Genomic DNA, 112,221 nt, shown 5'->3' with positions numbered 1-112,221 from the left:
CGGGCTGAAGCCGCTGGACACCACGATCCGCACCTTGCCGAAGCCGGCCTCGTCCAGCTTGTCGCGCAGATGGTGGATGGCGGCGGCGGAGACGCCGGTGCCGATCAGGTGGCGCAGTTCCTCCTCGCTGCGATAGCCGCGCACCGCCTCGGGCACGTGGCGCTCCAGCACCGCATAGGATGCGCCGGGGTCCAGCCCCTCCATGTAGCGGCCGCCGCCGGTGTCGATGCGCACCGCCAGCCGGCCGGCCGCCGCCATGTCCGGGAAGCGGCGGCAGACCTCGAGCCCGTCGCTGACCTCACGCGCGAAATAGTCGACCAGCACGGTCAGCGATTCCTCGGGGAAGACCTCGTGGAACATCTCGGCCGCCCGCACGGTCGACCCGGCATAGCCGATCAGGGCATGCGGCATGGTGCCGAAGCCGGCGGGCTGGCCGAAGAAATGCGCCGTCGCGTCGGTGGCGTTGCCGATGAAGCCCTTGGCGTCGTGCTTGCGCTTGGCCCGGGCCGAGCCGACGCTGGCGGCGTAGGCCATCTCCTCCGCCATCTCGGTCCCGGCGCAGTGCCGGGCGTCCATCGCCAGGAAGGCCGCGCGCGGCAGTTCCGCACACATGGTGTAGGCGTTGTAGGCGGCGACGCAGGCGGGACCCAGCTTCTGCAGCAGCACCGTTTCGCAATCGACCAGGTGGCGCAGCGGGCCGGTGATGTAGAGCATCGGCTCACCCGAGCCAACCCATTTGCCCTCGGGGTAGCGCAGCTCGATCTCGACCGCGAAGCCGCGCTCCTTCGCCACCTGCTGCAGCCATTCGACCGCCAGCCGCGGCGCCGAGACCACCGGCCGGCGCATGAAGATGGCGTAGGTGACGCGGGTGTCGCCGAAGCGCTCCACGATCCCCTTGGTGCGCATGAAGTACTTGTCGGTCCAGCGTGACAGATCTTCGACCGAAGGGGTCATGGCCACCATTCCTTTGACGGGCAGGACGCGCAGCGGCCGGCCATCCAGCGCGAGACGGGGCCAGCCGGCACGGGTTGTTACTCCGCCGCCGCGGCGCGCCGCGCCGCGTCCTGGGCGCTGCGTTCCTGCTTCAGCTTCTCGGCGATCAGGAAGGCGAGTTCGAGCGATTGGCTGGCGTTCAGCCGCGGGTCGACCGCGGTCTGGTAGCGCAGCGACAGCGCCTCGTCGGTGATCGCCTGGGCGCCGCCGGTGCATTCGGTGACGTCCTGGCCGGTCATCTCGAAATGCACGCCGCCGGGATGGGTGCCCTCGGCCCGGTGCACGTCGAAGAAGTCGCGCACCTCGGACAGGATGCGGTCGAACGGCCGGGTCTTGTAGCCGGAGGGCGAGGTGATGGTGTTGCCGTGCATCGGGTCGCAGCACCACACCACGTTGCGGCCTTCATCCCGCACCCGGCGCAGCAGCGGCGGGAACTTGTCGGTGACCTTGTCGGAGCCCATGCGCACGATCAGCGTCAGCCGCCCGGCCTCGTTGTCCGGGTTCAGCGCGTCGATCAGCCGGATCAGGTCGTCGGGGTCGAGCGACGGGCCGCATTTCAGGCCCAGCGGGTTCTTCACGCCGCGCAGGAATTCGACATGCGCGCCGTCGGCCTGGCGGGTGCGGTCGCCGACCCACAGCAGATGGGCCGAGACGTCGTACCAGTCGCCCGTGGTGCTGTCGATCCGGGTCAGCGCCTGCTCATAGGGCAGCAGCAGCGCCTCATGGCTGGTGTAGAAATCGGTCTCGCGGATCGCCGGCGTGGTCTCGGCATTGACGCCGCAGGCCGCCATGAACTGCAGCGCCTCGTCGATCCGGCTGGCGAAAGCCTCGTAGCGTTCGCCCTGCGGCGACCGGGTGACGAAGCCGAGGTTCCACTGGTGCACCTTGTGCAGGTCGGCGTAGCCGCCCTGGGCGAAGGCGCGCAGCAGGTTCAGCGTGGCGGCCGACTGGTTGAAGGCCTGGACCATGCGGGCCGGGTCCGGCAGGCGCGAGGCCTCGTCGAAATCGACGCCGTTGATGATGTCGCCGCGGTAGGAGGGCAGCGTGACGCCGTCGATCGTCTCCATGTCGGCGGAGCGCGGCTTGGCGAACTGGCCGGCCATGCGGCCGACCTTCACCACCGGCAGGCCGCCGCCGAAGGTCAGCACCACCGCCATCTGCAGCAGCACGCGGAAGGTGTCGCGGATCTTGTCCGGGTGGAATTCGGCGAAGCTCTCGGCGCAGTCGCCGCCCTGCAGCAGGAACGCCTTGCCGTCGGCGACGCGGCCGAGCGCGGCCTTGAGCGAGCGGGCCTCACCGGCGAAGACCAGCGGCGGATACTTCGACAGGGTCTGTTCCGCCGCCGCGAGCCTGGCCGCGTCGGCGTATTGGGGCATCTGCTTCACCGGCTTCGCGCGCCAGGACTCAGGGGTCCACCGTTCCGCCATCACCGTCACTCCACCACATGCGATGCCGCCCGCTTGCTCCGATCGGGCGGGCGGCGACCGGACCCGAGCCTATACGCCCCCATTTCCGGCATTTCCAGCGTCGCAGCGCCGGGCCTCGCTGGCAAGGACCGTGGTCGTCCGGCCGTCACCAAGACCATCCCACGCAAAGGCGGTATTTTTGCGACCGGGGCCCTTTCGCCTCGACCCGGCCACGATTGCCCTGCATGTCTTGGCTGGGAGAGATCAGGAGTTCCGATGATGCGCGCCGTTGCCCTGCTTGCCGCCGCCGTCCTGCTGGCCGCCGCCCCCGCTTTCGCCGACGACACCCTGCTGAAGTTCACCACCGACAGCGTGGGCAAGGCGCTGAAGAGCGCCGGCCATGCCGACTACACCGTCGGCAAGGACGATTCCGGCGATCCGATGCTGACCCTGCCGGGCGGCGACAGCGGCGCCGACGACGTCCGCGTCTATTTCTTCGAATGCAATGCCAAGGGCCTGTGCGAAGACATCATGCTGCAGGGCAACTACTCGACCGAGAAGACGGTCTACGCCAGCGTGATCAACGCCTGGAACTCCGACAACCGCTGGACCCGCGCCTACATCAACAGCGTCAAGTCGCCGGTGCTGGAGATGGACGTCAACGCCACCGGCGGCATCGGCAAGGCGGCGCTCGAGGTGCTGCTGAACACGTACTTCACCGCCGTGTCGGACTTTGCCACCCATATCGGCGTGAAGCCGTAGGGCCGGCCTATTTCGGGCGGTCCGCGGCGATCAGCAGGAAGGGCGGCCGGCGGCGCTCCTGCTCCAGATCCGGGCGGGACGCCAGCGCCTCCGGCACCGGGCCGGGTTCGTCCAGCCGCGCCAGCACCAGCCCGGCGGCGATCAGGGTGCCGACATAAGTCTCCGTCGTGCGATGGTGCTTGATCACGCCGTCGACGAACCACTGGGTCTGCCGCGGCCCTTCCTCACCATAGCGGTCGACCCGCCAGTGCAGCCTTCGCCCTTCGGCGTCGCGCTGCCATTGGCTGCCGCCCAGCGCCGTGCACATCGGATGTTCGACCGAGAAGGCGAAACGCCCGCCTGGCGCCAGCGCAGCCGCGATACGCCGGACCACGGCCGGATAGTCGGCGACGTAGTGCAGGGCCAGCGAGGACACGACCAGGTCGAACGCCCCCTCCCCTATCGCCACCGTCTCGATCGACGACTGCTCATAGCGGATGGCGGAGTCCTCGGTCCGCTCCCGCGCCGCGGCCAGCATCTTCGCCGAAACATCCACCGCCAGCACCGAGGCTGCGCCCTGCGCCCGGGCGGTGCGGGCGAAGTCGCCGAAGCCGCAGCCGAGATCGAGGATGCGCAGGCCCGCCAGCGAGGCCGGCAGCAGCCGGGCGAAGGCCGGCTGCTCCAGCACCGCGTTCAGCCCGCTTTCCGCCTCGCGCAGGGCGGCATAGCCGGCGAAGAAGGCCGGATCGTCGTAGATGTTCTGCGGCGCGTCCGGCCCTGGCGTCATTCCGCCAGCCCGGGGCTCGCCGGGGCCTCGACCTTGGTCCGCATGGTGACGAACTCCTCGGCCGCGGTCGGATGGATGCCGATGGTGGCGTCGAACTGCGCCTTGGTCGCGCCGCAGGTCAGCGCGATCGCCAGCCCCTGCACGATCTCCGGCGCGTCGATCCCGACCATGTGGCAGCCCAGCACCCGGTCGGTCTTGGGGTCGACCACCAGCTTCATCAGCGTGCGCTCGTCGCGGCCCGACAGGGTGTGGCGCATCGGCCGGAACAGCGCGCGGTAGACGTCGACCGCGCCGTGGCGCTGCCGCGCCGCCGCCTCGGTCAGCCCGACCGTGCCGATCGGCGGGTTCGAGAACACCGCGGTCGCCACGTTCTCGTAGGACGGCACCCGCGGCCGGCCGCCGAACAGCGTGTCGGCCAGGGCGTGGCCTTCGGCGATCGCCACCGGGGTCAGGTTCAGCCGGTCGGTGACGTCGCCCAGCGCGTAGATGTTGGAGACGCTGGTGCGGTACTGGTCGTCGACGATGATCGCGCCGTCGGCGTCGCGGGCGATGCCGAGATCCTCGAGCCCCAGCCCCGTCGAGTTCGGCTTGCGGCCGGTGCAGTACATCACGCCGTCGGCGGCGATCACCTCGCCACCGGCCAGCGTCACCGCCAGGGCGTGGCCGACCTTGTCGATGCGATCGATCTCGGCGCTGAGGCGCAGGGTGATGCCGGACTTGCCCATCTCGGCGGCGAGATGGCCGCGCAGGTCGTCGTCGAAGCCGCGCAGCACCATGGCGCCGCGATGCACCAGCGTCACTTCGGCGCCGAGGCCGTGGAAGATGCCGGCGAATTCGACCGCGATGTAGCCGCCGCCGACGATGACGATGCGCTGCGGCATCCGCTCGAGGTGGAACGCCTCGTTCGAGGTGAAGGCGTGCTCCTTGACCCCCGGACGGTCCGGCAGCACCGGCCAGCCGCCGGTGGCGACCAGGATGCGGTCCGCGGTGACGCGCTTGCCGCCGGCGTCGCCCCCCAGCTGGATGGTGTGGGCGTCGACCAGCACGGCGCGGGCGTCGAACATGGTGACGCCGGCATTGGTCAGCAGCGTGCGGTAGATCCCGTTCAGCCGCCCGATCTCGGCATCCTTGCGCGCGATCAGCGTCGCCCAGTCATGCGATGCCGCGGGCACGGTCCAGCCGAAGCCGGCGGCATCCTCGAAATCCGCGGCGAAATGCGACGCCATGGCCAGCAGCTTCTTGGGCACGCAGCCGACATTGACGCAGGTGCCGCCCCAGTAGCGTTCCTCGGCGATTCCGACGCGGGCGCCGTGCTGCGCCGCGATGCGGGCCGAGCGCACGCCGCCCGACCCGCCGCCGATGACGAAATAGTCGAAATCGTAGCTGACCATGATGAGTCCCGAGGGTGACGCAATGGATACGGTGCGGTGAAACCGGCCGCGCCGCCAAGCCCATATGGGCATTTGCGCCGTGTCCGGTACTGCGGCGCCGGATCACGGCTGGCCCGCGGAAGGACGGCGACTCTATCGCCGCCCCATCGCATCGTCATCCGCCGGATGGGTGAAGGCACCTATGCCCGGCGCAACACCTCGACCCCGCCGTCGGCGCCGCCCACGATGGCCTGCTCGGCGCCGGCCAGGAACAGCCCGGTCTCGACCACGCCGGCGATGGCCTTGAGCTCGCGCTGCAGCCCCAGCGGGTCGCGGATCGGGGCGAAGCCGGCGCAGTCCAGGATCAGGTTGCCGCCATCGGTGCGCAGCACCGCGCCGTCGCGCCGGCGCAGCACCGGGGTGCCGCCGAGCGCGGCCAGCCGCCGCGCCGTCGCCTCCCAGCCGAATTCGGTGACCTCGACCGGCAGCGGCGCCTTGGCGCCGAGCACGTCGACGATCTTCGAGGCGTCGACCACGGCGACGAAGCGCCCGGCCGCCTCGGCCACGATCTTCTCGCGCAGCAGCGCGCCGCCCAGCCCCTTGATCAGGCGCAGCGTCCCGCGCTCGACCTCGTCGGCGCCGTCGATGCAGAGGTCGAGCGCCTCGGTCGCGGCGAAATCGGTCAGCGGGATGCCGAGGTCACGCGCCCGCGCCGCAGTGTGCTCCGAGGTCGGGATGCCGGTGACGCGCAGGCCCTCGTCCCGGATGCGCCGTCCCAGCGCCTCCAGCACCCAGCGCACGGTCGAGCCGGTGCCGAGGCCGAGGCGCATGCCGTCCTCGACCAGCGCCGCCGCGGCCTCGCCGGCGGCGCGCTTGCCCTCTTCCTGCGGTGACAGGACCGGATCCGCCATCATTCACCCCGCCATTTAGATCGAAAAGAGACGCCCGGCCCCGCTGGAGGCCGGGCGAAGCGACCTTCAGCGGTTGAGGCCGCCCATGCACAGATACTTGATCTCGAGATAGTCCTCGATGCCGTATTTCGAGCCCTCGCGGCCCAGCCCGCTCTCCTTCACCCCGCCGAACGGGGCGACGGCGGTGGAGATCAGGCCTTCATTGATGCCGACGATGCCGTATTCCAGCGCCTCGCCCACCCGCCAGATCCGGCCGATGTCGCGGCTGTAGAAATAGGAGGCCAGACCGAACTCGGTGTCGTTGGCCATCTGGATCGCCTCCGCCTCGGTCTTGAAGCGGAACAAGGGCGCCAGCGGGCCGAAGGTCTCCTCCTTCGCCACCTTCATATCAGGCGTCACGTCGGTCAGGATGGTCGGCTCGAAGAAGGTGCCGCCCAGCGCGTGGCGCTTGCCGCCTAGCGCGACATGCGCGCCCTTCTCCACCGCGTCGGCGATGTGCTCCTCGATCTTCTCGACCGCCTTCATGTTGATCAGCGGCCCCTGCTGGGCGCCATCGGTCATGCCGTCGGAGACCTTGAGCGCGCGGACCGCCTCGGCCAGCTTGGCGGCGAAGGCATCGTAGACGCCGTCCTGCACCAGGATCCGGTTGGCGCAGACGCAGGTCTGGCCGGTGTTGCGGTACTTCGAGGCGATCGCCCCGACCACCGCGGCGTCGAGGTCGGCGTCGTCGAACACGATGAAGGGCGCGTTGCCGCCCAGCTCCATCGACACCTTCTTCACCGTGGCGGCGGCTTGCCGGATCAGCAGCTTGCCGATCTCGGTCGAGCCGGTGAAGGTGACCTTGCGCACGATCGGGCTGCCGGTCATCTCGCCGCCGATCTCGCTTGAGGCGCCGGTGATCACCGAGAACACGCCCGCGGGAATGCCGGCACGTTCCGCCAGCTCGGCCAGGGCCAAGGCGGAATAGGGCGTCTCGCTGGCCGGCTTGACCACCATCGGGCAGCCGGCGGCCAGGGCGGCGCCGGCCTTGCGGGTGATCATCGCCGCCGGGAAGTTCCACGGCGTGATCGCGGCGCAGACGCCGATCGGCTGCTTGAGCACGATGATGCGGCGGTCGCCGGCCGGCGCTGGGATGGTGTCGCCGTAGATCCGCTTGCCCTCCTCGGCGAACCATTCGACGAAGCTGGCGGCATAGGCGATCTCGCCGCGGCTCTCGGCCAGAGGCTTGCCCTGCTCCGCCGTCATCAGCACCGCCAGATCCTCCTGATTCGCCATCATCAGGTCGAACCAGCGGCGCAGGATGGTGAAACGCTCCTGCGCGGTCTTGGCGCGCCAAGCCGGCCAGGCCCTGTCGGCTGCGGCGATCGCCCGGCGGGTCTCGGCGGCGCCGGCGCGCGGCACGGTGCCCAGTTGGGTGCCGCCGGCGGGGTTGGTGACGGCGATGGTGCGGCCGTCATCGGCATCGACCCAGGCGCCATCGATGTAACATTGTTGCCGGAAAAGCTTCGAGTCGCTGAGTTTCATCGGTCTCGATCTCCGTTTCCGCAGCGAAATATCCGCCGTCGTTCCGATAGAGGTTCTAGCCCAGCCGGCGGGAGGCAGCAAAGCGAGCCGGAGCGCAGCCATGCGTCAGACGCGGAGCTGACGCGTCCGCGCCAAGGTCCAGAACCGGAACATCCCGATCATTTGTCGGACGATGAAGGGGTTAACAGGCATTGTGACCGCCGTCATTCAAGTAGCGATGGCAGTCAATTGAACCACTCGACTTTCCAGCATCGTGTCGAGGGCCGCCCGATTAACCGATCGGAGCGACCCATGCATTCTGGAAAAACCGAATAATTTTTTAACGCCCGACAGGAATACATGTTGCGGCATCGCTTCAGTACTGGTGTTCCAAATCGGGCGAAAATCTGGCCGTAGGATGTCATTTTTCCTTGGCGGGATTATTTCAGAATGTTACTAGACGTCCTTGCCGGTGAGGGGGCGATGACTGGGGTCATCGGACGAGCCGGACGGAAGGGCGCTGCATCCGATTGGAGCGCCAAGGAGCGAGTGAAGTCCGATTGAACAGCGCAGGGGGGACGGGCCAGTGATGACCCGCGACACTGATCATGCACCACGATTCCGCAACCGGGCCAAGCGCCCCATCAGGTCCCTCACTGTTAGTCTGTTAACGCTCGCCTGCAGCATTGGGTTCCTGACCCAGACTGCGCAGGCGGGATCCCGCACCACACGCGAATTGAACCTGGCCGCCGCGGCCGCTGACGGCCGGTCGGCCCAGCAGGTCGAAGGCGCGGTCCAGAACGCCGCGACGACCAGCCAGGCAGCCCCCGCGCGGGCCGCGGCAGCCGATGACAAGGCGCCGGCCACCCCGTCGCCCCGGCAGGCCACCCAGGCCCGCCGCGCCGTCGCCACTCTCGATGTTCCGCGGGCCCAGCCTGCGGTCGCCCGCAGCGGCACCGAGCAGCGGCTGGTCCAGCGCGTCGCCGCGCTGAAATCCGAGAACCGCCGCTGGTCCTGCGTGCCCTTCGCCCGCGAGCTGACCGGCTTCGCCATCTCCGGCGACGCCTGGCGCTGGTGGGATGGCGCTTCCGGCCGCTACAACCGGGGCCGCATGCCGGCGGTCGGCTCGGTCATCGTCCTCAAGCGCAGCGGCTCGATGCGGCGCGGCCATGTCGCCGTGGTGCGCCGGGTGGTGAGCGCCCGGGAGATCATCGTCGACCAGGCCAACTGGGCGCCGCGTGGCCGGGTGAACGAGCCCAGCCGGGTGATCGACGTGTCGGCGAAGAATGATTGGAGCCAGACCCGCTTCTGGCACCAGCCCACCGGCCAGATGGGCACCACCGTCTACCCCACCTACGGCTTCATCTACGCCTCGACCACCCAGGTCGCCGAACGCGCCGACTGACGGCGCCCCCTTCCGAACCGGCCCCGCAAAAGGCCCGTCCGCAATCGCGGACGGGCCTTTTGCGTTGAGGGAGCGGAGGATCCCTGCCCGCCATGCACACGGCATCAGCCGCTCGGCGGTCACAGTAATATCGAAATAAAAACCTCTCGCCAGGACGTCACTATCCCATCAATATTTCTTCGTCCAGATAGCGCCCGAGAGACCATGCCCTGGTCTACTGAAATATAGCATTCAGTAAATCCCATATACAAAATTGTAATTATCGAACCTGCCGACGGATCGCTATCGTTAGTTGCACCGCGACGTCCGGCTTTCGACAGCCATGGCTTCGCCAGGGCGGGCGCGTGCCCAGACACTGACCAGCGACGGCACTGTGAGCACCAAGGCGGCCCGGACCCCATCTGCCATCGACACCGCCGTCGAGACGGGGCGCCGCCGCCTGCTCACCGGCAGTCTGATCATCGCACAGCTTACGAAAGATTTATCGAATATCGATAAATCATTATTGACGGACAATATTTCCGGGTCGCATAGAGGCCGGACACGATCGAACAGCCCCGGACCCATGCCCTCAGATCCCGCCCTGGCCGGCCTCGACCTCCGCAGCGAGGGCAGCCACCCCCCGCTCAGCATCGTCACCGCCCCGGCCCGGACCCCGTCCTGGAGCGGGACGCTGTGGGTCCCGGCCCTGCTCGGCGCCGGCTTCGTGGCGTGGACGCTGCTGCCGGCCTGGCTGGCGGGCAACCTGCATCCGGACACGCTCGAGGGCCTCTACTGGGGGCAGCACTGGCTGTGGGGCTATCACAAGCACCCGCCCCTGGCGGCCTGGTCGTCCGAACTGGTCCATGCCGCCTTCGGCAGCGCCAACTGGGCCTATTACGCGCTGAGCCAAGCCTACATCGCCGCCGCCTTCGCCGGCATCTGGCTGCTGACCCGGGACATCGCCGGGCGGCGGGCGGCGCTGGTCGCGGTGGTGCTGCTGGCCCTGACCCACTACACCACCTACGCCGCGCCGCGCTTCAACCCGAACACCGTCCAGTTCGCCTTCTGGGCCTGGACCGTGGCCCTGTTCTGGCGCGCCCTGACCCGCGACCGGGCGGTGTGGTGGGGGCTGACCGGGGTCGCCGCGGGCCTGGGCGTCCTGTCGAAGTATTCGATCGGAGTGCTGCTCGCCACCCTCCTCGCCTATCTCCTGCTGTCGCCGTCCGGCCGGCGGCACTTCGCCCGGCCCGGCTTCTACATCGGTCTCGCCGCCTTCCTGGCCGTGATCGCGCCGCACCTGATCTGGCTGCTGCAGAACGACTTCGTCACCCTCGGCTATCTTGCCGATCGCGGCGACGAGACCCTGATCGGCCCCTCCGGCCACCTGGTCGGCCCGCTCAGCTTCCTCGGCGACCAGCTGTTCGCCATCGCCCCGATGCTGCTGGCGGCCGCCATCGGCCTCGGCGCCCTGGGGCGCGAGAGGACCGGCCGCCTGGTCCGGCTCGCCCGCCAGCGGCTCCGCTCCCCGGCCGGCGGCTATCTCGTCTTCGTCTATCTCGTCCCGATCCTCGCCTTGGCGATCGCGTCCGCGGTGACCGGCATCCGGATCCGGACGATGTGGGGCATGAGCTTCGTCCTGGCGGCGCCGCCGCTGCTGGCCCTCGCCCTGCCCGCGCTCACCGGGCAAGGCCTCTCGGGCGGGATCGCGCCCCGCTTCCGCATCGCCGCCCTGGCGCTGGCGCCGCTGTTCCTGGTCGGCTTCACCGTCCTGATGCTGGTCAAGCCGGGCCTGTCGGGCACGCCGAACATCATGAATCTCGACGGCCCCGCCCTGTCGACGGCGGTGGACGCGCTGTGGCGGCGCAGCCAGAGCGGGCCGCTGGAGACCGTGATCGGGACGATCCCGGAGGCCGGCACCGTCGCCCTCTACGCCGGGTCGCGGCCGCAGGTGTTCGAGGATGCCGACCCGGCGCTGTCCCCCTGGGTCGACCCGGCCCGGCTGCTGCAGACCGGCGCCGCCTACGCCTCGCGCCGCCAGCCGGTGCCCGGGCAGCCGATCGCCGGCCTGTGCCCGCAGTCGGTCACCGCCTATCCCTGGCCGGCGCGGACCGCCCTCGGCACCGCGCTGCAGGACCGGACGGTCTGGATCGCCGTGCTTCCCGGCCGCGCCGCCCCCGCCATCACCTGCCCCGGCTGACGAGGGCCACGATGAACTACGCCATCACCACCATCCCGCGGCGCCTCTCCATCGTCGTGCCCCTGTTCAACGAGGCGGAATCGGTGGCCGACCTGCACCGCGCGCTGGAGGCCCTGGCCGGGCGGCTCGACCAGGTCCATGGCCTCGCGGTCGACGTCATCTATGTCGATGACGGCAGCCGCGACGGCAGCGCCGACGTCATCTCCCGCCTGCGCAGCGACCGGCTGCGGGTGGAGCTGATCCGGTTCAGCCGCAACTTCGGCAAGGAGGCGGCGCTGACCGCCGGCCTGGACGCCGCGACCGGCGACGCCGTGGTGTTCATGGATGCGGACGGCCAGCACCCGCCGGAGCTGATCGACACCTTCGTCCGGCACTGGCTGGTCGATGGCGACGACATCGTCTACGCCGTGCGCCGCCGGCGGCAGGAGGGGCTGGGCTACCGCCTGCTGGTCAAGTCCTTCTACAACCTGATGAACGCCGGAAACACCTTCAGGATCACGCCGGACGCGGCCGATTTCCGGCTGTTGTCGGCCAAGGCGGCGGCCGCCCTGCGCGGCATGCGGGAGCGCGGTCGCTTCTTCAAGGGCCTGTCGATCTGGGTCGGGTTCAAGCAGCGCAAGATCGACTACCAGCCGGCGGAGCGGATCGGCGGCACCACCAAATGGTCGTTCTGGAAGCTGCTGCTGCTGTCGCTGAACGGCGTCACCTCGTTCAGCCGCATGCCGCTGCGGATCTCGACGCTGCTGGGCTTCGCCATGGCCCTCACCGCCTTCACCTACGGGCTGTGGATCACCATCGTCTGCCTGGTCCACGGCGTGGCCCTGCCGGGGGTGCCCGGCGTCATCGCCATCCTGGTCCTGATCGGCGGGGTGCTGCTGATCAACCTCGGGATTCTCGGCGAGTATCTCGGCGAGATCCTCGACGAGGTGAAGGACCGTCCCCTCTACGTCATCGCCGAACACATGCGGCGGGAACCTGCCGATGAGCTGTCTCGCACCCTCCAGGCGCATCACGCTGATCGCCGATGACTACGGCCTGGCCCCCGGCGTGTCGCTGGCGATCCGGCAGCTGCTGTCGGCGGGCGCGCTGTCCGGCACCAGTTGCATGACGGTCGGGGCGTTCTGGCCGGATGCGGCCGGCGCCCTGCACGGCCTCGCCGCCGCGGCCGGCCCCCGGGTCGAACTCGGCCTGCATCTGAGCCTGACCGGGCCGTTCGCCCCCCTGTCGCCGCAGCTGCGCAGCGGAGCGGGCTGGCGACGCTTCCCGACCCTCGCCGGCCTGTTCCGGCTCAGCCTGGGCCGGCGCCTGCCGCTGGGGGCCCTGTCGGCCGAGATCGAGGCCCAGTACGCGGCCTTCACCGATGCCCTGGGCCGGCCGCCCGACTTCATCGACGGGCACCAGCATGTGCATCTGCTGCCCGGAATCGCCGAGACGCTGGGCCTGACCCTGCAGAGCGTCGGTGCCCGGCCGCGCTGGATCCGGCGCTGCGGCGACCATGCCCGCCGCATCCTGCGCCGCCCCTTCGCCGCCAAGTCGTTCTTCCTCCAGGCCCTGAGCCGGCGGTCGGATGCGGTGCTCGGCCCCCTGGCCCGGCGCCGCAACGCCAGCTTCTGCGGCATCTATGACTTCGCGGCGCGGGACTATCCCGCCCTGTTCGACCGCTGGCTGGCGACCGTGCCGGACGAGGCCGTGGTGATGTGCCACCCCGGCCTGGTCGACCGGTCGCTGGCCGCGCTCGACCCCGTCACCACGGCGCGCGAGGCCGAATGCCGCTACTTCGCCGGGCCGGGATTCCGCCACGCGCTGCGGCGGCACGACGTGGCCCTGGCGCCGTTCGGCATGCCGGCCGAGGCCGCGGCAGAACCGGAGACTCCCTTCCGTCGCGGAATCGGCTAGACTCGCCGGCCCAGCACCGCAGAGCCGGACGTCCATGCCCTCCTTCGACATCGTCTCGAAAACCGACCTGACCGAAGTCGACAACGCCGTCGCCGGCGTGATGCGCGAGGTCGCCCAGCGCTTCGACTTCAAGGGATCGAAATGCTCGGTCGAGCGCAGCGACGACAAGCTGACGATCATGGCCGACGACGACCTGAAGCTGAAGCAGATGCACGAACTGCTGCGCGGCTACTTCTCCCGCCGCAAGCTCGATGCCGGCGCGCTCGACTTCAAGCCGGTCGAGAAGGCCTCCGGCAACATGGTGCGGCAGGAGGTGGTGGTGAAGCAGGGCATCGACCGCGACCTGGCCAAGACCATCATCAAGGCGATCAAGGACAGCAAGCAGAAGGTCCAGGCCGCGGTCCAGGGCGACGAGCTGCGCGTCACCGGCAAGAAGCTGGACGATCTGCAGGCCACCATCGCCCTGGTGCGCGGGCTGAAGATCGAGATGCCGCTGCAGTACCTCAATTTCCGGGACTGACGCGGCGGCGAAGTCCCTCTGATCCATCGCGGAGACGGCCGCGTATCCTCGACACCAGGGGCGCGACGGATCCGAGGGGACGATGCTCACCATTCTCTGTCTGTACGGCGCGGTCGCGGTCGCCTTCCTCGGCCTCGACGCGATCTGGCTCGGCCTGGTGGCGAAGGGCTTCTACGCCGCCAGCCTGGGCACGCTGCTGGCGGACCGGCCGAATTTCGCGGTCGCCGGGCTGTTCTATGCCGTCTATGTCCTCGGCATCGTCGTCTTCGTCGCCCTCCCCGCCTATGAGGCCGGGTCCTGGGGCCGGGCGGCGATCCGCGGCGCGCTGTTCGGCTGCGTCGCCTATGCCGCTTACGACCTGACCAACCTGGCGACGCTGCGCAACTGGCCGGTGGCCCTGACCGTGGTCGACCTCGCCTGGGGTGCGTTCGTCACCGCCGTCTCGGCCGCAGCCGGCGTCGCCATCGTGCAGGCCGTCCTGGGCCGCTAACCCGTATTTCTCACACTCCCTACGCCCTGCGTCGCCTTGCGGCGAGTCGGATGCGGGAGCGGGACGCGAAAAGCGTATCGGTTGATACGGTTGAGCGGCCCGCCCCCGCAGGCGGCCGCCGCAAGGCGACCCTTCGGGCCGGTTGAAAATGCCGGCGTGGTGCGTCGAACGGCTGGCCCGATGCCACCGCATCGCGCTGCGCCGCTCTCCTGCACCGTCGGCATTTTGAACCGGCGCAGGACGCAGGGAGTGTGAGAAATGCGGGCTAAGCGTCTTCGCACCCCGTCATCGTCCGATCGGCAACGGATTTCGCCGCCAAGCGTTCATCCCGGGAGACCGTTGCGGCCCTTGGGGCCAGGAGACATGAGATGACGCGCCCATCGCTTGCCGTCGCCGCCCTCGCCGCGGCGTTTGCGCTTGCCGCCTGCGGCCGGACCGGGGAGACCGCCATGCCGTCGTCGCCTGCCCCGGTCGCCAGCGCCAGCGTCACCGGCACCGCGACCTATCGCGAACGCATCGCCCTGCCGGCGGATGCGGAGCTGATCGTGCAACTGGCCGACGTCTCGCTGGCCGATGCACCGTCGACGGTGGTTGCCGAGCAGCGCATCGCCCCGGTCCGGGTACCGGCGCCGTTTACCCTGTCCTACGACCCGGCCCAGATCGACCCGCGCCACAGCTATGCCGTGTCGGCCCGGGTCGAGCGGGCGGGCACGCTGCTGTTCACCACCGACACCCGGCACCCGGTGCTGACCCAGGGGGCCGGCAATACGGCCGAGATCGTGATGATCAAGGTCCAGCCGCATTGAGGCGGTAACGGATCAGCCCGGCTGCCGGCGCCGCCACAGCGCATAGAGGTCGGTGCCCGCCACCCGCACCGGTAGGTGCCGGACGGTCATGGCCTGCTCGCCCAGCGGCTTGGCCAGCTCGGCATAGACCCCGGCGGTCGACAGGCCGAACGGCGCCCCATCCTCGTTCGAATGGGCATAATAGACGGCGTCGATCCCGGTCATGGTCATGGCCGCGAGGCACATCGGGCAGGGATGGCCGCTGGCATAGACGGTGCAGCCATCCAGGCGCAGCGATCCGAGATCGCGGCTGGCCGCCCGGATCGCCTGCAGTTCGGCATGCGCCGTCGGGTCGCCCGTGGCGCCCATCTGGTTGACGCCGGTGGCGATCACCGTGCCGTCGCGCACCAGCACGGCGCCGAAGGGCCGGCCATCCTGCTCCTCGACGTTCCGGCGGGCCAGATCGATCGCCTGCACGAGAAATTGCTCATGGACGGTCATCTCTCCTCCCCTGAGTCCGGGCCGGCCGGCAGCATCGTCGATTTCTGCGCCAGGTCGCCGCCGCGCCAGAGATAGAGCGCCAGCAAGGGCTGCCCGCCGGTGCGCATGGCGTGCGGGATCCAGGCGGGATGATGGATCAGCGTGCCGGGGCGGCGCCGCGCCCAGCCCTCGTCGCCGCGCAGCCAGTCGGCCGTGCCGGCCAGGGGCAGGTAGATCTCCTCGGCGGCGTGGTTGTGCGGCGGGTATTCCACATCGGGCCCCAGCAGCAGGAAACCGCAGGCGAGGCGGTCATCGGCGACCGGGCCCCTGAGGCCGGCCAGCTCGGTCCAGCCATAGCGCTCGAGGAAGTGCGGGTCCACATCGCCGGCCCCATAGGTCTGGCCCCAGGCCAGGTCCGGCGCGGCGTCGACGAGGTCCGCGACCAAAGCGCGGGTGTCCGCGACCGGCGCCAGCGCATCGAGCCAGCGTAGCACCGGCAGCGGCCGGGGCTCGGTCACCCGCCGCATCGCCTCCGGCGTAGGCCAGTCGGCGAGGAAGGCGGCGAGCTCCGGCCGGTCGATGCCGTCGAGCAGCGCCCGGGCCAGGGCGAGCAGCCGGCTTGCGGCGTCCGCGCTCACGGCAGCCCCCGCCGGGTCTCCGCGATCCGCTCGAGAAGGGCGTCGACCGTGGCGGCGACGCTGAGGCCGGAGCTGTCGAGCCACAGCCCGATCCGCGGCGTGTCGGCGCGCAGGCCGCGATCCAGGTCTTCCGGCGTCCAGGCGCCGTAGCCGGTCTTGGGGCGGCCGGCCTCGCGTGCCGCCACCGCCTCGGGCGACGGGCACAGCACCACGACGCCGAAGGACCGGCCCCGCAGCCGTTCGACCATCCGCGCCAGCGTCGGCCCCAGGATCACGTCCTGCCACACCACGGTGAAGCCGGCCTCGGCATAGCGGCCCGCCGCCATCGCCGCGAGGTCGTGGCGCAGGTCGAGCTGCCGCAGCGCCTCGGCCGGCAGGTCGGGCGTCACCTCGACCCGGCCGGAGACGATCATCCGCCGGAACAGGTCGCCGCGCAGATGCACCGCCCGGGGCAGCCGCTCGGCCAGGGCCTGGGCCACGGTCGACTTGCCCGCCGCCATGATGCCGGTGATGACGATGATGTCCGGCACGGTCTCAAATGGCATGGCGGACTCCGCTCTAGCTCCGGCCGCTGCACTCGCGCACCAGCAGCGTCTGGAACCAGTCGTCCTTCAGCAGGATGTTGAGGTTCTTGGCGATCCCGGCGTCGACCGCGCGATCGACCGACTGGCCCCGCGGCACGGTGAAGGTGGTGCCGATCGCCTGGTCGAACGGGACATCGTTGCCGACGGTCAGGACGTAGCGGATGTCGATGCCGTAATGCTCCTCCGCCCCCGCCCTCTCGACATTGAAGTCGCGGATCGTGCCGTCGAGGGTGCAGCGGGTGGAATCCAGCCGGGCGCCGGCGCGCCGCAGCTCCGCCTTCAGGGCGCCGGTGATGTAGCCGGGCACGTCCTGCACGCTGCCCTGCGGCGCGGCCCCGGTGCGCGGCCGGTAGCCCATCGGGTTGACCGCGACCGAACCGGTCAGATGCGCGGTGGTCTGCGGCTGGTAGCCCGTGCGCGGCCCCTGCGGCCCCGGCTGGGCGGCGCAGGCGGCGACGAGGAGAGCGAGGGCGAGCGGCAGGCGACGCGGCATGGGGGCTCCGACGGTTTCCGGCGGGGCCCGATCGCCCCGCCCCGACATAGCCCCGCCGCCGCGGCGGGGTCAATCCGATGCGGCCTTCCGGCCGAGCCGGCCGATGCGGGCTTGCCGCCCGGATCAAGCCGACGCGGCGGCCAGGATCTCGTCGAACGCCCCATGCAGGCCGGAGGCCTGGAAGCTGAGCCGGTTGCCCGAGCCGGTGTTGGTCACCAGCGCCGCGCTGATGCCGGTCGCCGGATCATGCTGCATCACCGAGACATAGCCCGGCAGGCTGCCCTGGTGGCCCAGGGTCATCCGGCCGGCATAGGAGGACAGGAACAGACCGGCCCCGGATTCCCGCATCCGCGTGCCCGGGAAGCCGGCGGGCCAGCGGTTCTCCGCCATCTCCTGCAGCCATTCCGGTTCGAACAGCCGGCCGCCGAACAGCCCGTCGAGGAACAGCGCCATGTCCCGCGGCGTCGCCACCATGTCGCCGGCGGCATAGGCCTCGGAGAACGGGAACAGCGCGGTCGAATCCTGCAGCGCGTCGGAGGGCTCGAGCACGCCGTTCATGTTCCACATCTCGCCGCCCTGCTCCAGCGGCAGCGGGCCGCCCGGCGGTGGCGGCGGGCGGTGGTAGTAGCCGCGCACCAGCCGGTCCTCCGGGAAGGCCTCGCCGGCGGCCGAGAAGCTGTCCGCCAGGCCGAGCGGCTGCAGCACCTGGCGCCGCACCTGCGCCGCCAGCGTGCCGCCGGTCAGCTTCTCGATCAGCATGCCGGCCAGGACATAGCCGGTGTTGCTGTAGGAGCAGCGTTGCCCCGGCTCCTCCTGCGGCCGCACCCGGAAGGCAAGGTCGACGATCTCCTGCGGCGCCCAGACCCGGCCGGGCATCATCGGGATGTCGAACTCGAATTCCGGCAGGCCGCTGCGGTGGTTGACCAGCTGGCGCACCTGGATCTGCCCGCCCTTGGGCAGGTCCGGGAACCATTCCGCCACCGGCTGGTCGAGCGGCACCACCCCGGCCCGCGCCAGCCGCATCAGCGTGGCGGCGACGAAGGTCTTGGTGCAGCTGCCGTTCTTGAACAGATGGTGCGGTTCGACCGCATTCCCCCGCTCCCGGTCGGCCAGGCCGGCGCAGACCGTCAGCAGCGCATCGCCAGGCATCACCACTGCGACCGAAGCGCCGACGATGCCCTTGGCCACGAAGTCGTCGAGAATATCCTTGATCGCCGTTGTCACATCGCTTGCCATGCTGCCTCTCCCCGCCCGGCTATTCCGCCAGGTCGAGCTTGGAGAAATTCTGCCGGCCGAACGGGTCGAGCACGTAGTTCAGCACGTTCTTGCGGATCGGCATCGAGACGATCGAGCTGGCGATCGGCACCAGCGGCACCTGGTCCTCCACGATCTGCTGCGCCTTGACGTAAAGCTCGGTCCGCCTGGCCTGGTCGGTGGTGCTGCGCGCCTCGTCCAGCAGGGCGTTGAACGGCTTGTCGCACCACTTCATGCGGTTCTGTTCGCCGCAGGCCAGGACGAAGGTCAGGGTGTTGTCGGGGTCGCCATTGTCGCTGGTGCCGCCCAGCAGCAGCGCGTCATGCTCGCCCGCCTGGGTGCGGTTGAGATAGGCACCCCATTCCATGCTGACGATCTCGGCCTTCACCCCGATCGCCGCCCAGTCGGCCTGGATCAGCTCCGCCATCCGCCGGGCGTCGGGGTTGTAGGGCCGCGACACCGGCATCGCCCACAGCGACAGCGAGAAGCCGTCGGGATAGCCGGCCTCGGCCAGCAGCGCCTTGGCCGCCTTGGGGTCGTAGGCGTAGCCCTTGAGATCCTTCGCCGCGCCCCATTCGACCGGCGACAGCGCCGAATTCACCAGCGTGCCGGCGCCCTGGTACACCGCCTCGACGATCGCCTGGCGGTTGATCGCCATGGCCAGGGCGCGCCGCACCCTGACGTCGCCGAGCGGCTTCTTCTCCAGGTTGAAGCCGAGATAGCCGAGATTGTCGCCCGGGCGCTGCAGCACCGTGATGTTCGGGTCCTGCTTGAGCTGCGGCACCGCCGAGGCCAGCGGCTGGGTGGTGATCTGGCATTCCCCCGCCTGCAGCTTGGACACCCGCACCGTCGCATCCGGGGTGATGTCGAACACCAGCGTGTCGATCGGCGGCTTGCCGTCCCAATAGTCGGTGTTGGCCTTGTAGCGGATGCGCGAATCCGGGTCGTAGGCCTGCAGCACGAAGGGCCCGGTGCCGACCGGCGTCTGGTCCAGCGCCTCCGGCGTGCCCTTGGCCACCATCGCCTGCGCCATCTCCAGCGACTGGATCGAGGCGAAGTCGAGCGCGATGGTCGCCAGGAAGGTGGCGTTGGGGGCCTTGAGGGTGAAGCGGACGGTGAGGTCGTCAACCTTGTCGATCGACTGCAGCATGGCCCCCAGACCCAGCGCCTCGAAATATTCGTAGCTGCTGCCGCCCAGGGTGTGGAACGGGTTGTCCGCCCGCCATTGCCGGTCGAAGGAATAGACCACGTCGTCGGCGGTCAGGGGCCGGGTCGGGGTGAAGGCGGCATTGGCCGCGAACTTGACGTCCGGGCGCAGGTGGAAGGTGTAGATCCGGCCGTCGTCGGAGATCTCCCAGCGCTCGGCCAGGGACGGGGTGATCTCGGTGGTGCCCGGCTTGAACCGGACCAGCCGGTCATAGACCGTGCGCGCCACCGCATCCATGGTGGAGTCCGCGCTGGCGAACATCGGGTTGAAGCTCTCCGGGCTGGCCTCGGAGCAATAGACCAGCGTCTTCGCCGCCGCCGGCAGCCCCGGCGCCGCCAGCGTGATCAAGGCCGCCGCGACCAGCGACCGTCGCACCATCGACATGTCCGTCTCCCTGCTCATGGTGAGCGCCGGCCGCTTGCGGCTTCGGCAGCGTTATTTTTCTGAAGCGTCAATATTTTTACTATGCTGCAAGCGAATTTTCAGTGTCAAGCGAGCTTGGCAATGCCCCTTCAGGGAACCGCCCGGACCACTGTTCCGTTAGTGGTTAGCCGCCCTGCCGCGGCCGCTTCGCCACGTTTCGCGCCTGATCCGCGGGATGTGGCACGTGATCGCTGCACCATTCTGTGCCGGAGGGAGCTGCCATGTCGCCGCACGACCTGAATGTGAAGCTCGACACCCACGAGCCGCAGCTCAAGATCCTGGACCCCGAGCTGCTCGACTACATCCAACGGCGCCGGGTCGAGGATGTCGTCTTCCCCGCGGGCGCTACCATCATGCTGGAGGGCGATGTCAACCCGCCGCTGTACAGCGTCACCGAGGGCTGGGCGATCCGCTACAAGACGCTGCAGGACGGCCGACGGCAGATCCTGTCCTTCATCCTGCCGGGCGACGTGATCGGCTTCCAGGCGCAGTTCTTCGAGAACGCGGTCACCTCGATCGAGGCGGTCACCGACGTCTCGCTCTGCGTCGTCGCCTATCGCGACATCGCCGACCTCTACCAGACCCAGCCGGACATCGCCTTCCGCTTCGCCGCCCTGGCGGCAGACCAGAAGCGCCAGATGGAGGAGCAACTGCTGTCGATCGGCCAGCGCACCGCGCTGGAGCGGGTGTCGGCGCTGATCCTCGACATCCACAACCGCGCCGAGGCGCGCGACATGAAGCAGGCCGGCAGCATCCCCTTCCCGGTGACGCAGCAGCATGTCGCCGACGCGCTCGGCATCTCCCTGGTGCATGCCAACCGGACCCTGAAGCGGCTGCAGCGCGACGGGCTGTTCCGGATCAAGGGCCGCCGGCTGGAGATGCTGGACGCCGCCGCACTGGAGCAGGTGGCGCAGAAGCCGACGAGCTGAACCGGGGGCTAGGCCGCCTCGGCGGTCGGCGGCACATAGGCCTGGCGCGCGGCACGCACCGCGCCGTGATGTTCGTCGGCCCAGCGCACCAGGGCGTCGAGCGGCTCCATCAGCGATTGCCCCAGCGGCGTCAGCGCGTAATCGACCCGGGGCGGGATGGTCGGGTGCACCGTGCGCGTCACCAGCCCGTCCTGCTCCAGCCGGCGCAGCGTCTGTGCCAGCATGCGCTGGGAGATGTCGCCGATCGTGCGCTTCACCACGGTGAAGCGCATCACCCCCGGGGCCAACGTCCGCAGCACCAGCAGGCTCCAGCGGTCGCCGAGCCGGTCCAGCACATTGCGGATCGGACAGGGGTGCAGTCCGTCATCCACCAGCTTGCGCGCAACCATCGGCCGCTCCTCACTCCACGTCCCGGCATCGGTATCATATCGGAACCGACCGCTGAAACGGAACCGCCTCCAGATCTCGGGAGACCACCATTCGCACGGAAAGGTCGGCCTGCGCCGGGTCGGGCGCAGGCCGGGAAGGCCCCTAGCCCATCGCCGCTCGTCGCGACCGCCGGAGATCGGAGGGATCGCGGTCGCCTGTCGGCTTGGCTCCAGGATCACGACAGGACGGGCCGCGGGCAATCCCCCCAAAACACGGGATCTTGACAGCGCGGCCGGGTGGGACAGGGGCCAGCGAAGCCCATCGAACCGGTTGAAAAATGAAGGATATTTCACTGGGAACCCTGCCCCGACAAATCCTATTCCCTTGCCGAGAGCCCGCAGCAAGGGAGCTTTGAATCATGGCGGACACCCAAACCCAACATCGCGGCGGCGCCGGAAACTTCGCCCGGAACCGGGAGCGCGCGGCGGAAGCGGGTCGGAAGGGCGGCCAGAGGAGCGGCGGCAATTTCGCCAACGATCCGGCCCGGGCGTCGGAGGCCGGCCGCAAGGGCGGCCAGCAGAGCGGCGGCAACTTCAAGAACGATCCGGAGCGCGCGGCGGCGGCCGGCCGCAAGGGCGGCCAGGAGAGCGGCGGCAATTTCGCCAATGACCGGGAGCGCGCCGCCCAGGCGGGGCGCAAGGGCGGCCAGTCGGGCCACGGGACGCATTGACGACAGCGATGTGATGCCAGGGCAGGCTTGAGCCTGCCCTGCCCTGTCCAGGCCGGATGCGGCGCCGGCCGCTATTCCCTGACCGGTCGATCGGTCAATTCAATCTCCGCCCGCCGCCAATGCTCATCGGCATGGCCCTCGGGGCAGCCCTCTTCCCGCCAGATCTCGTGCGCGCGCTCGCGGATGCGATCCGTGTCGCCCGGACCATCCGGGGACACCGGCATCTCCTCGAAGGGCTCGTTGGGGTCGACCGTCCTGGTATCGGGGCTCTCGCCTCTGCTTCGCCTGGTCGCCATGGCTGTTCCTTCCTGGCCGTCTGCCAGGGAAACAGGAACCGGCAGCGGGAGGTTCCGGTCGCGATCCCGGCGTCAGAGGAAGCGATGGCCCGCCGCGGCGTCGGCGCAGGGCACCGGCTCGCACTGCAGGGTGACATGGCCGATGTCGAACCCCTCATGCAGCATCGTCCGGGCCTAGTCCAGCAGGGCCGGGATCGCGACGGTGTCGCCCGGCACCACCAGATGGGCGGTCAGCGAGATCCGGCCCCCTGTCAGGGCCCAGACATGCATGTCGTGGACGTCGGTGACGCCGGGCAGCGCCCGCAGCGCCTGCGCCACCGCCGCCGGGTCGATGCCGTCGGGCACGCCTTCGAGCAGGATGTTCACGCTCTGGCGCAGCAGGATCCAGGTGCGCGGCAGCACCCAGAAGCCGATCGCGACGGCGATCAGCGAATCCACCCATTCCCACCCGGTCAGCCGGATGACGATCGCGGCCACGATCACGCCGACCGAGCCGAGCAGGTCGCTCAGCACCTCGAAATAGGCGCCCTTCACGTTCAGGCTGGCGTCGCGCTTGGACCGCAGCATCCAGACCGAGAACAGGTTCACCAGCAGGCCCAGGCCCGCGATCACCAGCATCGCTGTGGAGTTGACCTCGGTCGGCTCGCTCAGGCGGCGCCAGGCCTCGTAGAGGATGTAGAGGGCGACGCCGAACAGCAACAGGGCGTTGAACGCCGCCGCCAGGATCTCGAACCGCTCATAGCCGAAGCTGCGCCGCGCATCCGGCGGCCGCCGGCCGATGCGGATGGCCACGATGGCGATGGACAGCCCGATCACGTCGGTCGCCATATGCGCCGCGTCGGAAATCAGCGCCAGGCTGCCGGTGAGGAGACCGCCGACGATCTCCGCCACCATGAAACCCGCGGTGGGCAGCAGCGCGATCCACAGGCTGCGCTCATTGCCGTCGCGGTCGGCGCCGTGACTCCCGCCCATCCCTCAGCCTCTCCCTGCTCGACAGCCCAGCCGGCCCGGGACGGGGCCGGCCGGGGGTCGCGTCAGGCCAGGAGCGGCATCATCGCCGCCACCAGCGGATGGCGGACGATGTCCTGGGTGGTCAGCCGCACCACGGCGATGCCGTCCAACGGTTGCAGCCGTCGCGCCGCTTCCTCCAGTCCCGACAGGCCGGGCAGCAGGTCGGTCTGGTCGGGGTCGCCGGTGATGACCATGGTCGAATGCCAGCCCAGGCGGGTCAGCAGCATCTTGAGCTGCTGGAAGGTCATGTTCTGAGCCTCGTCGACGATGACGAAGCTGCGCGAGATGGTGCGGCCGCGCATATAGGCCAGCGGCGCGATCTCGACGATGCCTTCCTTGGTCATCTGGCGCACCTGCTTGGCGCCGAGACGGTCGGACAGCGCGTCGTAGATCGGGCGCATCCAGGGGTCCATCTTCTCGTTGATGTCGCCCGGGAGATAGCCGAGGCTTTCCCCTGCCTCGACCACCGGCCGGGTGATGACGATGCGGCTGACCCGCTCCGCATTCAGCGCCTCGACGGCCTTGGACACCGCCAGATAAGTCTTGCCCGTCCCCGCCGGCCCGAGCGCCAGGGTCATGGCATGGCCTTCGATCGCCTTCATCAGGACTTCCTGGTTGGCGGTCCGTGGCTTGACCGTCTTCAGGTAGCTCTGCTCCCGGAAATCATCATCAAATCCCTCGTTGATCGGGACGATACGGGCGGTGGAAGCGCTGCGTTTGACCATGGTACGTCGTCCTTTGCTCTCGCGTGCATCCTCGAAGAGAGGATCCCAGACACCGCCTCCTTCACAGGGAGATCTCATCGGCCGAGTGCTCCTTCGGGTCGGGTGGAACAGGACAGGTGGCGGATCGGAAGCCGACATCCAGACGCAAAAAACGCCCCGGCAAGGGGGCGTTCGAACGAATATCGATGCTGAGTCTGGCCCAGGTCGGGGCTGGGAAGCGGTTGGTTATGCCAGGCTGCTGCCCCTTGCATGTCACCTTTCCGATCACAGACGACGGAAATCACGTCGTCGGATTCAGGGTCTCATCAACGCTCTTGCTGCACCAGCGAAAAGAACGAGCGACATCGAAAATTCATACCAATTGTGGCGGGCTTGCCGCGACTGAGAACCAGATCTAGCGGCTGCCACCAGGAAGCGCGTTGGCTCCGGTCGCCAGATCGATGAAGGCGCGCGCCGCCGGCGAGGTCTCGTCATGGCGCCAGGTCAGCCACATCGTGGTGAAGGCGCCGGGGTCGGTCAGCCGGCGGAACACCACGCCTTCGACCTGGATCCGCTGCAGCGAGGCGGGCAGCAGCGACACGCCCAGCCCGGCCGCCACCAGCCCGACGATGGTCGAGACCTCGCGCGCCTCCTGCCCCAGCCGCGGGCTGAAGCCGGCGTCGCGGCACAGGCCGATCATCTGGTCGTACAGGCTGGTGCCGGCGTCGCGGGGGTAGCAGACGAAGGATTCACCGGCGAGGTCGGCCAGCGGCATCGGTGCCGGCGCCCCGGCGGCGAGCGGATGGTCGGCCCGCAGCGCCACCACCAGCGGGTCGCGGAACAGCTCACGCACCGCCAGCGCGTCCGGCACCGGCGGGAAGGTCGGGTTGCGCAGGAAGCCCACCTGCAGCCGCCGTTCGGCCAGCGCCTCGATCTGCTGCCGGGTGGCCATCTCCTGCAGTTCCAGATGGACGTCGGGATAGGCCTGGCGGAAGGCGAAGATGGTCTGCGGGATCAGCGTGGTGAAGGGCGCGGAGGCGGTGAAGGCGATGCGGACCTGGCCGATCTCGCCGCGCTGGGCCCGGCGCGCCACCTCGACCGCCCGGTCCGCCCCGGCCAGCACCAGCCGCGCCTGGTCCACGAACAGCCGCCCGACCTCGGTCAGCGCCACCCGGCGGTTGGTGCGCTCGAACAGCCGCGCGCCGAGTTCGTCCTCCAGCGCCTGGATCTGCTGGCTGAGAGGCGGCTGCGAGATCCCCAGCCGGGCGGCGGCGCGGCTGAAATGCAGCTCCTCCGCCAGGGCCACGGCGTAGCGCAGGTGCCTCAGCTCCATCCGATCATTCGCCAAGCCTATCAAACATGCCGTGAAACATATTGGACAGTATCAATCGGAGTGGCCATGTTTTTGTAGAGACTGGGCGCTGTCTGTCCGCCGCCCGCCTGGAGACCTTCCGTGACCCGATCGGCCGGCGCCACCGCGCTTCCCCTGCCCCCCGCCACCCCAACGATGCCGGCGATCACCGCCGGGGTCGTCGCGGCCGAGGACGTCGTCGCCTATATCGAGCACGGCACGGCGGCGTTCCACCGCACCAATCTGGCCCTGTTCGCCGCCGGCTTCTCGACCTTCGCCCTGATGTACTGCGTGCAGCCGCTGATGCCGGTGTTCACCCATGTGTTCCAGGTCGGGGCGGCGGAAAGCAGCCTGTCGCTGTCGTTGACCACCGGCACGCTGGCCTTCGCCATGCTGGTGGCCAGCGCCCTGTCCGAGGCCTGGGGCCGCAAGCCGGTGATGGTGGCGTCGCTGTTCGCCTCGGCGGTGCTGACCAGCCTGGCGGCGCTGATGCCGTCCTGGCACGGGCTCTTGGTCCTGCGTGCGCTGATGGGGCTGACGCTGAGCGGCCTGCCGGCGGTCGCCATGGCCTATGTCAGCGAGGAGATGCATCCGCGCTCGGTCGGCCTGGCCATGGGGCTGTTCATCGGCGGCAGCGCCCTGGGCGGGCTGGGCGGCCGGCTGATCGCCGGCGTGCTGACCGATTTGGTGTCCTGGCGGCTCGGCCTCGGCGTGGTCGGGCTGACCGGCCTGGTCGCCGGATTCGTGTTCTGGCGCAGCCTGCCGCCCTCGGCCCATTTCCGGCCGCGCCCGCTGCGGCTGCGGCCCCTGCTGTCCGCCTTCGCCGACCATCTGCGCGACCCCGGCCTGCGCTGGCTGTTCCTCGAGGGCTTCCTGCTGATGGGCGCCTTCGTCACCCTCTACAACTACACCGGCTTCCGTCTATTGGCGCCGCCCTACGGGCTTAGTCAGACCGCCGTCGCAGCGATCTTCGCGGTCTATCTGATCGGCATCGTCGCCTCGGTCTGGGTCGGGCACCTCGCCGGGCTGCTCGGCCGCCGCCGGGTGTTCTGGGCGCCGATCGTGCTGATGCTGGCCGGCGTCGCCCTGACCCGGAGCGACGGGCTGTGGCCGATCATCGCCGGCATCGCGGTGTTCACCTTCGGCTTCTTCGGCGCCCATTCGGTGGCCAGCAGTTGGGTCGGCCGCCGCGCCCTGCAGGCCCGCGCCCAGGCGTCTTCGCTGTACCTGTTCTTCTACTATCTCGGGTCCAGCGTGGTCGGCTCGCTCGGCGGCCTGGCCTGGACCGGCTGGGGCTGGCCCGGCGTCACCCTGCTGATCGGCGGGCTGGCCCTGGCGGCGCTGGCCGTCGCCCTGCGACTGACGGTGCTGCCGCCACGGCAAAGTCAAGGATAAGCCTTGGCCGTGCCATTGACTTTCGCCGCGCCACCTGTATCCTTTTACTGTAAATCATAAGATTGTAGTCATTTTTACACTGGTCTTCAGCGTACCTCCCGGCCACCAGCCAATATTTCCGACAGGGAGCGTCCATGTCCGTCACGGTGCGCCTGGGCGTGACCAGGCGAGGACTGCTCAGCTCCACCGCAGCATTGCTGCTGACGGCATCCACCATCCAGGCCAGGACCATCGGCGGCGGCCTGCCCTGGGCCCCCGATGCCGGTAATCCACCAACCCCCATCTGGCCCGCGCCCTGGGCCGCGTTCACACCCGAGGAGGCGACGGCGGTCGAGGCCGCGATCGAGCGGCTGATCCCGAACGACGCCCTGGGGCCGGGCGCGCGCGAGGCCAGCTGCGCCATCTTCATCGACCGGCAGCTCGCCGGGTCCTACGGGTCGTCGGAGCGGCTGTACGTGCGCCCGCCCTTCGCCGAGGGCACGCCGCAGCAGGGGCTGCAATCCCCGCTGACGCCGGCCGCCCGCTACCGCGTCGCGCTGGCCGCGCTCGATACCTATTGCCGGACCGCCTATGTCGGCCGGATCTTCGCCAGGCTGGGGCCCGAGGAGCGGGACCTGGTGCTGCAAGGGCTGGAGAGGGGCACGGTCAGGCTCGACGGCACCGACGGCCAGGCCTTCTTCGAGATGCTGCTGCAGAACACCATGGAAGGCTTCTTCGCCGACCCGATCCATGGCGGCAACCGCGACATGATCGGCTGGAAGCTGGTCGGCTTCCCCGGCGCTCGCTACGACTATCGCGACCATGTCACCAAGCACAACCAGCCCTATCCGCTGCCGCCCGTGAGCATCACCGGCCGGGCGGAGTGGGTGCAGCCGAGGCGATGACATGGCCAGGAGTCTTCCACCAACTGATGCCGTGATCATCGGGCTCGGCTGGGCCGGGTCGATCATCGCCAACGAGCTGACCGACGCCGGGCTGCACGTCGTCGCCATCGAGCGCGGCCCGTGGCGCGACACCGCCACCGACTTCGGCATCGGCTACATCCAGGACGAGCTGCGCTACGCCCTGCGCCAGGACCTGTTCCTGCGGCCGGCGCAGGAGACCTTCACCTTCCGCAACAATGGCGACCAGACGGCGCTGCCGATCCGGCAGTTCGGGTCGGTCCTGCCGAGCAGCGGCGTCGGCGGGGCCGGCGTCCACTGGAACGGCATGACCTGGCGCTTCAACCCGACCGATTTCCACCTGAAGAGCCATCTGACCGAACGCTACGGCGCCGCCGGGATCCCGGAGGAGCTGGCGATCCAGGACTGGGGCGTGGGCTATGACGAGCTCGAACCGTCCTTCGACAAGTTCGAATACCTCGCCGGCATTTCCGGCAAGGCCGGCAACATCCAGGGGCGGATCCAGGAGGGCGGTAACCCCTTCGAAGGCCCGCGGGCGCGGGACTACCCGCTGCCGCCGTTGCCGATGACCTATGCCCCGACCCTGTTCGCGGAGGCGGCGCGGTCGATCGGCCACCACCCCTTCCCGACCCCGGCGGCCAACGCCTCGCAGGCCTACACCAACCCGCTGGGCGTCACCATGGGGCCCTGCACCTTCTGCGGCTTCTGCGAACGCTTCGGCTGCGCCAACTATTCCAAGGCCAGCGCCCAGACCACGGTGCTGCCGGTGCTGGTGCGCAAGCCGAACTTCACCGCCCGCACCGAATGCGAGGTGCTGAAGATCGACCTGACCGGCGACCGCCGGCACGCCGCCGGCGTGACCTATGTCGACAGCTCCGGCGAGGAATGGTTCCAGCCGGCCGAGCTGGTGATCGTCACCGCCTCCATGCTGCACAATGTGCGGCTGATGCTGCTGTCGGGCATCGGCACGCCCTACGACCCGCGCAGCGGACAGGGTGCGGTCGGGCGCAACTACGCCTGCCAGACCAACGCCTCGGTCGCGCTGTTCTACGACAACAAGATCCTGAACCCGTTCATCGCCGCCGGCGCGCTGGGCCAGGTGGTGGACGCGTATAACGGCGACAATTTCGACCATTCCGGCCTGGGCTTCGTCGGCGGCGCCGCGATCAGCTGCAACCCGACCAACGGCCGCCCGATCAGCACCCGCCCGGTGCCGCCGGGCACGCCGCGCTGGGGGTCGGCGTGGAAGAAGGCGACGGCGGAGAGCTATCTGAGGGCCACCGCGGTCACCACCCGGGGGTCGAGCTACGCCACCCGCGGCAACGCCCTGGACCTCGACCCGACCTACACCGACCGCTTCGGCCGCCCGCTGCTGCGCCTGACCTTCGACTTCCCGGCCAACGACCTGAAGATGTCGGCCCATGCCACCGACCGGGCGATGGAGATCGCGCGGGCGATGAAGCCGAAGCAGGTGGTGGCCAACCCGCGCAGGGGACCGTACTCGATCGTCCCCGACCAGACCACCCACACCACCGGTGGCGCGATCATGGGCGCGGACCCGACCACCAGCGCCGTGAACCGCTATCTGCAGAGCTGGGACGTCCCCAACGTCTTCGTGGTCGGCGCCTCGGCCTTCCCGCAGAATCCCGGCTACACCCCGACCGGCACCGTCGGGGCGCTGGCCTATTGGGCGGCGGAGGCGATCCGCACCCGGTACCTGAAATCCCCCGGCCGGCTGGTGCGGGCATGAGGGCCGCGATCGCCGGCGCGGCCATCGCCCTGGCGCTCGGCATCGCGGCGGCCCGGGCCGACGACCATGCCTTCGAGACGGTCGAGAAGGGTCGCTACCTCACCATCCTGGGCGGCTGCGCCGCCTGCCACACGGTGCCGGGCGGCACCCCTTTTGCCGGCGGCCGGGCGATCGAGACGCCGTTCGGCGACGTGCTCGCCACCAACATCACCCCGGACCGCGAGACCGGCATCGGCGGCTGGACCGACGACGAATTCGTGCGGGCGCTGCAGGAGGGCATCGGGCGCGACGGCGAACACCTGTACCCGGCCCTGCCCTACACCGCCTACACCAAGGTCGAGCGCGACGACCTGCTGGCGATCCGCGCCTATCTCGACACGCTGGACCCGGTGCGCAACCCGGTGGAGCCGAACCAGCTGTCCTTCCCCTTCGACATGCGGCTGGGCATGCGCGGCTGGAACCTTTTGTATTTCGAGGCCGGGCCGCTGAAACCGCGGCCGGACAAGCCGGCGGAGTGGAACCGCGGCGCCGCTCTGGTCGAAGGCCTCGGCCATTGCGGCAGCTGCCACACGGCCAAGAGCTGGTTCGGCGGCGACGACACCGGGGCGCCGCTGCGGGGCGGCGCGCTGCAGGGCTGGTTCGCGCCCGACATCACCGCCGACCGGCATGTCGGCATCGGCGACTGGTCGACGGCGCAGATCGTCGAATATCTCAAGACCGGCCGCAACGAGCGGGTCGCCGCCTCGGGCCCGATGGCCGAGGTGGTGGCGTTGTCGACCTCGCGGATGACCGATGCCGACCTCGCGGCGATCGCCACCTATCTCAAGGACCAGCCGGGGGCGGGCGCGACCGGCCCGCGCCCGCTGGCCGCGACCGACAAGCGGATGGTGGCGGGCCAGGCGATCTATGCCGACAACTGCTCGGCCTGCCACCAGGCCTCCGGCGAAGGCATCCCGCGGCTGTTCCCGGCCCTGAAGGGCACCGGCAGCGCCCAGTCGACGGACCCGACCACGCTGATCCGGGTGGTGCTGCAGGGCAGCCAGGCGGTCGCCACCGATGCGGCGCCGACCGCCCCGGCCATGCCCGCCTTCGGCTGGCGCCTGAACGACGACCAGACCGCCGCGGTCATCACCTATCTGCGCAACAGCTGGGGCAACGCCGCGCTTCCGGTCCGCACCGGCGACGTGCGCAGCCTGCGCCGCACCCTGTCGCAGCGGTCGGATTAGGCCGGCGCCGACCCAGCGGCGAGGTACAGCCGGGTCATGCGGCGCAGCTCGGCCAGGGCTTCGTCGCGCGAGTCCAGGTCGGGCTCGACGCTGAGCAGGGCCGCCGCCTTCATCTGCTGCAGCACCGCCACGGCCATGGCGGCGGCCCGCGGCGGCGGCAGGCCCGGTGCATGGAGGGCCAGGATCCGGGCGATGGCCCGCCGCATCGCGTCGCGCAGCTCCGACGGCGGGGCCGTGGCCTCGCGCCGCGCCTCGAACAGCACCATCACCGCGCGGCGCTCATCCTTCAGCCCGACCAGCAGGTCGATCAGCGCATCCGCCAGGTCGGGGGCGGCGAGCGCGGCCGCGCCGGCCGTGATCGCGCCGAGCCCGGCCTCGACCTGTTCGGCGTATTGCGCCAGCAGCGCGTCGGCCAGCGCCTCCTTGCTCGGGAAGAACTGGTAGAGCGAGCCGATCGACGCCCCGGCGCGGGCCGCGATCTCGGTCATCGTCGCCGCCTCGTAGCCCTTCTCGGCGAACACCAGCGACGCCGCCTTCATCAGGGCGGCGACACGCAGCCGGCCACGCTCGCGCTGAGGCGACCGCGCCGTGGTGGCATCGGCCGTTGACTTTTGTGAGGACATGCTCATAAAACTATTTGCGAGGCATTCCTCATATTCCCACAGGCGGCTCCAGCCGTCCATCCAGCGCGCTCGCCGCGCCGGACAGGACCGTCATGGCAGAAGGCGAACACCGATGACGACATTCGATCCGCGGACCACCGCGCTTGTCCTGATCGACCTGCAGGCCGGCATCCTGGGCATGCCGCTGGCGCCCCGCCCGGGCGCCGAGGTGCTGGCCGCCGGCAAGGCGCTGGCCGCCCGCTTCCGCGCCTCCAGCGCCCCGGTCTTCCCGGTCCGCGTCGGCTGGTCGGCGGATTTCGCCGACGGGCTGACCCAGCCGGTCGACCGGCCGATGGCGCGCCCGGCCGGCGGCCTGCCCGCCGGCTGGAGCGACCTCGCCGAGGGCGTCGCCGCGCCCGGGGACGTCGTCATCACCAAGCGGCAGTGGAGCGCCTTCTACGGCACCGAGCTGGACCTGCAGCTGCGCCGGCGCGGCATCAGGACCATCGTGCTGGGCGGCGTCGCCACCAATTTCGGGGTGGAATCCACCGGCCGCAGCGCCTGGGAGCACGGCTATGCGGTGGTGTTCGCCGAGGATGCGATGACCAGCATGTCCGCGGAGATGCACGGCTTCGCCATCGACGCTATCCTGCCCCGCATCGGAGTCGTCTCCCGGGCTGCGGACATCGTGCTCGACCAATCCTGAGACGGAAAGCGAGGCTGCTGTGGTTTCCGTGAACGGCCCGGCTCTGCCGGTCCTGGCCAGGCTGCCGCGTGCCGGGCAATGGGCGATCCTGCTGGCCGTCTCGGCCGTCGTCGCCGGTCTGCTGGAGGCAGCGGCCCTGCCAGCCGCCCTGCTGCTGGGGCCGATGATCGCCGGCATCCTGGTCGGCACCGGCGGCGGCACCATCCGGGTGCCGCGCGTTCCCTATTTCGGGGCCCAGGCGATCATCGGCTGCCTGATCGCCGGGGCAATCACCCCGTCGATCCTGGCGACCTTCCTGGGCGCGTGGCCGCTGTTCCTGGCGGTGGTGCTGTCGACCCTGGCCGCCAGCAGCGGCCTCGGCTGGCTGATGAGCCGCTGGCAGGTGCTGCCCGGCACCACCGGCGTCTGGGGCTCCTCGCCCGGGGCGGCGTCGGCGATGGTGCTGATGGCCGAGGCATTCGGCGCCGATGCCCGGCTGGTCGCCTTCATGCAGTATCTGCGCGTGGTCTGCGTCGCCACCGCCGCGTCGCTGATCGCGCGATTCTGGGTCGACACCTCGGGCACAGCACCACCCCCGATCGTGTGGTTCCCGCCGATCGAGGCAGTGCCGTTGCTCGGGACGCTGGCCCTGGCAGGCATCGGCGCGACGGTCGGCCGGCTGCTGCGCATCCCCGCCGGCCCGCTGCTGGTGCCGCTGGTGGCCGGGTCCGTGCTGCAGGCCACCGGCACGATCGACATCGCCCTGCCGGAATGGCTGCTCGCCGTCGCCTATGCGCTGATCGGCTGGAGCATCGGCCTGGGCTTCACCCGCACGGTGCTGGTGCACGCGTCGCGCGCGCTGCCGCAGATCCTGCTGTCGATCCTGCTGCTGATCGCCTTCTGCGGCGGCCTGGCCTTCATCCTGGTCCGGACGCTGGGGGTCGACCCGCTGACCGCCTATCTCGCCACCAGCCCCGGCGGCATGGATTCGATCGCCATCATCGCCGCCGCCAGCGATGTCGACCTGCCCTTCGTGATGGCGCTGCAGACCGTGCGCTTCGTCCTGGTGGTGCTGCTGGGCCCGACCGTCGCCCGCTTCATCGCCCGGCGGTCGCCGCACGCCGCCATTCGCCTTTAGGTGGCCGCCTTTAGGTGACCAGGGCCTTCAGCCGCGCCAACTCGTCCAGGAAGCGCTCCGCCGCCAGGTCCGGCGCCCAGGGCTCCCAGGCCCTGCCTCCATAGGCCGGCAGCAAAGGATCGTCCTCGACCGGCTGGAAGCGGATCTTCAGTACGCGCCACACCTCGGCCCGGGTCCAGCCGACGACATGGATCGCCTCGGTGGCCGCGGCCACCCGGTCGGCGCGCTTGTGGAAGGCCTTCTGTTCCGCGGTCCAGCGCTGCAGGCCGTAGCGCTGGAACACCGCATCCTCGAGCCGCATGGTCAGGTCGCGGAACTCCTGGCCGAGGAACGGCTTGATCACCGACAGCGGGTCGAAGCCCAGCAGCCCTTCATCGGCGTCGTGCAGCAGCTCGCGCAGTTCGGCCAGCGGCGACAGCGGCGCCGGCGCCCAGGCCCGGCACAACGCCAGCACGGCCAGCGAATGCTGGGCGACGGAGAGCGGCAGCGGCCAAGCGGAATGCCCGCCCCAGCGATAGGTGCGGGCCAAGCCGAGGGCCAGGTCGCGGTCGTCCCAGTCGAACGGCGTCGGGTTCAGCAGGTCCAGCCGTTTGCCCGAGGGCAGCCGGACCCAGGCCCGCGCCGCCACCGTCCGTCCTTCCCAGCGCATCCATCCCCCCGCTTCCGGCCCACCCGGTTTCCGGGTAGCACCGAAGCCCGCGCAGCGCCAGGACCGGCGTTCCAGGGAACGCCGGTTACGCCGGTCAGGCGGTCTCGGGCGAGGAGATCAGCCCTTGATCCCGTTCGGCCGGGCCTCGAGCCGCGCCCAGTTGCGCACGATCGCGCTGGGCGGCCCGTGGCGACGGGTGAATTCCGATTGCGACATGCGCATGCCGCGGCACAGGATCTCGGCGCGCAGGGCCGCCTGCACGCAGGATTGCCGGGTCGCGGGGTTGCGGCGGGGTTCGGCCGAAAGATCCATCTCGATGACCTCCCTTACCGGAAGCACGGTCTCGATGTCGTTCGCAGCCTGGGGCGGGGAAGGCAATTCACGATCATCCGCCCTCATCAGGGCCGGGCTCGTGCTCGGGCGCCTGCGGTGCTGACCAGCCATGGCGATTCCTCCAGCGGCTCTTGTCTTTGCGACGTCTCGCGGGTTGCATGCCCCGCTTTTGCGTCGAGATTGTCGAACAGGTGAAAAACCGACCTCTGCATGTCCATCGGCGATGCGATGGAATCCGGTGAAACGCAATCGGTGCCGGGGGGCGGCACCAAACCAACGAACACGCAACAGCGAGGGCTTAAGGCGTACCGCTTTCGGCGGTGCCCTCGCGGGTCGACTTCGACCTGCAGGGTCGGCACTTTGCGCCAGCGGTTTGGCCTCGACAAGGAAAATCATCAGCAAAGACATTTTGTTACGTGTTGATGACGGACGAACCGCCGCACTTCTCGCAACCGCCGAAATGCGGTATCGCCGCACCATCCGATGGTCGATCCGCAACCGCCTCGACACGCTCGCTTTTCGTGCCTGGCCGCCGCCGCCCTGACGGCCTTCCATCCCCTGTCGAGGCCACCCGCATGGGCACCACCGCTGTAGATCGGGACCGGCTGCTCGATCATCCCTCCTTCCCGGTGTTCTGGGCGGCGCGGGTGCTGTCGGCCCTCGCCTTCCAGATGTCGGCCGTCGCCATCGGCTGGCTGGTCTATGCCCGGACCGGCAGCGCCTACAGCCTCGGCCTGGTCGGCCTGTTCCAGTTCCTGCCGATGGTGGTGCTGACGCTGCTGGTCGGCCACGTCGCCGACCAGTACGACCGGCGCCGGATCGTCCAGATCTGCCAGCTGGTCGAAGGACTGACGCTGGCGGTGCTGGCGGTCGCGATCTTCGACGACTGGCTGACCATCCCCGGCGTCTTCGCCGCGGTGCTGGTGCTGGGCGCCGCCCGGGCCTTCGAGCAGCCGACCATGGCGGCGCTGCTGCCGGCGCTGGTGCCGGCCGTGGCGCTGCCCCGGGCGCTCGCCATCTCCTCCTCTGCGGTGCAGACCGCGACGATCATCGGCCCGTCGCTGGGCGGGCTGCTCTATGCCGTCGGCGTCACCGCGCCCTTCGTGATCGCCGCCGTCTTCTTCCTGGCGGCCTGCGGGCTGATGACCTTCATGCGGCTGCAGCGGTCGGTGCCGCGGCGCGAGCCGCCAACGCTGCGGTCGGTGTTCTCCGGCATCGCCTTCATCCGCAGCCGGCCGGTGATCCTGGGCAGCATCTCGCTCGACATGTTCGCGGTGCTGCTGGGCGGGGCGACGGCGCTGCTGCCGATCTACGCGCACGACATCCTGCAGACCGGGCCCTGGGGCCTGGGCCTGCTGCGCTCGGCCCCCGCCGTCGGCGCCCTGACCATGTCGGCGGTGCTGACCCGGGTGCCGCTGCGCCGCGGGGTCGGGCGCAAGATGTTCGCGGCGGTGATCGTGTTCGGCGCCGCCACCGTGGTGTTCGCGGCCTCGACCAGCCTGGTGGTCTCGCTGGTCGCCCTGGCCGTGCTGGGCGCGGCCGACAATGTCAGCGTGGTGATCCGCAGCTCGCTGGTGCAGCTGCTGACGCCGGACGAGATGCGCGGCCGGGTCAGCGCCGTGAACTCCCTGTTCGTCGGCACCTCGAACCAGCTCGGCGAATTCGAATCCGGCATGGCGGCCGGGCTGCTCGGCGCGGTGCCGGCCGGCGTGCTGGGCGGCATCGGCACCATCGTCATCGCGCTGCTGTGGATGCGGCTGTTCCCGGGCCTGCGCAAGACCGAGACACTGTCGGGCTGACCGACCGTTCAGGGTTTCCGCCGGCGCGCCCCGGCCTTGGGCGGCGGGCGCAGCGCCGCCAGCCAGGCCTCGACCGCCGCCGCGAGGTCCCTGGTCGGCAGCACCAGCGCCGGCACCTTGGCGTCGTGGATGTTGCGCAGCACCGATTTGGCGCCGCGGATCTCCAGCGCGTAGAGATTGCCGGTGATCGGCTCGCCGCCCTCCCCGGCCGCGGCCAGGCGGGCGGCCACGCCCTTGGTCCAGGCGGCGTCGCCGCGCAGGTCGGTCTCGAGGAAATCGGCCAGGATCGGCGCCGCGGTGCCGGGCACGATCCGCGGCCGGCCCTGGGCGTCGCGGGTGATCTCGATCATGTCCTCGGTCTCCCCGGTCAGTTCGGGAACGCGGTGTTGATGGCGTCCTGCCCACGGCGCTGGATGGTGCCCATCCTGATCTCGAAGGCGCGGCCGCGCCCATCTCGGCAATACCCGTCGCCAGTTGCGCCGTCAGGCGCCGAAGGCCCGAGCACGCCCCAGGCCGGATGCGCCCCGGTCTGGTGCTCGTAGGCGTAGAGGACGGAGCGCAGGATCGCCTCCGCCGGACAGTCGTCGGGATAGAAGGTCGAGCGCTTGCGCCGGCCGTTGCTGTAGATCACCGAGGCGTCGTAGATGTCGCCGCCGCGATGCGCGGTCTCGTCCACCCGGTCGACCGCGCCGGTCGGCAGCGACACGGCGCGGGAGTGATAGCCCTTTGGGTCGCCGTTGCGGCCGAGCTCGCCGCAGAAGATATGGCTGAGATTGACCTGCGGGTCGCTGCGGCTCCACAGCCGCTTGCCGGCGTCGCTGCAGTCGATCGGGGCGGCCGCCACCGACTCGCGCGCCAACGGCAACAGCAGCAGAACCAGGATGAAGCAAATCCGACCGATCATGAGGTCTCCCGGCCACAGGACAGCGCGAAATCCTAACCCCCTCCGCCCTGCCGCGCCACCGGGTTGCGCGACAGGCGGTCCGCCGGTCCTGGGGGCGCCAGCCCATCCTCCTGTCAGGATCTGTCAGGAGGAGGCTGCTTTCCCCTTGACCGGATTGTTCCCGGTATGTTCGAGTTCGCCATTGTCCTTGATCCGATGGCAGATGGCTGCGGCCGGGCGCAAGGTCGGGCAAGGGCGGGCGGCGGGGCCGGGAGTCGCTTTTCGTCCCTGCCCGCCCCATATTGCACCTCGGCGTATCCGGACGGCCGGACGCTCTTCCCGCACGAGTGATTTCTGGCGATGCACAAGTTCATCAGCGTCCGTGGCGCGCGCGAGCACAATCTGAAGAATGTCGACGTGGATCTGCCGCGCGACCAGCTGATCGTGATCACCGGCCTCAGCGGCTCCGGCAAATCCTCGCTGGCCTTCGACACCATCTATGCCGAGGGCCAGCGCCGTTACGTCGAGAGCCTGTCGGCCTATGCCCGGCAGTTCCTCGAACTGATGCAGAAGCCGGACGTCGATTCGATCGAGGGCCTGTCGCCGGCGATCTCGATCGAGCAGAAGACCACCAGCCGCAACCCGCGGTCGACCGTCGGCACGGTGACCGAGATCTACGACTACATGCGGCTGCTGTTCGCCCGCATCGGCGTGCCCTATTCGCCCGCCACCGGCCTGCCGATCGAGAGCCAGACGGTCAGCCAGATGGTCGACCGGGTGATGGCGATGGGCGACGGCACCCGCCTCTACCTGCTGGCCCCGATCGTGCGCGGCCGCAAGGGCGAGTACCGCAAGGAGCTGCAGGAGCTGCGGGCCCGCGGCTTCCAGCGGGTCAAGGTCGACGGCACGATGTACGAGATCGAGGACGTGCCGGCCCTCAACAAGAAGCTGAAGCACGACATCGAGGTGGTGGTCGACCGCCTGGTGGTGCGCGACGACCTGGGCAACCGCGCGGCCGATTCGATCGAGACCGCGCTGGGCCTGGCCGAGGGGCTGGCCATCGCCGAGAACGCCGAGACCGGCGACCGCACCCTGTTCTCGTCGAAATTCGCCTGCCCGGTCTCGGGCTTCACCATCCCGGAGATCGAGCCGCGGCTGTTCTCGTTCAACAGCCCGCACGGCGCCTGCCCGGCCTGCGACGGCCTGGGCGCCAAGCTGGTGTTCGACCCCGAGCTGGTGGTGCCGGACGACAGCAAGTCCCTGGCCAAGGGCGCGGTGGCGCCGTGGGAGGGATCGTCCTCGAAATACTACCACCAGACCCTGGACGCGATCGCCGCGCATTACGGTGCCAGCACCACGACGCCGTGGCGCGACCTGCCGGAGGTGGTGCGCAACGCGATCGTGCACGGCTCGGGCAAGGAGTCGATCGTCTTCCGCTACGATGACGGCCTGCGCACCTACAAGACCGAGAAGCCGTTCGAGGGGCTGATCCCGAACATGGAGCGGCGCTTCCGCGAGACCGACAGCGCCTGGACTCGGGAGGAGCTGGGCAAGTACCAGAGCACCCAGCCCTGCGAGACCTGCGGCGGTGCCCGCCTCAAGCCCGAGGCGCTGGCGGTGAAGATCGACGGGCTGCATGTCAGCCAGGTGGCGGAGAAGTCGATCGCCGAGGCCGGGCAGTGGTTCGCGGCGCTGAACGCCAAGCTGTCGGCCAAGGACCAGGAGATCGCCTATCGCATCCTGAAGGAGATCAACGAGCGGCTGACCTTCCTCAGCGCCGTCGGCCTGACCTACCTGACCCTGGCCCGCGGCTCCGGCTCGCTGTCGGGTGGCGAGAGCCAGCGCATCCGGCTGGCGTCGCAGATCGGCTCCGGCCTGACCGGCGTGCTCTACGTCCTGGACGAGCCGTCGATCGGCCTGCACCAGCGCGACAATGAGCGGTTGCTGGGCACGCTGAAGCGGCTGCGCGACCTCGGCAACACCGTGCTGGTGGTCGAGCATGACGAGGATGCGATCCGCAGCGCCGACTATCTCGTCGACATGGGTCCGGGCGCCGGCGTGCATGGCGGCGAGGTGGTGGCGCACGGCACGCCCGAGGAGGTGCTGCGCAACCCCGCCAGCATCACCGCGCAGTACCTGACCGGGGTGAAGCGGATCGAGGTGCCGGCCCAGCGCCGCCCCGGCCACAAGGGCCAGGTGCTGCGGGTGGTCGGCGCCCGCGGCAACAACCTCAAGAACGTCACCATGGAGGTGCCGCTGGGCACCTTCACCTGCATTACCGGCGTGTCCGGCGGCGGCAAGTCGACGTTGGTGATCGAGACCCTGTACAAGACCCTGGCCAAGCAACTGATGGGTGCGCACGAGCATCCGGCGCCGCATGACGCGATCGAGGGTATCGAGTTCCTCGACAAGATCATCGACATCGACCAGTCGCCGATCGGCCGCACGCCGCGGTCCAATCCGGCCACCTACACCGGCGCCTTCACCCCGATGCGCGACTGGTTCGCCGGTCTGCCGGAGGCGAAGGCCCGCGGCTACGGGCCGGGCCGCTTCTCGTTCAACGTCAAGGGCGGCCGCTGCGAGGCCTGCCAGGGCGACGGCGTGATCAAGATCGAGATGCACTTCCTGCCCGACGTCTATGTCCAGTGCGACGTCTGCAAGGGCCATCGCTACAACCGCGAGACGCTGGAGGTGCTGTACCGCGACAAGTCAATCGCCGAGGTGCTGGACATGACGGTCGAGGAAGGGGCGGAGTTCTTCCGCGCCGTGCCGTCGATCCGCGACAAGATGGAGACGCTGCACCGGGTCGGCTTGGACTACGTCAAGATCGGCCAGGCGGCGACCACCCTGTCGGGCGGCGAGGCCCAGCGGGTGAAGCTGGCCAAGGAACTGTCGCGCCGCGCCACCGGCAAGACCGTCTACATCCTGGACGAGCCGACCACCGGCCTGCATTTCGACGATGTTCGCAAGCTGCTGGAGGTGCTGCACGAGCTGGTCGACCAGGGCAACACGGTGATCGTGATCGAGCACAATCTCGAGGTGATCAAGACCGCCGACTGGATCGTCGACATCGGCCCCGAGGGCGGCGACGGCGGCGGCGAGATCATCGCCGCCGGCACGCCGGAGGATGTGGTGGGGGTCGAGCGCAGCTACACCGGCCGCTACTTGGCGCCTTATCTGGAGCAGGCCCGGCAGAAGCGGCGGGCGTGAGCGCCCCCTTCCCCGGACAACGGCTTCCCAGATCCGGCGCAGCCGAGTACGATGGTCGGGATCGATCCCTCATATCGCGTCGCGGTTCGGGTCCCTGATCCGGCGGTCGGCGCAGGAACGGGAGGCCGTCATGAAGCTCATCATCCTTGCTGCCGTGGCGACGCTGGTGGCGTCACCCGCCTTCGCCTGCCCGTACAGCGCGCAGGCTCAGGCCCAGGGCGGGCAGAGCCAGATCCAGGCCCAGTCCGGCCAGTCGCAGATCCCGCAGACCCCACCGCCGGCGACCGACAAGAAGAGCTAGGCGCGCGGAGCCGACCGCCGCGGCCTCGCTCGGTCGGCGACCGAGGATAGCCAGACATCGTCCGGCAGCCGGGGCACTTTGCCCGTGACGGCATGGGGCGTCCTTGCGGCCTGCCCATAGGGGCGGGTCTCGGCGAAGCCTTGCAGAACCGGTTCACGAAGGGAGCCCGCGCCCCGCGGTCGTTCACGGGCGAGGGCCGCGCCGTGCTCCCGGCCGCCGGATGTGCAGCCGCCGGCCCCTTGTCCTGCAGATCAGGACGAAGTTCACAATCTTGGATTTTATAGATCTGGATCCAACGATGGGAGCCATCTGGACCTACCGGCCAGGGCGGATTGCTGGCATCCTGGCTTCAGTTCGGACGGCGATGGGAAGACTGGCCCCAGGATTTCGCCACCGAACCTTTTGAACCCAGTGTCACCCGGGTCCCGTCCTGGCACGGATGGATGCCGGCCGGCAGATTTCGCCGGTTCCGGGCGGGATCCCCACCCGAGGAGGCAGGTTATGTGCACGGATTTTCTGTTGCTGGCGGGTGATGCCAGCGTCGTCAACGGGCGCAGCATGGAGTTTGGCTCGGATCTCAAATCCGAACTCCTGATCGGCGGCCGCGGCACGCCGAAGCAGAGCGGCGCTCCCGATTTCGGGCAAGGGCTGAGCTGGACAGCCAAGCACGGCTATGTCGGCATGAACGCCCGTGGCAGCCATATCATCACCGACGGCATGAACGAGGTCGGGTTGAGCATCGGCGCCCTGTGGCTGCCGGGCACAGAGTACACCCGGACGGTCGCCACCCCATCGAGCGCCCTGGCCGTGGACCTCTTCACCAGCTGGGTGCTCGGCACCTGCGCCACCGTCGACGAGGTGAAGCAGAAGCTGAAGGGGGGCGATGTCGCGGTGTGGGGCAGCCTGCTGCTGCAGGAGGAGATGCCGCTGCACTTCCCGGTCCACGACCAGGAGGGCCGCAGCATCGTCATCGAATTCGTGGGCGGCGAGACCCAGATCTACGACAACCACGTCGCGGTGCTGACCAACGCCCCGCCTTTTCCCTGGCACCTGACCCAGATCGACACCTATGTCGGGCTGAAGGCGGAGGATGTCGAGCCGATCAGGATCGGCGGCCAGGAGTTCAAGCCGCCCGGCCATGGCAGCGGCATGCTCGGGCTGCCCGGCGATTCGACGCCGCCCTCGCGCTTCATCCGCACCGTGTTCCAAAAGCATTTCGCGACCCGGCCGGCGAACAGCGAGGCCGCGTGCAACCTGGCTCTGCACCTGCTCAACACCGTCGACATCCCGGTGGGCACAAGCGTCTCCCGGCCGGGCCTGATCAAGAAGTCGGAGGACGATTACACCCAATGGGTGGTGGTCAAGGCGCTGACCGAGAAGGTCTTCAACTTCCGCACCTACGACAACCCGACGATCATGCAGGTCGACCTCAAGAAATTGGATCTGTCGATCCCCGGCGAGCGGCTGCATCCGCTGCCGCCGAAGCCGGTCTCGATCGACATCACGCCGACGCTCCGGCCCCAGTAGGAGGACGACGTGCTCGCGCCGGTCGTCATCGCCCTGGCGGCGGGACGGCCGGCGCCCGCTGGGCCACCAGGACGGCGCCGGCCGTGATCATCGCCGCGGCGAGGCCGAGCATGGCCGGCGGCGCCTCGCCCAGCAGCAGGATGGCGATGGCGGCCCCGGCCACGGCGCCGACCGAGCCGATCTGGCTGAGATAGACCGGCCCGGCCAGACGCTGCAGCACGAAGTACAGCACATACATCGCCGAGAAGGTCGCGACCTGCGCCGCCAGCAGCGCGAGCACGACGGCGTTGTCCGTCGGGATCGCGATCGGCAGGCCTGCAGCCCCGGCGCCGGCGAACAGCAGCAGGGCGGCGCCGAGCAGCATGCCGGGCGCCAATGCCAGCGACGACACGCCTGCCGGCCAGCGCAAGGTGCGGTAGATGTTGCCGGCCGCGACCACGACCGGGGTGGCCAGCATCGCCACGACCCACAGCAGGTCGACATCCGGCTCGGCCGATTTCGACAGGGCCAGGGTCAGCGCGCCGGCCAGGCCGAAGCCGACCCCGAATGCCCGCGCGGCCCGGAACCGCTCGATCCGGGCGAACAGCGCCATGGCGTAGGTGTAGAGCGGCGGGAAGGCGAAGGACAGGGCGGCGAAGCCGGCGCCGACATGCGGCACGGCCGAGAAGATCAGCGCGTTCGGCAGGGCGATGCTGAGCAGCCCGGACACCAGGAAATACTCGATCGTGCGGCGGCGCAGCGGCGGTGCCTGACCGCTGGCGACGGCCAGTGCCGCCAGCACCAGCCCGGCGCCGAGCACCGACCACAGCAGGAAGGCCAGCGGCGCAACCCCCGCGGCGACCGCCAGCTTCGCCAGGTTCGCGGTCAGCCCGATCAGCGAGCCGACCAGCACCAGGCAGGCGATCGGAACCAGGCGGCCCACCGGCATGGACGGAACAGCGGCAGCAACCAACTCGACCTCCCTCCAGAATCCGGCGCCAGGTGAAGCGGCGCTAAGAGGAAATATCTCGATCAAAAGAATCTTTTCGTCAAGATATATGATGTCGAGTGATCACGACACGGGTCCTCAAAACGCGAAGGGAACTGGCAGAGCCAGGGCCTGGGCCAGGCCGTCGCGGAAGGTCGCGATCGGCAGGGCCAGCCGGCCGGCCGGGGGGCGATGCAGCATCCAGCAGCGCACCTGCGGCCGGAACTCCGGGGCGTCGATCACCTCGACCGCCCCTTGCCAGCGGCTGTCGGCGAAGGCGGCCGGGGTCAGGACCCCGATCCCGAGCCCGCGCGCCACCAGCGACATCCTGAGGTCGACGCTCAACGCCTCGATCCCGACGCGGAACGGCAGGCGCGCCGCCTCGAAGCGCTGCCGGATGAAGGCGCGGAAGCCGCAGCCGCTTTCATTCATGATCCAGGGGAACCGCGACAGGTCGGCCAGGCTGGCCGGACTGGAAATGCCGAGCCCCGGCGCCGCGACCAGCAGCACCGGCTGGGTGCCGAGGTCCTCAGCCACCAGATCCTCCGGCGGGCTGGCGCCGTCCACCAGGCACAGGGCGGCGGCATCCAGCTCGCTGCGCGAGACCTGTTCCACCAGCCGCGGCGACCAGCCGGAGGTGATGCGGAGCGTCAGCTGCGGAAAGGCCTCGCGCAGCTGGTCGAGCGGCACCGACAGGGCCGCCTCGGACAGATACGGCATGACGCCGAGCCGGAACTCGCCCCGCACCTCGCCATCCGGCGCCACGCTCGACCTGAGATCCTCGACCGATCGCAGCACGCGGCGCGCCTGCTCATAGGCCTCGCGGCCGGCCGCGGTCGGCTTCAACGGCTTCGACTGGCGGTCGAGCAAGGCCGCGCCGAGGCCGTCCTCCAGGTTCTGCACTCGCCGCGTCACCCCCGGCTGGGTGAGGTTCAGGCGCGCCGAGGCCGCGACGATCGAGCCGGTCTCGACCACGGCGATGAAGGCCTCCAGGTCCGGAATGTTCATGCCAGATCCGCATAATCTTTATAGGGACAATTGAATTGTATCATCTTGATAATGGCGAATAAAGATTGCACTCAATATGCCGATCAATCATCGAGGCGATCCCATGTCGGTCACCAGCGAGACCATCGTCACGGCCCCGGGTGGAACGGAGGTGGGCCTCACCCGGCCGCTCATCCTGCTGTTCGCGGTGTCGGTCGGCATCATCGTCACCAATGTCTTCGCGCCGCAGACGCTGGTTGGCCTGATCGGGCCGGCCTTCGGCCTGACGACGGCCGGCAGCGGGCTGGTCGCCACGGCGACACTGCTGGGCTATGCCGCGGGGCTGTTCCTGCTGGTGCCCCTGGCCGACCTGGTCGAGAATCGCTGGCTGATCGTCCGGATGCTCGGCTGCGCGGCGGCCTGTGCCGGGCTGGTGACGCTGGCGCCGACCGCCGCCGCCCTGCTGGCGATCCTGTTCCTGCTCGGCGCCGCATGCTCCGCCATCCAGATCCTGGTGCCGATCGCCGCGTCGATGGCGCCGCCGGAGCGCCGCGGTCGCGTCATCGGCGACGTCATGAGCGGGCTGATGGTCGGCATCCTGCTGTCCCGGCCGCTGGCGAGCGCCGTGGCCGACGGGTTCGGCTGGCGCGCCTTCTACGCCGGCAGCGGCCTCGTCATGGGCCTGCTGACCCTGGTCCTGGCCCTGCGCCTGCCGCGGCGCCGGCCGGCGGGCCGGATCGGCTATGCCGCCCTGATCGCCTCGCTGTGGCATCTCCTGCGGACCGAGACGGTGCTGCGGACCCGGGCACTGACGGCGAGCCTGGTGATGGCGGCGTTCAGCGCGTTCTGGACCGCCGTGGCTCTGCGGCTGGCGCAGCCGCCCTTCGAGCTGAGCCAGCGCGGCATCGCCCTGTTCGCCCTGGTCGGCGCCGGCGGCGCGGCGGTGACACCGCTCTTCGGCCGGGCCGGCGACCGGGGCTGGACCCGGCCAGCGACGGTCGCCTCCCATATCGCCATCGTCGTCGCCTTCGCCGGAGCCGCCTGGGGCGGCGCCGGCGCCGCCGGCGTCGGGTCCCCGATTCTTCTCGTCGCAAGCGCCGTGCTGCTCGATGTCGGGGCGACCGGCGACCAGATGCTCGGCCGGTACGCGATCAACCAGCTGCGGCCGGAAGCGCGCGGCCGCCTGAACGGCCTGTTCGTCGGCTTGTTCTTCCTCGGCGGGGCCGCCGGCTCGGCCCTGGCCGGCATCGCCTGGTCGATCGGGGGATGGCCGCTGATCTGCCTGATCGGTGCCGGTTTCGGGCTGGCGGCCCTGGTGGTGGATATCCTCGGCCGGGCACGCTGATCCCGTCACGCCGCCTCGGGCAGCGCCGCCAGCCGCGGCACCGCGGAGCCTGAGATCACCAGCGCCTGGATGATGAAGCCGAGCACGGCGACGGCCAGGCAGGCGGCGGCGCCGTGGCTGCCGCCGACCAGGGCGCCGATGGCGGCGCCGAGCGGGCGAGAGCCATAGGTCGCCATGGTGATGATCGCCGAGACCCGACCGAGCATCGCCGGCGGCGTCACCGCCTGGCGCAGGGTGGTCGAGGCGATTGTCCACAGGATCGGGCCGGCCCCGAACAGGAAGAAGGCGAGGCCGGCGACCAGCGCCGAGGGCACCCAGACTGTCAGCAGCATCAGCAGGGCGCCGGCGAGGCCGCAGAACGGCCCGATCAGCAGCACCGTCCCGAACGGCAGGGCCCGGGCGACCCGCGGCGCCGCCAGGGCCGCGAGGACCATGCCGACGCCGTAGACCGCCAGCGTGGCGCCGACACCGGCGGCGCTGAGGCCGAGATGGCCCACCGCATAGGGGACGTAGATCGCCTGCAGCACGAACCAGCCGATGTTGAAGAACACCGCGGTCAGCAGCACCGGCCGCAGCAGCGGATGGGCCAGGACGAAGACCGCACCCTCGCGCAGGTCATGCAGGATGCGCCGGGGCGGCGGCGCCGGGCGGACGGGTTCGCGGATGCCGCGCAGCAGCACCACCGCCAGCACCGACAGCGCCGCCGCGGCGGCAAAGGCCAAGCCGCCGCCGGCCCAGGCCACCAGGGCCCCGGCCAGGGCGGGGCCGGCGGCGAAGGCGGCGCTGCGCGCCAGCTCTATCCGCCCGTTCGCGGCCGGCAGCGCCGCGCGCGGCACCAGGTCCGGGATCAGCGACGGCGCCGCCACGCTGTAGGCCACCGTGCCGGCAGCGCCGAGGAAGCCCAGCGCCGCCAGCAGACCCAGGCTCAGGCCACCGGTCTCCGCCAGGATCAGGATGGCGATCAGCGACAGCGCCCGCAGCGCCTCGGCCGCCGCCATCAGCCGACGGCGCGAGGATCGGTCGGCCAGGAGGCCGGCCGGCAGCGACAGCAGCAGGAAGGGCAGCGTCTGCACGGTCTGCAGCAGGCCGGTGCCGCCGGCCCCGGCGCCGAGCGCGAGCACGGCGACGATCGGCGCGGCGGCCAGGCCGATCTGCTCCGCCGACTGGGCGGCCAGGTTGGACCAGGCCAGACGGCGGAACGGTAGGGATAGCGGCGGGATGGCGGTCGGGGACATGGCGCTCTCGCGGCGGGTCGGTGACGGGACCGCAACCATCCGCCGCCGCGCCGGGCCGTGCGCTCCGCTTGTTGCGGCCGAATTCCAGCGCAAGCGATCGGGGGGATCGCAAGATTCGGGTCGCCCGCCGGCGAATTTGAGAGCAAGGGTCGGAGTGCTTGCGGTCCAGCGACCCGTCATGGTCGGCGGACGGATGGGCGACCCGCCCGTCGAACCAGGAGCGCCACCATGGGTCACATCGCCCCGACCACCACTTTCACCGATCAGGATGCGCGCTGGCAGGCCGTGCAGCAGCGCGACCATGCCGCCGACGGCGCCTTCGTCTATTCCGTGCGCACCACCGGGATCTATTGCCGGCCGAGCTGCCCGTCGCGCCGGGCCCGGCCGGAGAATGTGGCGTTCCACGCCGATTGCGCCGCCGCCGAGCGCGCCGGCTTCCGCGCCTGCCGCCGCTGTCGCCCCAATGAATCGTCGCTGGCTGAACGCCAGTCGGCGCTGGTGGTCGCGGCCTGCCGCATGATCGAGACCGCCGAGGAGGTGCCGAGCCTGGACGCGCTGGCCGAGGCCGCGGGGTTGAGCCGGTTCCATTTCCACCGCATGTTCAAGGCGGTCACCGGCGTCACGCCCAAGGCCTATGCCGATGCCCATCGCGGCGACCGCATGCGTGAGGAGCTGGCCCAGACCGCGACGGTGACCGAGGCGATCTACGGCGCCGGCTTCAACTCCAACGGCCGCTTCTACGCCGCGGTGCCGGAACGGCTGGGCATGACCCCGACCGCGTTCCGCGACGGCGGCACCGGCACCGAGATCCGCTTCGCCATCGGCCAGTGCCGGCTGGGGGCCATCCTGGTGGCGGCCACCGCGAAGGGCATCGTCGCCATCCAGTTCGGCGACGACCCGCAGGCGCTGCTGGAGGGGCTGCAGGACCGCTTCCCCAAGGCCCGGCTGGTCGGCGGCGACGCCGAATTCGAACAGCTGGTCGCCCGGGTGGTCGGCTTCGTCGAGGCGCCGTCGGGCGGGCTGGATCTGCCGCTGGACGTCCGCGGCACCGCCTTTCAGCAGAAGGTGTGGCAGGCGCTGCGGGGCATCCCGGCCGGCACCACCGCCAGCTATGCCGAGATCGCGGCGCGGATCGGCCGGCCCAAGGCGGTGCGCGCGGTGGCCCAGGCCTGCGCCGCCAACGACATCGCCGTGGCCATCCCCTGCCACCGCGTGGTGCGGGCGGACGGCGCCCTGTCCGGCTATCGCTGGGGCGTCGCCCGCAAGCGTGCCCTGCTAGACCGCGAGGCCAGCTGAGGATCCGACCCGCGCGGATGGGAAGCCATCCGCGCGGGTCATCCGATCAGTCGAGGTCGACGGGGAGCGAGGGCTTGCCCTTCTGGGTCCAGGTGCCGCTGAGTCCGGCATCCGGCCTCAGGCGCAGGTCGAACACGGCTTCGACGCCACCTTCAGGCCGTTCGGTGAAGCGATAGCCGCCATCCGCGCCCTTCTGGCCCTGCAGCTCGATATATTTGGCCTGACTGTCATAGAAATAGGCGGCCCCGATCGAGCCGTCGTCATAGACCCGCTCCACCACGAAGGTGATCGGGTAGCGCCCGCCCAGGCGCCCGCGCAGGACAGCACGATCGAGTCCCTGGCGCCGAACCGGGCAATCCGTCCGCCGATCGATCAGCAGGCACCGCCCATAATCGCTCAGCAGCGGGGCGAGATCGGCGTAGCGATAGCTGTTCTCGAAATCCCAGAGGTCGTCGACCGCCTGGTTGACATGCGCGGCGCAATGCCCCCGGATGACCGTCAACTCGTCCCGTCCCAGCCTCAGCTGGTCGTCGGTCATGTCGGCTTCGGCGACCGAATCCCGGCAATCGGCATAGATCGACCGCTGCTCCTCCGCGGTCTCGGCATCGTCGCTGATGCGAAGGCCATCCGACGCATCCGCCCCCGCGGCCCTGCTGTCGGGGACGGTCTGGCCGGCGAGAAAGGCGTCGATGCGCCGGGTCCTGGCCTCCGACACCCGTTGCCGGAAGGTCGCCATACCCTTGCCGGACAACAGATCGGTCAGCCGGATCGGGAAGCCCGATGCGGTCTCGAAATTGTAGGAAGTCGCACCCTGGGAGGGATAGGCCCCCATGAATTCGCCGCTGACAACCAGGCTGAGGAAGCCCGGCAGGTTGGCGACGACCTCGTAGTCCATCGACGTGGTGCCCTGCCAGCCCTCCGTCGGCCAGATGTCCTCGAACGCCGTCTTGCGATAGCGGCCGGGCAGCTTGTGCAGTTCCACCGCCTGCAGCCAGGTGTTGATGCGCTGCGCGACGGCACCGTCGCCGGCAACCACCGGGAAGCGGTACGTCGCCGCATCCAGATCGGGACGGGTGGCGGCCAGGCTGTCGATCCGCATCTGGGCCTGGCCGCAAAGCGGCAGCAGGCCGACCAGGACGCCGGCCAGCATCGCGAATCTGTTCATGTCGTCATCCGTCCTGTTGGGCTGGTCGTCAGGCCGCCGCGGCCTGGCGCTGCCGCCGTTCCGCCCAACGCTCGCCGAACTCGCCCAGCGCGTCGACCACGGCGCGCAGGCGGTGGCCTTCCTCGGTCAGCGCATACTCCACCCGCACCGGGACTTCGGGATGGATGGTGCGGGACACGAATCCCGCCTCCTCCAGCGCCCGCAGGTCCAGCGTCAGCATGCGTTGGGAGATTCCCGGCATCAGCCGCCGCAACTCGCTGAACCGCCTGGTCCCGTCCAGGAGATAGTAGATCAACACGATGCGCCAACGCCCGCCGAGCAGGCGCATCGCATCTTCCATCGGGCAACCCGAGACGCTTTCCTTCATCGCGTGACCCCCAGTATAAAATTTGTACCAACCTAACAATATTGTGCTTTCTTTACAATATATACTGGCATCGGCATGGTTCTGCCATAAACCTTGACCAACCAGAAAGATCATTCGCAATGGAACCGGTGCTTTTCTATGGCGTTCCGCATGGCTGCTCCTTCGGATCGATCGTCGCGTTGGAATGGCTGGGCCAGCCCTATCGCCTGAGTCGTATCGACATGCTGGCCAGCCCGGCGCCCTACGGCCGGGTGAATGCCAGCCGGGAGACCCCGACGCTGCTGCTGGAGGACGGCGAGACGCTGAGCGAGAGCTTCGCCATCCTGCAGCACATCGCCGCTCGCGACCTCGACCGCAAGCTGGGCTTCCCCCAGGGCACCCGCGCGCATGACCGGCTCAACCGCACCCTCGCCTATCTCCACACCAGCTTCCACTCGGCCTTCGCGCCGGCCTGGATCGCGTACAAGCTGGCCGAGGGCGACCCGGCGAAGGCGGTGCTGCGCGACATCGCCCATGACAAGGCGGCGAAGGGCTACGCCCATCTCGAAGCCCTGCTGGCCGGCCGCGACTGGCTGGATGGCGGCGATGGCAGGACCGTCGCCGATGCCTATCTGGTCGGGATCGCCCGCTGGGGCGAGGATCTCAGCCTGTTCGAGCTGGCGCGGGAGTACCCGCGCGTCCACGCCCATCTGCAGAAGCTGGAGGCGGACCCGGCGGTGATCTTCGCCCATGCGATCGAGGACGGGCTTCCCGCCACGACCAGCGGCCGGTTCCTCGGCCACGTCTCGCTGGAGGAGCTGGTGCCGCGCCTGGCCGCCTGACCCCGAACGAAAACGGGCCCCCGAAGGGGCCCGTCCGATCTCGCTGGTGCCTGCGATCAGCCGAAGACACGCGCCAGGGCCTGCTGCAGCCGCTCGCGCGCCGCCTCGGCTTCGGCGCGGCGCTCGCGCTGCTCCTCCACCACCTCGTCAGGCGCCTTCTCCAGGAACTGGGCGTTGCCGAGCTTGCGATCGACCTTCTCGACCTCGCCGGCCAGCCGGTCGATCTCCTTGGTCAGCCGCGCCCGCTCCTTGTCGAGATCGATGATCCCGGCCAGGGGCAGCACCAGCGTCGCCTCGTCGATCACCGCCTGGGCTGCACCCTTCGCCGGCGCCGCATCGGAGACCTCGATCGCGGCCAGCCGCGCCAGGCGGCGGATCAGCGCGCCATGGGTGTCGAGCCGGCGCTGGGTCTCCGCCGACGCGTCGCGCAAAGTCGCGGTCAGCTCCGCCGCCGGCGGCACATTCATCTCCGACCGGATGGTGCGGATCGCCGAGATCAGGCGGATCACCCAGTCCATCTCGGCCGCCGCCTGGCTGTCGACCAGCCCGGCGGGATACTCCGGCCAGGGCTGGGTCATCAGCGTGGCGTCGCCGCGGTCAGCCAAATGCCGCCACAGCTCCTCGGTCTCGAACGGCATGATCGGGTTGAGCAGGTGCAGGATCTGCTCCAGCGCCCAGGCCGCGGTGGCACGGGTCTCGGCCTTCGCCGCCTCGTCGCCGCCGGAGAACACCGGCTTGGCGAATTCCAGGTACCAGTCGCAGAAGCCGTTCCAGGTGAACTGGTACAGCACCGACGCCGCCTCGCTGAAGCGGAAACCCTCCAGCGCCGCCGCCGCCTTCTCCGCCGCCTTCGCCACCTCGCCGACGATCCAGCGGTTCAGCGTCAGTTTGTTCGCCGCCGGATCATAGCCGGGCACCGGCCGGCACTCGTTCATCTCGCAGAAGCGCGCGGCGTTCCAAATCTTGGTCGCGAAGTTGCGATAGCCCTCGACCTGCTGCGGCCCGAGCTTGATGTCGCGGCCGGCGGCCAGCGACACCAGGGTCATGCGCAGCGCGTCGGTGCCGTAGCTGTCGACCAGCTCCAGCGGGTCGATGACGTTGCCCTTGGACTTCGACATCTTCTGGCCCTTCTCGTCGCGGACCAGGGAGTGGAAGTACACGGTGCGGAACGGCACCTCGCCCATAAAATGGAGGCCCATCATCATCATCCGGGCGACCCAGAAGAAGATGATGTCGAAGCCGGTCACCAGCACGTCGCCGGGGTAGTAGCGCTGCAGCTCCGGCGTCTTGTCCGGCCAGCCCAAGGTCGAGAACGGCCACAGGGCGGAGGAGAACCAGGTGTCGAGCACGTCGGTCTCGCGCGTCAGCTCGACCGGCTCGCCGTAGTGGTTCTCGGCCGCGGCCTTGGCTTCGGCCTCGCTCTCCTCGACGAAGATCTTGCGGTCCGGCCCATACCAGGCCGGAATCTGGTGGCCCCACCACAGCTGGCGGCTGATGCACCAGGGCTGGATGTTGCGCATCCACTCGAAGAAGATGCCTTCCGCCATCTTCGGCAGCAGCACGGTCTTGCCCTGCTCCACCGATTCGATCGCCGGCTTGGCCAGGATCTCGGCCTTCAGGTACCACTGCTCGGTCAGATACGGCTCGATCGGCACGCCGCCGCGGTCGCCATGCGGCACCGCATGGACATGGTCCTCGATCTTCTCGACCAGGCCGAGCGCCTCGAGGTCGGCGACCACGCGCTTGCGCGCCTCGTAGCGGTCGAGGCCGCGATAGGCCTCCGGCACCTCGTCGTTCAGCCGCGCTTCCTCGTCGAGGATGTTGATCAGCGGCAGGTTGTGCCGGCGGCCAACCTCGAAATCGTTGAAATCATGCGCCGGGGTGATCTTCACCGCGCCCGAGCCCTTCTCGGGGTCGGAGTATTCGTCGGCCACGATCGGGATGCGGCGGCCGACCAGCGGCAGGACGGCATTTTTGCCGACCAGGTCCTTGTAGCGCTCGTCATCCGGGTGCACCGCCACGGCAGCGTCGCCCAGCATCGTCTCCGGCCGGGTGGTGGCGACGGTGATGTAGCGCCCTTCCTCGCCCTCGATCGGGTAGCGGAAGTGCCAGAGATGGCCCTTGGTCTCCTTCTGCTCGACCTCGAGGTCGGAGACCGAGGTGCGCAGCTTCGGGTCCCAGTTGACCAGCCGCTTGTCGCGGTAGATCAGGCCCTCGCGGTGCAGCTGGACGAACACCTTGACCACGGCGCGGGACAGGCCCTCGTCCATGGTGAAGCGCTCGCGCGCCCAGTTCGGGGTGGCGCCGAGCCGGCGGAGCTGGCTGGTGATGGTGCCGCCGGACTGCGCTTTCCACTCCCAGACCTTCTCCAGAAAGCCATCACGGCCGAGGTCCTGGCGCTTGACGCCCTGCTTCGCCAGCTCGCGCTCGACCACCATCTGGGTGGCGATGCCGGCATGGTCCGTGCCCGGCTGCCACAGCGCATCGCGGCCGCGCCGCCGGTTGAACCGCGTCAGCACGTCCTGCAGGGTCATGTTGAAGGCATGGCCCATGTGCAGGCTGCCGGTCACGTTCGGCGGCGGCATCATGATGGTGAAGGGGGTCGCGTTCGACTGGACATCGTTGGCGAAGGCGCCGCTGTTCTCCCATTCCGGATACAGCTTGGCCTCGACGTCGCGCGGCGCGTAGGTCTTGTCCAGCATGGCTGAACCTTCCGTGTTCTCTGAAATCTTAGGATGAAGGCGTCGGGTCGGGGGTCGGCTCAGCGCCGTACGGCGCCGTTGGCGATGCGGGATACTTCCCGTTCGACCGCCTGCTCGACCAGCCGCGGCAGGTTGGCGTCGAGCCATTCCTTCAGGAGCGGCCGCAGCATCTCGCGGACCAGGTCGTCGACCGTCTGGCTCTTGTGCACCGCCACCGCGGCCGGGGCGGCCGCCGCGTTCAACCGGGCCAGGGCCGCCAGCGCCGCGCTGGCGCTGGCCGGCGACACCACCGACTCGTCCTCCGGCGCCGATTCGGCGGCCGGCGGCGCGGCGACCGGGCGCGGATCGTCCAGCGCCTCGGTCAGCTCCAGCACATCGTCATCCGCCGATAGGGAGGGGGCCGAAGTCTGCGGACGCACCACCTCTGCCGCCACGGTCCGGCCACGGGCCGGATCGTCCTCGGTGATCATGCGCCGGATGGAGGCCAGGATCTCCTCCATCGACGGCTCCTGCTGTGCCCGCGTCTCGCTCATCCCTTCGCCGCCTTCACCCTACATTTCGGCGCACCATGGGCACCCGGCCCACCGCTGCAAAGCCACAGCAGCGACGAGGCCGAGACCAGGGTGCGCCGTCGGTCCTTACTCGTCGATCGACGTGCCGATCCAGCGCGCGCGGGTGGACTGATAGTCCGGCTCCGGGTCATAGACCTGGACCGGCAGGGCAAGATCCCGTGCGGTCAGGGTGCCGATCGCGTTCAGCAGCTGATAGCCGGCAACCACCTCGTTGCGCCGTGCCTGCACCAGGTTGAGCTGGGCGTTGAGCAGGTTCTGCTGCTCGGTCAGCACGTCGAGCACGGTGCGCGACCCGACCGCGGCTTCCTGCTGCAGGCCTTCCACCGCCAGCTGCTCGGCCTTGACCGCGGCCTGGAACGACTTGATCGCGGCCCGCGCGGTGACCAGCGCCTGCCAGGACTGCACCGCCGCCTGGATTGCGATGCGGCGCTGGCTCTCGATCTGGATCCGCTTCTGGCCGTGGGTGTAGCGCGCCTGCCGGACCTTCGATTCCTGGTTGCCGGCCGAATAGATCGGAATGGTCAGCTGCGCGATGATCGAAGCCGAATCGATCCGCGACTGCGCCCCGGTGCCGCTGGCGGGATGGGAGACCGTCGAATACTGGCGCTGCAGGCGGGCCTGGACCGTCAGCTGCGGCAGCAGGGCGCCGAACTGCAGGTCGATGCTGTCGGCGGCGGCGCGTTCGGTGAACAGCGCCGCGACGATGCCCGGGTTGTTGGCCTGGGCCCGCTGGATCGCGTCCTGCATCGAGGTCGGCAGGCGGCCCGGCACCGCCGGCGTCTCCAACGTTCCCGGCGGCTGGCCGACGAAGCGCTCGAAGGTCGCGCGGTTGGCGCGCAGCGTGCCTTCCGCCTCGACCCGCTGGGCGACGGCGCTGGCCAGGCTGGCCTCGGACTGGCTGACGTCGGTGCGGGTCACCTCACCGACATTGAAGCGGTCCTGGGTGGCCTGGAGCTGGCGGCTCAGCTGCGATTCGTTGGTGCGCTGCACGTCGAGCGCCGCCTGGGCCTGGACCACATCGGCATAGGCGGTGGCGGCGTCGAGCAGCACCGTCTGCTCCGTGGTCTGAACCACGGCGCGGGTGGCCTGGACCGTGTTCTCGGCGTTGTTGACCGACGCTTCGGTCTGGCCGCCGGTGTAGATCGGCTGGGTCACGGTGATGCCGAGCGTGGCCGGGTTCACCTCGTGCCAGTAGCCTTCACGGCCGCCGGCGCCCAAGGGGTTGCCGCTGAGGCCTGCAGTCGCCGTATTGAACTGGCTCAGCTTTCCCGGCTTGTCGCTGGTCGTGTTGGTGAACTGGCTTTCGATGCTGGCGCTGGCGCTGACCGTCGGCCGGTAGTTCGACAGCGCCTGGGCGACGCCTTCGTTGACCGCCTTCAGATTGGCGATGTCGGCGGCCAGGTCCGGGTTGGTCGCATAGGCCGAGGCCAGCGCCTCGGTCATCGACTGGGCCGAGGCCGGTGCGGCACCCCACAGCAACGCGACCGTCAGCGCCGTGGTGGAGAGCCCGAGACGTCCATACCGTTTCATCGTCAATACCGTCCCATGGTTGGATCGACCTCGCGCGCCCAGGCGTCGATGCCGCCGCGCAGATTGACCGCGTTGTCCATGCCCCTCGCCGAAAGCCATCGCACCACCTGCGCGCTGCGCCCCCCGTGGTGACACATGACGACAACCGGGCGATCGCCCGGGATCTCCTCCAGCCGGACCGGAATCTCGGCCATCGGAATGTCGAGCGTGCCGTCGAGCCGGCACGCCGCCAGCTCCTGCGGCTCGCGCACGTCCACGACGCAATGGCTGGCACCGCTGCGCCGCCACTCCGCCAAGGTCGCCACGTCGATCTCTTCCTGCTGCACCCGATACCCCGCCGCCGCGCTCAGAACTGGAAGGCCGGCTTGCGTTCGAAGCCGGGCAAGGTCGCCGTCRCCGCGTCGAACAGCGGGCGCTGCGACACGGTGCCGTCGATTGCGGTGAACATCATAGCACGGGCCACACGGTCGCCGTCATCCACGACGGTGAGCAGACGGCCGCCCGGCACCAGTTGCGCGGTCAGCGCCGCCGGAACCGCCGACACCGCGCCGTCGACCAGGATCACGTCGTAGGGCCCTTCGGCCGGCCAGCCCGCGGCCAGCGGCCCTTCGACCAGGGCAACGCCGTGGACGCCGAGATCGGCCAGCGCGGCGCGCGCCGCGGCCAGCTGCGCCTTGTCCTGCTCCAGCGCCACCACCTTGGCCGCCAGCCGGGCAAGGATCGCGGCGCTGTAGCCGGTGCCGGCGCCGACGACCAGGACCCGGCTGTCCGGGCCGATCGCGGCATCGTTCAGCATCCGGGCCAGGATTCGCGGCTCCATCACCACCCGGCCGCCGCCGATCGCGACATCCTGGTCGACATAGGCCACGCCGCGCCGGTCGGGCGGCACGAAACGCTCGCGCGGCACCGCCATCATCGCATCCGTCAAGGCGATGTCGGTCACCTTGTTGGGCTTGATCTGGCTTTCGACCATGTTGTAGCGGGCGGCTGCGTAGTCGACCATGAGGATCCGCACATCTGATGACGGAGAGCCCGGGCGGCCGGATAGCCGCCACGGCTCAGACGCTGCGGTTATATCGGCGTTCGCGCCCGCAACACAATCCATGTGATGCAGGTCGGGCCATGTGATGCAGGTCATGCACCGTCATGTCGGCGATCGGGCGGCGGCCGCAAAGAAAGAGACATGTTCATCTCTTGACCCCGCTTCATGCCGGACGATATACGGGGGCCGCCGTCGGGGCGCGATGGCTGAGTGGTCAAGCAGCGGACTGCAAATCCGTGCACGCCGGTTCGATTCCGGCTCGCGCCTCCAACGGCCTCCCCCCCCTTCGTGGATCGGCAGGCGTGAAGCCGCTCTGCACCCGGCAGAGACGGCTTCGGCAAGGTGCCGGCCTAGACCGACGGGCTGCGGCCGTGGGGGCGGACGATGCGCTCCTCCGGGATGCCCTGGCGGAGCAGCCCCTCGGCGATGTTGCCTTCCGACTGAAAGCTCGACAGGACGATCTTCCGGCTGTCGGCCAGCACCTCGGCCGGCGCGATGACCCGATGCGGCCCCAGCGTGTGCCCGTGCTTCTGCGGGTCGCGGTCGGTGATCGCCCGAACCCGGGTGCGGGTGTTCAGCGACGTCCGTTCCAGCAGGGTCGAGGTGTGCAGGCCCGCCCCCCAGACATAGACCTCCTCCCCCGGCGCCAGGGCCGCGTGCAGCTTCGCATCCGCCGCGTCCCAGCGGCCCTGCTCGACCGCGGCAAAGGCGCGGTGGAAGGCCATGTTCTTCCCGTGGGCATTCACGATCGCGGCGTCCGGCTGCGGCGCCTGCTTCCGGGCCAGCACGGTGATCACCGGATAGCAGTAGTATTCGAGCGAGGTGTTGATCGGCGCCTGCAGGACATCGAAGCCGATCCGCTTCAGCAGGTTGCCGATGGTGACCTCGTCGAAATAATTGACGTGCTCCATCATGAAGAAGCCGGGCGGATTGATCTCCGGCGCCGCGAGGCAGGGGACCTCGAACATCAGGAGCCCGCCGGGCGCCAGCGCCTCGTGCACCAGATTCAGCGTCTCCACCGGGTCGTAGACGTGCTCCAGCACATGCGAGAAGGTGATCAGGTCCTGGTTGCCGCGCTGCGGCAGCGACTCCTCGCCGGAGCCCAGATCCATGGCGATGTCGTTCCGGTCCCGCGCCTGCTCCACCGCCTTGGGCGACAGGTCGCAACCGGCGACGGCCCAGCCCTGCTTGCGGAAATGCCACAGCATCGAGCCGGTCGCGGCGCCGACGTCGTACATGCGGCCCGGCTTGATCCCCTCGATCCGCACCAGCTCCAACATGCGGCGTGCCGTCGGGTTCAGCGGCGGCTCGCCGTCGCCGAAGGCGGTGTAGTTCGAGAAGGTCGAGTATTGCCGCATCATGGTCTCGGGCGAAACCGCCGGGTCCTGCAGGGTCATGCCGCAGCCGGAACAGCAGCGCATGCCGAAGGTTACATGCCCGAGCCCGCAGACATCGATCGCCGTTTGGAACACCGTCTCGCCGTCATGGGAGCCGCAGATGAAACACGCACGAGAAATGGTTCCGTTGATCATACGCCGCCCCTGAAAAAATAAAGTCCGGACCATGCAAAGCTGGCGGCCGGCATACTACAGAGCGGTGGGAAGGCTGTCACCATGCCGGCCAGGTGGTTGATCCCGGCACGGTTCGGGTCGCGCTGGAACCGGATGCCGCCAAAAAAGAATGGTCGGAGGCGAATGGGAGGCTTGGCACGGCGGGGCGAGGTTGCTATAAGCCGCGCCACCAACAGCCCGGCGAAATCCGGCGCTCATGTTCCCTGGTAGCTCAGTTGGTAGAGCAGCTGACTGTTAATCAGCGGGTCACTGGTTCGAGTCCAGTCCAGGGAGCCATCTTTCCCCATCTTAAAAAATCCCGTCGGCTGGCCGCATTGGCCTGAATCCGGCGCAGAGCAGGCCGGCGCCCCCCGGGTCACGCCGCGCCGGGCTTGCCCCCTGGCTGCGACGATGTCTCGAACAACCGGCCGATCAGGGCCTTGGCGTCGTCCTGGATCTGCCGCAGGTGGTCCTCGCTGCGGAAGCTCTCGGCGTAGATCTTGTAGACGTCCTCGGTGCCGGACGGCCGCGCCGCGAACCAGCCATTCTCGGTCACCACCTTGATGCCGCCGAAGGGCTGGCCGTTGCCCGGCGCCGCGGTCAGCGTCTGCCGCACCGGCTCGCCGCCGAGCTGGCGCGCATCCAGCCGTTCCGGCGTCAGCCCCTTGAACACCTTCTTCTGCTCAGCCGTCGCCGGCGCGTCCGCCCGGGCGTAATAGGCGGTGCCCAGCTCGTCGGTGAGCCCGGTGTAGAGCTCGCTGGGGTCGCGGCCGGTGACCGCGGTGATCTCGGCCGCCAGCAGGCCGAGAATCAGCCCGTCCTTGTCCGTCGTCCACACCGTGCCGTCCTTGCGCAGGAAGGAGGCGCCGGCGCTCTCCTCCCCGCCGAATCCGACCGAGCCGTCGCTGAGGCCGTCGACGAACCATTTGAAGCCGACCGGCACCTCGAGCAGGCGGCGGCCCAGCTGCGCCGTGACCCGGTCGATCATGCTGCTGCTGACCAGCGTCTTGCCGACGGCGCTGTCGGCGCGCCAGCCCTTGCGGTGGCCGAAGAGGTAGGAGATCGACGCGGCCAGGAAATGATTCGGGTTCATCAGCCCGGCGGTGCGGGTGACGATGCCGTGGCGGTCGGCGTCGGTGTCGTTGGCGAAGGCCACGTCGAACTGGTCGCGCAGGCCCAGCAGCCGGGTCATGGCGTAGGGCGAGGAGCAATCCATGCGGATCTTCCCGTCCCAATCGGCCGTCATGAAGCGGAAGGTCGGGTCGACGATGTCGCTGACCACGGTGGCGGCGATGCCGGTGCGTTCGATCAGCGGCGCCCAGTAATGGACCGCCGCGCCGCCCAGCGGATCGATGCCGATCCTGACGCCGGAGGACCGGATGGCGTCGAGGTCGACGACGCTGCCGAGGTCGCCGACATAGCCGCCGACATAATCGTGGCGATGGGTGGTCGCGGCCTTCAGCGCGCGCTGGTGCGGGATCCGCAGCACCCCGTCGAGCGACTTTTCGATCAGCTCATTGGCCGTGCGTTCGATCCAGCCGGTCACCTCGGTGTCGGCCGGCCCGCCATTCGGGGGGTTGTATTTGAAACCGCCATCCTCCGGCGGGTTGTGCGACGGCGTGACCACGATGCCGTCGGCCAGGCTCGCGGTCCGGCCCCGGTTGTAGGTGAGGATGGCGTGCGACACGGCGGGCGTCGGGGTGTAGCCGCCGCCCTGGTCGATCATGGTGTCGACGCCGTTGGCGGCCAGCACCTCCAACGCGGTGGCCAGCGCCGGTTCGGACAGCGCGTGGGTGTCTATGCCAATGAACAGCGGCCCGTCGATCCCGGCGCGCTTGCGGTACAGGCAGATCGCCTGGGTGACGGCGAGGATGTGGGTCTCGTTGAAGCTGCCGGCGAAGGCGGAGCCGCGATGGCCCGACGTGCCGAAGGCGACGCGCTGGGCGGGGATCGCCGGATCGGGTTTGGTCGCGAAATAGGCCGTCACCAGCCGCGGCACATTGACGAGGTCGGACGGAGGGACGGACTTTCCCGCAAGCGGACTCACCATCTGAACCATCCCCTGGGCTGAACCGTGGAGCCGACACCTGCCAGCAAATTGCGCCAGCCTTCGACAGCTGTAAACGGCGGTGGCCGCTTTTGGATCCCGAGGATAGCGGCCTGGCTGCAGCCCGCGGCGATCAGCCATCGCCGAGACGCTCAGTTGCCTTTCCCGGATCATATTTACTATTTAAAAAAGTATATTGTAAATATTTTCCACTTGATTCTCATATAAATTGGATAATCTACTGTCGCCAACGGGCCGCTCGAAGCGGGCCTCGTGGCTGCCGGTGGAACCATGCCGGCCATCCAGATCGTCGAGGAGTGCGCCATGCGCCGCAGGCATATGATTCTGAGCGCGTTTTTCTTCAATCCGCAGGGCGACCACCGGATGTCCTGGCGCCATCCCCGCGCGCCCGGCCGCGAGGTCTTCGGCCTCGACTATTACCGCAAACTGGCCGAGGCGGCGGAGCGGGCGAAGCTGGACACGCTGTTCATCGCCGACCATGTCGCGATCTGGGATTCGGTCGAAAGCGGCGTCGCCCACTACGCCAATGCGCGGCTGGAGCCGCTGACCCTGCTGTCGGCGCTGTCCGCCGTCACCAGGCATATCGGGCTGATCGCCACCGCGTCGTCCTCCTACAGCGAGCCGTACAACCTGGCCCGCACCTTCGCCTCGCTCGATCATCTCAGCGGCGGGCGCGCCGCCTGGAACGTCGTGACCTCGGCGATGGACGAGGAGGCGCTGAATTTCGGGCGGGACGGCAACATCGAGCACGCCCATCGCTACGACCGGGCCGCCGAATACCTCGATGCCGTCACCGCGCTGTGGGATTCCTGGGAGGACGAGGCGGTGCTGCTCGACCGGGAATCGGGCTACTTCGCCGACCCCGGGAAGGTGCATCGCATCGACCATGCCGGGCCGCACTTCAAGGTGCGCGGCCCCCTGAACGTGCCGCGGCCGCCGCAGGGCCACCCGCTGATCGTCCAGGCCGGATCGTCAGAGGCAGGCAAGGACCTGGCCGCCGCCTATGCCGACGTCCATTTCGCCATCATCCGCAGCATCGACGAGGGCCTGCGCTACCGCGCCGACATCAACGCCCGGCTGGCGAAGCACGGCCGTGCTCCGGAAAGCTTCAAGATCCTGCCCGGCATCCTGCCCATCGTCGCCGGTTCGGCCGATGAGGCGAAGGAGCGGCAGGAATTCCTGGAGACGCTGCTGCCGGAGCGGGTCGGCATCGACCTGCTGTCGAGTTGGGCCGGCATCGACCTCTCGGCCTATCCGCCGGACGGGCCGCTGCCGGAGCTGCCGGACGAGAGCACCTTCAATGGCGGACGCACCTCGCTGAACCGGGTGCGCGGCTTGGCCAACCAGAACCTGTCGATCCGCCAGATCGCCCGCAAGCTGGCCAACAGCGGTTCGATGCCCACCGTGGCCGGCACCGCCAAGGAGGTGGCCGACCAGCTGGAGGCATGGTTCGTGGCCGGCGCGGTCGACGGCTACAACCTGATGTTCCCGCTGCTGCCCGATGACTGGGTGAACTTCACCGAGACCGTGGTGCCGGAGCTGCAGCGCCGCGGCGTGTTCCGCCAGGAATACGAGCCCGGCACCCTGCGCGACCGCCTGGGCCTGTCCCGGCCGCCCAACCGCTTCGCCGTCGCCCGCGACACCCACCGCGCCGCGTCCTGAGCGTTCCCCGACACCGCTGCGTTTCCCCATCAAGAGAGACAGCCATGATCACGCGTCGCCGGAATCTCGACATCCTCCGCCGCCAGTCCGGCGCGCTGTGGAATGCCGCGGTGGATGAATTCGCCGCCGGCGCACTCGGCCGCCGCGACCTGATGCGCTACGCCGCCCTGCTGGGCCTGGCGGGAACCGCGACCGGCCTGCTGGCGCCGGGCGCACGGGCCCAGGCGCAGGCCGGCAAGCCCGGCGGCATCGTCCGCGTCGGCCTGCTGACGCCAACCGGCGCGATCGACCCGGTGACCATCGGCGACCCGCCCAGCATCGGCCTGCTGACCCAGGTCGGCGAATACCTGATCGTCGACGATCCCGACCTGACGCTGCGCCCCGGCCTGGCCGAAAGCTGGAAGAGCGACCCCGCCGCGAAGCTGTGGACCGTCACCATCCGCCAGGGCGTCAAGTTCCATGACGGGCGGGGCCTGAGCGCCCGCGACGTGGTCGCGACCTTCGAACGCCTGACCGACCCGGCCAACGGCTCCGCCTCGCTGTCGATCCTCGCCGGCATCCTGTCCAAGGGCGGCACAAGGCAGGTCGACGACCACACGGTGGAATTCCATCTCGACGCGCCGAACGGCAACTTCCCCTACCTGATCTCGTCCGACACCTACAACGCGATCATCCTGCCGGCGGACTATGCCGGCGACTTCGAGAAGAATTTCGTCGGCACCGGGCCGTTCCGGCTGGAGCAGTACAGCCCCAAGGTCGGCGCCAGCTTCGTCCGCAATCCTGACTACTGGGGCCCGCCGGCCCTGCCCGACCGCGTGGAATTCACCTTCTTCGCCGACGAGCCGTCGCAGGTGCTGGCGATCCAGGCCGGCCAGGTCGACATCATCAACTACTCGCCCCAGGGCGGCCAGGCGCTGCTGAACGACCCCGCCTTCCGGATCCTGCGGATCGGATCGAGCGCCCACACCCAGGTCCATCTCGGCACCGACCAGGGACCGTTCCAGGACAAGCGCATCCGCCAGGCCCTGGCGCTGAGCCTGAACCGCGAGGGGCTGGTGAAGGGCCTGCTGCAGGGCCAGGGCACGGTCGGCAACGACAGCCCGTTCTCGCCGCTATTCCCGTCGACCGACCCGGCCGTGCCGCAGCGCAAGCAGGACATCGCCAAGGCCAAGGAGCTGCTGGCCGCGGCGGGCGTGCCGGACGGCTTCGCGGTCACGCTGACCACCGAGAAATACGACGAGATCCCGGACTATGCGGTGCTGATCCAGAACGCGGCGCGGCAGATCGGCATCGCCATCGACCTGAAGATCGAGGACCAGGCCGCCTATTACGGCAAGGCCACCTTCGGCCAGTCCGACTGGCTCGACTCCGTGCTCGGCATCACCGATTACGGCCATCGCGGCATCCCGAACGCGGTGCTGAACGCGTCATTCCGCAGCACCGGCAGCTGGAACGCGGCGCATTTCAAGAACCCGGACTACGATCGGCTGCTCGCCGACTACACCTCGGCGATCGACCTGCCGGCGCAGCGCGCCGCCGCGGGCAAGCTGCAGGCCTTCCTGCTGGAGGAGACGCCGGTGATCATCTCCTACTTCTCCGACTCGCTGAAGGTCACCAGCGCGGCGCTGAGCGGCGTCCGCTACACCGCGATCTCGCAGCTCTACTTCGACCAGGCGTCCTTCGCGTGACGGCAGGCGCCCGCCCGATGCCGGGGAGGACGGCGTGAGGATCGCCCGCTTCGTGCTGGTGCGGCTGGCGCTGCTGCTGGTCACGCTGTGGATCCTCAGCGTGCTGGTCTTCGCCGGCGGCCAGCTGCTGCCGGGCGACATCGGGCGGGCGATCCTGGGTCCCTTCGCGGATGCCAGGGCCGTGGCGGCGCTGAACCACCAGATCGGCGCCGACCAGCCGGTGCTGGCGCAATATGCCGGCTGGATCGGCGGGGTGGTCCAGGGCGACCTCGGCCGGTCCTTCGCCTATCGCGCCCCGGTGGCGCCCTTCATCGGCACGGCGCTGGCGAATTCGCTGAAGCTGGCGGCGGTGGCGATCCTGCTGGTGGTGCCGATCAGCATCGCCGGCGGGGTCGTCGCGGCGCTTTATGCCGGGCGACCGCTCGACCGGATCATCAGCCTCTTGGGGCTGTCGACCTCGGTGATCCCGGAATTCGTCTCCTCCCTGCTGCTGATCCTGGTCTTCGGGCTGTGGCTGCGCTGGCTGCCGATCTCGGCGACCTGGCCGCCGGGCGCCGGCATCGGCGTCCAGATCCAGCACCTGATCCTGCCGGCCCTGCCGCTGGTGCTGGTGCTGTTCGGCTACATCGCCCGGATGGCGCGGGCCGGAACCGTCGAGGCGCTGGCCGCCGACTACACCCGGACCGCGGTGCTGAAGGGCCTGCCGCCCGCCGTGGTGCTGTGGCGCCACGTGCTGCGCAACGCGCTGCTGCCGACCGTCACGGTGATCTTCACCCAGACCGGATATCTGATCGGCGGGCTGGTCGTGGTCGAGACCCTGTTCCGCTATCAGGGCATCGGCGGGCTGATCTACGCCGCCGCCAAGGCCAAGGACTTCCCGATGCTGGAGGCCGGCATCCTGGTGGTCGGCGCCGCCTATGCCCTGACCGGGCTGGTCGGCGACGTCGTGGCCACCGCCCTCAACCCCCGCCTGCGCGGAGCCACCGCATGACCGCGCAGCTGGACGCCGGGACGCGCCGATCGGTCTCCCCCAGGACGGGATCCTTCGCCCTGTCCGGCACCTTCATCGCCGGCCTGGTGATCGTCGGGTTCTGGATCGCCTGCGCCGTGGCCGGCGCCCATCTGGTGCCGTTCGACCCCTATGCCGACGACCTGATGAACGCGCTGGGCCCGCCTTCGGCCGAGCATTGGTTCGGCACCGACCGGCTGGGCCGCGACGTGTTCTCGCGCGTCGTGGTCGGCGCCCGCGACATCCTCGCCATCGCCCCGCTGGCGACGCTGCTGGGCGCGGCGCTGGGCACCCTGCTGGGCCTGGTCACCGGCTATTTCCGCGGGCTGGTCGACGGCACCATCAGCCGCTTCATCGACGCCCTGCTGGCCCTGCCGACGGTGATCGTGGCGCTGATGGCGCTGGTGGCCCTGGGGGCGTCGAACGCCACCGTGGTGGTGGTGATCGGCCTGCTCTACGCCCCGCTGATCGCCCGCACCGTCCGCGCCGCCGTGCGCGCCGAGCGGGAGAAGGAATACGTCGCCGCGGCGCAGCTGGGCGGCGAAGGCGCGCTCCACATCATGCTGGCCGAGATCCTGCCCAACGTGCTGCCGCCGATCGTCGTCGAGGTCACGATGCGCCTGGGCTACGCCATCTTCTCGGTCGCCACCCTCAGCTTCCTCGGCTTCGGCATCCAGCCGCCCTCGGCCGATTGGGGCCTGTCGATCGCCGAGAACTACGCGCTGATCGGCGGCGGCTACTGGTGGACCGTGCTGTTCGACGCGCTGGCGACGATCTCGCTGGTGATCGGGGTCAACCTGGTCGCCGACGGCATCGAACGGGCCTTCGCCCGATGAGCGGCCCCGACGCCCTGACCGTCGATGCGCTCGACGTCGCCTACCGGGTCCGCGGCCGGGACCGCGCCGTGCTGCGCGGCGTCAGCTTCGCCATCGCCCCGGGCGAGGCCTATGGGCTGGTCGGCGAATCCGGCTGCGGCAAGACCACGGCCGCGCTGGCGGCGATGCGCTACCTGCCGGCGAACGGGCGGGTGCGCGGCGGGCGGGTGCTGGTCGACGGCCAGGACATCGCCGGGCTGGGCAGCCGCGACCTGCGCCGGCTGCGCGCCGGGCCGGTGTCGATGGTCTACCAGGATCCCGGCCACGCCCTGAACCCGGCGCTGCGCATCGGCCGCCAGATCGCCGAGGCCTTCGAGGTCGCGGGCACCCCGCGCCGCCAGTCGGCCGAGCAGGCACGGGCAATGCTGGAGCGGGTGCAGATCGCCGATCCCGGCCGGGTGATGGAGCTGTATCCACACCAGCTGTCCGGCGGGATGCAGCAGCGGGTGGTGATCGCCATGGCGCTGGCCGGCGACCCGTCGCTGCTGATCCTGGATGAACCCACCACCGGCCTGGACGCCACGGTCGAGGCCGAGATGCTGGAGCTGATCGGCCGGCTGCGGCGGGAGTTCCGGACGGCGCTGCTGTTCATCAGCCACAACCTGCCGCTGGTCGGGCGGATCTGCGACCGCATCGGCGTGCTGTATGCCGGCACCCTGGTCGAGGAAGGCCCGACCCGGGAGATCTTCGCCCAGCCGCGCCACCCCTACACCGCCGGCCTGCTGCGCTGCCTGCCGGCGCCGGGGCGGCACAAGGCGCGCCACCGACTGGACGTCATCCCCGGGGCGCTGCCAGCGCCGGGTGCCGAGAGCATCGGCTGCGTCTTCGCCGAGCGCTGCGCCCTGGCGGAGTCGCGCTGCCATCGCGAGGCCCCGGCCCTGCAGGCGCTGCCCGGCCGCCGCAGCAGCCGCTGCCACCTGCACGAGCGCACGCCCGAGCTGTTCCTGGCGCCCCCGCCGGCGCCGCCGATGCCGGTCAAGACGCCGGCCGCAGCCCCGGTGCTCACGGTCCGGAGCCTGTCCAAGACCTATGGCGTCGATGGGCAGGCCGTGAAGGCCCTTAACGACGCATCCTTCGACCTGTGGCCGGGCGAGACGCTGGGTCTGGTCGGCGAATCCGGCAGCGGCAAGTCGACCCTGGCGCATCTGCTGCTGGGGCTGTCGGCGCCGGATCCGGGCGGCCGGATCGAGCTGGACGGCACCGCCCTGCACGGCCGCGCCACACGGCGCAGCCGGGCCCAGGTCAAGGCGCTGCAGATCGTGTTCCAGAATCCGGGCGCGTCGCTGAACCCGGCGCGCAGCGTCGGCCGGGTGCTCGGCCGGGCGCTGCGCCGCCTCGCCGGGCTGCGCGCGGCCGGCCCGCGCCGCGACCGGCTGCGGGACCTGGCCGAGGCCGTCAGGCTGGGTCCGGACCATCTCGCCACCCGGCCGCGCCGGCTGTCGGGCGGGCTGAAGCAGCGGGCCGCCATCGCCCGCGCCTTTGCCGGCGAGCCGCGGATCGTGGTCTGCGACGAGCCGACCTCGGCGCTCGACGTCTCGGTGCAGGCCGCCATCCTCAACCTGCTGGCCGACCTGCAGGCCGAACGCGGCGTCAGCTACATCTTCATCTCCCACGACCTCGCGGTGGTGCGCTACCTCGCCGACCGCATCGGCGTGCTGTACCGGGGCCGCCTGGTCGAGATCGGCCCGGCCGACCGCATCTGGTCCGGCCCGCACCACCCCTACACCGCGGCGCTGCTGTCCGCCCTGCCCGCCCTCGATGGCGGGATGCCGGCGCGGATCCGGCCGGAGGGCGATGACGCAGGCGGCGCGGCGCCGGCGGCCGGCTGCGCCTTCCAATCCCGCTGCCCGCACAAGCTGGGCGCCATCTGCGAGCAGCAGGAGCCGCCGCTGGTCGAGGCCGCGCCGGGCCACGGCATCCGCTGCCACATCGCGATCGGGCAGCTGGAGCGGATCGCCCGCGGCGAGACGATCGAAGACGGTAAACGCCCGGCACGGCGCCTGGCCTCGTGAGAGACAGCCGAAGGCCGCCCCCGGGGCAGCCCTGACGGTCAGCGGGCCTCGGCGACCAGCCCTTCCGCCGCCAGATCGGCCCAGAACGCCTCCGGGATCGGCAGCTGCAGCAGCACCAGGTTGTGGTCGACCTCGGCCGCCGCCTGGTGGCCGACCACGACGCTGGCCACGGCCGGGTGGCGCAGCGGGAACTGCAGCGCGGCGGCCGGCAGCGGCACGTCGTGGCGCCGGCACACCGCCTCGATCCGGCGCGTCGCCTCCAGCACCTCGGGCGGCGCCGGCTTGTAGAAGTAGCGCGCGCCCTCGATCGCGCCGGTCGCCAGGATGCCGGTGTTGAACGGCGCCGCCAGCAGCACCGCGATGCCGCGCGCCGCGCAGTCGTCCAGGAACGGCACGGCGTCCTGCTTCAGCAGGGTGTGGCCGCCGGCCAGCATCATGCAGTCGAAGTCGCCGGCCGCCGCGAAGCGCTGGCAGACCTGCCAGCTCTTGACCGCGACGCCGACGGCGCGGATCACGCCCTGGCTGCGCAGCTCGGCCAGGGCCGGATAGGCGCCTGCCATCGCCTCGGCGAAGCGGTCCTCATAGGCGTCGCCATGCTGGTCGGGGTCGACGTCGTGGATCGAGACGATGTCCAGCCGGTCGCGCTTCAGCTTGGCCAGGCTGCGCTCGATCGAGCGCAGGAAGCCGTCGCGGGTGTAGTCGAACCGGTTCTCGCCATCCTCGACATAGCGGCCGGCCTTGGTCGCGACCACATGCTCGGCGCGCGGCCGATGCTCCAGCGCCGTGCCGAAGCGCTGCTCGCTGACCCCGGCGGCATAGAGTGCTGCGGTGTCGAAGAAGCGCAGGCCCCGCGCCCAGCAATGGTCGACCACCTCGGCCACCCCGGCGTCGCCCATCGAGCTGAACAGGCTGCCGCCGCCGATCCCCAGCCGCGAGACGGTCACGCCGGTGCGGCCGATCGGCCGGCGCTCAATCGGATTGGTCATCGCTGCTCCCCGGGGGTTGCCCGCTCCCTGTCCCATCGCTTTCGTCCGGCATTTGCAGCGCGACCGGCTGCCCCGGTCAAGCCGCATCGGCATCTTTCCCGCGACAATCCCCGGATGTCGCGGCACACTCCCGGCCGGGGAGCCGCCATGGGACACCACCCGCCGCGCAGCCGCCGGCTGAGCCACCACTCCGACCTCGGCCGCTGGGAGTTCGCGTTCCGCGAGCCCGACCCGCGGCTGCGCCCCTACGTCCAGTCCTATGCCGGCTTCGACGAGAGCGGCATCCGGTTCCACCGCCGGCGCGAGCTCGCCATCGCCCATGTCGCGGTGATCTTCAACACCGGCCCGGCCTTCCGCATCAGCGACCCGCGCGAGAGCCGGGCGCCGGAGACCTATGCCCACGGCTTCATCGGCGGGCTCTACGACAGCTATGTCGTCACCGAAGGCAGCGGCGCGTCGCGCGGGGTGCAGGTCTATTTCACCCCGGTCGGCGCCCATCTGTTCCTCGGCTTGCCGCTGCACCAGATCGCCCAGCAGGTGATCCATTACGGCGACCTCGGGCCCGAGGCGCGGCGGCTGGAGCAGCGCCTGGGCGAGCTGGAGGACTGGGACGACTGCTTCGACCTGCTCGACGCGGTGATCGCCGCCCGCATCGCCGATGCCCGGCCGCCCTGGGCCGGCGTCGCCTGGGCCTGGGACCGGCTGTGCGCCAGCCACGGCGGCGTCGACATCGGGTCGCTGAGCGCCGAGCTGGGCTGCAGCCGCAAGCACCTGATCGCCCAGTTCCGCGAGCAGGCCGGGCTGCCGCCCAAGAGCATCGCCCGCATCCTGCGCTTCCAGCATGCGGTGGGGCTGCTGCAATCGACCGACGCCATGCCCTGGGCCGAGCTGGCGGCGGAGTGCGGCTACTACGACCAGTCGCACCTGATCCGCGATTTCAACCAGTTCGCCGGCAGCCCGCCCTCCGACTTCCTGCGCCGCCGGCTGCCCGAGGGCGGCGGCATGCGCGATTAGCCGGTAACATCCGTCCAAGACCCGCCCGCCCGGCGCCCCTACCCTGCCCGCACCCCATGCTTCGACCGGAGGTTGCGATGCCCGACCCGACCATCATCCCCTGCCTGTTCTACCGCGACGCGCCGGCCGCCATCGCCTGGCTGCAGCGCGCCTTCGGCTTCCACGCCCTGTCGGTGACGCCCGGCCCGGACGACACCATCCTGCACGCCGAGCTGGCGATCGGGCCGGCCGTGATCATGCTGAACAGCGCCAGGCCGGAGATGGGCTGGGTCAGCCCCCGCGACCTGACGGGGTTGAACCAGAGCGTCTACATCGCCCTCGACGACGTCGACGCCCACCACGCCCGCGCCGTCGCCGCCGGGGCCGAGATCACCCACGCCCTCGCCGACAAGCCCTATGGCGGCCGCGGCTACAGCGCCCTCGACCCGGAAGGCCATTTCTGGAGCTTCGGCGGCTACCGGCCCGACCTGACCGCCACGGCCTGATCCTCCCTCCCCCTTCTCCCCCCTTGGGGTGATGGCGCGAGCGGGCGGCGGCTTTCCATAGTTCGGCATCGCACATCACAGGGCCTGCCGACCGTCGCCACAAGACGGCGGCGGCCCCAGGGAGGTTGATGATGACGGACAAGCCCCTCGGGCTCACGCGGACGCTGCGGCTGCCTTCGGTCGTGCTGTTCGGCCTGGCCTACATGACGCCGATGATCGTGTTCGGCACCTTCGGCATCCTGGCGGAGAAGACCGGCGGCGCGGTGCCCACCGCCTATGTGCTGGCGCTGGTGGCGGTGCTGCTGACCGCCTATTCCTACGGCCGCATGGCCGCCGCCTATCCGGTCGCGGGATCGGCCTACACCTACACCCGCCGCGCCTTCGGCGGCCATCTCGGCTTCCTGGTCGGCTGGGCCATCCTGCTGGACTACTTCTTCCTGCCGATGGCGATCTGGCTGATCGGCGCGGCCTACCTGTCCGCCGCCTTCCCCAGCGTGCCGCAATGGGTCTGGATCCTGGCCTTCATCGCCGCCACCAGCGCCATCAACATCATCGGCATTAAGCTGGCCAATGGCGTCAACATCGTGCTGATGCTGGTGCAGTTCGCGGTGCTGGCCGCCTTCGTCGCGCTGTGCATCCACCACCTGACTGCGGGGCCGGGGCTGCGGCCGCTGTTCTCGCTCGACCCCTTCGCCGGCACCGGCGGCACCCTGCCCGCCTACCTCGCCGGCGCCGCCATCGCCGCCTATTCCTTCCTCGGCTTCGACGCGGTGACCACGCTGACGGAGGAGACGGTGGAGCCGGCGCGCACCATCCCCAGGGCGATCATGCTGATCGCGCTGATCGGCGGCGGCATCTTCATCGGCGCCGCGGTCGTGACCCAGGCCGCCTTTCCCGGCGGCAGCTTCGCCAATGTCGACAGCGCTGCCTTCGACATCGCCACCGTGATCGGCGGCGATGTGTTCGTCATGCTGTTCCTGGCCGGGCTGATCGTGGCGCAGTTCGCGTCCGGCCTGTCGGCCCAGGCCAGTGTCGGCCGGCTGCTGCTGGCGATGGGCCGCGACGACGTGCTGCCCCGGGCCGCCTTCGGCTATGTCCACCCGATCCTGCGCACGCCGGTGTTCAACATCGCCCTGGCCGGGGTGGTGGCGCTGGCGGCGCTGAAGCTGGACGTCACCACCTCGACCTCCTTCATCAACTTCGGGGCCTTCGTCGCCTTCGTCTTCGTCAACCTGTCGGTGATCCGGCTGCTGTGGCTGCGGTCGTCCGACCGCGGCCTCGGCGCCACCGTGAAGACGCTGGTCGTCCCGGCGCTGGGCGCGGTCGCCAACCTGTGGCTGCTGGTCAGCCTGGACGAGCACGCCAAGGTGCTGGGGCTGATCTGGCTGGCGGTCGGCATCGTCTACCTCGCCTACCTCACCCGGATGTTCAGCCGCCAGCCGCCGGAGACGGAGTTCCGCGAGGTCGAGGATGCCCCGGCCGCCCGGCGCTGAGGGGCGGTCAGCGCTCGGCCAGGAAGGCGGTGAAGCGGGCGAACAGCTCGGCCTGCGAGGAGATGCCGAGCTTGCGGTGGATGCTCTTGCGATGAGTCTTCACCGTCTCCTGGCCGAAGCCGAGCAGGGCGCAGATCGAGGGCGAGGAATGCCCCTTCAGGATCAGCCCGACCACCTCGGCCTCGCGCCGAGTCAGGCGGCCGTCGCCCAGCGCGATCAGGCGGTCGACCAGGTCGCCGGCCCCGCCCGCCCCCGCCGCCGCGCCGAACCCGGCCCAGTGCCGCTCGCCCAGGGCGCAGACCATCGGCGCGGCCTCGCGCAGGGTCTCGACCTCGGCCCGGCTGAAGCGGGCATGGCCGCGCCGCCGGGTCACCGACAGCACCCCGGTCAGCCCGCGCCCGAGGTCGAGGACGTAGCCGACCTCGTCCAGGATGCGGGTGCGGATGTAGTGGCGCTTGTAGTACTCGCTCTGGCCGAAGCGGTCGGGCGCCAGGTCGCGCATCACCAGCACCCGGTCGGGCGTGCCGCCGCGCACCGCCACGAAGAACGGGTCCAGCAGATAGGCCCCGGCGATGTAGCCATCGACGATGATGGCGGCGAGGTCGGGCGCCTGGCGGTTGTGCAGGTCGAGCGGCGGCGCGTCGCCGCGATAGGCAAAGCCGTTCAGCATGTCGAACCCCACCAGCCCGGCCAGGGCCTCGCCCAGCCGGTCGGGAAACCCGTCCGAGCCGACCGCCGCCATCGCCGCCGCCAGGCCGGCGTTCCACGCCGCGAATCCCATGGACTGCCCTTCCGTCGCCGGGGATATCTTGGCCCGGTCCGCGCCGGCCGCAAGCCATCCGCTGCCACAACCCGAACTGCCACAACCCGAGATGACCGATGCCCGATCCTGAAATCCTGAGCGTCCGCGACACCGCCGCCGGCATCGCGGCCGGCCGCACCCGGGCCGAGGATGTGATCGCGGCCACCCTGGCCCGCGCCCATGCGGCGCAGGACCGGCTGAACTGCTTCACCCTGATCCTGGACGACGAGGCCATGGCCGCCGCCCGCGCCGCCGATGCGGCGGTGGCCGCCGGGCAGCCGGTCGGCCCGCTGCACGGCGTGCCGGTGGCGGTCAAGGACCTGACCCCGACCCGCGGGCACCTGACCACGCTGGGGTCGCACAGCACCGGCGACTGGGTGCCCGACCGCTCGGCGCTGGTGGTGCGGCGGCTGGAGGCGGCGGGGGCGATCGTGATCGGCAAGACCACGACGCCGGAATTCGCCCATTCCAGCTTCACCTACAGCCCGCGCTGGGGCGTCACCCGCAACCCGTGGGACCCGGAGCGGTCGCCCGGCGGATCCTCCGGCGGGTCCGGCGCCGCGGTCGGCGCCGGGGTGGTGGCCTTCGCCGAGGGCACCGACATGGGCGGGTCGGTGCGCATTCCCGCGGCGTTCTGCGGCGTGGTCGGGTTCAAGCCCAGCCTCGGCCGGATCCCGATGACCATTCTGCCCAGCCAGTTCGACGACATCTCGCATTTCGGACCGCTGGCCCGCAGCGTCGATGACGCCATCGCCTTCATGGCCGCCACGGCGGGGCCGAGCGACGAGGACATCTCCTCGCTGACCCTGCCCTTCGACCTCGGCGCGACCCGGATCGACGGGCTGGCCGGCCGCCGCTTCGCCCTGTCGATGGATCTCGGCCACTTCGCCGTCGACCCCGCGGTCGAGGCCGCGGTCGAGGCCGCGGTCGAGGCCATGCGCCGGGCCGGCGCGGTGGTGGACCGGGTGCGCCTGCCCTGGACCCGCGAGGTCGGTGACCGCTGGTTCGACCTGTGGTGCGTGTTCATGGCGGCGTTCCACGGCGACCGCCTGGCCGGCTTCCGCGACCGCATGGACCCGGTGATCGCCCGCATTATCGATCGCGGCCTGACCCTGGGCGCCGCCGAGATCAAGCGCATCGAGATCCTGCGCAGCCGGATGTGGGCCGAGCTGGCGCCGATCCTGGCCGATCACGAGGCCCTGCTGTGCCCGACCTGCGCCGTGCCGCCGCCGCCGGTGACGCAGACAGACGACGACTTCATGGCCGACGGACCGGACGGCCGCTATCACGGGCTGGAGATGACCGCGCCGTTCAACCTTTTGTCGCCCTGCCCGGCTTTGTCGCTGCCGGCCGGGCTGACGCCGGGCGGCCTGCCGGTCGGTCTGCAGATCGTCGGCCGCCGCCACGCCGACGAGGCGGTGCTGGCCCTGGCCGGGGCGATCGAGTCGGCGCTGCTGGACGCCGGCCTGACCACAACGCTGCGCCGGGGGCCGGCGGGGCGGTAGGCCCTACGTGTGCCTCTCCCGCCCCCCTCCTCGTCATTGCGAGGAGGCGAAGCCGACGAAGCAATCCATGCCAGGCGGCGCCATGGATTGCTTCGCTGCGCTCGCAATGACGGGGTTGGGGGTGCGGGAGAGGGGAAACGAAGCCCCTCACCCCGTCTCCGCCCCCACCGGCCGCGACCCGGCATAAGGCGACCCCGGCGGCTTATCCCGGGCCTCGGCGATCGCCCAGTCCTCCTCCGCCCAGCGGCTCCAGTCGGGCTCGATGCCCAGCTGCCGGCACAGCCGGGCCACGGTCTCGCCCAGCGGGCGGTCCAACACCTCGGGGTCCAGCACCGGATCGATCTCCGGGAGCATCTTGGCCAGCATGTCCCGCAGCTTGCGGCCGGCATGGTATTCGGGTTCGACCTGATCGATGGCCTGGTCGACGATGCGCTCGATCTGCCGCCTGCGCTGCTGCTGGCGCGCCTGGCCGGCGGCTTCGGCCCGGGCGGTCGCGGCCTTCTGCTGCGGGCCGTACAGCTCGCGGGCGATGCGGGCCTGCAGCGCCATGATCTGGATCACCAGCCGGGACAGGCGCGGGAAGGCGATGCCGGCGGAGACGATCCGGGCCTGCGTCTGGTCGGGCGTGGCGCCGGTGGCCTTGGCCGGCGGTGGGTCCATGATCTCGGCATGCATCGCCTCGGCCTGCTCCATGGCCATCTCGGCCAGCCGGGTGAGAAGCCGGATCTGCTGCTGCGCCAGGACCTGGCCGGGATCGGCCGGTCCGGGCTGTGGGGGTGAGTGCGTGTTTGTCATGGAACATATCATGAACATACGCCACAGCTAATACTACCGCGATCAAACCCCTTTTCGCACCAGCCGTTCGAGCAGCGCCACGGCATGGGCCGCATCCGGCATCGCGGCAATCTCGTCCCGCACCGCTTCGGCCGCGCGCCGGCAGGCCGGATCGGCCAGCACGGCGGCAACCGCGTCGCGCACCATCGCCGGCGTGCAGCGCACCGCGTCGAGCACCCGGGCGACGCCGAGGTCTTCGCAGCGGGCGGCGTTGTGCGGCTGGTCGGCGCCGAGCGGGATCAGCACCGAGGGCAGGCCATGCGCCAGGGCGCCGATCACGCTGCCCGACCCGGCATGCGACAGCACCAGGTCGCAATGCGGCAGCAGCAGGGATTGCGGGATGTAGCGCTCGATCCGGATATGGCCGGGCTGGGGACCGAACGCCGCCGGATCGATGTCGCGGCCGACGGTGACGACGGCGTTGACCGGCAGGTCGCGCAGCCCCGCCAGCATCCGCTCGAACAGGTCGCCGGATTCGAGGTTGAACACCGTGCCGAGCGTGGCGTGGACCGTCGGGCGGCCCGCCAGGCCGGCCAGCCAGTCGGGGACTGGGCCGTCCGCCCCGGCGTCGAGCAGATGCGGGCGGATCGGATGCGCGGTGGCCGGCAGCGGATAAGCGGGGTCGCGCAGGCTGGGCGGCACCGGCGACAGCACCAGGTGGCGGCTGAGCATCGCCAGCTCCGGGTCGGCCGCGAGACCGTGCTGCGCCCGCAGCGCCGCCAGCGGTGCGGCCACCAGGTCGCGCCGCACCAGGGCGCCAGCCGCGATCACCAGCACCGAGGCATGGGGCAGGCCCAGCCGCTCGGCCGCGACCATGGCGCCGAAATCGAGCTCGTCGCAGACCACCAGGTCCGGCCGCCAGTCGCCGCACAGCGCCAGCAGCTGCGCCGCCCGGTCGCGCGCCACCCGGCCGGCATAGCCGTCGCGCACCGCCCGGTCCTCCCGCGCCGCGTCCAGCGCCAGCAGCGCGGTGCGGGCTGGCGCTTTGCCAACCGTCGCGCCGCCGGTGGCGAAGGCCTGGAATCCCGCGGCCTCGACGACCGGCACCATCGCCGGCTGGGCCGCGAAGGCGACGGCGTGGCCGGCCGCGGCGGCGGCCCGGGCGATCGGCGCCAGCGGGCCGAAATGGCCGCTGCCGCCGGCGAAGCCCAGCAGGATCCGCATCACGCTCTCCCTCCCCCGCGCCATCGTGCCGCCGGGCGCTCTCAGACTTTGACGAATCCCGCCCCGGATGCCTATGGTTGCCGCGCACAAACCGGGCCGGGCGCCCACGGCCCTCTCAGAGGCTCAGGGATTGCGCATGACCGAGACCCATTCCGCCTACACCACCCCCGGCGGCACCAGCATCACCGGCGCGTGGCGCCCGGATTTCGCCGAGATCCTGACGCCGGAGGCGATCGCCTTCGCGGTCGGGCTTGAGCGCCGCTTCGGCGCCGAGCGCCGCCGCCTGCTGGGCCTGCGCGCCGAGCGCCAGCTGCGGCTGGACGCCGGCGAGAAGCCGGACTTCCTGCCCGAGACCAAGTCGGTGCGCGACGGCGACTGGACCATCGCGCCGATGCCGGCCGACCTGCTGGACCGCCGGGTGGAGATCACCGGGCCGGTCGACCGCAAGATGGTGATCAACGCCCTGAACTCGGGCGCCAGCGTGTTCATGGCCGATTTCGAGGACAGCAACACCCCGACCTGGGCCAACCAGATCGAGGGCCAGATCAACCTGCGCGACGCGATCGACCGCAGCATCGCCTTCACCGACCCGTCCTCGGGCAAGGACTACGCCCTGAAGGACAAGACCGCCGTGCTCAAGGTCCGGCCGCGCGGCTGGCACCTGGAGGAGGCGCATCTGCTGGTCGACGGCAAGCCGGCCTCGGGCGCGCTGTTCGATTTCGCGCTGTTCGTGTTCCACAACGCCAAACGGCTGATCGCCAACGGCACCGGCCCCTATTTCTACCTGCCGAAGCTGGAGAGCCACCGCGAGGCGCGGCTGTGGAACGAGGTCTTCACCCACGCCGAGCAAGCCCTTGGCATCCCGCACGGAACCATCAAGGCGACGGTGCTGATCGAGACCATCCTCGCCGCCTTCGAGATGGATGAGATCCTGTATGAACTGCGCGACCATTCGGCCGGGCTGAACTGCGGCCGCTGGGACTATATCTTCAGCTTTATCAAGAAGTTCCGGAACGATCCTCATGCGGTTCTGCCAGACCGCGCCGAGGTCACGATGGCGACGCCGTTCCTGACCGCGTACAGCCTGCTGGCGGTGAAGACCTGCCATCGCCGCGAAGCCGCGGCGATCGGCGGCATGGCCGCCTTCATCCCGGTGCGCGGCGACCCGGCGGCGAACGAGGCTGTCTTCGCCAAGGTCCGCGCCGACAAGGAGCGCGAGGCCAACAACGGCCATGACGGCACCTGGGTCGCCCATCCCGGCCTGGTGCCGGTGGCGCTGGAGGTGTTCGACCGGCTGATGCCGACGCCGAACCAGATCCACCGCAAGCGCGAGGACGTCCACGTCGCGGCGGCCGACCTGCTGGTGGTGCCGCCCGGCCACAAGACCGAGGCCGGGCTGCGCATGAACGTCTCGGTCGGCATCGGCTACATCGAGGCCTGGCTGCGCGGCCTGGGCTGCGTGCCGCTGTTCAACCTGATGGAGGATGCGGCCACCGCCGAGATCAGCCGCACCCAGGTGTGGCAGTGGCTGCACCAGGGCAGCACGCTGGACGACGGCCGGCCGGTCGACGTCGCGCTGGTGCGCCAGACCATCCGCGAGGAGCTGGCGGCGTGGAAGGACCGGCTGGGCACCGAACGCTATGCCGCCGGCAAGTGGGACGAGGCCGCCGGCCTGTTCCAGGACCTGGTGGAGCGCCAGGATTTCGTCGAGTTCCTGACCCTGCCCGCCTATCAGCGTGTGGTGGCGAACGCCGCGTAACCCTCTGGCGCCGCTGCGATCCTCGGCGCATCCTGCCTTGGATCGCGGCGCCGCCGCTCCACATTGTTGAGACCACCCTGCGCCGCCGCGGACCGGTGCCGCGCGGCCGACATGGAGCCGATGACATGGCCAAAGTCCTCGCCTGTATCGACGGCTCGATCTACTCGCAGAGCGTCTGCGACCTCGCCGGCTGGGCCACGGCACGGCTGAACCAGACCGTCGAGCTGCTGCATGTGCTGGGCCGCCGCGAGGTCTCGACCATCCCGGTCGACATCAGCGGCACCCTGGTCGCCTATTCCCAGGACATCCTGGCCGAGCTGGCCGCGATGGATGAGCAGCGGGCCAGCCTGTCGCAGCGGCGCGGCCGGATCCTGCTGGAGGAAGGCAAGGCCCGGATCGCGGAGGCCGGCGCGGTCACGGTCGAGACCCATCTCTACAATGGCGACCTGGTCGAGACGGTCGGCGAGTTCGAATCCGACACCAGCGTCATCGTCATCGGCAAGCGCGGCGAGGCGGCGGATTTCGCCAAGCTGCATCTCGGCTCGAATCTCGAGCGGGTGGCGCGCGCCACCAAGAAGCCGGTGCTGGTGGCGGCCCGCGCCTTCCGGCCGATCCAGCGCTTCCTGATCGCCTTCGACGGCGGCCCCAGCGTGACCAAGGCGGTGGACATGATCGCCGCAGGCCAGCTGCTGCGCGGGCTGGAGGGCCATCTGCTGATGGCCGGCAACCCGGATGACGAGGCCAAGAACCGCCTGGCCGCGGCCGAGGCGAAGCTGCGCGACGCCGGCTGGAACATCACCGCCCGGATCCTGCCGGGCGAGCCGGAGGCGGTGATCGCGGCGGAGGTCGAGCGCACGCCGATCGACCTGCTGGTGATGGGCGCCTACGGCCACTCCCGCATCCGCAACCTGATCATCGGCAGCACCACCACCGCGATGGTGCGGTCCTGCCTGATCCCGGTGCTGATGATGCGGTGAGAGCCCCGGGTCAGCCGCAGGCTGATCCCCGCCTCAGCCCTCGCGGTTCAGCAGCCACAGGCCGATCGTGCCGCCCATGACGCACAGGGCGAGCACGTAGTAGACATGCGCCATCGGGTCCACCGCCAGCAGCAGCGGCACCACCACCGGGGTCAGCCCGCCGAACACCGCATAGGCGACGTTGTAGGAGAAGGACAGGCCGGAGAAGCGGACCGCTGCCGGGAAGGCGCGGACCATGACATAGGGCACACCGCCGACGACACCGACCAGGAAGCCGGTCAGGGCGTAGAGCGGCAGCAGCAGCGCCGGGTTCGCGGCGCTCTGGGTGTAGAACAGCCAGACGCTGAGGCCCAGCAGCGGGCAGCCGATGGCGAAGAAGCGCCCGGCGCCGATCCGGTCAATGATGGCGCCGCCGATGACGCAGCCGATCGTCAGGCACAGCGTGGCGACGCTGTTCGCCTCCAGCGCCGTCGCCAGCGGCACGCCATGCAGCTTCTGCAGCAGCGCCGGCGTCATCAGAATGACCACCACGATCGCGGCCGAGAGCAGCCAGGTCAGCAGCATCGACACCACCACCGCGGCGCGATGGTCGCGCACCACCGTCTTCAGCGGCATCTCGGCGGCCAATGCCTTGCGCGCCTGCAGCTCGCGGAAGATCGGGGTCTCCTGCAGCAGGCGCCGCAGATAGACCGAGGCCAGGCCGAACACGCCGCCGAGCAGGAAGGGCACCCGCCAGGCCCAGCTGGTGATCTCGGCCGGGCTGTACAGGCTGTTGACCACCGTCGCCACCAGCGAGCCGAGCAGAATGCCGGCGGTCAGCCCCGCGGTCAACGTGCCGCAGGCGTAGCCGATGCGGTTCGACGGCACATGCTCGGACACGAACACCCAGGCGCCGGGCACCTCGCCGCCGATCGCGGCGCCCTGGGCGATGCGCAGCAGCAGCAGCGCGATCGGGGCCCAGACGCCGACCTGGGCGTAGGTCGGCAGCAGCCCCATGCCGAGCGTCGAGACCGCCATCAGGAAGATGCTGAGGGTGAACACCCGCTTGCGGCCCAGCAGATCGCCGAAATGCGCCATGACGATGCCGCCCAGCGGCCGCACGAGATAGCCGACCGCGAACACCCCGAAGGTCTGGACCTGGCGCAGCCAGTCCGGCACCCCGGGCGGGAAGAACTGCTGCCCCACCGCCGTGGCGAAGAACACGAAGATGATGAAGTCGTAGAACTCCAAGGCGCCGCCGAGCGAGGCCAGGCCGAGGGTCTTGTAGTCCCCGCGGGTCAGCGGCCGGGTCGAGGACAGATTGACCGCGAAGCCGCGGATGGTGCCGGGACCCGAACCCTCGTCCCCAGCAGTCACGGCGGGCTCGCGCAAAGCGATGATGCGGGCGGTGTCCGCCGGAAGGTTCCTGGAGTCCATCGAGAGTCTCGTCGTTTCGGCACGATCAGGGTAACCGGACCGCGCTACGACGCGATTTCTGCATCGTTACAGCAGCAACAGTCTCCCCGCCTCGGCGCAGCCCGGCTCTGCGCCGTGGTCAACCCTTGGCCCGCCGGATGTCCCCGGCGCATGCCTCAGGACAGCAGTTCGACCGCGCTGCGCGACAGGGCGGCGACGCCCAGGCCGATGCAGCCCTCGTCCGGCTGGTAGTCGGAGTTGTGCAGATGGTCGTCGCGGCCGGGCTGCGACGCCCCGACCCTGAGGTGGAAGGACGGCACCCGCTCGGAGAAGAAGGCGAAGTCCTCGGCGCCGAAGCCGGGCGGGGTCTCGTGCACCACGTCGCCGAACTGCTGGCGCACCGCGGCGACCGAAGCCTCGAGCATCTTTTCGTCATTCATCAGCGGCGGCACGCCGAGCCCGTAGTCCAGGTCGCATTCGACCCGGTGGCTGAGCGCGATGCCCTGCACGATCCGGCGCAGCGCCGCCTCGGCGGTGGCCCGCGCCTCCGGCGACCGGGCGCGCACGGTGCCGCGCAGGGTGCAGCTGTCCGGGATGATGTTGTGGGTGGCGCCGCCGGCGATGCTGCCGATGGTTACCACCGCGCCCTCGGCCGGGTTGATCTCGCGCGAGATCACGGTCTGCAGCTGGGTTACTAGATAGGCGGCAGCGACGATCGGGTCGATGGTGTCCTGCGGCCGCGCGGCGTGGCCCGACCGGCCGCGCACGGTGATGTCGAAGCTGTCGGCCGACGCCGTGCTGGCGCCGTGGATGTAGCCGAACCGGCCGGTCGCCATGCCCGGGCTGTTGTGGAAGGCCAGCGCCATGTCGACCCCCTCCAGCGCGCCGTCGGCGATCATGGCGGCGGCGCCGCTCTCCTGCGTCTCCTCAGCCGGCTGGAACACCAGCCGCACGGTGCCGCGCAGCTGCGGCGCCAGGTCCTTCAGCACGGCGCCGACGCCGATCAGGGTCGCGGTGTGGATGTCGTGGCCGCAGGCATGCATCTTGCCGGCCACGGTGCTGGCGAAGGGCAGCCCGGTCATCTCGTGGATCGGCAGCGCGTCCATGTCGGCGCGGATCAGCAGCATCGGCCCGGGCGCGCCGCCGGCGATGTCGGCGACGATGCCGGTGCGGCCGATCCCGGCGCGGTAGGCGATGCCGAGTTTGTCGAGTTCGGCCGCGACGACGCCGGCGGTGCGCTCGACGTCGAAGCCGATCTCGGGATGGGCATGGATGTCGCGGCGAACCTCGATCAGGTCGGGCTCGATCGCCTTTACCGCGGCGTCGATCGATGCGCCGATATCGTTGATGCCGCGCCTGTCCATGGACCGGGAACTCCTCGAGGGTCGGAAGGGGATGGCGTCATCCTGACAGCGATGCGGCCTCCCTGAACACCTCCTGATCCGCATGCCAGCCCGCCACTCCGGTCCATGCAGCGGCGATCCCGGCCGGCCCTTACGACCTCACACCCGTTCCAGCGGCCGGTGCGGTTCCGGCGGCAACTCGATCCGGATGGGATCGCCCGGCTGGACAGCGCCGCCGGCCAGCACGACCGCCATCACCCCGGCCTTGCGCACCAGGTTGCCCTGCTCGTCCCGGCCCAGCACGGCCTTGAGCAGGCCCTGCTGGAAGCCGTCGATCTGGGCGCAGGGGTTGCGCAGGCCGGTGACCTCGACCACCGCGTCGGCGCCGAGATGCAGCCGGGCGCCGGTCGGCAGGCTCAGCAGGTCGATGCCGCGGGTGGCGACGTTCTCGCCCATGTCGCCCGCCGCCACGACGAAGCCGGCGACCGCCAGCTCGTCGAACAGCTCGGCCTGGATCAGGTGGACCTGGCGCAGGTTCGGCTGGGTCGGGTCGACCGCCACCCGCGACCGGTGCTTCACCGTGACGCCGAGATGGGCGTCGCCCTCGACCCCGAGCCCGGCCAGCAGCCGGATGCCGTCGAGGGTGGGCTTGCTGAAGCTGTGGGTGGCGCTGCGGCCGACCGCGGTGACGATGGCGGTCATGCCGCGCCGCCCCGCAGCGGATAGCGCCCGGTGACGCGGAACGGGGCCTCGCGGTCCGCCTGCTCGAACACCGCGATCGCATCGATCCGCAGCGGGTCACGGCACACCGGCGCCGTCCGTTCCGCCAGCGCGGCGCGGACCCGGTCGTGCTCGGCCGCATCGGTCAACCGCGCGGTCAGGGTCATGTGGAACTGGAACTGGTCGAACACATAGGGGTAGCCCCAGCGTTCGAGATGGCGGTCCTGCGCCCGGGTCAGCGGCGACCGGCGCCGCCGCTCCAGCTCGGCGGCGGACAGCGGCGCGCGAAAGCGGTCGAAGGCCTCGACGCAGGCATCGGCCAGCCCGGTCACCTCCGGCGCCGCGGCCGAGGGCACCAGCGCCAGGAAGCCGCCGATCGAGGCCAGCATCAGCGCCGGGCCGGTGGCCGCCGCACGGTCGGCCGCGAAGGCGGCGGCGGCGTGGTGCAGCGCCTCGGCCGGGATGCCGTCGGCCAGCGGGAACGGCGCCTTCAGCGTGGCGTGGAAGCCGTAGTGCCGGGCATCGGCGGTGATGGCGTGGAAGCGGCCGGGGTCGATGCCCTCCAGCCGCGGCTGCGGCCTGTCCTCGCCGGTCACCGGGTCGCGGCCGATGAGGTCGGCGCCCAGCTCCGCCAGGGGCAAGCCCGGCGGCGGTGCGAAGTAGATGGCGTAGCGTCGGGTCATGCTCAGGCCACCCGCTTGCCAGCGCGCCACACACTGCGGATGTGCGGCACGCCGTCGACCAGGCGGAAGCGGACCAGGTCGGCCCGCAGCCCCGGCGCGATGGTGCCGCGGTCGTCCAGCCCCGCCGCCTTGGCCGGGTTGGCGCTGACCAGGGCGATCGCCTGCGGCAGGCCGAGCCCGACCGGATCCTCGGCCAGCATGCACACGGCGTGCAGCATGCTGATCGGCACGTAGTCCGAGGCCAGGATGTCGAGCAGCCCGGCCTTGGCCAGGTCGGCGGCGCCGACATTGCCGCTGTGCGAACCGCCGCGGACCACATTCGGCGCACCCATCAGGATCGACAGGCCGTGGCGGCGCGCCGCTTCGGCCGCGACCGTGGTGGTCGGGAATTCGGAGATGGCGACGCCGAGCGACACCGCCTCGTCGACATGGGCCGCGCTTTCGTCGTCATGGCTGGCCAGCGCCAGGCCGCGGCGGGCCGCGATGTCGGCGATGGCGTGGCGGTGGCGGTCGGCATGGACCTCCTGCGCCGCCTGGCGTTCCTTCAGCAGCACGTCGAGCTCCGCCTCGTTGTAGCGGTGGCGGTTGGCCTGGCGCCACTTCTCGACCTGGACATACTGCCGCTGCCCCGGCGTGTGGTCCATGATCGACAGCAGCCGCACCGCCGGGTCCTCGACCAGCACCGCGAGGTAGTCGAGCACATGCGGGTCGGCGACCTCGCAGCGCAGATGCAGGAAATGGTCGGCCCGCAGCATGTCCTGGCGCCGCGCCGCCTCCAGCCCGTCGACCATCGGCCGCAGCAGCTTGCCGCGCGGCACGCCCTTGTGCTCGCCCATCAGCGACAGGCTGTCGAACACGGTGGTGATGCCGGCGGTGGCGACCTGGGCGTCATGCGCCAGCGCCGCCGAGACGTTGTTCCACATCACCCCCGGCCGTGGCGCGACATGGCGCTCGAGATGGTCGGTGTGCAGGTCGATCAGGCCGGGGATCAGGTAGTCGCCGTCGAGATCCTCGCCGGCGGACGCCCCCTCCTCCCCCCTGCTTTCGTCAATGGCTGCGATGCGGCCGTCCTCGACCCGCAGCATTCCGGTGACGACAGCCTCGGGCGTGACGATCCGGGCATTGGAGAAAATGAGTTCGGTGCTCATGCGGCTGCCTTGTAGAGCGTGACGTCGAAAATGCGGGTCGCCACCCGGTCGCGGACCGCCGTGTCGTGGAAGATCCCGACGATGGCGGCGCCGCGGGCCTTGGCCTCCTCGATCAGCTCGATGACCACGCGCCGGTTCTCGGCGTCGAGCGAGGCCGTCGGCTCGTCGAGCAGCAGGATGGGATACTCCATCGCGAAGCCATGCGCGAGATTGACCCGCTGCTGCTCGCCGCCGGAGAAGGTGGCGGGCGGCAGGGCCCACAGGCTCTCGGGCAGGTTCAGCCGGGCCAGCGGGGTGCGGGCGCGCCGCTCGGCCTCGCCCTCCTCCACCCCGGAGGCCAGCATCGGCTCCTTGACGATCTCCAGCGTTGGCACGCGCGGGATGACGCGCAGGAACTGGCTGACATAGCCCAGCGTGCGGCGCCGGATCTCCAGGATCCGGCGCGGGGTGGCGGTGGTGATGTCGACCGGCTCGCCCTCGTGCCGGATGCGGATGGTCCCGGCCGAGGCCAGGTAGTTGCCGGTCAGGCTGCGCATGAAGGTGCTCTTGCCGGCGCCGGACGCGCCGCCCAGCACGACGCATTCGCCGGCGGCGACGGCGAAGTCGACGCCGGCGAACACCGGCAGCCGCACCCCGCCCTGCCCCGCTTCCCCGCGATTGTGCAGCACGAAGGTCTTGGACAGGCCGGAGACCTCGATCATCGCAATGTTGGGCATCGGAGTCGTGTGCGGCATGGTCAGACCTGCAGGACGGAGGAGACGAGGAGCTGGGTGTAGGGGTGCTGCGGGTCGTCCAGCACCTGGTCGGTCAGCCCGGTCTCGACCACCCGCCCGTGCCGCATCACCATCAGCCGGTCGGCCAGCAGGCGGGCGACGGCGAGGTCGTGGGTGACCAGCACCACGGCGATGCCCAGCCGGCGCACCAGGCCGCGCAGCAGGTCGAGCAGCCGGGCCTGGACCGAGACGTCGAGCCCGCCGGTCGGTTCGTCCATGAACACCAGCCGCGGGCCGGTGACCAGGTTGCGGGCGATCTGCAGCCGCTGCTGCATGCCGCCGGAATAGGTCGCCGGCCGGTCGTCGATGCGGTCGAGGTCGAGTTCGACCTTGGCCATCCAGTCCTGCGCCTGGCCGCGGATGCCGCCATAGTGCCGGGCGCCCACCGCCATCAGCCGCTCGCCGACATTGGCCCCGGCGCTGACATCCATGCGCAGGCCGTCGCGCGGGTTCTGGTGCACGAAGCCCCAGTCGGTGCGGGCCAGCATCCGCCGCTCCGGCTCCGACAGCGCATAGATGTCGATCAGCCCGCGGGTGCGGGTGTCGAATTCGACGGTGCCGGCGCTGGGCGCCAGCCGGCCGGAGATGCAGTTGAGCAGCGTGGTCTTGCCCGACCCGCTTTCGCCGACGATGCCCAGCACCTCGCCGGACGACATCTCGAAGCCGACCTCGCGGCAGCCGGTGACGGTGTCGCCGTAGAGCTTGGTCAGACCGTCGACGCGCAGCAGGACGTCGCTCATGCCCCGTCTCCCCCGTGCGCTTGGTCGACCGCGCGGTCATAGGCGGCCAGCGCCTCACCACTCATGGCGCCGTGGTGGCCGGCCTCGCGCCGGGTGCGGCAGTAATGGCTGTCGGAGCAGACGAACATGTGCTGGCCGGCGTCGTCGAGCACGACCTCGTCGAGATAGCTGTCCTCGGCGCCGCACAGGGCGCAGGGCTGGTCCCAATGCTGGATGTCGAAGGGATGGTCCTCGAAATCCAGGCTGACCACCTTGGTGTAAGGCGGGATGGCATAGATCCGCTTCTCGCGCCCGGCGCCGAACAGCTGCAGCGCCGGGTTCATGTGCATCTTCGGATTGTCGAACTTGGGGATCGGCGACGGCGACATCAGGTACCGCCCATGCACCATCACCGGGTAGGAATAGGTGGTGGCGATGTGGCCGTAGCGGGCGATGTCCTCGTACAGCCGGACATGCATCAGCCCGTAATCGGCATAGCCGTGCATCAGCCGGGTCTCGACCTCGCGCGGTTCCAGCATCCGCAGCGGCTCCGGCTGCGGCACCTGGTAGACCAGGATCTGGCCCTCGACCAGCGGCTGCTCCGGGATGCGGTGGCGGGTCTGGATCACCGTGGCCGCGCCGGTGTCCTCGGTGGTCGCCACCCCGGCGACGCGGGCGAAGAAGCGGCGGATGTTGACGGCGTTGGTGGTGTCGTCGGCACCCTGGTCGATCACCTTCAGCACATCGTCCGGGCCGATGATGCTGGCGGTGACCTGGATGCCGCCCGTGCCCCAGCCATAGGGCACCGGCATCTCGCGCCCGCCGAACGGCACCTGGTAGCCGGGGATCGCCACCGCCTTCAGCAGCGCCCGGCGGATCATCCGCTTGGTCTGCTCGTCGAGATAGGCGAAGTTGTAGCCGGGGTCGCGGGTCACGGCTGCTTTCACGTCAGACATTGGCTCGCCCCCTCACCCACTTCCATTCCCCGTCATCCCCGCGAAAGCGGGGATCTCGCAGCGCACTCACCGGCGGAAGATTCCCGCTTTCGCGGGAATGACGTCCGAGGGGAAGGCCGGAAACAGCCGTTCCCTTGGCCATATCGATCCCAGCGCTCATTCCGCCGCCTCCTTGCGGGTTTCTGCCCCGCCTGCTTCGCGGGCCCGCTGGTCATGCTCCGCCCGCAGCCGGCGGATCAGCTCCAGCTCGCCCTGGAAATCGACGTAGTGCGGCAGCTTGAGATGCTGGACGAAGCCCGAGGCCTCGACATTGTCGCTGTGCGCCAGGACGAATTCCTCGTCCTGTGCCGGATAACGGGCGGCCTCGCCCAGCTCGCGGCCGCGCAGCGCCCGGTCGACCAGCGACATCGCCATGGTCTTGCGTTCGGAATGGCCGAAGGCCAGGCCATAGCCGCGGGTGAACTGCGGCGGCGCCGTCTTCGACCCGGCGAACTGGTTCACCATCTGGCATTCGGTGACGGTGATCTCGCCGATCTCGATGGCGAAGCCCAGCTCCTCCGGCACGATCTCGACCGCCACCTCGCCCAGCCGGATCTCGCCGGCGAAGGGGTGGTTGCCGCCGTAGCCGCGCTGCACCGAATAGCCCAGCGCCAGCAGGAAGCCCTCGTCGCCGCGCGCCAGGTTCTGCAGCCGCTGGTCGCGGTCGGCCGGCAGGGTCAGCGGGTCGCGGGTCAGGTCGACCGGCTCATGGCCTTCCGGCGCCTCGGCCTCGCGCTCGATCAGCCCTTCGCGGTTGAGGATGTCGACCACCCGCGGCACCGGGCCGCCCGGCCCCGCCTCGCCTTCCGGCGCCACCGGCGGTTCGCCGGCTGCGGCCAAAGCGAAGTCGAGCAGGCGATGGGTGTAGTCGTAGGTCGGCCCCAGGATCTGGCCGCCCGGAATGTCCTTGTAGGTGGCCGAGACCCGGCGCCGCACCGTCATGGCGGCGGTGTCGATCGGCTCCGACACGGCGAAGCGCGGCAGCGTGGTGCGGTAGGCGCGCAGCAGGAAGATCGCTTCGACCAAATCGCCCTGCGCCTGCTTGATCGCCAGTGCGGCGAGGTCGCGGTCGTACAGCGATCCCTCGGACATCACCCGGTCGACGGCGAGGCCCAGCTGCTCGCGAATCTGGTCCGGCGCGATCTCGGGCACACCGGGATCGCCGCGGCGGGTTTCCGCCACCAGCGCCTGGGCGTTCTCGATCGCCTTCTCGCCACCCTTGACGGCGACATACATGGGATCAGCCCTCCCAGCGCGTGGTGCGCGGCAGACCCAGCATGCGGTCGCCGCAGGTGAACAGGAGGTCGACCCCGAGCGGATAGGCCGCGCCATTGGCGGCCCAGTCCTCGCGGAACCAGGAGGGCAGCCCGACCACGCCGGCCGGCTCGGCCGTGGCGATGCCCGGGCCGGTGAAGCGGCCCATCGCGGTGCCGTCCAGCGCCGGGACCTCGACCACCAGCGTGGCCGACCGGTCGGGGTAGCGATCCTCGCCCAGGGCGAGGCCGCCGAGGCGCGGCAGCGCCGCCAGGTCGGCGACGAAGACGAAGGATGCGGCCGCCGCATCGGCGACCAGCGGCGCCCCGGTGTGGAAGCGCAGGAAGCTCTGCACCGCCGGGATCGCCAGCGCCGGGTCGAGCCACACCGGCGTGTCGAAATCGACAAGGGTCAGCGCCGCCGCCGCCATGGCGCGCCCGAGCGGCGCCGGCGCCGCGACCGGCTCCGGGCAGGCCACCGGCCGGCCGGGCCGGGCCAGCGCGTCGAGCACGGCGCGGAACACCGCCTGGCCGCCCAGCACCGGGTCGGCGAAGCCAGGCAGCAGGGCGGCAGAGTCAAGGAGGCTGCTCATCGCGGATTCTCCCCGCGCACCATGGTGAAGAAGTCGACCCGGGTGGCCGCGGCCTTGCGCTGCGCCGCCGCCTTGGCCTCGGCCTGGGCCTGGCGCAGCGGCGCCACCAACCCGGCCTCGATGGCATCGCGCCGGGCGGTCTGCAGCAGGGCGTCGGCCCGGGCCGCGATCTCGGCATGGCGGCGGTCGCGGCCGGCGACATAGGCGAAGCCCAGCACGTCGCTGCCGTCGAGCCGCACGGTGCAACGGGTCACCGTCATCTCGCCCAGGGCGAAGGCCATGCCGTCGCCGCCGGCGCGGCCGCGCACCATCACCATGCCGGTCTCGGCCGGGCGCAGCGTGGTGAAGCCGTCCTCGACCCCCAGCGCCGACCACAGGCGCTGCAGCGCCGCCGGCTCGGCCTTGGCCAGGATGGACATCCAGCCCCGGCGCTGTTCGGTTCCGCTCATCATAGGTGGAACAACCTATTGCTAATTGGTCTAGTCATCCGTATGTTTAGATCATGAACCGGATCCGATGACGGCCGCAAGCCGGGAAGGATGAATTTTGCGTGACGCCACCGACGACCGCCGCCTGACCGCCACCTCGCTGAGCCGCGGCGCCGGCGTCGCCCTGTGGCGGCAGATCAGCGAGACGCTGGAGCGGGAGATCAGCGACGGCGTGCACGCCGCGGGCGCCCGGCTGCCGACCGAGGCGGAGCTGGCGGAGCGCTTCGGCGTCAACCGGCACACGGTGCGGCGGGCGATGGCGGAGCTGGAGGAGCACGGGCTGATCGACGTCACCCAGGGCCGTGGCACCTTCGTCCATCTCGGCGCCATCGCCTATCTGATCGGCCGGCGCACCCGCTTCCACGAGAACATGCGGCGCGAGAACCGGCATGCCAGGCTGGAGCTGCTGGATTCGGCGATCGAGCCCGCCCCGGCCGCGGTGGCGCGGGAGCTGGAGATCGCCGCCGGCCTGCGGGTGATCCGGCTGGACACCCGCTCGCACGCCGACGGCCTGCCGCTGAGCCTGGCCAGCCACTATTTCCCGGCGACGCGGTTTCCCGGGCTGGTCGAGATCTTCCGCGAGACCGGGTCGGTGACGGCGAGCTTCGCCCGCTACGGCATCGCCGACTACACCCGCAAGCGCACCCGGGTCTCGGCCCGGCTGCCCGATTCGCGCGAGCAGCGGCTGCTGGAGATCGCCCGCACCCGGCCGGTGATGGCCACCGAGGCGATCAATGTCGACGCCGAGGGCCAGGTGGTCGAGTTCGGCCTGTCGAGCTTCGCCAGCGACCGGATCCAGCTGGTGTTCGAGGGCTGACGGCCGAGATCAGAAGCCGCCGAGGCTGCAGGATCCGCGGTCGCCGAAACCGGCGGCGGCGCCGATGAAGGCGAGCACCGCGGCGACGGCCACGGCGGTGCGCAGCCAGCCATGGGCGGAGGCGCCTTCGCGGTGCGGACGGATGATGGCCAGGGCCAGAGCGCCGGCCACCGCCAGCACGGTCACCGGCCAACCGACGGCGCCGAGGACAAACAGGACCAGCAGCGCCCAGCTGAAGGGGTCGCCGGAGGTGCAGCTCGCCAGCGTGAAGCCGATGGTGCCCGCATAGGCCCAGGCCAGCAGCACCAGGATGTTGCGCAGCCAGAGGCCGATGACGGTGATGATGCGGGGGGCGTTGGACATGCCGGCATCGTTCCGCCGGATTGTGGCGGATCTGCGAAGCGGACCGGTGCGGCGCCCGACGGCCATCCGATATCATCCCCCAAAATGGAAACCGGGCGGGAAGGCTGCCCCTCCCGACCCGGCTCATCCACCCCCGCGGAGCACAGACGCCGCTCCGAAAATCCCCGGCCGCCATGGGGACGGACTGCCGACGGCCGGGTAGGATTCCGTTATCCGAACCGGCTGAGGTCCGGATGATCTCGGGTCAAGTCACACCGCAAGAACTGCATCACGCATTGCCTCTCCCGCCAGGCGGGAGAGGTTACGCGAAGACGCCAGGCACTCTGTCGTTCTTCTGCCCAGCACGCCGACATGCCCTACCCGGCGCTGGCCAACCGGCCGCTGTGGCTGGCCGGCCGCTGCGCCTCGACCGAGGCGGCCGCGGCGTTGCGGGCGTGGTGCCGGATCAGCATCGGCCGCAGGATCACGATCGCCGAGAAGGCCGCGATCAAATCCATCGCCGCGACGGTGTACAGCACCGTCGACCAGGTGCCGGTCGCCTCCATCAGCAGGTTGCCGAACGGCACCAGCAGCGCGGCGACGCCCTTGGCGCAGTACAGCACGCCGTAGATCTTGCCGAGGTGCTTGGTGCCGAAGGTGTCGCCGGCCGTGGCGCTGAACAGCGAGTAGACCTCGCCCCAGGCCAGGAACACCACGCCCGACAGGATCAGGAAGGCCCACGGGTTGTGGCCGAAGGTGCCGAGCGCGACGATGCCGATGCCTTCCATGGTGAAGGCGATGCACATCGTCTTCTCACGCCCGATATGGTCGGACACCCAGCCGAAGAAGGGCCGCGAGATGCCGTTCATGATGCGGTCCAGCATCAGGGCGAAGGGCAGCGCCGCCATGGTGAAGAAGAACAGGTTCACCGGCATGTCCTTGACGCCCAGATCCTGGGCGATGACGCCGAGCTGGGCCACCGCCATCAGACCGCCGGTGACGGTGCAGATGAACATGAACAGCATGACGTAGAACACCGGGGTCTGCAGCGCCTCGCCCAGCGTGTAGTCGCGCCGGGACTGGGCGACCTTGGTCGAGTGCTTCACCTCCTGCTTGCCCGGGGCGCGCAGGAACCAGGCGGCGGCGAAGATGATGCTGCCCTGGATCAGGCCGAACCAGAAGAAGGCGGTCTGGTAGCCCGAGCCGGCGATGACGCTGGCGATCGGGATGATGGTCAGGGCCGAGCCGGCGCCGTAGCCGCCGGCGGTGAGGCCGACCGCGAGGCCGCGCCGGTCCGGGAACCATTTCAGCGCGGCATTGATGCAGGTGGCGTAGACGCAGCCGACGCCGATGCCGCCGATCGCGGCGCCGACATAGAAGCCGGGCAGCGAGGTGGCGTAGGAGTTCACCACCCAGGACAGGCCGGTCATGACGCCGCCCACCAGCACCAGGGCGCGCGGACCGTATTTGTCGATGAAGTACCCCTCGATCGGGGTCAGCCAGGTCTGGACGATGACGAAGATGGTGAAGGCGGTCTGGATCGACGCGCGGCTCCAGCCATAGGTCTCCTGGATCTCCGGCACGAACAGGGTCCAGGCGTATTGGATGTTCGCGGCGGCGACCATACAGACGATGCCGGCAATCAGCTGAACCCAGCGGTTCGCCGGAGCTCTCCCCGTCCCCGCGGAATCGTTGGAAATCGCACTCATGGCGATGGCTCTCCCCAGTGTCGCGTTGCTCTCGTTCGGCCGGTCGTTGGATGCCGGCGGTTCTTTGGCCTTCGTGACGCTCCCCGGCGCCGTCGGTGGCGTCAAGATCGAACCGGGATCCGGGGCCTCCGGATCGTCGGTTCCGCTGATCCTGACCCGTCGAGCCTGCGGGAGCCTGCAAAGGCGTAGGGCGCTGAGCGCCAGCCAAGTGGTATCGGAGATGCGGGCGCTGAGCGTCCCGGTCGGTGCGTCGAAACGGGGCGGACCGTCCTGTCGTTCGCCCGGATGCGCAATCGGCGACGGCGCGGGCCGACAACGGTCCTCTCGGCCGTCGGCGGGATCCTGCCCGCAGCCAGTCCTGATCAAATCGATCTCAACTGGTATACAAAATGAAATATGTCTGAAGCCGCCGACCGGTGCAACAGATTTGCAATGGCGGGCCGGATCAGCCCGCCACGGCCTCCTCCGGGCGGGGGTCGGGCTGGGCGGCCAGCGCCTCCGCCATGCCGCGGGCGATCTCGCGCTCGCCCATGATCACGGTGTCGGCGCCCAGGCCGGTCAGGTGTTCGACCTCGGCGTCCGAATGCGCCCGGGCGATGATGGCGAGGCCGGGATTGGCGGCCCGGCCCTGGGCGACGATCTGGCCCGCCTCGAAGGCGTTGGGCACGGCGACCACCAGCTGGCGCGCGCCGGCCAGGTTGGCGAGGCCCAGGATCTCCGGGCTGGCGGCGTTGCCGATGATGGTCTCGACCCCCTCCTCCTGCAGCCGCGCCACCGGCTGGTCGGCATCTTCGATCACCAGGAACGGCCGGCCCTGGGCCTGCAGCGCCGCCCCGACCAAGCTCCCGACCCGGCCGTAGCCGACCAGCACGGCATGGCCTGCCAGGGCGGTCGGCACCGCCGGCTCGGCCAGCGTCGCCGCCTCGACCGCATCGGGCACCGGTTCCGCGGCCACCGAGGGTTCGGCGACGGCCGGGGCCGGCCGCTCGAGCATCGGCCGCAGCCGGCCGAAGGCGGTGAACACCACGGGGTTGAGCAAGATCGACAGGATGGCGCCGCCCAGGATCAGGTCGCGCCCCGCCTCCGGCAGCAGGCCGGTCTGCACCCCGAGCTCGGCCAGGATGAAGGAGAATTCGCCGATCTGCGCCAGGCTGGCCGAGATCAGCAGCGCCGTGCCGACGGGGTGGCGGAAGACGCGGACGATGACGAAGGCGGCGACCGACTTGCCGATGACGATGATGAAGACGACGGCCAGCATCGGCAGCGGGTCGCGCAGCAGGCTGGCCGGGTCGAACAGCATGCCGACCGAGACGAAGAACAGCACCGCGAAGGCGTCGCGCAGCGGCAGCGTTTCCTGCGCCGCGGCATGGCTGAGCTTGGATTCCCCGAGGATCATGCCGGCGAAGAAGGCGCCGAGCGCCAGCGACACCCCGAACAGCTTGGCCGAGCCGAAGGCAACGCCCAGCGCGATCGCCAGGACCGCCAGCCGGAACAGCTCGCGCGACCCGGTGTGGGCGGTGTAGTGCAGCACCCAGGGGATCACCCGGCGGCCGACCACCAGCATCAGGGCGACGAAGGCCGCGACCTTGAGCAGGGTCAGCCCCAGCACCCCGCCGATGCCGAGGTCGAAATAGGCGGCGATCGGATCGGTGGCGACCACCTCGCCGCCGCCGTTCACCAGCCCCGCCAGCGCGGGCAGCAGCACCAGCGCCAGCACCATCGCGAGGTCCTCGACGATCAGCCAGCCGACGGCGATGCGGCCGCGTTCGGTCTCGACCAGCCGGCGTTCCTGCAACGCCCGCAGCAGCACCACGGTGCTGGCGACCGACAGGGCCAGGCCGAACACCAGGCCGCCGGCCACGGTCCAGCCCAGCCACAGGGCCAGGCCGAGGCCCAGCGCGGTGGCGAAGGCGATCTGGACCACGGCGCCGGGCACCGCGATGGCGCGGACCGACAGCAGGTCCTTCAGCGAGAAGTGCAGCCCGACGCCGAACATCAGCAGGATGACGCCGATCTCGGCCAGTTCCGGCGCCAGCGCCTGGTCGGCGACGAAGCCCGGCGTGTGCGGCCCGACCAGGATGCCGGCCAGGAGGTAGCCGACCAGCGGCGGCGCCTTCAGCCGGTGGGCGATGGCGCCGAAGATGAAGGCCAGGCCGAGGCCGGCGACGATGGTGGCGATCAGGGGGGTATCGTGCGGCATGGATGCGCCTCGGCCTCCGATGGTCGGGGATGCATCGGCCAGGCCGACACGGTTCCATCATTTATGAACGATGGGGCCGATCACAACCTTTGATATGCCCTGCGGCGAGATTTTCTCGCGGGCGTGACCCGCATCGCTATCCGGGGCTCTGCCCGGCCATGCGTGGCAGCAGCCTGGCCCAGCCGACCATGCCGTCGCGGAACCGCTCCAGCCGGAAGAACTCGTTCGGCGAATGGTAGTCCTCGTCCGAGGTCGAGAAGCTGAAGAACACCGTCTCGATCCCCAGCCGGCGGCGGAAGATGGTGCCGATCGGGATGGTCGCGCCCATCGCCACCCGCAGCGGCGGCTGGCCGTAGATCTCGCCCAGCACCCCTTCGGTCAGTGCCAGCACCGGATGGTCGGCCGGCAGGGCGAAGGCCTGGGAGCCCGGGCCGTGGCGCCGGATCTCCAGCCGGTATCCGGCCGGGGCGTGCTGGCGCAGATGCGCCTCGATCGCCGCGAAGACCCGGTCCGGGTCCTGGCCGGCGACCAGGCGGCAGGAGAGCTTGGCGCCGGCCTTGGCCGGGATCACGGTCTTGGTGCCAGGCCCGCCATAGCCGCCGGTGATGCCGTTCAGCTCCAGCGTCGGCTTCAGCCATTGCCGCACCAGCAGATCCTCGGCCGAGGGCAGCGGCCGCGGCAGTTCGGCGCCGATCGCATTGAAGTAGCCTTGGACGTCGAAGCCGGAGGCGCGGATGGCGTCGATCAGCTTCGGGTCCGGCGGCGTGATGCCGTCGTGGAATTCCGCGACCGCGACCTCGCCGGCGTCGTCATGCAAGGTCGCCAGCAGCCGGGCCAGCGCCGGCAGCGGGTTGGGCGCGCTGCCGCCGTGCCGGCCGGAATGCAGGTCCTTGGCGGCGCCATGCAGCTCCAGCTCCATCGCCAGCATGCCCCGGCTGGCGACGGTGACGGTCGGCAGGTCGGGCCGCCACAGCGCGCCGTCGGCCGACAGCACGACGTCGGCGGCCAGCCGGTCGGCCTGGGCCGTGACCAGCGCCTCGAGATGCGCGCTGCCGCACTCCTCCTCGCCCTCGAACAGGAACTTCAGGTTCACCGGCAGCTTGCCCTGGCTTTCCAGGAAGGCCTCGACCACCAGGATCGGGATCAGCGACGGTCCCTTGTCGTCCGAGGCGCCGCGGGCATAGAGCCGGTTGTCGCGGATGGTCGGCTCGAAGGGCGGCGAGGTCCACAGCTCCACCGGGTCGGGCGGCTGCACGTCGTAATGGCCGTAGACCAGCACGGTCGGTGCGCCGGGGGCGTGGCACCATTCCGCCACCACGGCGGGATGGCCCTCGGTCGGCAGGATCTCGACCCGCTCCAGCCCGGCCCGGGCCATGCGGTCGGCGACGAAGCGCGCCGCCCGCTCGATCTCCGGCTTGTAGGCGGGATCGGTGCTGACGCTGGGGATCGCGCAGTACTGCTTCAGCTCCTCGACATGCCGCTCGAACCGGTCCAGCAGCAGGGTCTCGACATCGCTCATTTTCCGCCATCCACGCTCAGCACCTGGCCGGAGATCCAGCCGGCCGATTCGGAGGCGAAGAACAGCACGGCAGCGGCGATGTCGTCGACCGTCCCGAGACGATGCAGCGCGATGGCCCCGAGCAGGCGGGCCTGCCCCGCCTCCCCCATCGCCTCCCACTGGCGTTCGGTGGTGGGGTTGGAGCGGACGAAGCCGGGCGCGACGTTGTTGACGGTGATGCCCCAGGCCCCGAGTTCATGCGCCAGCTGGCGGGTCAGGCCGATCTGCCCGGCCTTGGCGCTGGCATAGGCCTGGATCCCGGTCAGGCTGACGCCGAGACCGGCGCCGCTGGAGATGTTGACGATCCGCCCGCCGCCCCGCCGCTTCATGCCCGGCGCCACCGCCTGGGCGCACCAGAAGGCGCCGGACAGGTTGACGTCGAAGATCGACTGCCAGGCCGCGGCGTCGATCTCCTCGATCGGCCGGCCGACCTGGCCCAGCACGCCGCCGGCATTGTTGACCAGCACGTCGACCGCGCCGTCGGCCGAGGCCGCCTCGGCCTCCGCCACCAGCGCCTGCACCGCCGCACGGTCGGTGATGTCGACGGTGCGCACCGCCCCGTTCGGCCCGAGCAGGGGCGCGGTCTCCGCCAGCCCCTCGGCCTGCCGGTCGCAGGCCCAGACCCGCGCGCCCCGGGCGGCGAAGGCGGCCGCGATCGCCCTGCCGAAGCCATGGGCGGCCCCGGTCACGATCACCGTCCGGCCGGCGAAATCCTGGCTCATGGCATGTCTCCGTCGAAGCTCAGACGTAGGTTGGGTTCGCCTCGACGAACCCAACGGAATCAGATGTTTGCGGCGCGATGTTGGGTTCGAAAGCGAACCCAACCCACGGGGTCACACCGGCGCCGTTTCCAGCTCGTCCAGCAGGGACAGCGCCATGGCGCGCCGCCCGGCCTCGATGTCGTGGATCAGGCCGATCAGCCGGCTCGTGATCGGGGTCGGCACGCCGTGCTGCGCCCCGACCTCGGCCACCGGGCCCAGCTGGGCGTCGACCTCGGTCGGGCGGTGCCGCACCGCCAGGTCGCGCCAGATCCCGGAGTGGCTTTTCGCCGATTTGCGGTTGTGCGCCACCATGTCGTCGAAGGACCGGGTGATCGCCTCGGCCGGCGCGCCCGGGCGGAAGGCGGCGGGGTCGAAGCCGTCGAACGGCTCCAGCCGGATATTCTCGGCCGCGGCGACCGCCCCGACCTCCAACGCCAGCCGGGTCAGCACCGGCCGGTATCGCGGAGACGCCAGCACATCGGCGATCGAGTCCGGCGTCACAGCCGTGCCGAACAGCAGCGCGCCGTAGATCAGCTTGCTCCAGAGATAGCCCCAGATGTTGTCGCTGAGCACCGCGTTGGGCTCGAAGCCCAGCAGCAGGCGGTGCAGCTTCTCGATCCGCGGCGTCCGCTCGCCATCCAGCTCGCCGACCACGACCGCGCCGCGGCCGCCATGCAGGATCACGCCGGGCTCGAGATAGTCGGCGCCGAAATTGACGAAGCTGCCGATGGTCCGGGCCTTGCCGATCCGGGCGGCGATCACCCGTTCGTTCAGCCCGTTCTGCATCGAGACGACATGGCCGCAGCGTGTCAGGTGCGGGACCACGGCCTCCATCGCCGCGGCGGTGTGGTGCGCCTTGACGCACAGGAAGATCTGGTCGAACTCGCCCGTCACCGCATCCGGGGTGACCGCGCGGGCCGCCACCGTGTATTCCGCCAGCGGGCCGGTGATCCGCAGGCCGCTTTCATTGATCGCGGCGACATGGTCGGCGGCCTGGTCGACGAACAGGATGTCGGCCGCGCCGCGCCGGATCAGCGCCGCGCCGATCGAGCCGCCGATCGCGCCGGCGCCCCAGATCAGGATCGGGGTCGCGGTGCTCATGCCCAGGGCCCTTCCATCAGGGCGCGGGTCTCGGCCACCGCCACCGACCACAGCGCCAGCATCTCGGCATCCGACCGCTCGTAGTGGCCGCCGAAATTGCCGTCGCCGAGATAGGCCTTCAGCGCCTCGGGGTCCATCAGCCGCATCCGGGCGAAGTCGATCATCGGCTTGCGCTGGGTCGGCTGGTCGACCCCCGGCAGCCGGGTCCAGGGAAAGTTCTCCATCCACGAGGCGTGCGAGGCCTCGGTGTCGATCTCCTGCACCTTGGCCCAGGTCTGCGGCGCGTTCCACCAGGCGTGGTACTTCACTGCGGCGCCCGGGTTCTCGGTCATCCACTCGATCGCAACCGAATGCGCCGGCTGGTTGCCGCCATGGCCGTTGACCAGCAGGATGCGGCGGAAGCCGGTGCGGTACAGGCTATCGAGGATGTCGCGCACCAGCCTGGCATAGGTCTCGACCCGCAGGCTGACCGTGCCGGGATAGGCCAGGAAATACGGGGTGATGCCGTAGGCCAGGGCCGGGAACACCGGCACGCCCAGCGGCTCCGCCGCCTCGACCGCCACCCGCTCGCTCAGGATGCTATCGACCGACAGGCTCAAGCCCGCATGCTGCTCGGTGCTGCCCAGCGGCAGCACGCACCGGTCGTCATGCTCCAGCCAGGCGGCGACCTGGCTCCAGTTCATCTCGCTGATCTTCACGGCAGGACCTCGCTCGGTTCGGCGGCATTGGGTTCTGAGACGTTCGCGGCCCCGGGCTGCAGCAGGGGCACGATCTGCTGGTCGACATCCACCGGGTCCGGGCTGTGGCGGTACTCGATCGCCCGCACTTCCGGGCGCAGCCGGGGGAGCACGCTTTCGGCGCCGGTGGACAGGACGAGGACATCGGACTGGTCGATCACCGCGTCGAGCGCCGGCGTGCCGAGGGCGGCGGCGACGATGCTGCGCACATGCGGGGCGAAACGCTGGACGCCGGATTTCATGATCGGCAGGAAGTCCGGGAAGCGGGAGGCGATGCCCAGCCGGGTCATCGGGTCCAGCCCGGCCAGCGCCCGCCGAGTCTCTTCCGACGGAATGAAGCGGATCGCCACCACCCGGCTTTCCGGCAGCAAAGCGGCGATCTCGCGCTGTCGGTTGGGGAAGGTCACCACCAGCTCGGCCTCGGCCACGCGCTGTAAGGCCGGCTCGCTGGTCTTCAGCTCGTCCAGGGTCAGCGGCTCGACCGTCACGCCGGAGGGCAGCCGGGCCTGGATCGCCCGGGCATAAGCGCGGGTGGCGTCGGCGAACAGGCCGAGCATGATGATGCTGCGGGCGCGCCGCCGCTGCTCGCGCCGGGCCAGCCGCGCCTGGACCATGCCGGCGAAATCGGCGGGCTTCAGGCCGATCGCCGCAGCGTCGTCGATCAGGTGGTCGAGCCGGCGCTGGACATCGGCCATCTGCGCCTGCGGCCGGCCACCCAGGCCGCGATCGCCACCGACGAAGCTGCCCAGGCCTGAGCGGGTCTCGATCAGCCCGGCCTCGCGCAGGCCGCGATAGACCTGGGCCACCGTCATCGGCGCCACCTTCAGCGTGTCCGCCAATTCGCGCACCGAGGGCAGCCGCTCGCCCGGCGACAGCTCGCCGCAGGCGATGCCGTATTCGATCAGGCCTCGGACCTGGACCCCGAGAGGCACCGGCAATTCGCGATCGATGTGCAGCTTCATGGCGATATGGGATATTCCCTGTTCCAATCGACTAGCACACTCAGCTCAAGACCAGCAATCCCGATCCCCGGATGCGACATTTTTTTGCAATGATTTCCCACTATCGCAACGAGTTGATCGATTGACACCGTCGGCATCCCGGCGCTAGCGTTCTAGAACGCCAGAACACTTGGCGATCCGGGAGGCTTTCACAAAACTGCGGAGGTCGTGATGAGGATGCTGCTGAGAGCGGCAGTGGCGGCGGTGTTGCTGGCTGGCACGAGTGCGGCGGCGCTGGCGGTCGAGCGCGGCGGGGAGATGCGGTACGGGCGCTATGCCGACAGCCTATTCCTCGACCCGGTGCTGAACGACGCCAATGTCGATATCTGGATCCTGACCAATCTCTACGACACGCTGCTGCAGCCCTCGGCCGACGGGCTCTCGGTGGAACCCGGCCTGGCCACCGCCTGGACGGTGTCCGACGACGGGCTGTCGGTGACGCTGACCCTGCGCGAGGGCACCAAGTTCTCCGACGGCAAGCCGATCACCGCCGAGGATGTGAAGTGGTCGCTGGATCGGGCGCGCAACCCGAAGAACGGCGCCTGGAACAGCTTGGTCGCCTCGATCGGCGAGGTGGTGGTGCAGGACCCGAAGACGGTGGTGCTGAAGCTGCAGCATCCCGACCCGGCGATCACCGCCGCGCTGTCGACCTTCAACACCGGCATCATGCCGAAGGCGGCGTTCGAAGCGACGCCGGGCGCCACCGACGACGAGAAGGCGCATGCCTTCGCCGAACACCCGATCGGATCCGGCCCCTTCGCCTTCGACAAGTGGGAGCGCGGGTCGTCGATGCATCTCGTCCGCAACCCCTACTACTGGAAGCAGGGCGAGGACGGGAAGCCCCTGCCCTATCTCGACGGGGTCGATTTCCAGATCATCCCGGACGATGCCACCCGCATCCTGAAGCTGCAGTCGGGTGAGTTGGACGGCGCCGAGTTCATCCCCTATGCCCGCGTCGCCGAGTTGCAGGCCGATCCGGACCTGCAGATGCAGCTCTATCCCTCGACCCGGGTCCAGTACATCGTCACCAATGTCCGGCCGAAGCTGGCCGACGGGTCCGACAACCCGCTGGCGAAGGAGAAGGTGCGGCAGGCGCTGAACTACGCCATCGACAAGGATGCGATCATCCAGATCGTGACCCACGGCATCGGCAAGCCGCAGACCTCCTACATGGCGTCGACCACGCTGTACCACACCGGCGACGCGCCGCTGTATCCGGTCGACGCCGCCAAGGCGAAGCAGCTGCTGACCGAGGCCGGCTATCCCGACGGCTTCTCCACCAGCGTGATGGCGCTGCCGGGCAACCAGGACCAGCTCGGCATCGGCGCCGCGGTGCAGCAGATGTGGGCGGCGGTGGGCGTGAAGCTGGAGATCGACCAGGTCGACAACGCCACCCTGACCGACCGCTACCGCAAGGGCAATTTCTCGATGCGGATGGCGGCCTGGACCGACGACCTGAACGACCCCAGCGAGATCACCTCCTACTTCGCCTATTCGCCGGTCATCGACGCCCTGCATTCGGGCTGGAAGAACGACGAGGTCGACAAGCTGTTCGAGGCCTCGCAGAAGGAGAGCGATCCCAAGAAGCGGGCCGAGGACTACGCCCAGATCCAGAAGATCTACACCGCGTCCGGCCCGGTCTTGTACCTCTACGAGACGCCCTATCCGGTGGCGCTGCGCAAGAACGTGCAGGGCTTCGTCCAGATCCCGCTCGGCAACAATATCTTCGCCGGCGCCTATCTGGCGAAGTGATGCGGGTGCATAGGTTGAGCCGACAAGGCTGTTTCAGGACCGATCCTTCCGGATTTCTGAGTCCCCCCTCCCCTCGCGGGAGGGGGTTAGGGGGAGGGGGTTCTCGCGTCCGGCGCCCTCTGTCCCGACAGGAGCCGGATCTCGACACGCCTCGTTCCTGCAGCATTGCCTCTCTTCGATCGACAGCCCCCTCCCCCTACCCCCCWCCCGCAAGGGGAGGGGGGACACCAAAGGGCGGCACCGAGAGGGAACGGAATTCGTCCCGCCCTGACCGTCGAGACCGGAGGCGCGGCCGGTGCCGAACCTGAACTATGTCGCCAAACGGCTGATCCAGCTGGTGCCGACGCTGGCCCTGGTGCTGCTGGTGATCTTCGTCCTGGTGCGGCTGCTGCCGGGCGACCCGACCAGCGCCATGCTGGGCGACCGCGCCACCGATGCCGACATCGCGCGGCTGAACGCCCAGCTCGGCCTCGACCGGTCGATCCCGATGCAGTTCCTGCTGTTCCTGGAGCGCATCGTGCAGGGCGACCTCGGCACCTCGATCCATCTCAAGGTGCCGGTGATGCAGCTGATCCTCGACCGCATGCCGGTGACCCTGGCGCTGACCGGCTTCGCGGCGCTGCTGGCCGTGTTGATGGCGGTGCCGCTGGCCTTCGTCGCGGCGATGCGGCGCGGCCGTTCGGCCGACACCGCGATCCGCGGCGCCTTCCAGATCGGGCTGTCGATGCCGATCTTCTATCTCGGCCTGGTGCTGCTGACCGTGTTCGCGGCGCAGCTGCGCTGGTTCCCGGTCGGCGGCTACGGCGACAGCTGGGCCGACCGCGCCTGGCACCTGTTCCTGCCGGCGCTGACCCTGGCGCTGAGCCTGTCCGCCGTGCTGATGCGCAACCTGCGCGCCTCGATCATCGAGGTGCTGGGCGCGGAGTATGTCGATTTCGCCCGGTCCAAAGGCCTGGCGGCCCGGCTGGTGCTGGGCCGCCACGTGCTGCGCAACGCCCTGATCTCGACCGTCACCCTGTTCGGCCTGTCGGTCGGCACCCTGATCGGCGGCGCGGTGATCACCGAGACGGTGTTCGCCATTCCCGGCGCCGGGCGGCTGATGATCGACAGCATCTACGGCCGCGACTATCCCGTGGTGCAGGGCCTGACCATGGCCATGGCCGTGCTGGTGTCGCTGGTGTTCCTGGCCACCGACCTGGTGCAGGCCGCGCTCGACCCCCGGGTGAAGGCATGACCGCGCTCGGCCTCGCCCCGACCCGGTCCCGCAAGCGGATCTCGCCGGCGCTGCTGGCCGGGATCGTGATCCTCGGCCTCAGCTTGGCTCTGGCGATCGCGCCCGCCCTGATCGCGCCCTACGACCCCACCGCCTTCGACTACCGCGCCCTGCTGAAGCCGCCGAGCTGGGCCCATCCCTTCGGCACCGACAATTTCGGCCGCGACATCCTGAGCCGGGTGATCTGGGCCTACCGCATCGACATGCAGATCGCGCTGTTCGCCACCCTGTTCCCGGTGGTGTTCGGCACCGCGGCCGGGGCGCTGGTCGGCTATTACGGCGGGATCTGGGAACCGATCTTCGGCCGCATCGTCGACGTGGTCATCACCTTCCCCTTCCTGGTGCTGGTGATCGCCATCGTCGCCGTGCTGGGCCCCGGGCTGCTCAACATGTACATCGCGGTCAGCGCCGTCGGCTGGGTGTTCTACGCCCGGCTGATCGCCGCCGAGATCAAGGTGCAGAACCGGCTGGACTACGCCGCCGCCGGCCGGGTCATGGGCTATGGCGACGCCCGCATCATCCTGCGCCACCTGCTGCCCAACGCGGTCTCGCCGGTGCTGGTCTACTGGATGACCGACATGGCGCTGGCGATCCTGCTCGGCGCCAGCCTGGGCTATCTCGGCCTCGGCGCCCAGCCGCCCGCCGCCGAATGGGGCCTGTTGATCGCCGACGGTAAGAACTTCATGTCCCAGGCCTGGTGGATCACCATCTTCCCCGGCGTCGCCATCGTGATCACCGGCTTCGGCTTCAGCCTGCTGGGCGACGGCGTGGCCGACCTGCTGCGGCCCGAGACATGACCGACACCGTCCTCTCGATCCGCGGCCTGACCGCGAGCTTCCCGACGTCACGGGGCGAGGCCGCGGCCGTGGCCGGCGTCGACCTCGACCTGCGCGCCGGCGAGGTGCTGGGGCTGGTCGGCGAATCCGGGTCGGGCAAGAGCGTCACCCTGCGCGCCATCCTCGGGCTGGTGCGGCCGCCGGTGCGGATCGCCGGTCAGGTGCTGTGGCAGGGCCGCGACCTGCTGACCCTGCCGCCCGCGGCGCTGCGCCGGGTGCGCGGCGGCGAGATCGCGACCATCTTCCAGGAGCCGATGACGGCGCTGAACCCGGTGCTGCCGATCGGGCTGCAGATCGACGAGAGCCTGCGGGCGCACACCCAGCTGGGCCGCCGGGCGCGGCACGACCGGGCGCGCGAACTGCTGGACCTTGTCGGCATTCCCGCCGCCGCCAAGCGCCTCGACGACTACCCCCACCAGTTCTCCGGCGGCATGCGCCAGCGGGCGATGATCGCCATCGCCCTGGCCTCGGAGCCCCAACTGCTGCTGGCGGACGAGCCGACCACGGCGCTGGATGTCACCATCCAGGACCAGATCCTGACCCTGCTGCTGCAGCTGCGCGACCGGCTGGGGATGAGCGTGATCCTGGTGACCCACGACCTCGGCGTGGTGGCGCAGAGCTGCGACCGCATGGCGGTGATGTATGCCGGGCGGGTGGTCGAGACCGGGCCGGTGGCGGATGTGTTCCGGCAGCCCCGCCACGCCTATACGCTGGGCCTGCTGAATTCGGTGCCGCGCGGCGACGGTCCCCGCCAGCCGCTGCAGTCGATCGAGGGATCGCCGCCGTCGCTGACCGACCGGCCGCCCGGCTGCGCCTTCGCCCCGCGCTGCGCCTTCGCCACGCCGTATTGCCGGGCGGAGCTGCCCGTGCTGACCGCAGCGGGCCATGATGCCGCCGTCGCCTGTTTCGAGACCGACCGCGTTTCCGCGGCCCGGGGGGCCGCATGACCGCGCCGCTGCTGGAAGTCTCCGGCCTGACCAAGCGCTTCCGGATGGACCGGACGATCGGCGACACGCTGCGCCGCAAGCCCCACCCGGCGGTGCATGCGCTGAACGGCGTCGACCTGTCGGTGCGGCGCGGCGAGACCCTGGGCATCGTCGGCGAATCCGGCAGCGGCAAATCCACCCTCGCCCGCTGCATCGTCCGGCTGATCGAGGCCGACGAGGGCACGCTGCGCTATGACGGCGTCGACATCCGGACATTGGCCGGAAGCGACCGCCGCGCCTTCAACCGCCGCGTCCAGATGGTGTTCCAGGACCCGCGCGGGTCACTGAACCCGCGCATGACGGTGCGCCAGACCCTGGCCGAGGCGCTGACCGTCCACCGCATGCGCCCGAAGGCCGGGATCCCGGACCGCATCGCCGAGCTGATGGAGCTGGTACGGCTGCCGCCCGAGGCGGCCGACCGCTATCCCCATGAGTTCTCCGGCGGCCAGCGCCAGCGCATCGGCATCGCCCGCGCCCTGTCGGTCGAGCCGGAATGCCTGATCGCGGACGAGCTGGTCTCGGCCCTCGACGTCTCGGTCCAGGCCCAGGTGGTGAACCTGCTGCTGGAGCTGCAGCAGCGGCTGGGCCTGACCATCCTGTTCGTGGCGCATGACCTGCGGCTGGTCCGCCACCTCTCGCACCGGGTGGCGGTGATGTATCTCGGCAGCATCGTCGAGACGGCGGAGACCGAGGCGCTGTTCGCGGCGCCGCAGCACCCCTACACCCAGGCGCTGCTGGCCGCCGCCCCCGACCTCGACCCCACCAAGCGGCACCGCGTCCCCGCCGCGAAGGGCGAGCTGCCCAGCCCGGTGAACCTGCCCAGCGGCTGCACCTTCCATCCGCGCTGCCCTTACGCCTTCGACCGCTGCCGCCGCGAAGCGCCGCTGCCGCGCCCGACCGCGACCGGCACCGCCGCCTGCCATCTGCTGGACCAGGCGGCGCCGGCCGCGGCGCCGAACCGACAGGAGATCCCCGCCCATGGGCTATGACCGTTTCGTCGCGGAATCCGGCCGGGTGAACGACGTGCTGAACGCCGTCAACCTGCTGACCTGGGACGCCCGCACCCAGATGCCGGCCGGCGGCACCGCCTCGCGCGGCCAGCAGATCGCCACCCTGACCTCGCTGGCCCGGGGGATCGTGACCGGCCCGGCGATGCGCGATGCCCTGGCCGCGGCCTGGGACGAGGTCGCGGCCGAGCCGGAGGACAGCCGGCGCCGCCGCGCCGTGGCGGCGATGCAGGAGGGGCTGGCCGCGCTGGACCGCATCCCCGAGCCGCTGCTGCATGAGGCCGCACTTTTGAAGACCGAGGCGCAGGCCGCCTGGGTGGCGGCGCGGGCCCGGTCCGACTTCCCGGCCTTCCGGCCCTATCTGGAGCGCAGCTTCGCCCTGCAGCGCCGCGTCGCCGACGCGCTGGGCTGGGCCGAGCACCCCTATGACGCGCTGGTGGCGCAGTACGAGCCCGGCATGACGCTGGGCCGGCTGCGCCCCCTGTTCGCCGCGCTGCGCAGCCGCCTGGTGCCGCTGATCGCCCGGGCCCAGGCCCGGCCGGCACCGCGGCGCGACTTCCTCGAGCGCGACTATCCCGTCGACCGGCAGAAGGCCTTCGCCCGGACCCTGACCGAGCTGGTCGGCTTCGACTACGGCCGCGGCCGGCTGGACGAAGCGGTGCACCCGTTCGAGATTTCGTTCACCCGCGGCGATGTCCGCATCACCTCGCGCTACCGGCCGAACTTCCTGCCCGCCGGCCTGTTCGCCGCGCTGCACGAGGCCGGGCACGGCCTGTACGAGCAGGGCATCGACCCGGAGCTCGGCCGGTCGGTGCTGGCGACCGACATCGTCAACCTCTACGCCGTCGGCGGCGCCAGCTTCGGCCTGCACGAATCCCAGTCGCGGCTGCTGGAGAACCGGGTCGGCCGGTCCCGCCGCTTCTGGGACCTGCATTTCCCGCTGCTGCGCGACGCCTTCCCGCAGCAGCTGGCCGACGTCTCGGCCGAGGAGTTCTGGCGCGCGGTCAACCTGGTGCGGCCCGGCCTGATCCGGGTCGAGGCCGACGAGCTGACCTACGACCTGCACATCATGCTGCGCGTCGAGCTGGAGGCGGCGGTGATCGCCGGCGACCTGACCGTGGCCGACCTGCCCGCCGCCTGGGCCGGGCGGATGCGCGACGATTTGGGCCTGGAGGTGCCGGACGATGCCCGCGGCGTGCTGCAGGACATCCACTGGTCGACCGGCTATGTCGGGTCGTTCCCGACCTACACCCTGGGCAATGTGATGGCGTCGCAGCTGTTCGCGGTGGCGGAGCGGGATCCCGCGGTCGCGGGCGGGCTGGAGGCCGGCGACTATACCCCGTTGCGGCTGTGGCTGAACCAGGCGGTGCACCGCCATGGCCGCTCGCGCCTGCCGGAGGAGATCCTGCGGGCCGCCACCGGCGGCGGCCTCGACCCCGCGCCCTACCTCGCCTATCTCGAGGCGAAGCACGGCAGCTGAGGCCCGCGGCCCGCGGTCACATCGATGTCACTTGTCAGACTTGTTCCGTGCGACAATTGTATCGCGGTCACGACTCCGGCCATCCCCAGCGGCTGCGCGCCAGCCCATGGCCGGATCACGTCGACCCGAAGTCCAGACCTGTCATATCGCCGAATCCGTCGTTTCCCGGGAGGAATGGGATGAAATATCTGCACACCATGGTCCGCGTCACCGACCTGGAGCAGTCGCTGCACTTCTATCGCGACCTGCTGGGCCTGAAGGAGACCCGCCGCATCGAGAACGAGAAGGGCCGCTTCACCCTGATCTTCCTCGCGCCCCCGGGCCAGGAGGACGCACCGGTCGAGCTGACCTACAACTGGGACCCGGAGACCTACACCGGCGGCCGCAACTTCGGCCACCTGGCCTATGAGGTCGACGACATCTACGAATTCTGCGACCGCGTCCAGAAGGCCGGCGTCACCATCAACCGGCCGCCGCGCGACGGCCATATGGCCTTCATCCGCTCGCCCGACAACATCTCGATCGAGATCCTGCAGAAGGGCGGATCGAAGCCGGCCGCCGAGCCCTGGGCGTCGATGCCAAACACCGGCGTCTGGTAAGGTCAGCTCCGTCCCCTTCTTCCTGTCATTGCCCGGCTTGACCGGGCAATCCAGGGGCCACAAAGAGCCGCTCTGGCCGCCCCTGGATGCCACGGTCAAGCCGTGGCATGACAGACGGAGGGGGATGGCCATGGTCTGGAGGGCTGGAATGACATCGCCGCTGCGCATCGCCGGCCTGACCCTGCTGGCGCTGCTGTCCGGCTGCGCCAGCCAGGCCGCCACGCCCTCCCCGCCCCCGGCCGCCGCGACCGCCGACGCGCCGCTGCGCTGGAAGGCGCTGCTGGTGGCGGGCGACGACGCCGAGCCGGTGTTCGACAACGGCGTCGACGCGCTGCAGCGCAAGCTGCGGTCCTTCGGCATCCCTGCCGCCGACATCGCCGTGCTGAAGGCCGACGCCCGGCGGCCCGGGGCTGTCATGACCGGGACCAATTTCGAGGCGCAGATGGCCCGGCTGGCCGGCCCGGCCACCACCGGATGCTTCGTCTATATCACCTCGCACGGCGCCCATGGCTACGGGCTGGTCTCGGCCCGCGACGATGCGGTGATCCCGCCCGCCTGGCTCGCCGGCCTGCTGGCTGAGGCGTGTGCCAGGCGGCCGACCGTGCTGGTCACCTCCGGCTGCTATTCCGGCCTCTACACCGACACGCCGGCGCTGACCACGCCGGACCGCATCGTGCTGACCGCGGCGCGGGCCGACCGGCCATCCTTCGGCTGCGGCGCCGGCGACCGCTACACCTATTACGACCAGTGCTTCCTGGCCTCGCTGAAGCGCGGCGCGGCCTGGACCGCGATCGCCGCCGATGTCGCCGGCTGCGTCGCCCGGCGCGAGCGGGCGGAGAACTTCCCGGCGTCGGAGCCGCAATCGGCCTTCGGCCGCGACGTCGCCGGCCTGACCGCGTTCTGAGGGCGAGGCTCGATCGGCCGAGGCCACCTCTCCTACTGCGCGGTCCAGCCGCCATCGACGGAGATGGCGGTGCCGGTGATCTGGTCGGCGGCCGGCGAGCACAGGAAGGCGACGGTGGCGCCCAGCTGCTCCGGCGTCACGAAGGTCATCGAGGGCTGCTTCTCGCCCAGCAGCTGCTTGGTCGCGTCGTCCTGGCTGATCTTCTTGTCCGCGGCGATCGCGGCGATCTGCTTCTCGACCAGCGGCGTCAGCACCCAGCCGGGGCAGACCGCGTTGCAGGTGATGCCGTTGCCGGCATTCTCCAGCCCCACCACCTTGGTCAGCCCGACCAGCCCGTGCTTGGCCGCGACATAGGCCGCCTTGTGGGTCGAGGCCACCAGGCCATGCGCCGAGGCGATGTTGATGATCCGGCCCCAGCCCTGCCGCTTCATCTCAGGGATCGCCGCGGCGATGCCGTGGAACGCCGCCGACAGGTTGATCGCCAGGATCGCGTCCCACTTCTCGGCCGGGAACTCCTCGACCGGGGCGGTGAACTGGATGCCGGCGTTGTTCACCAGGATGTCGACCCGGCCGAGCTTCTTGACCGTCGCGGCGACCAGGCCGCGCACCGCGTCGCCCTTCGACATGTCGGCGCCGTCATAGACCGCGCGCACGCCATGCTCGCGCTCGATCCCGGCGCGGATCGCCTCGATCTCGCCGGCATCGCCGAAGCCGTTCAGCACGATGTCCGCGCCCTGGCCGGACAGCACCTTGGCGATGCCCAGGCCAATGCCGCTGGTCGATCCGGTGACGATCGCAACCTTGCCCTTCAACATGGGGTCCGTTCCTTACGCTTGCAGGGGTGTCGTGGGGGTGGGGGGCGGTTCAGCGCTTGAACAGCGAGTCCGCCACCGATTTGTGGCTTTGCTTGCCGGCGATCACGCCGCGGGCGCGGGCGATCTCGGCCTCCAGCTCGGCAACATAGGCTTCGAGATCGGCGACCGACAGCGCGTCGAGCGGCTTCAGCGGCGCCTTGCGGTTGCGGGGTTCGAGGTCTTCCGGGTCCATCGCCATCTCCTTCGGCCACGCTCTCAGGCAGCGGATGGACAATCCTCGCGGGCGGCGCGAGGATCGGCAAGCCTGGAGCGCAGTCGCGCGCCCCGGGCTTCGCACCAGAGTCGACGGGCGACCTTAGGCCGCGCCATGCGACGACCGGATTACGACCGCGTGACATTTCGGTCATGATCCCCGCGGTCATGACCCGCTTGGTCATGATCCGCACGCGCCCACCCCCGCAGCCGGAAGCCAAGCCGATGACGAGCGCCCTGCCCCAGACCATGACCGCGATCGCGATCGAGACCCCCGGCGGGCCGGAGGTGCTGAAGCCCGTGCCGCTGCCCGTGCCGGTGCCGGGCGCCGGCGAGGTCCTGATCAAGGTCGCCGCCGCCGGGGTGAACCGGCCCGACGTGCTGCAGCGCCGCGGCCATTACAACCCGCCGCCGGGCGCCAGCCCGCTGCCGGGGCTGGAGGTCGCCGGCCACGTCGCCGCGGTCGGGTCCGGCGTGACCGGCTGGTCGGTCGGCGACACGGTCTGCGCCCTGGTCGCGGGCGGCGGCTATGCCGAATACTGCGTCGCCCCGGCACCGCAATGCCTGCCGGTGCCGCAGGGCCTGACGATGACCGAGGCGGCGGCGCTGCCCGAGACCTTCTTCACCGTCTGGACCAACGTGTTCGAGCGCGGCCGGCTGCAGACCGGCGAGCGCTTCCTGGTGCATGGCGGGTCGAGCGGCATCGGCACCACCGCGATCCAGCTGGCCAAGGCCTGGGGCGCCATCGTCTTCGTCACCGCCGGCAGCGCCGAGAAGTGCCGGGCCTGCCTCGACCTCGGCGCCGATGTCGCCATCGACTACCGCACCCAGGATTTCGTCGCCGAGATCAAGCAGGCCACCGGCGGCCGCGGCGTCGACCTGATCCTGGACATGGTCGGCGGCGACTACATCGCCCGCAACATCGACGTGCTGGCGGTCGACGGCCGGCAGGTCAGCATCGCCTTCCAGAAGGGGGCGAAGGTCGAGCTCGACCTGCAGAAGGTGATGGTCAAGCGCCTGACCCTGACCGGATCGACCCTGCGGCCGCGCAGCGTGGCCGAAAAGGGCGCCATCGCGGCGGCCTTGCTGGCCGAGGTTTGGCCGCTGATCGAGGCCGGGCGGATCCGGCCGCTGGTGCACGCCACCTTCCCGCTGGCCCGGGCGGCGGAGGCCCATGCGCTGATGGAAAGCAGCACGCATGTCGGCAAGATCGTACTCCTTGCTTGACTTGGGCGCGCATCATCCCTAGGTCGAGCACAGTGGGCGGCGCCGCGCCGACCCCGCTCCCCTCCCTTACGTCCGAGTGCGAGAGGACAGGTCGGCCGCCTCGGCCGGTCGCGGCGGGATCGCTTTGCGCAGAGGAGAACACGGGCGATGAACAAACAACCCCTGATGCCGAAGGCGACCGCCGTCTGGCTCGTTGAGAACACGTCGCTGAGCTTCGACCAGATCGCCGCCTTCTGCGGCCTGCACGAGCTGGAGATCCGGGCGATCGCCGACGGCGAGGTCGCGATCGGCATGGTCGGGCTGGACCCGCTGACCAGCGGCCAGCTGACCCAGGCCGAGATCGAGCGCTGCCAGGCCGACCCGAACGCCCGGCTGCGCATGGCCATCGCCGACATCCCGATGCCGGTCGCCCGTTCCAAGGGCCCGCGCTACACCCCGGTGACCAAGCGCGGCGACAAGCCGGACGCCATCGCCTATCTGCTGAAGGAGCATCCCGAGCTGTCGGATGCCCAGATCTGCAAGCTGATCGGCACCACCAAGCCGACCATCCAGGCGATCCGCGACAAGTCGCATTGGAATTCGCCGAACCTGAAGCCGCGCAGCCCGGTGATGGTGGGACTGTGCACCTATCTGGAGCTGGACGCCGCCCTGACCAAGGCCCGCGCCCACCTGCCGCCGGGCGCGGTCCCGACGCCGACCGTCTCCTACGGCGACGACGAGTCCGAGGACGGCCGCGAAGATTAGCCTGATCTGGCGGGTAGAGGCACCGTTCCGCCGGGTCCGTCGGAACGGGATCTGCCCAGGGGGCCGACTCGGGATCCGAAACGACAAAGGCGGCGCCCCCCAGCGCCGCCTTTGAGAATCAGGAGATCCCTGGGATCTCTTCGTCAGGCGTGGTGCAACCGCGCCATCTCGTCCTTCAGTCTCAGCTTTTCCTTCTTGAGCCGCAGAACCTCGATCTCGTCGGGTAGCGGTCGATGGATCGCGTCTTCCAGGTTACGATCCAGGGCGGCATGCTTTGTCCGAAGCGCTTCCATACGCTCTGCAACAGCCATATCTCGCTCCTCTGTTAAAAGCTGGACGGTGGTTCAGGCCCCTCCTATTTCCGATATGTTACGCCGCGATGGCGTATGCAAGTCAACGAGGCTTCTATTCCTGACCGCAGGGGGGAGGCATTCGGTCGCTGGGGGATCAGTGGTCGCAGGCCAGGGCCATTGACCATGACCTGCCGCGTGAAATTTCCTTAACGCCACGCTTTCCGCTTCCCGCACCGGTCCGCTCGGCTCATTTTGTGCGGCGCACAACGAACCGAGGAACCGACCACGATGGATCGTGAGACCGTGCGGAAGACCGCCTTCGCCATGCCGCTGACCAGCCCGGCCTTCCCTCCCGGGCCGTACCGTTTCGTCAACCGCCAGTACTTCATCATCCGCTACCGCACCGACCCCGAGGCCCTGCGCCGGGTGGTGCCGGAGCCGCTGGAGATCGTCGAGCCGGTGGTGAACTACGAGTTCATCCGCATGCCGGATTCGACCGGCTTCGGCGACTACACCGAAAGCGGCCAGGTCATCCCGGTGCGCTATCAGGGCCAGCTCGGCGGCTACACCCACCAGATGTTCCTGAACGACCATCCGCCGATCGCCGGCGGGCGCGAGCTGTGGGGCTTCCCCAAGAAGCTGGCACAGCCGACCCTGGCGGTCGAGACCGACACGCTGGTCGGCACCCTGAACTACGGGTCGATCCGCATCGCCACCGGCACCATGGGCTACAAGCACCGCACCCTGGACCTCGCGGCGGAGACCAAGGGCCTGGGCGCGCCGAACTTCCTGCTCAAGATCATCCCGCATGTCGACGGCACCGCGCGGATCTGCGAGCTGGTGAAGTACTATCTCGAGGACATCACCGTGAAGGGTGCCTGGACCGGCCCCGCCGCCCTCAACCTGTACCCGCACGCGCTGGCGCCGATCGCCGAGTTGCCGGTGCTGGAGGTGCTGTCGGCGAAGCATCTGGTCGCCGATTTGACGCTCGGCCTCGGCACCGTGGTGCACGACTACCTGGCCTGACACGGCCGATTCTTTAGGATGGGGCCGGAGATCATCCGGCCGCGAGGAGACTGTCTCGATGCGAGGCGTGAAGCAGAAGCAGGCCCGGAGCGCGCCGGGGCAGGTCGGCCTGCCGGCCTATGACGTGGTGGCGCTGGTGCTGCAGGGCGGCGGTGCCCTGGGCGCCTATCAGGCCGGGGTCTATGAGGGGCTGCACGAGGCCGGCATCCGGCCGACCTGGCTGGCTGGCATCTCGATCGGCGCGCTCAACACCGCGGTCATCGCCGGATCGCCCGAATCCCAGCGGGTCGACCGCCTGCGCGAGTTCTGGGAGACGATCTGCGCCGTGCCGGTGGAATGGCCGGCCACCGGCGGCCTGGCCGAAAACCTGCCCTTCGCCTTCGACCTGCGGTCGGCCCACAACACCGCGGCGGCGCTGCGGGCGCTGTTCCAGGGCCAGCCCGGCTTCTTCAAGCCGCGCTTCCCGCCGCCCTACCTCTCGCCCTTCGCCGGCGACGCCGCCACCAGCTTCTACGACACCGCGCCGCTGCGCGACACGCTGGAGCGGCTGATCGACTTCGACCGGCTGAACTCCGGCGAGATGCGGGTCAGCGTCGGCGCGGTCAATGTCCGCAGCGGCAACTTCACCTATTTCGACACGACTGAGCGCCGCCTGGGGCCGGAGCATTTCATGGCCTCCGGCGCCCTGCCGCCCGGCTTCCCCGCCATCGAGATCGACGGCGAGCACTACTGGGACGGCGGCGTGGTCTCCAACACCCCCCTGTCCTATGTGCTGTCGACCGAGCCGCGGCGCGACACCCTGACCTTCCAGGTCGATCTGTGGTCGGCCAAGGGCCGGCTGCCCGACGACCTGATGGAGGTGTCGAGCCGGCAGAAGGACATCCAGTATTCCAGCCGCACCCGCGCCATCACCACCTACATGAT

At 70.1% G+C, this 112,221-nt stretch carries 107 protein-coding genes and 2 tRNA genes (1 of these 109 only partly in view); 49 read left to right on the top strand and 60 right to left on the bottom strand.

Annotated features, from left to right (window positions below):
- A protein-coding gene (locus AB4112_RS29140) for a nicotinate phosphoribosyltransferase (protein ID WP_441724618.1) crosses the window boundary here: on the bottom strand, window positions 1–954 show its 5' portion. It extends 219 nt beyond the left edge of the window; the window shows 954 of its 1,173 coding nt (coding positions 1–954); the start codon lies at window positions 952–954; the stop codon falls past the left edge of the window.
- 77 nt (window positions 955–1,031) lie between these two features.
- Window positions 1,032–2,420, bottom strand: coding sequence for a class II 3-deoxy-7-phosphoheptulonate synthase (locus AB4112_RS29135; protein ID WP_309794572.1), 1,389 nt, complete (start codon window positions 2,418–2,420; stop codon window positions 1,032–1,034).
- Between the two features lie 255 nt (window positions 2,421–2,675).
- Here AB4112_RS29135 and AB4112_RS29130 point away from each other — a divergent pair, with 255 nt between their 5' ends.
- Window positions 2,676–3,161 (top strand): YbjN domain-containing protein, encoded by a 486-nt coding sequence (locus AB4112_RS29130; RefSeq protein WP_309794573.1) that lies wholly within the window; start codon window positions 2,676–2,678, stop codon window positions 3,159–3,161.
- Between the two features lie 7 nt (window positions 3,162–3,168).
- Here the strand turns inward: AB4112_RS29130 and AB4112_RS29125 are convergent, their stop codons facing one another.
- From AB4112_RS29125 to gabD, 4 genes are all read right to left on the bottom strand, one after another.
- A complete protein-coding gene (locus AB4112_RS29125; RefSeq protein WP_309794574.1) occupies window positions 3,169–3,927 on the bottom strand; it encodes a class I SAM-dependent methyltransferase in 759 nt (252 codons plus the stop codon).
- Entirely contained in the window at window positions 3,924–5,318 is a 1,395-nt protein-coding gene (gene gor / locus AB4112_RS29120; RefSeq protein ID WP_309794575.1) for a glutathione-disulfide reductase, read from the bottom strand. Before gor ends, AB4112_RS29125 begins: the two co-directional genes overlap by 4 nt.
- Window positions 5,319–5,497: 179 nt before the next feature.
- Complete coding sequence (rpiA, locus tag AB4112_RS29115; RefSeq protein ID WP_441724614.1) at window positions 5,498–6,211, bottom strand: ribose-5-phosphate isomerase RpiA; 714 nt, start codon at window positions 6,209–6,211, stop codon at window positions 5,498–5,500.
- A 63-nt stretch (window positions 6,212–6,274) separates the two neighbouring features.
- Entirely contained in the window at window positions 6,275–7,732 is a 1,458-nt protein-coding gene (gene gabD / locus AB4112_RS29110) for an NADP-dependent succinate-semialdehyde dehydrogenase (RefSeq protein WP_441724612.1), read from the bottom strand.
- Window positions 7,733–8,447: 715 nt separating this feature from the next.
- Here gabD and AB4112_RS29105 point away from each other — a divergent pair.
- The 7 genes from AB4112_RS29105 (at window position 8,448) to AB4112_RS29075 (ending at window position 15,007) form a co-directional block, all read left to right on the top strand.
- Window positions 8,448–9,116 carry a CHAP domain-containing protein gene (locus AB4112_RS29105; protein ID WP_309794578.1) on the top strand — a complete coding sequence of 223 codons (669 nt, stop codon included), beginning with the start codon at window positions 8,448–8,450 and terminating at the stop codon, window positions 9,114–9,116.
- 565 nt (window positions 9,117–9,681) lie between these two features.
- On the top strand, window positions 9,682–11,295 hold the full coding sequence (locus tag AB4112_RS29100) for a glycosyltransferase family 39 protein (protein WP_309794579.1): 1,614 nt from the start codon (window positions 9,682–9,684) through the stop codon (window positions 11,293–11,295).
- Between the two features lie 11 nt (window positions 11,296–11,306).
- Window positions 11,307–12,323 carry a glycosyltransferase family 2 protein gene (locus AB4112_RS29095; RefSeq protein WP_441724610.1) on the top strand — a complete coding sequence of 339 codons (1,017 nt, stop codon included), beginning with the start codon at window positions 11,307–11,309 and terminating at the stop codon, window positions 12,321–12,323.
- A complete protein-coding gene (locus AB4112_RS29090; RefSeq protein WP_309794581.1) occupies window positions 12,277–13,191 on the top strand; it encodes a ChbG/HpnK family deacetylase in 915 nt (304 codons plus the stop codon). Before AB4112_RS29095 ends, AB4112_RS29090 begins: the two co-directional genes overlap by 47 nt.
- A gap of 34 nt (window positions 13,192–13,225) precedes the next feature.
- Complete coding sequence (locus AB4112_RS29085) at window positions 13,226–13,711, top strand: YajQ family cyclic di-GMP-binding protein (RefSeq protein ID WP_441724608.1); 486 nt, start codon at window positions 13,226–13,228, stop codon at window positions 13,709–13,711.
- 82 nt (window positions 13,712–13,793) lie between these two features.
- Entirely contained in the window at window positions 13,794–14,201 is a 408-nt protein-coding gene (locus AB4112_RS29080; protein WP_441724606.1) for a DUF2177 family protein, read from the top strand.
- A 368-nt stretch (window positions 14,202–14,569) separates the two neighbouring features.
- On the top strand, window positions 14,570–15,007 hold the full coding sequence (locus tag AB4112_RS29075; RefSeq protein ID WP_441724604.1) for a YbaY family lipoprotein: 438 nt from the start codon (window positions 14,570–14,572) through the stop codon (window positions 15,005–15,007).
- Window positions 15,008–15,019: 12 nt separating this feature from the next.
- On the opposite strand, the gene AB4112_RS29070 is transcribed toward AB4112_RS29075, so the two are convergent.
- The 6 genes from AB4112_RS29070 to AB4112_RS29045 form a co-directional block, all read right to left on the bottom strand.
- On the bottom strand, window positions 15,020–15,487 hold the full coding sequence (locus AB4112_RS29070) for a nucleoside deaminase (RefSeq protein ID WP_441724602.1): 468 nt from the start codon (window positions 15,485–15,487) through the stop codon (window positions 15,020–15,022).
- A complete protein-coding gene (locus AB4112_RS29065; RefSeq protein ID WP_441724600.1) occupies window positions 15,484–16,104 on the bottom strand; it encodes a dimethylsulfonioproprionate lyase family protein in 621 nt (206 codons plus the stop codon). Before AB4112_RS29065 ends, AB4112_RS29070 begins: the two co-directional genes overlap by 4 nt.
- On the bottom strand, window positions 16,101–16,649 hold the full coding sequence (locus AB4112_RS29060) for an AAA family ATPase (RefSeq protein ID WP_309794587.1): 549 nt from the start codon (window positions 16,647–16,649) through the stop codon (window positions 16,101–16,103). The genes AB4112_RS29065 and AB4112_RS29060 overlap by 4 nt, the downstream gene beginning before the upstream one ends.
- Before the next feature lie 13 nt (window positions 16,650–16,662).
- Complete coding sequence (locus AB4112_RS29055) at window positions 16,663–17,181, bottom strand: hypothetical protein (RefSeq protein WP_309794588.1); 519 nt, start codon at window positions 17,179–17,181, stop codon at window positions 16,663–16,665.
- A 123-nt stretch (window positions 17,182–17,304) separates the two neighbouring features.
- Window positions 17,305–18,417 carry a serine hydrolase domain-containing protein gene (locus AB4112_RS29050; protein WP_309794589.1) on the bottom strand — a complete coding sequence of 371 codons (1,113 nt, stop codon included), beginning with the start codon at window positions 18,415–18,417 and terminating at the stop codon, window positions 17,305–17,307.
- Between the two features lie 19 nt (window positions 18,418–18,436).
- Complete coding sequence (locus tag AB4112_RS29045) at window positions 18,437–20,026, bottom strand: ABC transporter substrate-binding protein (protein ID WP_441724597.1); 1,590 nt, start codon at window positions 20,024–20,026, stop codon at window positions 18,437–18,439.
- A gap of 260 nt (window positions 20,027–20,286) precedes the next feature.
- On the opposite strand from AB4112_RS29045, the gene AB4112_RS29040 reads away from it, so the two are divergent.
- Window positions 20,287–20,994 (top strand): Crp/Fnr family transcriptional regulator, encoded by a 708-nt coding sequence (locus AB4112_RS29040; protein WP_309794591.1) that lies wholly within the window; start codon window positions 20,287–20,289, stop codon window positions 20,992–20,994.
- An 8-nt stretch (window positions 20,995–21,002) separates the two neighbouring features.
- Here the strand turns inward: AB4112_RS29040 and AB4112_RS29035 are convergent, their stop codons facing one another.
- On the bottom strand, window positions 21,003–21,383 hold the full coding sequence (locus AB4112_RS29035; protein WP_441724594.1) for a winged helix-turn-helix transcriptional regulator: 381 nt from the start codon (window positions 21,381–21,383) through the stop codon (window positions 21,003–21,005).
- Between the two features lie 398 nt (window positions 21,384–21,781).
- On the opposite strand from AB4112_RS29035, the gene AB4112_RS29030 reads away from it, so the two are divergent.
- The gene (locus tag AB4112_RS29030; RefSeq protein ID WP_374710615.1) at window positions 21,782–22,093 is read left to right on the top strand and encodes a general stress protein; all 312 of its coding nucleotides are present in this window, start codon (window positions 21,782–21,784) and stop codon (window positions 22,091–22,093) included.
- Window positions 22,094–22,164: 71 nt separating this feature from the next.
- On the opposite strand, the gene AB4112_RS29025 is transcribed toward AB4112_RS29030, so the two are convergent.
- The 4 genes from AB4112_RS29025 to AB4112_RS29010 form a co-directional block, all read right to left on the bottom strand.
- A complete protein-coding gene (locus tag AB4112_RS29025) occupies window positions 22,165–22,389 on the bottom strand; it encodes a DUF2934 domain-containing protein (RefSeq protein ID WP_441724592.1) in 225 nt (74 codons plus the stop codon).
- Window positions 22,390–22,563: 174 nt separating this feature from the next.
- Window positions 22,564–23,361, bottom strand: coding sequence for a cation diffusion facilitator family transporter (locus AB4112_RS29020; protein ID WP_441724590.1), 798 nt, complete (start codon window positions 23,359–23,361; stop codon window positions 22,564–22,566).
- A 62-nt stretch (window positions 23,362–23,423) separates the two neighbouring features.
- Complete coding sequence (locus AB4112_RS29015) at window positions 23,424–24,125, bottom strand: PhoH family protein (protein ID WP_309794595.1); 702 nt, start codon at window positions 24,123–24,125, stop codon at window positions 23,424–23,426.
- Window positions 24,126–24,519: 394 nt separating this feature from the next.
- Window positions 24,520–25,437: a LysR family transcriptional regulator gene (locus tag AB4112_RS29010; protein WP_441724587.1), complete on the bottom strand. Its 918-nt coding sequence runs from the start codon at window positions 25,435–25,437 to the stop codon at window positions 24,520–24,522.
- A 120-nt stretch (window positions 25,438–25,557) separates the two neighbouring features.
- On the opposite strand from AB4112_RS29010, the gene AB4112_RS29005 reads away from it, so the two are divergent.
- The 4 genes from AB4112_RS29005 to AB4112_RS28990 all read left to right on the top strand — a co-directional run bounded on the left by AB4112_RS29005 (window position 25,558) and on the right by AB4112_RS28990 (window position 30,728).
- Entirely contained in the window at window positions 25,558–26,850 is a 1,293-nt protein-coding gene (locus AB4112_RS29005; protein WP_441724585.1) for an MFS transporter, read from the top strand.
- Window positions 26,851–26,984: 134 nt separating this feature from the next.
- Window positions 26,985–27,734: a gluconate 2-dehydrogenase subunit 3 family protein gene (locus AB4112_RS29000; RefSeq protein ID WP_441724583.1), complete on the top strand. Its 750-nt coding sequence runs from the start codon at window positions 26,985–26,987 to the stop codon at window positions 27,732–27,734.
- A 1-nt stretch (window position 27,735) separates the two neighbouring features.
- A complete protein-coding gene (locus AB4112_RS28995; RefSeq protein ID WP_441724581.1) occupies window positions 27,736–29,502 on the top strand; it encodes a GMC family oxidoreductase in 1,767 nt (588 codons plus the stop codon).
- Window positions 29,499–30,728 (top strand): c-type cytochrome, encoded by a 1,230-nt coding sequence (locus AB4112_RS28990; RefSeq protein WP_441724579.1) that lies wholly within the window; start codon window positions 29,499–29,501, stop codon window positions 30,726–30,728. Before AB4112_RS28995 ends, AB4112_RS28990 begins: the two co-directional genes overlap by 4 nt.
- On the opposite strand, the gene AB4112_RS28985 is transcribed toward AB4112_RS28990, so the two are convergent.
- A complete protein-coding gene (locus AB4112_RS28985) occupies window positions 30,725–31,357 on the bottom strand; it encodes a TetR/AcrR family transcriptional regulator (protein WP_441724577.1) in 633 nt (210 codons plus the stop codon). The genes AB4112_RS28990 and AB4112_RS28985 overlap by 4 nt on opposite strands.
- Window positions 31,358–31,463: 106 nt before the next feature.
- Here AB4112_RS28985 and AB4112_RS28980 point away from each other — a divergent pair, with 106 nt between their 5' ends.
- The gene (locus tag AB4112_RS28980) at window positions 31,464–32,036 is read left to right on the top strand and encodes a hydrolase (protein ID WP_441724575.1); all 573 of its coding nucleotides are present in this window, start codon (window positions 31,464–31,466) and stop codon (window positions 32,034–32,036) included.
- 28 nt (window positions 32,037–32,064) lie between these two features.
- Window positions 32,065–33,153: an AbrB family transcriptional regulator gene (locus AB4112_RS28975; RefSeq protein WP_441724573.1), complete on the top strand. Its 1,089-nt coding sequence runs from the start codon at window positions 32,065–32,067 to the stop codon at window positions 33,151–33,153.
- Between the two features lie 10 nt (window positions 33,154–33,163).
- Here AB4112_RS28975 and AB4112_RS28970 read toward each other — a convergent pair whose 3' ends face one another.
- Both AB4112_RS28970 and AB4112_RS28965 read right to left on the bottom strand, forming a co-directional pair.
- Complete coding sequence (locus tag AB4112_RS28970) at window positions 33,164–33,802, bottom strand: HD family hydrolase (RefSeq protein WP_441724571.1); 639 nt, start codon at window positions 33,800–33,802, stop codon at window positions 33,164–33,166.
- Between the two features lie 117 nt (window positions 33,803–33,919).
- The gene (locus AB4112_RS28965) at window positions 33,920–34,246 is read right to left on the bottom strand and encodes a hypothetical protein (protein WP_441724569.1); all 327 of its coding nucleotides are present in this window, start codon (window positions 34,244–34,246) and stop codon (window positions 33,920–33,922) included.
- A gap of 464 nt (window positions 34,247–34,710) precedes the next feature.
- On the opposite strand from AB4112_RS28965, the gene AB4112_RS28960 reads away from it, so the two are divergent.
- A complete protein-coding gene (locus AB4112_RS28960) occupies window positions 34,711–35,934 on the top strand; it encodes an MFS transporter (RefSeq protein ID WP_309794606.1) in 1,224 nt (407 codons plus the stop codon).
- A gap of 8 nt (window positions 35,935–35,942) precedes the next feature.
- Here AB4112_RS28960 and AB4112_RS28955 read toward each other — a convergent pair whose 3' ends face one another.
- Together AB4112_RS28955 and AB4112_RS28950 are read right to left on the bottom strand one after the other, a co-directional pair.
- Complete coding sequence (locus AB4112_RS28955; RefSeq protein WP_309794607.1) at window positions 35,943–36,284, bottom strand: hypothetical protein; 342 nt, start codon at window positions 36,282–36,284, stop codon at window positions 35,943–35,945.
- Window positions 36,285–36,301: 17 nt separating this feature from the next.
- Window positions 36,302–36,838, bottom strand: a complete 537-nt coding sequence (locus AB4112_RS28950; RefSeq protein WP_309794608.1) for an EndoU domain-containing protein — start codon at window positions 36,836–36,838, stop codon at window positions 36,302–36,304.
- 339 nt (window positions 36,839–37,177) lie between these two features.
- On the opposite strand from AB4112_RS28950, the gene uvrA reads away from it, so the two are divergent.
- The 3 genes from uvrA to AB4112_RS28935 all read left to right on the top strand — a co-directional run bounded on the left by uvrA (window position 37,178) and on the right by AB4112_RS28935 (window position 41,855).
- The gene (gene uvrA / locus AB4112_RS28945; protein WP_441724566.1) at window positions 37,178–40,027 is read left to right on the top strand and encodes an excinuclease ABC subunit UvrA; all 2,850 of its coding nucleotides are present in this window, start codon (window positions 37,178–37,180) and stop codon (window positions 40,025–40,027) included.
- Window positions 40,028–40,157: 130 nt separating this feature from the next.
- Entirely contained in the window at window positions 40,158–40,328 is a 171-nt protein-coding gene (locus AB4112_RS28940) for a hypothetical protein (protein WP_309794611.1), read from the top strand.
- A gap of 501 nt (window positions 40,329–40,829) precedes the next feature.
- Window positions 40,830–41,855: a linear amide C-N hydrolase gene (locus AB4112_RS28935; protein WP_441724564.1), complete on the top strand. Its 1,026-nt coding sequence runs from the start codon at window positions 40,830–40,832 to the stop codon at window positions 41,853–41,855.
- Between the two features lie 25 nt (window positions 41,856–41,880).
- Here AB4112_RS28935 and AB4112_RS28930 read toward each other — a convergent pair whose 3' ends face one another.
- Complete coding sequence (locus AB4112_RS28930; protein ID WP_441724562.1) at window positions 41,881–42,807, bottom strand: DMT family transporter; 927 nt, start codon at window positions 42,805–42,807, stop codon at window positions 41,881–41,883.
- A gap of 114 nt (window positions 42,808–42,921) precedes the next feature.
- Window positions 42,922–43,830 carry a LysR family transcriptional regulator gene (locus AB4112_RS28925; RefSeq protein WP_309794614.1) on the bottom strand — a complete coding sequence of 303 codons (909 nt, stop codon included), beginning with the start codon at window positions 43,828–43,830 and terminating at the stop codon, window positions 42,922–42,924.
- Window positions 43,831–43,933: 103 nt separating this feature from the next.
- Between AB4112_RS28925 and AB4112_RS28920 the strand changes: the two genes are divergently transcribed.
- On the top strand, window positions 43,934–45,154 hold the full coding sequence (locus tag AB4112_RS28920) for an MFS transporter (protein WP_441724559.1): 1,221 nt from the start codon (window positions 43,934–43,936) through the stop codon (window positions 45,152–45,154).
- Window positions 45,155–45,159: 5 nt separating this feature from the next.
- Here AB4112_RS28920 and AB4112_RS28915 read toward each other — a convergent pair whose 3' ends face one another.
- A complete protein-coding gene (locus AB4112_RS28915) occupies window positions 45,160–46,389 on the bottom strand; it encodes an MFS transporter (RefSeq protein WP_441724557.1) in 1,230 nt (409 codons plus the stop codon).
- A gap of 228 nt (window positions 46,390–46,617) precedes the next feature.
- Between AB4112_RS28915 and ada the strand changes: the two genes are divergently transcribed.
- Window positions 46,618–47,685, top strand: coding sequence for a bifunctional DNA-binding transcriptional regulator/O6-methylguanine-DNA methyltransferase Ada (ada, locus tag AB4112_RS28910; RefSeq protein ID WP_441724555.1), 1,068 nt, complete (start codon window positions 46,618–46,620; stop codon window positions 47,683–47,685).
- A gap of 46 nt (window positions 47,686–47,731) precedes the next feature.
- On the opposite strand, the gene AB4112_RS28905 is transcribed toward ada, so the two are convergent.
- Both AB4112_RS28905 and AB4112_RS28900 read right to left on the bottom strand, forming a co-directional pair.
- Window positions 47,732–48,850, bottom strand: a complete 1,119-nt coding sequence (locus tag AB4112_RS28905; RefSeq protein ID WP_441724553.1) for a hypothetical protein — start codon at window positions 48,848–48,850, stop codon at window positions 47,732–47,734.
- Window positions 48,851–48,878: 28 nt separating this feature from the next.
- On the bottom strand, window positions 48,879–49,178 hold the full coding sequence (locus AB4112_RS28900; RefSeq protein WP_441724551.1) for a winged helix-turn-helix transcriptional regulator: 300 nt from the start codon (window positions 49,176–49,178) through the stop codon (window positions 48,879–48,881).
- Between the two features lie 158 nt (window positions 49,179–49,336).
- Between AB4112_RS28900 and AB4112_RS28895 the strand changes: the two genes are divergently transcribed.
- A complete protein-coding gene (locus tag AB4112_RS28895; RefSeq protein ID WP_441724549.1) occupies window positions 49,337–50,038 on the top strand; it encodes a glutathione S-transferase family protein in 702 nt (233 codons plus the stop codon).
- A gap of 56 nt (window positions 50,039–50,094) precedes the next feature.
- Here the strand turns inward: AB4112_RS28895 and AB4112_RS28890 are convergent, their stop codons facing one another.
- The 5 genes from AB4112_RS28890 to AB4112_RS28870 form a co-directional block, all read right to left on the bottom strand.
- Window positions 50,095–52,740, bottom strand: a complete 2,646-nt coding sequence (locus AB4112_RS28890; RefSeq protein ID WP_441724547.1) for a valine--tRNA ligase — start codon at window positions 52,738–52,740, stop codon at window positions 50,095–50,097.
- Between the two features lie 59 nt (window positions 52,741–52,799).
- Entirely contained in the window at window positions 52,800–53,273 is a 474-nt protein-coding gene (locus AB4112_RS28885; RefSeq protein WP_309794623.1) for a DUF2497 domain-containing protein, read from the bottom strand.
- A 105-nt stretch (window positions 53,274–53,378) separates the two neighbouring features.
- Window positions 53,379–54,842: a TolC family outer membrane protein gene (locus AB4112_RS28880; RefSeq protein WP_309794624.1), complete on the bottom strand. Its 1,464-nt coding sequence runs from the start codon at window positions 54,840–54,842 to the stop codon at window positions 53,379–53,381.
- 2 nt (window positions 54,843–54,844) lie between these two features.
- Complete coding sequence (locus tag AB4112_RS28875) at window positions 54,845–55,168, bottom strand: rhodanese-like domain-containing protein (RefSeq protein ID WP_309794625.1); 324 nt, start codon at window positions 55,166–55,168, stop codon at window positions 54,845–54,847.
- A gap of 20 nt (window positions 55,169–55,188) precedes the next feature.
- On the bottom strand, window positions 55,189–55,845 hold the full coding sequence (locus AB4112_RS28870; protein WP_441724544.1) for a protein-L-isoaspartate O-methyltransferase family protein: 657 nt from the start codon (window positions 55,843–55,845) through the stop codon (window positions 55,189–55,191).
- A gap of 235 nt (window positions 55,846–56,080) precedes the next feature.
- On the opposite strand from AB4112_RS28870, the gene AB4112_RS28865 reads away from it, so the two are divergent.
- Window positions 56,081–56,154, top strand: a tRNA-Cys gene (locus AB4112_RS28865).
- Between the two features lie 80 nt (window positions 56,155–56,234).
- On the opposite strand, the gene AB4112_RS28860 is transcribed toward AB4112_RS28865, so the two are convergent.
- On the bottom strand, window positions 56,235–57,356 hold the full coding sequence (locus AB4112_RS28860) for a class I SAM-dependent methyltransferase (protein ID WP_441724542.1): 1,122 nt from the start codon (window positions 57,354–57,356) through the stop codon (window positions 56,235–56,237).
- Between the two features lie 299 nt (window positions 57,357–57,655).
- Between AB4112_RS28860 and AB4112_RS28855 the strand changes: the two genes are divergently transcribed.
- Window positions 57,656–57,731 (top strand) — tRNA-Asn (locus AB4112_RS28855).
- Between the two features lie 79 nt (window positions 57,732–57,810).
- Here AB4112_RS28855 and pgm read toward each other — a convergent pair.
- On the bottom strand, window positions 57,811–59,484 hold the full coding sequence (pgm, locus tag AB4112_RS28850) for a phosphoglucomutase (alpha-D-glucose-1,6-bisphosphate-dependent) (RefSeq protein ID WP_441724540.1): 1,674 nt from the start codon (window positions 59,482–59,484) through the stop codon (window positions 57,811–57,813).
- A 321-nt stretch (window positions 59,485–59,805) separates the two neighbouring features.
- Between pgm and AB4112_RS28845 the strand changes: the two genes are divergently transcribed.
- From AB4112_RS28845 to AB4112_RS28825, 5 genes are read left to right on the top strand one after another with little or no spacing between them, the layout of a single operon-like run.
- A complete protein-coding gene (locus tag AB4112_RS28845) occupies window positions 59,806–61,164 on the top strand; it encodes an LLM class flavin-dependent oxidoreductase (protein WP_441724538.1) in 1,359 nt (452 codons plus the stop codon).
- A gap of 44 nt (window positions 61,165–61,208) precedes the next feature.
- The gene (locus AB4112_RS28840; RefSeq protein ID WP_441724536.1) at window positions 61,209–62,852 is read left to right on the top strand and encodes an ABC transporter substrate-binding protein; all 1,644 of its coding nucleotides are present in this window, start codon (window positions 61,209–61,211) and stop codon (window positions 62,850–62,852) included.
- Between the two features lie 34 nt (window positions 62,853–62,886).
- A complete protein-coding gene (locus AB4112_RS28835) occupies window positions 62,887–63,843 on the top strand; it encodes an ABC transporter permease (protein ID WP_309794633.1) in 957 nt (318 codons plus the stop codon).
- Window positions 63,840–64,697 (top strand): ABC transporter permease, encoded by an 858-nt coding sequence (locus AB4112_RS28830; RefSeq protein WP_441724534.1) that lies wholly within the window; start codon window positions 63,840–63,842, stop codon window positions 64,695–64,697. The genes AB4112_RS28835 and AB4112_RS28830 overlap by 4 nt, the downstream gene beginning before the upstream one ends.
- Window positions 64,694–66,748 (top strand): dipeptide ABC transporter ATP-binding protein, encoded by a 2,055-nt coding sequence (locus AB4112_RS28825; RefSeq protein WP_441724532.1) that lies wholly within the window; start codon window positions 64,694–64,696, stop codon window positions 66,746–66,748. The genes AB4112_RS28830 and AB4112_RS28825 overlap by 4 nt, the downstream gene beginning before the upstream one ends.
- 38 nt (window positions 66,749–66,786) lie before the next feature.
- On the opposite strand, the gene AB4112_RS28820 is transcribed toward AB4112_RS28825, so the two are convergent.
- Complete coding sequence (locus tag AB4112_RS28820) at window positions 66,787–67,734, bottom strand: aldo/keto reductase (RefSeq protein WP_441724530.1); 948 nt, start codon at window positions 67,732–67,734, stop codon at window positions 66,787–66,789.
- A gap of 147 nt (window positions 67,735–67,881) precedes the next feature.
- Here AB4112_RS28820 and AB4112_RS28815 point away from each other — a divergent pair, with 147 nt between their 5' ends.
- The 3 genes from AB4112_RS28815 to AB4112_RS28805 all read left to right on the top strand — a co-directional run bounded on the left by AB4112_RS28815 (window position 67,882) and on the right by AB4112_RS28805 (window position 70,726).
- On the top strand, window positions 67,882–68,748 hold the full coding sequence (locus tag AB4112_RS28815; RefSeq protein WP_441724528.1) for a helix-turn-helix domain-containing protein: 867 nt from the start codon (window positions 67,882–67,884) through the stop codon (window positions 68,746–68,748).
- Window positions 68,749–68,825: 77 nt separating this feature from the next.
- Window positions 68,826–69,233: a VOC family protein gene (locus tag AB4112_RS28810; RefSeq protein ID WP_309794640.1), complete on the top strand. Its 408-nt coding sequence runs from the start codon at window positions 68,826–68,828 to the stop codon at window positions 69,231–69,233.
- Between the two features lie 131 nt (window positions 69,234–69,364).
- Window positions 69,365–70,726, top strand: a complete 1,362-nt coding sequence (locus AB4112_RS28805; RefSeq protein ID WP_441724526.1) for an APC family permease — start codon at window positions 69,365–69,367, stop codon at window positions 70,724–70,726.
- Window positions 70,727–70,733: 7 nt separating this feature from the next.
- On the opposite strand, the gene AB4112_RS28800 is transcribed toward AB4112_RS28805, so the two are convergent.
- On the bottom strand, window positions 70,734–71,507 hold the full coding sequence (locus tag AB4112_RS28800; protein ID WP_441724524.1) for a helix-turn-helix transcriptional regulator: 774 nt from the start codon (window positions 71,505–71,507) through the stop codon (window positions 70,734–70,736).
- A 98-nt stretch (window positions 71,508–71,605) separates the two neighbouring features.
- Here AB4112_RS28800 and AB4112_RS28795 point away from each other — a divergent pair, with 98 nt between their 5' ends.
- A complete protein-coding gene (locus tag AB4112_RS28795) occupies window positions 71,606–73,033 on the top strand; it encodes an amidase (protein WP_441724522.1) in 1,428 nt (475 codons plus the stop codon).
- A 147-nt stretch (window positions 73,034–73,180) separates the two neighbouring features.
- Here AB4112_RS28795 and AB4112_RS28790 read toward each other — a convergent pair whose 3' ends face one another.
- Both AB4112_RS28790 and AB4112_RS28785 read right to left on the bottom strand, forming a co-directional pair.
- The gene (locus tag AB4112_RS28790) at window positions 73,181–73,828 is read right to left on the bottom strand and encodes a hypothetical protein (protein WP_441724520.1); all 648 of its coding nucleotides are present in this window, start codon (window positions 73,826–73,828) and stop codon (window positions 73,181–73,183) included.
- 42 nt (window positions 73,829–73,870) lie between these two features.
- Complete coding sequence (locus AB4112_RS28785; protein WP_441724518.1) at window positions 73,871–75,031, bottom strand: glycosyltransferase; 1,161 nt, start codon at window positions 75,029–75,031, stop codon at window positions 73,871–73,873.
- Window positions 75,032–75,167: 136 nt separating this feature from the next.
- On the opposite strand from AB4112_RS28785, the gene aceB reads away from it, so the two are divergent.
- The gene (aceB, locus tag AB4112_RS28780) at window positions 75,168–76,790 is read left to right on the top strand and encodes a malate synthase A (RefSeq protein WP_441724516.1); all 1,623 of its coding nucleotides are present in this window, start codon (window positions 75,168–75,170) and stop codon (window positions 76,788–76,790) included.
- A gap of 125 nt (window positions 76,791–76,915) precedes the next feature.
- Complete coding sequence (locus AB4112_RS28775) at window positions 76,916–77,767, top strand: universal stress protein (protein ID WP_441724514.1); 852 nt, start codon at window positions 76,916–76,918, stop codon at window positions 77,765–77,767.
- 33 nt (window positions 77,768–77,800) lie between these two features.
- On the opposite strand, the gene AB4112_RS28770 is transcribed toward AB4112_RS28775, so the two are convergent.
- The 11 genes from AB4112_RS28770 to phnG all read right to left on the bottom strand — a co-directional run bounded on the left by AB4112_RS28770 (window position 77,801) and on the right by phnG (window position 87,838).
- Window positions 77,801–79,183, bottom strand: coding sequence for an MFS transporter (locus AB4112_RS28770; protein WP_441724512.1), 1,383 nt, complete (start codon window positions 79,181–79,183; stop codon window positions 77,801–77,803).
- Window positions 79,184–79,338: 155 nt separating this feature from the next.
- Entirely contained in the window at window positions 79,339–80,526 is a 1,188-nt protein-coding gene (locus AB4112_RS28765) for a M20 metallopeptidase family protein (protein ID WP_309794656.1), read from the bottom strand.
- Window positions 80,527–80,664: 138 nt separating this feature from the next.
- Window positions 80,665–81,207 (bottom strand): MOSC domain-containing protein, encoded by a 543-nt coding sequence (locus tag AB4112_RS28760; RefSeq protein WP_441724510.1) that lies wholly within the window; start codon window positions 81,205–81,207, stop codon window positions 80,665–80,667.
- On the bottom strand, window positions 81,204–81,908 hold the full coding sequence (locus tag AB4112_RS28755) for a DUF1045 domain-containing protein (RefSeq protein WP_441724508.1): 705 nt from the start codon (window positions 81,906–81,908) through the stop codon (window positions 81,204–81,206). The genes AB4112_RS28760 and AB4112_RS28755 overlap by 4 nt, the downstream gene beginning before the upstream one ends.
- A 2-nt stretch (window positions 81,909–81,910) precedes the next feature.
- Window positions 81,911–83,056, bottom strand: coding sequence for an alpha-D-ribose 1-methylphosphonate 5-triphosphate diphosphatase (locus AB4112_RS28750; RefSeq protein ID WP_441724506.1), 1,146 nt, complete (start codon window positions 83,054–83,056; stop codon window positions 81,911–81,913).
- Window positions 83,053–83,790 (bottom strand): phosphonate C-P lyase system protein PhnL, encoded by a 738-nt coding sequence (phnL, locus tag AB4112_RS28745; protein ID WP_441724504.1) that lies wholly within the window; start codon window positions 83,788–83,790, stop codon window positions 83,053–83,055. Before phnL ends, AB4112_RS28750 begins: the two co-directional genes overlap by 4 nt.
- Before the next feature lie 2 nt (window positions 83,791–83,792).
- Complete coding sequence (phnK, locus tag AB4112_RS28740; protein WP_309794665.1) at window positions 83,793–84,569, bottom strand: phosphonate C-P lyase system protein PhnK; 777 nt, start codon at window positions 84,567–84,569, stop codon at window positions 83,793–83,795.
- On the bottom strand, window positions 84,566–85,504 hold the full coding sequence (locus AB4112_RS28735) for an alpha-D-ribose 1-methylphosphonate 5-phosphate C-P-lyase PhnJ (protein WP_441724502.1): 939 nt from the start codon (window positions 85,502–85,504) through the stop codon (window positions 84,566–84,568). Before AB4112_RS28735 ends, phnK begins: the two co-directional genes overlap by 4 nt.
- A 156-nt stretch (window positions 85,505–85,660) precedes the next feature.
- Window positions 85,661–86,779, bottom strand: a complete 1,119-nt coding sequence (locus AB4112_RS28730; protein ID WP_441724500.1) for a carbon-phosphorus lyase complex subunit PhnI — start codon at window positions 86,777–86,779, stop codon at window positions 85,661–85,663.
- Between the two features lie 4 nt (window positions 86,780–86,783).
- Entirely contained in the window at window positions 86,784–87,389 is a 606-nt protein-coding gene (gene phnH / locus AB4112_RS28725) for a phosphonate C-P lyase system protein PhnH (protein WP_441724498.1), read from the bottom strand.
- On the bottom strand, window positions 87,386–87,838 hold the full coding sequence (phnG, locus tag AB4112_RS28720; RefSeq protein WP_441724496.1) for a phosphonate C-P lyase system protein PhnG: 453 nt from the start codon (window positions 87,836–87,838) through the stop codon (window positions 87,386–87,388). Before phnG ends, phnH begins: the two co-directional genes overlap by 4 nt.
- Window positions 87,839–87,935: 97 nt before the next feature.
- Between phnG and phnF the strand changes: the two genes are divergently transcribed.
- On the top strand, window positions 87,936–88,694 hold the full coding sequence (phnF, locus tag AB4112_RS28715) for a phosphonate metabolism transcriptional regulator PhnF (RefSeq protein ID WP_441724494.1): 759 nt from the start codon (window positions 87,936–87,938) through the stop codon (window positions 88,692–88,694).
- Between the two features lie 9 nt (window positions 88,695–88,703).
- Here the strand turns inward: phnF and AB4112_RS28710 are convergent, their stop codons facing one another.
- From AB4112_RS28710 to AB4112_RS28675, 8 genes are all read right to left on the bottom strand, one after another.
- On the bottom strand, window positions 88,704–89,057 hold the full coding sequence (locus AB4112_RS28710) for a hypothetical protein (protein ID WP_441724492.1): 354 nt from the start codon (window positions 89,055–89,057) through the stop codon (window positions 88,704–88,706).
- 356 nt (window positions 89,058–89,413) lie between these two features.
- A complete protein-coding gene (gene oxlT, locus AB4112_RS28705) occupies window positions 89,414–90,745 on the bottom strand; it encodes an oxalate/formate MFS antiporter (RefSeq protein WP_441724490.1) in 1,332 nt (443 codons plus the stop codon).
- Window positions 90,746–91,190: 445 nt separating this feature from the next.
- Window positions 91,191–92,945, bottom strand: a complete 1,755-nt coding sequence (ybaL, locus tag AB4112_RS28700; RefSeq protein WP_309794676.1) for a YbaL family putative K(+) efflux transporter — start codon at window positions 92,943–92,945, stop codon at window positions 91,191–91,193.
- 136 nt (window positions 92,946–93,081) lie between these two features.
- Window positions 93,082–94,464: a dipeptidase gene (locus AB4112_RS28695; protein WP_441724488.1), complete on the bottom strand. Its 1,383-nt coding sequence runs from the start codon at window positions 94,462–94,464 to the stop codon at window positions 93,082–93,084.
- Entirely contained in the window at window positions 94,461–95,225 is a 765-nt protein-coding gene (locus AB4112_RS28690; RefSeq protein WP_309794678.1) for an SDR family NAD(P)-dependent oxidoreductase, read from the bottom strand. Before AB4112_RS28690 ends, AB4112_RS28695 begins: the two co-directional genes overlap by 4 nt.
- 111 nt (window positions 95,226–95,336) lie before the next feature.
- Window positions 95,337–96,365, bottom strand: coding sequence for a ketopantoate reductase family protein (locus tag AB4112_RS28685; protein WP_309794679.1), 1,029 nt, complete (start codon window positions 96,363–96,365; stop codon window positions 95,337–95,339).
- Complete coding sequence (locus AB4112_RS28680; RefSeq protein ID WP_441724485.1) at window positions 96,362–97,063, bottom strand: creatininase family protein; 702 nt, start codon at window positions 97,061–97,063, stop codon at window positions 96,362–96,364. The genes AB4112_RS28685 and AB4112_RS28680 overlap by 4 nt, the downstream gene beginning before the upstream one ends.
- Window positions 97,060–98,064: a GntR family transcriptional regulator gene (locus AB4112_RS28675; protein WP_309794681.1), complete on the bottom strand. Its 1,005-nt coding sequence runs from the start codon at window positions 98,062–98,064 to the stop codon at window positions 97,060–97,062. The genes AB4112_RS28680 and AB4112_RS28675 overlap by 4 nt, the downstream gene beginning before the upstream one ends.
- Before the next feature lie 210 nt (window positions 98,065–98,274).
- Here AB4112_RS28675 and AB4112_RS28670 point away from each other — a divergent pair, with 210 nt between their 5' ends.
- From AB4112_RS28670 to AB4112_RS28635, 8 genes are all read left to right on the top strand, one after another.
- Window positions 98,275–99,855, top strand: coding sequence for an ABC transporter substrate-binding protein (locus tag AB4112_RS28670; protein WP_441724483.1), 1,581 nt, complete (start codon window positions 98,275–98,277; stop codon window positions 99,853–99,855).
- A 295-nt stretch (window positions 99,856–100,150) separates the two neighbouring features.
- On the top strand, window positions 100,151–101,089 hold the full coding sequence (locus tag AB4112_RS28665; protein WP_441724481.1) for an ABC transporter permease: 939 nt from the start codon (window positions 100,151–100,153) through the stop codon (window positions 101,087–101,089).
- A complete protein-coding gene (locus tag AB4112_RS28660; protein WP_309794684.1) occupies window positions 101,086–101,925 on the top strand; it encodes an ABC transporter permease in 840 nt (279 codons plus the stop codon). Before AB4112_RS28665 ends, AB4112_RS28660 begins: the two co-directional genes overlap by 4 nt.
- Window positions 101,922–102,911, top strand: coding sequence for an ABC transporter ATP-binding protein (locus tag AB4112_RS28655; RefSeq protein ID WP_309794685.1), 990 nt, complete (start codon window positions 101,922–101,924; stop codon window positions 102,909–102,911). The genes AB4112_RS28660 and AB4112_RS28655 overlap by 4 nt, the downstream gene beginning before the upstream one ends.
- Window positions 102,908–103,939 (top strand): ABC transporter ATP-binding protein, encoded by a 1,032-nt coding sequence (locus tag AB4112_RS28650; protein ID WP_441724478.1) that lies wholly within the window; start codon window positions 102,908–102,910, stop codon window positions 103,937–103,939. The genes AB4112_RS28655 and AB4112_RS28650 overlap by 4 nt, the downstream gene beginning before the upstream one ends.
- Window positions 103,929–105,437, top strand: coding sequence for a carboxypeptidase M32 (locus AB4112_RS28645; protein WP_441724476.1), 1,509 nt, complete (start codon window positions 103,929–103,931; stop codon window positions 105,435–105,437). Before AB4112_RS28650 ends, AB4112_RS28645 begins: the two co-directional genes overlap by 11 nt.
- Window positions 105,438–105,616: 179 nt before the next feature.
- Window positions 105,617–106,036 carry a VOC family protein gene (locus AB4112_RS28640; RefSeq protein ID WP_309794688.1) on the top strand — a complete coding sequence of 140 codons (420 nt, stop codon included), beginning with the start codon at window positions 105,617–105,619 and terminating at the stop codon, window positions 106,034–106,036.
- A 148-nt stretch (window positions 106,037–106,184) separates the two neighbouring features.
- Window positions 106,185–106,940 carry a C13 family peptidase gene (locus AB4112_RS28635; RefSeq protein WP_441724474.1) on the top strand — a complete coding sequence of 252 codons (756 nt, stop codon included), beginning with the start codon at window positions 106,185–106,187 and terminating at the stop codon, window positions 106,938–106,940.
- A 32-nt stretch (window positions 106,941–106,972) separates the two neighbouring features.
- Here the strand turns inward: AB4112_RS28635 and AB4112_RS28630 are convergent, their stop codons facing one another.
- Both AB4112_RS28630 and AB4112_RS28625 read right to left on the bottom strand, forming a co-directional pair.
- Entirely contained in the window at window positions 106,973–107,755 is a 783-nt protein-coding gene (locus AB4112_RS28630; protein ID WP_309800605.1) for a 3-hydroxybutyrate dehydrogenase, read from the bottom strand.
- Window positions 107,756–107,804: 49 nt separating this feature from the next.
- Entirely contained in the window at window positions 107,805–107,987 is a 183-nt protein-coding gene (locus tag AB4112_RS28625) for a DUF1192 domain-containing protein (RefSeq protein ID WP_309800603.1), read from the bottom strand.
- Window positions 107,988–108,232: 245 nt separating this feature from the next.
- On the opposite strand from AB4112_RS28625, the gene AB4112_RS28620 reads away from it, so the two are divergent.
- Together AB4112_RS28620 and AB4112_RS28615 are read left to right on the top strand one after the other, a co-directional pair.
- Window positions 108,233–109,234: an NAD(P)H-quinone oxidoreductase gene (locus AB4112_RS28620; protein WP_441724472.1), complete on the top strand. Its 1,002-nt coding sequence runs from the start codon at window positions 108,233–108,235 to the stop codon at window positions 109,232–109,234.
- A 147-nt stretch (window positions 109,235–109,381) separates the two neighbouring features.
- Window positions 109,382–109,978, top strand: a complete 597-nt coding sequence (locus AB4112_RS28615) for a DUF1013 domain-containing protein (RefSeq protein ID WP_309800600.1) — start codon at window positions 109,382–109,384, stop codon at window positions 109,976–109,978.
- A 143-nt stretch (window positions 109,979–110,121) separates the two neighbouring features.
- Here AB4112_RS28615 and AB4112_RS28610 read toward each other — a convergent pair whose 3' ends face one another.
- The gene (locus tag AB4112_RS28610; RefSeq protein WP_309800598.1) at window positions 110,122–110,289 is read right to left on the bottom strand and encodes a YdcH family protein; all 168 of its coding nucleotides are present in this window, start codon (window positions 110,287–110,289) and stop codon (window positions 110,122–110,124) included.
- 270 nt (window positions 110,290–110,559) lie between these two features.
- On the opposite strand from AB4112_RS28610, the gene AB4112_RS28605 reads away from it, so the two are divergent.
- Both AB4112_RS28605 and AB4112_RS28600 read left to right on the top strand, forming a co-directional pair.
- A complete protein-coding gene (locus tag AB4112_RS28605) occupies window positions 110,560–111,297 on the top strand; it encodes an acetoacetate decarboxylase (protein ID WP_441724469.1) in 738 nt (245 codons plus the stop codon).
- A gap of 58 nt (window positions 111,298–111,355) precedes the next feature.
- Window positions 111,356–112,221: patatin-like phospholipase family protein (locus tag AB4112_RS28600; RefSeq protein WP_441724467.1), on the top strand; the 866-nt coding region annotated here is incomplete at its 3' end.

Source organism: Inquilinus sp. 2KB_23 (genome assembly GCF_052115705.1).
Taxonomy (GTDB): domain Bacteria; phylum Pseudomonadota; class Alphaproteobacteria; order DSM-16000; family Inquilinaceae; genus Inquilinus; species Inquilinus ginsengisoli_A.
The sequence above is the reverse complement of the archived record's forward strand: the minus strand, read 5'-3'. Positions and strand labels throughout refer to the sequence as shown.

Coding starts and splice junctions, on each gene's coding strand:
- AB4112_RS29135 (WP_309794572.1), bottom strand. CDS start 2,420: ATGGCGGAACGGTGGACCCCTGAGTCCTGGCGCGCGAAGCCGGTGAAG.
- AB4112_RS29130 (WP_309794573.1), top strand. CDS start 2,676: ATGATGCGCGCCGTTGCCCTGCTTGCCGCCGCCGTCCTGCTGGCCGCC.
- AB4112_RS29125 (WP_309794574.1), bottom strand. CDS start 3,927: ATGACGCCAGGGCCGGACGCGCCGCAGAACATCTACGACGATCCGGCC.
- gor (WP_309794575.1), bottom strand. CDS start 5,318: ATGGTCAGCTACGATTTCGACTATTTCGTCATCGGCGGCGGGTCGGGC.
- rpiA (WP_441724614.1), bottom strand. CDS start 6,211: ATGATGGCGGATCCGGTCCTGTCACCGCAGGAAGAGGGCAAGCGCGCC.
- gabD (WP_441724612.1), bottom strand. CDS start 7,732: ATGAAACTCAGCGACTCGAAGCTTTTCCGGCAACAATGTTACATCGAT.
- AB4112_RS29100 (WP_309794579.1), top strand. CDS start 9,682: ATGCCCTCAGATCCCGCCCTGGCCGGCCTCGACCTCCGCAGCGAGGGC.
- AB4112_RS29095 (WP_441724610.1), top strand. CDS start 11,307: ATGAACTACGCCATCACCACCATCCCGCGGCGCCTCTCCATCGTCGTG.
- AB4112_RS29090 (WP_309794581.1), top strand. CDS start 12,277: ATGAGCTGTCTCGCACCCTCCAGGCGCATCACGCTGATCGCCGATGAC.
- AB4112_RS29085 (WP_441724608.1), top strand. CDS start 13,226: ATGCCCTCCTTCGACATCGTCTCGAAAACCGACCTGACCGAAGTCGAC.
- AB4112_RS29080 (WP_441724606.1), top strand. CDS start 13,794: ATGCTCACCATTCTCTGTCTGTACGGCGCGGTCGCGGTCGCCTTCCTC.
- AB4112_RS29075 (WP_441724604.1), top strand. CDS start 14,570: ATGACGCGCCCATCGCTTGCCGTCGCCGCCCTCGCCGCGGCGTTTGCG.
- AB4112_RS29070 (WP_441724602.1), bottom strand. CDS start 15,487: ATGACCGTCCATGAGCAATTTCTCGTGCAGGCGATCGATCTGGCCCGC.
- AB4112_RS29060 (WP_309794587.1), bottom strand. CDS start 16,649: ATGCCATTTGAGACCGTGCCGGACATCATCGTCATCACCGGCATCATG.
- AB4112_RS29055 (WP_309794588.1), bottom strand. CDS start 17,181: ATGCCGCGTCGCCTGCCGCTCGCCCTCGCTCTCCTCGTCGCCGCCTGC.
- AB4112_RS29050 (WP_309794589.1), bottom strand. CDS start 18,417: ATGGCAAGCGATGTGACAACGGCGATCAAGGATATTCTCGACGACTTC.
- AB4112_RS29045 (WP_441724597.1), bottom strand. CDS start 20,026: ATGTCGATGGTGCGACGGTCGCTGGTCGCGGCGGCCTTGATCACGCTG.
- AB4112_RS29040 (WP_309794591.1), top strand. CDS start 20,287: ATGTCGCCGCACGACCTGAATGTGAAGCTCGACACCCACGAGCCGCAG.
- AB4112_RS29035 (WP_441724594.1), bottom strand. CDS start 21,383: ATGGTTGCGCGCAAGCTGGTGGATGACGGACTGCACCCCTGTCCGATC.
- AB4112_RS29030 (WP_374710615.1), top strand. CDS start 21,782: ATGGCGGACACCCAAACCCAACATCGCGGCGGCGCCGGAAACTTCGCC.
- AB4112_RS29025 (WP_441724592.1), bottom strand. CDS start 22,389: ATGGCGACCAGGCGAAGCAGAGGCGAGAGCCCCGATACCAGGACGGTC.
- AB4112_RS29020 (WP_441724590.1), bottom strand. CDS start 23,361: ATGGGCGGGAGTCACGGCGCCGACCGCGACGGCAATGAGCGCAGCCTG.
- AB4112_RS29015 (WP_309794595.1), bottom strand. CDS start 24,125: ATGGTCAAACGCAGCGCTTCCACCGCCCGTATCGTCCCGATCAACGAG.
- AB4112_RS29010 (WP_441724587.1), bottom strand. CDS start 25,437: ATGGAGCTGAGGCACCTGCGCTACGCCGTGGCCCTGGCGGAGGAGCTG.
- AB4112_RS29000 (WP_441724583.1), top strand. CDS start 26,985: ATGTCCGTCACGGTGCGCCTGGGCGTGACCAGGCGAGGACTGCTCAGC.
- AB4112_RS28995 (WP_441724581.1), top strand. CDS start 27,736: ATGGCCAGGAGTCTTCCACCAACTGATGCCGTGATCATCGGGCTCGGC.
- AB4112_RS28990 (WP_441724579.1), top strand. CDS start 29,499: ATGAGGGCCGCGATCGCCGGCGCGGCCATCGCCCTGGCGCTCGGCATC.
- AB4112_RS28985 (WP_441724577.1), bottom strand. CDS start 31,357: ATGAGCATGTCCTCACAAAAGTCAACGGCCGATGCCACCACGGCGCGG.
- AB4112_RS28980 (WP_441724575.1), top strand. CDS start 31,464: ATGACGACATTCGATCCGCGGACCACCGCGCTTGTCCTGATCGACCTG.
- AB4112_RS28970 (WP_441724571.1), bottom strand. CDS start 33,802: ATGCGCTGGGAAGGACGGACGGTGGCGGCGCGGGCCTGGGTCCGGCTG.
- AB4112_RS28965 (WP_441724569.1), bottom strand. CDS start 34,246: ATGGCTGGTCAGCACCGCAGGCGCCCGAGCACGAGCCCGGCCCTGATG.
- AB4112_RS28960 (WP_309794606.1), top strand. CDS start 34,711: ATGGGCACCACCGCTGTAGATCGGGACCGGCTGCTCGATCATCCCTCC.
- AB4112_RS28955 (WP_309794607.1), bottom strand. CDS start 36,284: ATGATCGAGATCACCCGCGACGCCCAGGGCCGGCCGCGGATCGTGCCC.
- AB4112_RS28950 (WP_309794608.1), bottom strand. CDS start 36,838: ATGATCGGTCGGATTTGCTTCATCCTGGTTCTGCTGCTGTTGCCGTTG.
- uvrA (WP_441724566.1), top strand. CDS start 37,178: ATGCACAAGTTCATCAGCGTCCGTGGCGCGCGCGAGCACAATCTGAAG.
- AB4112_RS28940 (WP_309794611.1), top strand. CDS start 40,158: ATGAAGCTCATCATCCTTGCTGCCGTGGCGACGCTGGTGGCGTCACCC.
- AB4112_RS28935 (WP_441724564.1), top strand. CDS start 40,830: ATGTGCACGGATTTTCTGTTGCTGGCGGGTGATGCCAGCGTCGTCAAC.
- AB4112_RS28925 (WP_309794614.1), bottom strand. CDS start 43,830: ATGAACATTCCGGACCTGGAGGCCTTCATCGCCGTGGTCGAGACCGGC.
- AB4112_RS28920 (WP_441724559.1), top strand. CDS start 43,934: ATGTCGGTCACCAGCGAGACCATCGTCACGGCCCCGGGTGGAACGGAG.
- AB4112_RS28915 (WP_441724557.1), bottom strand. CDS start 46,389: ATGTCCCCGACCGCCATCCCGCCGCTATCCCTACCGTTCCGCCGTCTG.
- ada (WP_441724555.1), top strand. CDS start 46,618: ATGGGTCACATCGCCCCGACCACCACTTTCACCGATCAGGATGCGCGC.
- AB4112_RS28905 (WP_441724553.1), bottom strand. CDS start 48,850: ATGAACAGATTCGCGATGCTGGCCGGCGTCCTGGTCGGCCTGCTGCCG.
- AB4112_RS28900 (WP_441724551.1), bottom strand. CDS start 49,178: ATGCGCCTGCTCGGCGGGCGTTGGCGCATCGTGTTGATCTACTATCTC.
- AB4112_RS28895 (WP_441724549.1), top strand. CDS start 49,337: ATGGAACCGGTGCTTTTCTATGGCGTTCCGCATGGCTGCTCCTTCGGA.
- AB4112_RS28890 (WP_441724547.1), bottom strand. CDS start 52,740: ATGCTGGACAAGACCTACGCGCCGCGCGACGTCGAGGCCAAGCTGTAT.
- AB4112_RS28885 (WP_309794623.1), bottom strand. CDS start 53,273: ATGAGCGAGACGCGGGCACAGCAGGAGCCGTCGATGGAGGAGATCCTG.
- AB4112_RS28880 (WP_309794624.1), bottom strand. CDS start 54,842: ATGAAACGGTATGGACGTCTCGGGCTCTCCACCACGGCGCTGACGGTC.
- pgm (WP_441724540.1), bottom strand. CDS start 59,484: ATGGTGAGTCCGCTTGCGGGAAAGTCCGTCCCTCCGTCCGACCTCGTC.
- AB4112_RS28845 (WP_441724538.1), top strand. CDS start 59,806: ATGCGCCGCAGGCATATGATTCTGAGCGCGTTTTTCTTCAATCCGCAG.
- AB4112_RS28840 (WP_441724536.1), top strand. CDS start 61,209: ATGATCACGCGTCGCCGGAATCTCGACATCCTCCGCCGCCAGTCCGGC.
- AB4112_RS28830 (WP_441724534.1), top strand. CDS start 63,840: ATGACCGCGCAGCTGGACGCCGGGACGCGCCGATCGGTCTCCCCCAGG.
- AB4112_RS28825 (WP_441724532.1), top strand. CDS start 64,694: ATGAGCGGCCCCGACGCCCTGACCGTCGATGCGCTCGACGTCGCCTAC.
- AB4112_RS28820 (WP_441724530.1), bottom strand. CDS start 67,734: ATGACCAATCCGATTGAGCGCCGGCCGATCGGCCGCACCGGCGTGACC.
- AB4112_RS28815 (WP_441724528.1), top strand. CDS start 67,882: ATGGGACACCACCCGCCGCGCAGCCGCCGGCTGAGCCACCACTCCGAC.
- AB4112_RS28810 (WP_309794640.1), top strand. CDS start 68,826: ATGCCCGACCCGACCATCATCCCCTGCCTGTTCTACCGCGACGCGCCG.
- AB4112_RS28805 (WP_441724526.1), top strand. CDS start 69,365: ATGACGGACAAGCCCCTCGGGCTCACGCGGACGCTGCGGCTGCCTTCG.
- AB4112_RS28800 (WP_441724524.1), bottom strand. CDS start 71,507: ATGGGATTCGCGGCGTGGAACGCCGGCCTGGCGGCGGCGATGGCGGCG.
- AB4112_RS28795 (WP_441724522.1), top strand. CDS start 71,606: ATGCCCGATCCTGAAATCCTGAGCGTCCGCGACACCGCCGCCGGCATC.
- AB4112_RS28790 (WP_441724520.1), bottom strand. CDS start 73,828: ATGACAAACACGCACTCACCCCCACAGCCCGGACCGGCCGATCCCGGC.
- AB4112_RS28785 (WP_441724518.1), bottom strand. CDS start 75,031: ATGCGGATCCTGCTGGGCTTCGCCGGCGGCAGCGGCCATTTCGGCCCG.
- aceB (WP_441724516.1), top strand. CDS start 75,168: ATGACCGAGACCCATTCCGCCTACACCACCCCCGGCGGCACCAGCATC.
- AB4112_RS28775 (WP_441724514.1), top strand. CDS start 76,916: ATGGCCAAAGTCCTCGCCTGTATCGACGGCTCGATCTACTCGCAGAGC.
- AB4112_RS28770 (WP_441724512.1), bottom strand. CDS start 79,183: ATGGACTCCAGGAACCTTCCGGCGGACACCGCCCGCATCATCGCTTTG.
- AB4112_RS28765 (WP_309794656.1), bottom strand. CDS start 80,526: ATGGACAGGCGCGGCATCAACGATATCGGCGCATCGATCGACGCCGCG.
- AB4112_RS28760 (WP_441724510.1), bottom strand. CDS start 81,207: ATGACCGCCATCGTCACCGCGGTCGGCCGCAGCGCCACCCACAGCTTC.
- AB4112_RS28755 (WP_441724508.1), bottom strand. CDS start 81,908: ATGACCCGACGCTACGCCATCTACTTCGCACCGCCGCCGGGCTTGCCC.
- AB4112_RS28750 (WP_441724506.1), bottom strand. CDS start 83,056: ATGAGCACCGAACTCATTTTCTCCAATGCCCGGATCGTCACGCCCGAG.
- phnL (WP_441724504.1), bottom strand. CDS start 83,790: ATGCCGCACACGACTCCGATGCCCAACATTGCGATGATCGAGGTCTCC.
- phnK (WP_309794665.1), bottom strand. CDS start 84,569: ATGAGCGACGTCCTGCTGCGCGTCGACGGTCTGACCAAGCTCTACGGC.
- AB4112_RS28735 (WP_441724502.1), bottom strand. CDS start 85,504: ATGTCTGACGTGAAAGCAGCCGTGACCCGCGACCCCGGCTACAACTTC.
- AB4112_RS28730 (WP_441724500.1), bottom strand. CDS start 86,779: ATGTATGTCGCCGTCAAGGGTGGCGAGAAGGCGATCGAGAACGCCCAG.
- phnH (WP_441724498.1), bottom strand. CDS start 87,389: ATGAGCAGCCTCCTTGACTCTGCCGCCCTGCTGCCTGGCTTCGCCGAC.
- phnG (WP_441724496.1), bottom strand. CDS start 87,838: ATGAGCGGAACCGAACAGCGCCGGGGCTGGATGTCCATCCTGGCCAAG.
- AB4112_RS28710 (WP_441724492.1), bottom strand. CDS start 89,057: ATGTCCAACGCCCCCCGCATCATCACCGTCATCGGCCTCTGGCTGCGC.
- oxlT (WP_441724490.1), bottom strand. CDS start 90,745: ATGAGTGCGATTTCCAACGATTCCGCGGGGACGGGGAGAGCTCCGGCG.
- ybaL (WP_309794676.1), bottom strand. CDS start 92,945: ATGCCGCACGATACCCCCCTGATCGCCACCATCGTCGCCGGCCTCGGC.
- AB4112_RS28695 (WP_441724488.1), bottom strand. CDS start 94,464: ATGAGCGATGTCGAGACCCTGCTGCTGGACCGGTTCGAGCGGCATGTC.
- AB4112_RS28690 (WP_309794678.1), bottom strand. CDS start 95,225: ATGAGCCAGGATTTCGCCGGCCGGACGGTGATCGTGACCGGGGCCGCC.
- AB4112_RS28685 (WP_309794679.1), bottom strand. CDS start 96,365: ATGAGCACCGCGACCCCGATCCTGATCTGGGGCGCCGGCGCGATCGGC.
- AB4112_RS28675 (WP_309794681.1), bottom strand. CDS start 98,064: ATGAAGCTGCACATCGATCGCGAATTGCCGGTGCCTCTCGGGGTCCAG.
- AB4112_RS28670 (WP_441724483.1), top strand. CDS start 98,275: ATGAGGATGCTGCTGAGAGCGGCAGTGGCGGCGGTGTTGCTGGCTGGC.
- AB4112_RS28660 (WP_309794684.1), top strand. CDS start 101,086: ATGACCGCGCTCGGCCTCGCCCCGACCCGGTCCCGCAAGCGGATCTCG.
- AB4112_RS28655 (WP_309794685.1), top strand. CDS start 101,922: ATGACCGACACCGTCCTCTCGATCCGCGGCCTGACCGCGAGCTTCCCG.
- AB4112_RS28650 (WP_441724478.1), top strand. CDS start 102,908: ATGACCGCGCCGCTGCTGGAAGTCTCCGGCCTGACCAAGCGCTTCCGG.
- AB4112_RS28645 (WP_441724476.1), top strand. CDS start 103,929: ATGGGCTATGACCGTTTCGTCGCGGAATCCGGCCGGGTGAACGACGTG.
- AB4112_RS28640 (WP_309794688.1), top strand. CDS start 105,617: ATGAAATATCTGCACACCATGGTCCGCGTCACCGACCTGGAGCAGTCG.
- AB4112_RS28635 (WP_441724474.1), top strand. CDS start 106,185: ATGACATCGCCGCTGCGCATCGCCGGCCTGACCCTGCTGGCGCTGCTG.
- AB4112_RS28630 (WP_309800605.1), bottom strand. CDS start 107,755: ATGTTGAAGGGCAAGGTTGCGATCGTCACCGGATCGACCAGCGGCATT.
- AB4112_RS28625 (WP_309800603.1), bottom strand. CDS start 107,987: ATGGACCCGGAAGACCTCGAACCCCGCAACCGCAAGGCGCCGCTGAAG.
- AB4112_RS28620 (WP_441724472.1), top strand. CDS start 108,233: ATGACGAGCGCCCTGCCCCAGACCATGACCGCGATCGCGATCGAGACC.
- AB4112_RS28615 (WP_309800600.1), top strand. CDS start 109,382: ATGAACAAACAACCCCTGATGCCGAAGGCGACCGCCGTCTGGCTCGTT.
- AB4112_RS28610 (WP_309800598.1), bottom strand. CDS start 110,289: ATGGCTGTTGCAGAGCGTATGGAAGCGCTTCGGACAAAGCATGCCGCC.
- AB4112_RS28605 (WP_441724469.1), top strand. CDS start 110,560: ATGGATCGTGAGACCGTGCGGAAGACCGCCTTCGCCATGCCGCTGACC.